107 protein-coding genes, 5 tRNA genes and 1 other RNA gene (2 of these 113 running past the window's edge) are annotated in these 112,597 nt (G+C 64.1%); 76 read left to right on the forward strand and 37 right to left on the reverse strand.

From position 1 onward, the window contains the following. Positions 1-804: the end of an NAD(+) synthase gene (locus K3172_RS08165; protein WP_221589150.1), read on the forward strand. It extends 1,266 nt beyond the left edge of the window; only the last 804 of its 2,070 coding nucleotides appear in the window; its start codon lies off the left edge, out of view; the stop codon is at positions 802-804. 2 nt (positions 805-806) lie between these two features. Then, positions 807-1,694: a DMT family transporter gene (locus K3172_RS08170; protein WP_221588633.1), complete on the forward strand. Its 888-nt coding sequence runs from the start codon at positions 807-809 to the stop codon at positions 1,692-1,694. On the opposite strand, the gene K3172_RS08175 is transcribed toward K3172_RS08170, so the two are convergent. After that, a complete protein-coding gene (locus K3172_RS08175; RefSeq protein WP_221588635.1) occupies positions 1,695-2,771 on the reverse strand; it encodes a branched-chain amino acid aminotransferase in 1,077 nt (358 codons plus the stop codon). It lies immediately after the preceding gene. A gap of 392 nt (positions 2,772-3,163) precedes the next feature. Then, positions 3,164-3,727 (reverse strand): hypothetical protein, encoded by a 564-nt coding sequence (locus K3172_RS08180; protein WP_221588636.1) that lies wholly within the window; start codon positions 3,725-3,727, stop codon positions 3,164-3,166. 34 nt (positions 3,728-3,761) lie between these two features. Between K3172_RS08180 and K3172_RS08185 the strand changes: the two genes are divergently transcribed. The 12 genes from K3172_RS08185 (at position 3,762) to K3172_RS08240 (ending at position 15,213) form a co-directional block, all read left to right on the forward strand. Next, positions 3,762-4,499: a TlyA family RNA methyltransferase gene (locus K3172_RS08185; RefSeq protein WP_221588638.1), complete on the forward strand. Its 738-nt coding sequence runs from the start codon at positions 3,762-3,764 to the stop codon at positions 4,497-4,499. A gap of 54 nt (positions 4,500-4,553) precedes the next feature. Then, positions 4,554-6,086: an acyl-CoA carboxylase subunit beta gene (locus K3172_RS08190; protein WP_221588640.1), complete on the forward strand. Its 1,533-nt coding sequence runs from the start codon at positions 4,554-4,556 to the stop codon at positions 6,084-6,086. Then, positions 6,083-6,400 carry a hypothetical protein gene (locus K3172_RS08195; RefSeq protein WP_221588642.1) on the forward strand — a complete coding sequence of 106 codons (318 nt, stop codon included), beginning with the start codon at positions 6,083-6,085 and terminating at the stop codon, positions 6,398-6,400. The genes K3172_RS08190 and K3172_RS08195 overlap by 4 nt, the downstream gene beginning before the upstream one ends. After that, positions 6,401-6,850, forward strand: a complete 450-nt coding sequence (gene mce, locus K3172_RS08200; RefSeq protein WP_221588645.1) for a methylmalonyl-CoA epimerase — start codon at positions 6,401-6,403, stop codon at positions 6,848-6,850. 23 nt (positions 6,851-6,873) lie between these two features. Then, positions 6,874-7,485: a glutathione S-transferase family protein gene (locus tag K3172_RS08205; protein ID WP_221588647.1), complete on the forward strand. Its 612-nt coding sequence runs from the start codon at positions 6,874-6,876 to the stop codon at positions 7,483-7,485. 8 nt (positions 7,486-7,493) lie between these two features. Next, entirely contained in the window at positions 7,494-9,653 is a 2,160-nt protein-coding gene (gene scpA, locus K3172_RS08210) for a methylmalonyl-CoA mutase (RefSeq protein ID WP_221588649.1), read from the forward strand. Between the two features lie 229 nt (positions 9,654-9,882). Then, a complete protein-coding gene (gene bioB / locus K3172_RS08215) occupies positions 9,883-10,893 on the forward strand; it encodes a biotin synthase BioB (RefSeq protein WP_221588651.1) in 1,011 nt (336 codons plus the stop codon). Beyond that, on the forward strand, positions 10,890-11,687 hold the full coding sequence (locus tag K3172_RS08220) for a heme-dependent oxidative N-demethylase family protein (protein WP_221588653.1): 798 nt from the start codon (positions 10,890-10,892) through the stop codon (positions 11,685-11,687). The genes bioB and K3172_RS08220 overlap by 4 nt, the downstream gene beginning before the upstream one ends. A gap of 130 nt (positions 11,688-11,817) precedes the next feature. Then, positions 11,818-12,264: a hypothetical protein gene (locus K3172_RS08225; RefSeq protein WP_221588655.1), complete on the forward strand. Its 447-nt coding sequence runs from the start codon at positions 11,818-11,820 to the stop codon at positions 12,262-12,264. A gap of 74 nt (positions 12,265-12,338) precedes the next feature. Next, positions 12,339-12,752 carry a lysozyme inhibitor LprI family protein gene (locus K3172_RS08230; RefSeq protein WP_247717969.1) on the forward strand — a complete coding sequence of 138 codons (414 nt, stop codon included), beginning with the start codon at positions 12,339-12,341 and terminating at the stop codon, positions 12,750-12,752. Next, entirely contained in the window at positions 12,752-14,773 is a 2,022-nt protein-coding gene (locus tag K3172_RS08235; protein ID WP_221588659.1) for an acetyl-CoA carboxylase biotin carboxylase subunit, read from the forward strand. The genes K3172_RS08230 and K3172_RS08235 overlap by 1 nt, the downstream gene beginning before the upstream one ends. 182 nt (positions 14,774-14,955) lie before the next feature. Then, on the forward strand, positions 14,956-15,213 hold the full coding sequence (locus K3172_RS08240; RefSeq protein ID WP_221588661.1) for a hypothetical protein: 258 nt from the start codon (positions 14,956-14,958) through the stop codon (positions 15,211-15,213). Here K3172_RS08240 and K3172_RS08245 read toward each other — a convergent pair. The 4 genes from K3172_RS08245 to K3172_RS08260 are packed head-to-tail and all read right to left on the reverse strand — an operon-like array spanning position 15,194 to position 18,166. Continuing rightward, a complete protein-coding gene (locus K3172_RS08245) occupies positions 15,194-15,682 on the reverse strand; it encodes a GNAT family N-acetyltransferase (protein ID WP_221588663.1) in 489 nt (162 codons plus the stop codon). The two genes, K3172_RS08240 and K3172_RS08245, sit on opposite strands and share 20 nt — an antisense overlap. A 2-nt stretch (positions 15,683-15,684) precedes the next feature. Then, positions 15,685-16,455 (reverse strand): cyclase family protein, encoded by a 771-nt coding sequence (locus K3172_RS08250; RefSeq protein WP_221588665.1) that lies wholly within the window; start codon positions 16,453-16,455, stop codon positions 15,685-15,687. Positions 16,456-16,487: 32 nt separating this feature from the next. Beyond that, positions 16,488-17,609 (reverse strand): 3-dehydroquinate synthase, encoded by a 1,122-nt coding sequence (gene aroB / locus K3172_RS08255; protein WP_221588667.1) that lies wholly within the window; start codon positions 17,607-17,609, stop codon positions 16,488-16,490. Next, positions 17,600-18,166 carry a shikimate kinase gene (locus K3172_RS08260; protein WP_221588669.1) on the reverse strand — a complete coding sequence of 189 codons (567 nt, stop codon included), beginning with the start codon at positions 18,164-18,166 and terminating at the stop codon, positions 17,600-17,602. The genes aroB and K3172_RS08260 overlap by 10 nt, the downstream gene beginning before the upstream one ends. A 48-nt stretch (positions 18,167-18,214) precedes the next feature. On the opposite strand from K3172_RS08260, the gene K3172_RS08265 reads away from it, so the two are divergent. The 5 genes from K3172_RS08265 (at position 18,215) to K3172_RS08285 (ending at position 23,614) form a co-directional block, all read left to right on the forward strand. Then, entirely contained in the window at positions 18,215-18,376 is a 162-nt protein-coding gene (locus K3172_RS08265; protein ID WP_221589165.1) for a hypothetical protein, read from the forward strand. Then, positions 18,373-20,205 carry a hypothetical protein gene (locus K3172_RS08270; RefSeq protein WP_221588671.1) on the forward strand — a complete coding sequence of 611 codons (1,833 nt, stop codon included), beginning with the start codon at positions 18,373-18,375 and terminating at the stop codon, positions 20,203-20,205. The genes K3172_RS08265 and K3172_RS08270 overlap by 4 nt, the downstream gene beginning before the upstream one ends. A gap of 1 nt (position 20,206) precedes the next feature. Further along, positions 20,207-21,085: a tyrosine recombinase gene (locus K3172_RS08275; protein ID WP_221588673.1), complete on the forward strand. Its 879-nt coding sequence runs from the start codon at positions 20,207-20,209 to the stop codon at positions 21,083-21,085. Positions 21,086-21,094: 9 nt separating this feature from the next. Next, complete coding sequence (locus K3172_RS08280) at positions 21,095-22,039, forward strand: acetyl-CoA carboxylase carboxyltransferase subunit alpha (RefSeq protein WP_221588675.1); 945 nt, start codon at positions 21,095-21,097, stop codon at positions 22,037-22,039. Positions 22,040-22,141: 102 nt separating this feature from the next. After that, complete coding sequence (locus K3172_RS08285; RefSeq protein WP_221588677.1) at positions 22,142-23,614, forward strand: M48 family metalloprotease; 1,473 nt, start codon at positions 22,142-22,144, stop codon at positions 23,612-23,614. A gap of 85 nt (positions 23,615-23,699) precedes the next feature. On the opposite strand, the gene K3172_RS08290 is transcribed toward K3172_RS08285, so the two are convergent. Then, positions 23,700-23,876: a Flp family type IVb pilin gene (locus K3172_RS08290; protein ID WP_221588679.1), complete on the reverse strand. Its 177-nt coding sequence runs from the start codon at positions 23,874-23,876 to the stop codon at positions 23,700-23,702. 120 nt (positions 23,877-23,996) lie between these two features. Further along, a complete protein-coding gene (locus K3172_RS08295; RefSeq protein WP_221588682.1) occupies positions 23,997-24,176 on the reverse strand; it encodes a Flp family type IVb pilin in 180 nt (59 codons plus the stop codon). 160 nt (positions 24,177-24,336) lie between these two features. On the opposite strand from K3172_RS08295, the gene K3172_RS08300 reads away from it, so the two are divergent. Both K3172_RS08300 and K3172_RS08305 read left to right on the forward strand, forming a co-directional pair. Beyond that, positions 24,337-24,690, forward strand: coding sequence for an NUDIX domain-containing protein (locus tag K3172_RS08300; protein ID WP_247717970.1), 354 nt, complete (start codon positions 24,337-24,339; stop codon positions 24,688-24,690). A 44-nt stretch (positions 24,691-24,734) separates the two neighbouring features. Then, positions 24,735-24,811 (forward strand) — tRNA-Arg (locus tag K3172_RS08305). Between the two features lie 50 nt (positions 24,812-24,861). Here the strand turns inward: K3172_RS08305 and K3172_RS08310 are convergent. Beyond that, positions 24,862-25,260 carry a metallopeptidase family protein gene (locus tag K3172_RS08310; RefSeq protein WP_221588685.1) on the reverse strand — a complete coding sequence of 133 codons (399 nt, stop codon included), beginning with the start codon at positions 25,258-25,260 and terminating at the stop codon, positions 24,862-24,864. A 90-nt stretch (positions 25,261-25,350) separates the two neighbouring features. Between K3172_RS08310 and K3172_RS08315 the strand changes: the two genes are divergently transcribed. From K3172_RS08315 to folE, 3 genes are read left to right on the forward strand one after another with little or no spacing between them, the layout of a single operon-like run. Beyond that, positions 25,351-25,842 (forward strand): hemerythrin domain-containing protein, encoded by a 492-nt coding sequence (locus K3172_RS08315; protein ID WP_221588687.1) that lies wholly within the window; start codon positions 25,351-25,353, stop codon positions 25,840-25,842. Between the two features lie 20 nt (positions 25,843-25,862). After that, positions 25,863-27,404, forward strand: coding sequence for a phospholipase D-like domain-containing protein (locus K3172_RS08320; protein ID WP_221588689.1), 1,542 nt, complete (start codon positions 25,863-25,865; stop codon positions 27,402-27,404). After that, complete coding sequence (gene folE / locus K3172_RS08325) at positions 27,401-28,012, forward strand: GTP cyclohydrolase I FolE (RefSeq protein ID WP_221588691.1); 612 nt, start codon at positions 27,401-27,403, stop codon at positions 28,010-28,012. The genes K3172_RS08320 and folE overlap by 4 nt, the downstream gene beginning before the upstream one ends. Before the next feature lie 3 nt (positions 28,013-28,015). Here the strand turns inward: folE and K3172_RS08330 are convergent, their stop codons facing one another. Both K3172_RS08330 and K3172_RS08335 read right to left on the reverse strand, forming a co-directional pair. Further along, a complete protein-coding gene (locus tag K3172_RS08330) occupies positions 28,016-28,288 on the reverse strand; it encodes a hypothetical protein (RefSeq protein WP_221588692.1) in 273 nt (90 codons plus the stop codon). 78 nt (positions 28,289-28,366) lie between these two features. Then, positions 28,367-28,846 carry a peroxiredoxin gene (locus K3172_RS08335; protein WP_221588694.1) on the reverse strand — a complete coding sequence of 160 codons (480 nt, stop codon included), beginning with the start codon at positions 28,844-28,846 and terminating at the stop codon, positions 28,367-28,369. A gap of 176 nt (positions 28,847-29,022) precedes the next feature. Here K3172_RS08335 and K3172_RS08340 point away from each other — a divergent pair, with 176 nt between their 5' ends. The 9 genes from K3172_RS08340 to trxA all read left to right on the forward strand — a co-directional run bounded on the left by K3172_RS08340 (position 29,023) and on the right by trxA (position 42,476). Next, entirely contained in the window at positions 29,023-29,487 is a 465-nt protein-coding gene (locus K3172_RS08340; protein ID WP_221588696.1) for an S-adenosyl-L-homocysteine hydrolase, read from the forward strand. A gap of 167 nt (positions 29,488-29,654) precedes the next feature. Then, positions 29,655-31,064: an adenosylhomocysteinase gene (gene ahcY / locus K3172_RS08345; protein ID WP_221588698.1), complete on the forward strand. Its 1,410-nt coding sequence runs from the start codon at positions 29,655-29,657 to the stop codon at positions 31,062-31,064. A gap of 73 nt (positions 31,065-31,137) precedes the next feature. Continuing rightward, the gene (locus tag K3172_RS08350; protein ID WP_221588700.1) at positions 31,138-33,480 is read left to right on the forward strand and encodes a PAS domain-containing sensor histidine kinase; all 2,343 of its coding nucleotides are present in this window, start codon (positions 31,138-31,140) and stop codon (positions 33,478-33,480) included. Continuing rightward, complete coding sequence (tsaE, locus tag K3172_RS08355; protein WP_221588701.1) at positions 33,477-33,914, forward strand: tRNA (adenosine(37)-N6)-threonylcarbamoyltransferase complex ATPase subunit type 1 TsaE; 438 nt, start codon at positions 33,477-33,479, stop codon at positions 33,912-33,914. The genes K3172_RS08350 and tsaE overlap by 4 nt, the downstream gene beginning before the upstream one ends. Continuing rightward, positions 33,911-34,900 carry an aminoglycoside phosphotransferase family protein gene (locus K3172_RS08360; RefSeq protein WP_221588703.1) on the forward strand — a complete coding sequence of 330 codons (990 nt, stop codon included), beginning with the start codon at positions 33,911-33,913 and terminating at the stop codon, positions 34,898-34,900. The genes tsaE and K3172_RS08360 overlap by 4 nt, the downstream gene beginning before the upstream one ends. Further along, positions 34,897-35,619, forward strand: a complete 723-nt coding sequence (locus K3172_RS08365; protein ID WP_221588705.1) for a nucleotidyltransferase family protein — start codon at positions 34,897-34,899, stop codon at positions 35,617-35,619. Before K3172_RS08360 ends, K3172_RS08365 begins: the two co-directional genes overlap by 4 nt. Continuing rightward, entirely contained in the window at positions 35,612-38,617 is a 3,006-nt protein-coding gene (gene addB, locus K3172_RS08370; RefSeq protein WP_221588707.1) for a double-strand break repair protein AddB, read from the forward strand. The genes K3172_RS08365 and addB overlap by 8 nt, the downstream gene beginning before the upstream one ends. Then, entirely contained in the window at positions 38,614-42,174 is a 3,561-nt protein-coding gene (gene addA / locus K3172_RS08375; protein ID WP_221588709.1) for a double-strand break repair helicase AddA, read from the forward strand. Before addB ends, addA begins: the two co-directional genes overlap by 4 nt. After that, entirely contained in the window at positions 42,156-42,476 is a 321-nt protein-coding gene (trxA, locus tag K3172_RS08380) for a thioredoxin (RefSeq protein ID WP_221588711.1), read from the forward strand. The genes addA and trxA overlap by 19 nt, the downstream gene beginning before the upstream one ends. Here trxA and K3172_RS08385 read toward each other — a convergent pair. Both K3172_RS08385 and argJ read right to left on the reverse strand, forming a co-directional pair. Continuing rightward, entirely contained in the window at positions 42,473-43,240 is a 768-nt protein-coding gene (locus tag K3172_RS08385; RefSeq protein ID WP_221588713.1) for an inositol monophosphatase family protein, read from the reverse strand. The genes trxA and K3172_RS08385 overlap by 4 nt on opposite strands. A gap of 29 nt (positions 43,241-43,269) precedes the next feature. Continuing rightward, the gene (argJ, locus tag K3172_RS08390) at positions 43,270-44,496 is read right to left on the reverse strand and encodes a bifunctional glutamate N-acetyltransferase/amino-acid acetyltransferase ArgJ (RefSeq protein WP_221588716.1); all 1,227 of its coding nucleotides are present in this window, start codon (positions 44,494-44,496) and stop codon (positions 43,270-43,272) included. Between the two features lie 87 nt (positions 44,497-44,583). Between argJ and K3172_RS08395 the strand changes: the two genes are divergently transcribed. Then, entirely contained in the window at positions 44,584-44,856 is a 273-nt protein-coding gene (locus K3172_RS08395) for a hypothetical protein (RefSeq protein ID WP_221588718.1), read from the forward strand. Positions 44,857-44,955: 99 nt separating this feature from the next. Then, entirely contained in the window at positions 44,956-47,715 is a 2,760-nt protein-coding gene (gene secA / locus K3172_RS08400; RefSeq protein ID WP_221588720.1) for a preprotein translocase subunit SecA, read from the forward strand. A 17-nt stretch (positions 47,716-47,732) separates the two neighbouring features. On the opposite strand, the gene K3172_RS08405 is transcribed toward secA, so the two are convergent. Beyond that, positions 47,733-48,350, reverse strand: a complete 618-nt coding sequence (locus K3172_RS08405) for a GNAT family N-acetyltransferase (protein WP_221588722.1) — start codon at positions 48,348-48,350, stop codon at positions 47,733-47,735. A gap of 60 nt (positions 48,351-48,410) precedes the next feature. Between K3172_RS08405 and K3172_RS08410 the strand changes: the two genes are divergently transcribed. The 4 genes from K3172_RS08410 (at position 48,411) to K3172_RS08425 (ending at position 54,973) form a co-directional block, all read left to right on the forward strand. Then, on the forward strand, positions 48,411-49,148 hold the full coding sequence (locus K3172_RS08410) for a sulfite exporter TauE/SafE family protein (protein ID WP_221588724.1): 738 nt from the start codon (positions 48,411-48,413) through the stop codon (positions 49,146-49,148). 278 nt (positions 49,149-49,426) lie between these two features. Further along, positions 49,427-50,518, forward strand: coding sequence for an efflux RND transporter periplasmic adaptor subunit (locus K3172_RS08415; protein ID WP_221588725.1), 1,092 nt, complete (start codon positions 49,427-49,429; stop codon positions 50,516-50,518). After that, positions 50,508-53,612 carry an efflux RND transporter permease subunit gene (locus K3172_RS08420; protein ID WP_221588727.1) on the forward strand — a complete coding sequence of 1,035 codons (3,105 nt, stop codon included), beginning with the start codon at positions 50,508-50,510 and terminating at the stop codon, positions 53,610-53,612. The genes K3172_RS08415 and K3172_RS08420 overlap by 11 nt, the downstream gene beginning before the upstream one ends. A gap of 14 nt (positions 53,613-53,626) precedes the next feature. Next, positions 53,627-54,973, forward strand: a complete 1,347-nt coding sequence (locus K3172_RS08425; protein ID WP_221588729.1) for an efflux transporter outer membrane subunit — start codon at positions 53,627-53,629, stop codon at positions 54,971-54,973. A gap of 206 nt (positions 54,974-55,179) precedes the next feature. Here the strand turns inward: K3172_RS08425 and K3172_RS08430 are convergent, their stop codons facing one another. Then, on the reverse strand, positions 55,180-55,677 hold the full coding sequence (locus K3172_RS08430) for a group I truncated hemoglobin (protein WP_247717973.1): 498 nt from the start codon (positions 55,675-55,677) through the stop codon (positions 55,180-55,182). A gap of 76 nt (positions 55,678-55,753) precedes the next feature. Next, entirely contained in the window at positions 55,754-56,662 is a 909-nt protein-coding gene (locus K3172_RS08435; RefSeq protein WP_221588733.1) for a DUF3034 family protein, read from the reverse strand. 93 nt (positions 56,663-56,755) lie between these two features. Here K3172_RS08435 and K3172_RS08440 point away from each other — a divergent pair, with 93 nt between their 5' ends. Both K3172_RS08440 and K3172_RS08445 read left to right on the forward strand, forming a co-directional pair. After that, the gene (locus K3172_RS08440) at positions 56,756-57,367 is read left to right on the forward strand and encodes a cupredoxin domain-containing protein (protein ID WP_221588735.1); all 612 of its coding nucleotides are present in this window, start codon (positions 56,756-56,758) and stop codon (positions 57,365-57,367) included. Continuing rightward, positions 57,364-59,676 (forward strand): bifunctional diguanylate cyclase/phosphodiesterase, encoded by a 2,313-nt coding sequence (locus K3172_RS08445; protein ID WP_221588737.1) that lies wholly within the window; start codon positions 57,364-57,366, stop codon positions 59,674-59,676. Before K3172_RS08440 ends, K3172_RS08445 begins: the two co-directional genes overlap by 4 nt. Before the next feature lie 253 nt (positions 59,677-59,929). Here K3172_RS08445 and K3172_RS08450 read toward each other — a convergent pair whose 3' ends face one another. The 4 genes from K3172_RS08450 to K3172_RS08465 all read right to left on the reverse strand — a co-directional run bounded on the left by K3172_RS08450 (position 59,930) and on the right by K3172_RS08465 (position 63,185). Continuing rightward, positions 59,930-60,571: a DUF2490 domain-containing protein gene (locus K3172_RS08450; RefSeq protein WP_221589152.1), complete on the reverse strand. Its 642-nt coding sequence runs from the start codon at positions 60,569-60,571 to the stop codon at positions 59,930-59,932. Continuing rightward, a complete protein-coding gene (locus K3172_RS08455) occupies positions 60,465-61,667 on the reverse strand; it encodes a calcium/sodium antiporter (protein ID WP_221588738.1) in 1,203 nt (400 codons plus the stop codon). The genes K3172_RS08450 and K3172_RS08455 overlap by 107 nt, the downstream gene beginning before the upstream one ends. A 104-nt stretch (positions 61,668-61,771) precedes the next feature. Next, positions 61,772-62,446, reverse strand: coding sequence for an OmpW/AlkL family protein (locus tag K3172_RS08460; RefSeq protein WP_221588740.1), 675 nt, complete (start codon positions 62,444-62,446; stop codon positions 61,772-61,774). A gap of 136 nt (positions 62,447-62,582) precedes the next feature. After that, the gene (locus tag K3172_RS08465; RefSeq protein ID WP_221588742.1) at positions 62,583-63,185 is read right to left on the reverse strand and encodes a phosphoribosyl-AMP cyclohydrolase; all 603 of its coding nucleotides are present in this window, start codon (positions 63,183-63,185) and stop codon (positions 62,583-62,585) included. Positions 63,186-63,458: 273 nt separating this feature from the next. On the opposite strand from K3172_RS08465, the gene K3172_RS08470 reads away from it, so the two are divergent. Genes K3172_RS08470 through K3172_RS08485 form a run of 4 tightly spaced genes read left to right on the forward strand, consistent with a single transcriptional unit; the run spans position 63,459 to position 67,533 of the window. After that, positions 63,459-64,466, forward strand: a complete 1,008-nt coding sequence (locus K3172_RS08470) for a sensor histidine kinase (protein ID WP_221588744.1) — start codon at positions 63,459-63,461, stop codon at positions 64,464-64,466. Continuing rightward, positions 64,463-65,110: a response regulator gene (locus tag K3172_RS08475; protein WP_221588747.1), complete on the forward strand. Its 648-nt coding sequence runs from the start codon at positions 64,463-64,465 to the stop codon at positions 65,108-65,110. The genes K3172_RS08470 and K3172_RS08475 overlap by 4 nt, the downstream gene beginning before the upstream one ends. A 33-nt stretch (positions 65,111-65,143) precedes the next feature. Next, a complete protein-coding gene (locus K3172_RS08480) occupies positions 65,144-67,099 on the forward strand; it encodes a sensor histidine kinase (RefSeq protein ID WP_221588749.1) in 1,956 nt (651 codons plus the stop codon). Continuing rightward, positions 67,096-67,533 carry a response regulator gene (locus K3172_RS08485; protein ID WP_221588751.1) on the forward strand — a complete coding sequence of 146 codons (438 nt, stop codon included), beginning with the start codon at positions 67,096-67,098 and terminating at the stop codon, positions 67,531-67,533. The genes K3172_RS08480 and K3172_RS08485 overlap by 4 nt, the downstream gene beginning before the upstream one ends. 162 nt (positions 67,534-67,695) lie before the next feature. Here the strand turns inward: K3172_RS08485 and K3172_RS08490 are convergent. Continuing rightward, positions 67,696-67,770, reverse strand: a tRNA-Asn gene (locus tag K3172_RS08490). Between the two features lie 96 nt (positions 67,771-67,866). Then, positions 67,867-68,646, reverse strand: a complete 780-nt coding sequence (locus tag K3172_RS08495; RefSeq protein WP_221588752.1) for an NAD kinase — start codon at positions 68,644-68,646, stop codon at positions 67,867-67,869. 132 nt (positions 68,647-68,778) lie between these two features. On the opposite strand from K3172_RS08495, the gene K3172_RS08500 reads away from it, so the two are divergent. After that, positions 68,779-70,101, forward strand: a complete 1,323-nt coding sequence (locus K3172_RS08500; RefSeq protein WP_221588754.1) for a GGDEF domain-containing phosphodiesterase — start codon at positions 68,779-68,781, stop codon at positions 70,099-70,101. Here K3172_RS08500 and mfd read toward each other — a convergent pair. After that, entirely contained in the window at positions 70,098-73,589 is a 3,492-nt protein-coding gene (gene mfd, locus K3172_RS08505; protein ID WP_221588756.1) for a transcription-repair coupling factor, read from the reverse strand. The two genes, K3172_RS08500 and mfd, sit on opposite strands and share 4 nt — an antisense overlap. A 119-nt stretch (positions 73,590-73,708) precedes the next feature. Continuing rightward, positions 73,709-73,987: a succinate dehydrogenase assembly factor 2 gene (locus tag K3172_RS08510; protein ID WP_221588758.1), complete on the reverse strand. Its 279-nt coding sequence runs from the start codon at positions 73,985-73,987 to the stop codon at positions 73,709-73,711. 53 nt (positions 73,988-74,040) lie between these two features. On the opposite strand from K3172_RS08510, the gene recG reads away from it, so the two are divergent. Next, on the forward strand, positions 74,041-76,104 hold the full coding sequence (gene recG / locus K3172_RS08515) for an ATP-dependent DNA helicase RecG (RefSeq protein WP_221588760.1): 2,064 nt from the start codon (positions 74,041-74,043) through the stop codon (positions 76,102-76,104). A 21-nt stretch (positions 76,105-76,125) separates the two neighbouring features. On the opposite strand, the gene K3172_RS08520 is transcribed toward recG, so the two are convergent. The 4 genes from K3172_RS08520 to K3172_RS08535 all read right to left on the reverse strand — a co-directional run bounded on the left by K3172_RS08520 (position 76,126) and on the right by K3172_RS08535 (position 78,291). Next, complete coding sequence (locus tag K3172_RS08520; protein ID WP_221588762.1) at positions 76,126-77,466, reverse strand: ABC1 kinase family protein; 1,341 nt, start codon at positions 77,464-77,466, stop codon at positions 76,126-76,128. Beyond that, on the reverse strand, positions 77,459-77,932 hold the full coding sequence (locus tag K3172_RS08525) for a low molecular weight protein-tyrosine-phosphatase (RefSeq protein ID WP_221588764.1): 474 nt from the start codon (positions 77,930-77,932) through the stop codon (positions 77,459-77,461). The genes K3172_RS08520 and K3172_RS08525 overlap by 8 nt, the downstream gene beginning before the upstream one ends. An 86-nt stretch (positions 77,933-78,018) precedes the next feature. Beyond that, positions 78,019-78,147 (reverse strand): Entericidin EcnA/B family protein, encoded by a 129-nt coding sequence (locus K3172_RS08530; protein ID WP_221588766.1) that lies wholly within the window; start codon positions 78,145-78,147, stop codon positions 78,019-78,021. A gap of 67 nt (positions 78,148-78,214) precedes the next feature. Then, positions 78,215-78,291 (reverse strand) — tRNA-Pro (locus K3172_RS08535). 128 nt (positions 78,292-78,419) lie between these two features. Here K3172_RS08535 and thyA point away from each other — a divergent pair. From thyA to K3172_RS08565, 6 genes are all read left to right on the forward strand, one after another. Further along, entirely contained in the window at positions 78,420-79,346 is a 927-nt protein-coding gene (gene thyA, locus K3172_RS08540; protein ID WP_221588767.1) for a thymidylate synthase, read from the forward strand. A gap of 101 nt (positions 79,347-79,447) precedes the next feature. Next, on the forward strand, positions 79,448-80,749 hold the full coding sequence (locus tag K3172_RS08545; protein WP_221588769.1) for a 3-methyl-2-oxobutanoate dehydrogenase (2-methylpropanoyl-transferring) subunit alpha: 1,302 nt from the start codon (positions 79,448-79,450) through the stop codon (positions 80,747-80,749). A 56-nt stretch (positions 80,750-80,805) separates the two neighbouring features. Continuing rightward, positions 80,806-81,804: an alpha-ketoacid dehydrogenase subunit beta gene (locus K3172_RS08550; RefSeq protein ID WP_221589154.1), complete on the forward strand. Its 999-nt coding sequence runs from the start codon at positions 80,806-80,808 to the stop codon at positions 81,802-81,804. 5 nt (positions 81,805-81,809) lie between these two features. Continuing rightward, on the forward strand, positions 81,810-83,111 hold the full coding sequence (locus K3172_RS08555) for a dihydrolipoamide acetyltransferase family protein (RefSeq protein ID WP_221588771.1): 1,302 nt from the start codon (positions 81,810-81,812) through the stop codon (positions 83,109-83,111). Between the two features lie 18 nt (positions 83,112-83,129). Next, positions 83,130-83,609 (forward strand): YdeI/OmpD-associated family protein, encoded by a 480-nt coding sequence (locus K3172_RS08560; protein WP_221588774.1) that lies wholly within the window; start codon positions 83,130-83,132, stop codon positions 83,607-83,609. A gap of 298 nt (positions 83,610-83,907) precedes the next feature. Then, positions 83,908-83,984 (forward strand) — tRNA-Asp (locus K3172_RS08565). Positions 83,985-84,061: 77 nt separating this feature from the next. Here K3172_RS08565 and K3172_RS08570 read toward each other — a convergent pair. The 5 genes from K3172_RS08570 to K3172_RS08590 form a co-directional block, all read right to left on the reverse strand. Then, entirely contained in the window at positions 84,062-84,277 is a 216-nt protein-coding gene (locus K3172_RS08570) for a DUF2842 domain-containing protein (RefSeq protein ID WP_221588775.1), read from the reverse strand. Then, a complete protein-coding gene (locus K3172_RS08575) occupies positions 84,274-84,855 on the reverse strand; it encodes a 5-formyltetrahydrofolate cyclo-ligase (protein WP_345725622.1) in 582 nt (193 codons plus the stop codon). The genes K3172_RS08570 and K3172_RS08575 overlap by 4 nt, the downstream gene beginning before the upstream one ends. A gap of 33 nt (positions 84,856-84,888) precedes the next feature. After that, positions 84,889-85,058: non-coding RNA, 6S RNA (ssrS, locus tag K3172_RS08580), on the reverse strand. Between the two features lie 11 nt (positions 85,059-85,069). Then, entirely contained in the window at positions 85,070-85,399 is a 330-nt protein-coding gene (locus K3172_RS08585; protein WP_221588779.1) for a cell division protein ZapA, read from the reverse strand. Then, positions 85,396-85,602: a hypothetical protein gene (locus K3172_RS08590; protein WP_221588781.1), complete on the reverse strand. Its 207-nt coding sequence runs from the start codon at positions 85,600-85,602 to the stop codon at positions 85,396-85,398. The genes K3172_RS08585 and K3172_RS08590 overlap by 4 nt, the downstream gene beginning before the upstream one ends. Positions 85,603-85,776: 174 nt before the next feature. Here K3172_RS08590 and tkt point away from each other — a divergent pair, with 174 nt between their 5' ends. The 5 genes from tkt (at position 85,777) to K3172_RS08615 (ending at position 91,428) form a co-directional block, all read left to right on the forward strand. After that, a complete protein-coding gene (gene tkt / locus K3172_RS08595) occupies positions 85,777-87,756 on the forward strand; it encodes a transketolase (RefSeq protein ID WP_221588783.1) in 1,980 nt (659 codons plus the stop codon). 16 nt (positions 87,757-87,772) lie between these two features. Next, positions 87,773-88,780: a type I glyceraldehyde-3-phosphate dehydrogenase gene (gene gap / locus K3172_RS08600; RefSeq protein ID WP_221588785.1), complete on the forward strand. Its 1,008-nt coding sequence runs from the start codon at positions 87,773-87,775 to the stop codon at positions 88,778-88,780. 11 nt (positions 88,781-88,791) lie between these two features. Next, positions 88,792-89,991 carry a phosphoglycerate kinase gene (locus K3172_RS08605; protein ID WP_221588787.1) on the forward strand — a complete coding sequence of 400 codons (1,200 nt, stop codon included), beginning with the start codon at positions 88,792-88,794 and terminating at the stop codon, positions 89,989-89,991. Beyond that, entirely contained in the window at positions 89,988-90,443 is a 456-nt protein-coding gene (locus K3172_RS08610; protein ID WP_221588789.1) for a PaaI family thioesterase, read from the forward strand. The genes K3172_RS08605 and K3172_RS08610 overlap by 4 nt, the downstream gene beginning before the upstream one ends. Before the next feature lie 97 nt (positions 90,444-90,540). Beyond that, entirely contained in the window at positions 90,541-91,428 is an 888-nt protein-coding gene (locus tag K3172_RS08615) for a fructose bisphosphate aldolase (RefSeq protein ID WP_221588792.1), read from the forward strand. A gap of 3 nt (positions 91,429-91,431) precedes the next feature. On the opposite strand, the gene K3172_RS08620 is transcribed toward K3172_RS08615, so the two are convergent. Next, positions 91,432-91,821 carry a hypothetical protein gene (locus K3172_RS08620; RefSeq protein WP_221588794.1) on the reverse strand — a complete coding sequence of 130 codons (390 nt, stop codon included), beginning with the start codon at positions 91,819-91,821 and terminating at the stop codon, positions 91,432-91,434. A gap of 80 nt (positions 91,822-91,901) precedes the next feature. On the opposite strand from K3172_RS08620, the gene thiE reads away from it, so the two are divergent. From thiE to K3172_RS08635, 3 genes are read left to right on the forward strand one after another with little or no spacing between them, the layout of a single operon-like run. After that, positions 91,902-92,525 carry a thiamine phosphate synthase gene (thiE, locus tag K3172_RS08625; protein ID WP_221588797.1) on the forward strand — a complete coding sequence of 208 codons (624 nt, stop codon included), beginning with the start codon at positions 91,902-91,904 and terminating at the stop codon, positions 92,523-92,525. A 51-nt stretch (positions 92,526-92,576) separates the two neighbouring features. Next, a complete protein-coding gene (locus K3172_RS08630; protein ID WP_221588800.1) occupies positions 92,577-93,776 on the forward strand; it encodes a L,D-transpeptidase family protein in 1,200 nt (399 codons plus the stop codon). Positions 93,777-93,793: 17 nt separating this feature from the next. Further along, on the forward strand, positions 93,794-94,486 hold the full coding sequence (locus K3172_RS08635) for a M23 family metallopeptidase (protein WP_221588802.1): 693 nt from the start codon (positions 93,794-93,796) through the stop codon (positions 94,484-94,486). On the opposite strand, the gene K3172_RS08640 is transcribed toward K3172_RS08635, so the two are convergent. Then, positions 94,487-94,858, reverse strand: a complete 372-nt coding sequence (locus K3172_RS08640; RefSeq protein WP_221588804.1) for an elongation factor P — start codon at positions 94,856-94,858, stop codon at positions 94,487-94,489. A gap of 143 nt (positions 94,859-95,001) precedes the next feature. Here K3172_RS08640 and efp point away from each other — a divergent pair, with 143 nt between their 5' ends. The 8 genes from efp to K3172_RS08680 all read left to right on the forward strand — a co-directional run bounded on the left by efp (position 95,002) and on the right by K3172_RS08680 (position 101,344). Next, positions 95,002-95,565, forward strand: a complete 564-nt coding sequence (efp, locus tag K3172_RS08645) for an elongation factor P (RefSeq protein WP_221588806.1) — start codon at positions 95,002-95,004, stop codon at positions 95,563-95,565. Between the two features lie 10 nt (positions 95,566-95,575). Then, positions 95,576-95,926, forward strand: coding sequence for a hypothetical protein (locus K3172_RS08650; RefSeq protein ID WP_221588808.1), 351 nt, complete (start codon positions 95,576-95,578; stop codon positions 95,924-95,926). Between the two features lie 10 nt (positions 95,927-95,936). Further along, a complete protein-coding gene (locus K3172_RS08655) occupies positions 95,937-96,758 on the forward strand; it encodes an inositol monophosphatase family protein (protein ID WP_221588810.1) in 822 nt (273 codons plus the stop codon). A gap of 97 nt (positions 96,759-96,855) precedes the next feature. Continuing rightward, positions 96,856-97,185: a hypothetical protein gene (locus K3172_RS08660; protein ID WP_221588813.1), complete on the forward strand. Its 330-nt coding sequence runs from the start codon at positions 96,856-96,858 to the stop codon at positions 97,183-97,185. A gap of 65 nt (positions 97,186-97,250) precedes the next feature. Continuing rightward, positions 97,251-97,335, forward strand: a tRNA-Leu gene (locus K3172_RS08665). A gap of 84 nt (positions 97,336-97,419) precedes the next feature. Beyond that, the gene (locus tag K3172_RS08670) at positions 97,420-98,037 is read left to right on the forward strand and encodes a hypothetical protein (protein ID WP_221588815.1); all 618 of its coding nucleotides are present in this window, start codon (positions 97,420-97,422) and stop codon (positions 98,035-98,037) included. A gap of 51 nt (positions 98,038-98,088) precedes the next feature. Next, positions 98,089-99,888, forward strand: coding sequence for an SLC13 family permease (locus K3172_RS08675; RefSeq protein ID WP_221588816.1), 1,800 nt, complete (start codon positions 98,089-98,091; stop codon positions 99,886-99,888). A gap of 124 nt (positions 99,889-100,012) precedes the next feature. Next, complete coding sequence (locus K3172_RS08680; RefSeq protein WP_221588818.1) at positions 100,013-101,344, forward strand: amidohydrolase; 1,332 nt, start codon at positions 100,013-100,015, stop codon at positions 101,342-101,344. Positions 101,345-101,439: 95 nt separating this feature from the next. On the opposite strand, the gene K3172_RS08685 is transcribed toward K3172_RS08680, so the two are convergent. Then, entirely contained in the window at positions 101,440-101,628 is a 189-nt protein-coding gene (locus tag K3172_RS08685) for a hypothetical protein (protein WP_221588820.1), read from the reverse strand. Between the two features lie 28 nt (positions 101,629-101,656). Next, positions 101,657-103,273, reverse strand: a complete 1,617-nt coding sequence (locus K3172_RS08690; protein WP_221588822.1) for an isocitrate lyase — start codon at positions 103,271-103,273, stop codon at positions 101,657-101,659. A gap of 132 nt (positions 103,274-103,405) precedes the next feature. On the opposite strand from K3172_RS08690, the gene K3172_RS08695 reads away from it, so the two are divergent. The 7 genes from K3172_RS08695 to K3172_RS08725 form a co-directional block, all read left to right on the forward strand. Then, positions 103,406-104,788: a helix-turn-helix domain-containing protein gene (locus K3172_RS08695; RefSeq protein ID WP_221588824.1), complete on the forward strand. Its 1,383-nt coding sequence runs from the start codon at positions 103,406-103,408 to the stop codon at positions 104,786-104,788. A gap of 82 nt (positions 104,789-104,870) precedes the next feature. Beyond that, entirely contained in the window at positions 104,871-105,161 is a 291-nt protein-coding gene (locus K3172_RS08700; protein ID WP_221588826.1) for a hypothetical protein, read from the forward strand. 147 nt (positions 105,162-105,308) lie between these two features. Then, a complete protein-coding gene (locus tag K3172_RS08705) occupies positions 105,309-106,694 on the forward strand; it encodes a TIGR03013 family XrtA/PEP-CTERM system glycosyltransferase (RefSeq protein ID WP_221588827.1) in 1,386 nt (461 codons plus the stop codon). After that, positions 106,694-108,802: an XrtA/PEP-CTERM system histidine kinase PrsK gene (prsK, locus tag K3172_RS08710; protein ID WP_221588829.1), complete on the forward strand. Its 2,109-nt coding sequence runs from the start codon at positions 106,694-106,696 to the stop codon at positions 108,800-108,802. The genes K3172_RS08705 and prsK overlap by 1 nt, the downstream gene beginning before the upstream one ends. Next, complete coding sequence (gene prsR, locus K3172_RS08715) at positions 108,802-110,169, forward strand: PEP-CTERM-box response regulator transcription factor (RefSeq protein WP_221589156.1); 1,368 nt, start codon at positions 108,802-108,804, stop codon at positions 110,167-110,169. Before prsK ends, prsR begins: the two co-directional genes overlap by 1 nt. Beyond that, a complete protein-coding gene (locus K3172_RS08720) occupies positions 110,153-111,913 on the forward strand; it encodes a tetratricopeptide repeat protein (protein ID WP_221588831.1) in 1,761 nt (586 codons plus the stop codon). Before prsR ends, K3172_RS08720 begins: the two co-directional genes overlap by 17 nt. Before the next feature lie 96 nt (positions 111,914-112,009). Continuing rightward, positions 112,010-112,597, forward strand: the 5' portion of a protein-coding gene (locus K3172_RS08725; protein WP_247717974.1) for a bile acid:sodium symporter family protein. 333 nt of this gene lie beyond the right edge of the window; the window shows 588 of its 921 coding nt (coding positions 1-588); its start codon is at positions 112,010-112,012; its stop codon lies off the right edge, out of view.

Raw genomic sequence — 112,597 nt, forward strand, 5'->3', positions numbered from 1 at the left:
ATGAAGGCCTTCGGCATCACCGCCGAGGAAATCGACATCAAGCCCGCCGCGCGCCAGATGCTCGAGGACATCGACCACCCCTTCGCCGATGGCGAGCCGCAATACGACACGACCTTCGAGAACGTGCAGGCGGGCCTCAGGACCGATTACCTGTTCCGCCTTGCCGGCCACCATTCGGGCTTCGTCATCGGCACGGGCGATCTCAGTGAACTGGCGCTCGGCTGGTGCACCTATGGCGTCGGCGACCAGATGAGCCACTACGGCGTCAATTCAGGCGTGCCCAAGACGCTGATCCAGTACCTCATCCGCTGGACCATCCGGACGGGCCAGTTCGACGACGGTGTCGACGATGTCCTCGCCTCGATCCTCGACACGGAGATCAGCCCCGAGCTGGTTCCGGCGGACGCGAAGGGCGCGATTCAGAGCACGCAGAGCATCATCGGGCCTTACGAGCTCAACGACTTCTTCCTCCACCACATCATCCGCTGGGGGCAATCGCCGAGCCATGTCGCCTTCCTCGCCTGGCATGCATGGAAGGACGCAAATGCGGGGGTCTGGCCGATCGATTTCCCGCAGGATGCAAAGAACACCTACGACCTGTCGACCATCGCGAAATGGCTCGAGAATTTCCTCAAGCGCTTCTTCGCTTTCAGCCAGTTCAAGCGCAGTGCCATGCCGAATGGGCCGAAGGTTTCCGCGGGCGGCGCGCTCAGCCCGCGAGGCGACTGGCGGGCACCGAGCGATGCGGTGGCCGATCTGTGGCTGGCGGAACTGGCGGCTAGCCTCCCCCCTTCTGCTGACTGACGATGAGCCTACGCAGTCTTGCCATCATGATGTTCTGCAACATCGTGTGGGCCTTGAACGTGGTGGTCAGCAAGGTGGCGGTGGGCGATCTCGGTATGCCGCCGCTCGCCTACGCACTCTTGCGGTCGGTGATCGTGGCGCTCGCCCTGATCCCTCTTCTCCGGCCGATCCCGGCGGAGCTCGGCAAGGTGATGCTGATCGGGCTTGCGATCAGCGGCGGGTCCTTCGCCCTGCTGTTCATGGGGTTGCAGACAGCGAGCCCGAGTGCCGCGGGCGTGGTGAGCCTCAGCGGCGCGCCGATGACGGTGCTATTCGCGATCATCTTTCTCGGCGAGCGGGTGCGCTGGCGCCGCGGTCTGGGCATTGCGCTCGCCTTCGGGGGCGTCCTGTTCGCGATGGTCGGGGAGAGCCAGCTGGAGACGGGGCCGGGCCTGCTCCTTGTGTTCGCCGGCGCGGTGGTCGGCGCGCTCGGTTCGGTGTTCGTCAAGCGGATCGATGTGACTTCGATCCGGCTTCAGGCCTGGGCGGCGGTCGCGTCGGTCCTCGCTCTGCTACCGCTGACCGTGTTGATGGAGCAGGACCAGGGTGCTGCCCTGATTGCCGCACCGCTCGAACTCGCGGCCTGCCTGTTCTTCGCCTCGATCGTCGTGTCGATCGGCGCGCACACTGCCTATTTCCGGCTGTTACAGGATCACGATGCGAACCAGATCGTTCCACTGACCTTGCTGACACCGATCCTGACCATCGCCTTCGGTGCCCTGCTGACCGGCGATGCCATCGGCCCGAGGCTGCTGATCGGCGGAGCAGTTGCACTCGTGGGCGTTGCGATCATCGTGCTGCGGCCAAGCGCCACTTTCACGCGCTGGTTCCTGGTGCGGACGCGATTCTGATCAGCCGATCGTCATCACCCAGCTGTGCGTATCGGCAAGCTCGCCGCGCTGGATGCCGGTCAGGCGCTCGCGAATCTTGCTGGTGAGCTGGCCCGGGCCGCCGCTGCCGATGGTGAATTCGCCATCCTCGCCCGCCACCTTGCCGACCGGGGTCACGACTGCCGCCGTGCCGCAGGCCATCGTCTCGAGCAGGTGGCCGCTTTCCGCGTCGGCGCGCCACTGGTCGATGCTGTAGGGTTCCTCGCGCACGTCGAGGCCTTCTTCGCGCAGCAGCTGGATCAGGCTCGCGCGGGTGATGCCGGGCAGGATCGTGCCGGTCAGCGGCGGGGTGACGACTTTGCCGTCGTCGAACACGAAGAACAGGTTCATGCCGCCCAGTTCCTCGACCCATTTGTGCTCGACCGCATCGAGGAACAGCACCTGGTCGTGTCCGCGCGCGAAAGCCTCGCGCGTCGGGACCAGGCTGGCGGCGTAATTGCCGCCGCATTTCGCCGCGCCGGTGCCGCCGGGTGCAGCGCGCGTGTAGTCCGAAATCCAGATGCTCACCGCAGGCGCCCCGGACTTGAAGTAATTGCCCGCCGGACCCGCGATCAGCATGAACTTGTAACGCTTGGCGGGGCGCACTCCGAGGAAGGCCTCGGTCGCGATCATGAAGGGCCGCAGGTAGAGCGAGGCGCCTTCCGCGGAGGGTACCCAGGCCTTGTCCACCGCGATCAGCTGGCGGATCGCCTCGATGAATAGCCCTTCGGGCAGGTTGGGCATCGCCAGCCGGTCAGCCGACTTGTTCAGCCGCTTCGCATTTTCTTCCGGACGGAACAGCGCGATCGTGCCGTCGGCATGGCGATAGGCTTTGAGGCCTTCGAAGATTTCCTGCGCATAGTGCAGCACCGCCGCTGCCGGATCGAGCTGGATCGGCTGACGCGGGCCGACCTTGGCATCGTGCCAGCCAGCGTTCTCGGTCCACTCGATCGAGACCATGTGATCGGTGAAATGCGTGCCGAAGCCAGGATTGGCGAGGATCGCCTCGCGCTCGGCGTCGGCGATCGGCGAGGGGTGCGTGATGTGCTGGAATTCCATGCCGCGCGGGTAATGTGCGCAGCGCGCTTTCGCAAGACAGGCGTGCTATCTCGCCCAAAATGAGAAGGGCAGCGCCACCCTTGGGTGATGCTGCCCTTCGCATGGTCAGCGGCGGGAAGTGCCGCTCACGAAGTCTCTATCGATAGCTGGTTACCGATAGTACCTCGCGCGGAAACTTGCCGACCTCTCTGCTGAACCATGAGACATCGGATCACCTCCTTTCGCGCTAGTGAGCTAGAAGCCCGTTTCACGGGGCCCCAAGACCGCGTTCGCCGCTGATCTTGATGCTAATTTGTTGCGCGAATCGCTTCATTTCAAGGCTTGAAAAAAAGTTTTCCCACGTCAGAATTGTTAGATGTGGCCCGGCAGATTTGCGCGGGCCTTTTTCATTTCTAACGGCAGTCCTCGATGACCCGAGTGACCTCCGCCCAGTTGGGCAGATAAAGCGATCTTCCGCCCGGCACTTCCACCGCAAAGCGGCCCCGGGTCAGGGCCATTGCGTCGAGCAGGGGATCGCGTGGCTGAAGGTCTGCAAAGGCGAAGACTGGTTGCGCGCCTCCGGGCACCGGCGATAGCGCCAGCGAGCGGGAGGCGGTTTCGGTCCGAATTATCATCGTCCGCGAATCGCTGCGCGGCACTTGCGTCATCAGGCGCACGGCGTTGTTGCGGCATTCCATGATAAAAAGCGGAATGCTTGGCGGGGTGGTGCCACCCTGACTGTCGCGCTCCACGAAGGCCGCCTGGCTTCCGCTTATACGCCACGTGCCGGTGGTTTGCGGCCGGTCGATCCAGTTCGCTTCGGCAGGCGGCGGGGTAGGGGCCGGGGTGGCGCTGGGAGCAGGAGCCGTTGTCGCGACCGGTCCGGGAGCGGGCGTCGAATCGGGCGCCGGTACGCAAGCGGCGATGGCGAAGGTCAGCGCCAAGGCGCCGGCTGCATGGGCGAAGATCGGTTTCATATGCTCTCAATGCCCGCTAGGCGCTTTCTTTCCAATGCCTAAGAAGAAGCGCCTGGATCAGATGCTGGTGGACCGCGGGCTCGTCGAGAGCCGCACGCGGGCGCAGGCGCTGGTGATGGCGGGGCTGGTGTTCTCGGGCGAACAGAAGCTCGCCAAGCCGGGCCAGCAGTTGGCGGATGACGCGCCGCTAGAGGTGCGCGGGCGCGACCATCCTTGGGTTTCGCGAGGGGGAATCAAACTCGCCCATGCGATCGAGCACTTCGGGCTCGACCCGCAAGGCATCATCGCCATGGATATCGGCAGTTCGACCGGAGGTTTCACCGATGTCCTGCTGCAGGGCGGGGCGGAGCATGTCTTCGCGGTCGATTCCGGCACCAACCAGCTCGCCTGGAAGCTGCGGCAGGACCCTCGCGTCACGGTGCTCGAACAGACGAGCGCGCGCATCCTGACGCCCGAAATGATCGACCGCCCGGTCACCTGGGTCGTGTGCGATGCGAGCTTCATCAGCCTCGCAAAGGTGCTCGAAAGGCCTCTACAATTGGCTCAACCGCAATGCCGGCTGGTCGCATTGATCAAACCGCAGTTCGAAGTCGGCCGCGACGAGGTCGGCAAGAAAGGCGTGGTGAGCGATCCGGCGCTCCACCAACGCGTTTGCGACGAGGTGCGCGAATGGGTCGAAGGCCTTGGGTTCGAGGTTCAGGGCATTGCCCGGAGCCCGATCACAGGGCCGGAAGGCAATGTCGAATTCCTGATAAGTGCGCTGCGTCATTGACGCTGCGGTTGCCGCCGCTCTAGGCGCTTGGCCGAGAGAGTCCACGGAGAGAGCATGAGCGCCAACATCGCCGAAATGGAACGCCGCCGCGAAGCTGCCCGCATGGGCGGCGGGCAAAAGCGGATCGACGCGCAGCATGCCAAGGGCAAGCTCACCGCGCGCGAACGGCTCGACGTGCTGCTCGACGAAGGCAGCTTCGAGGAGCTCGACCGCTACGTCGAGCACGACTGCGTCGATTTCGGCATGGCCGAGCAGCGCATTCCGGGTGACGGGGTGGTCACCGGCAGCGGCACGATCAACGGCCGCCTCGTCTATGTTTTCTCCCAGGATTTCACCGTCTTCGGCGGCTCGCTCTCCAAGCGCCATGCGGAGAAGATCTGCAAGGTGATGGACACTGCGATGAAGGTCGGCGCTCCCGTGATTGGCCTCAACGATTCGGGCGGCGCGCGCATCCAGGAAGGTGTCGCCTCATTGGGCGGCTATGCCGAGGTGTTCCAGCGCAATGTGCTGGCATCAGGCGTCGTGCCGCAGATCAGCCTCATCATGGGGCCGTGCGCGGGCGGCGCGGTGTACTCGCCTGCGATGACCGACTTCATCTTCATGGTGGAGGACAGCTCCTACATGTTCGTCACCGGCCCCGACGTGGTGAAGACGGTGACCAACGAGGTCGTTACGCAGGAAGAACTGGGCGGGGCGAAGACGCACACCACCAAGACCTCCGTCGCCGACAACAGCTTCGAGAACGACATCGAGACGCTGCTCGCGACGCGCAATTTCTTCGACTACCTCCCGCTGTCGAACCGCGAGGCAGTGCCCGAGCGGCCCACTGCCGACGCCTGGGACCGCGAGGAGCCGAGCCTCGACACGCTGATCCCCGACAACGCCAACCAGCCTTACGACATGCATGAAGTCATTCGTAAGACGCTGGACGAGGGCGACTTCTTCGAGATCCAGCCGAACCACGCCGCCAATATCATCTGCGGCTTCGGCCGGGTGGAGGGGCGCACGGTCGGCGTGGTGGCGAACCAGCCCATGGTGCTCGCCGGCGTGCTCGACATCAATTCATCAAAGAAAGCCGCGCGCTTCGTACGGTTCTGCGACGCTTTCGAAATTCCGATCCTGACCTTCGTCGACGTGCCCGGCTTCCTGCCCGGCACGGCGCAGGAGCTGGGCGGCATCATCAAGCACGGGGCCAAGCTGCTGTTTGCCTATGCCGAGGCGACCGTGCCCAAGATTACTGTGATCACCCGCAAGGCCTATGGCGGAGCTTACGACGTGATGGCCTCCAAGCACCTGCGCGGTGACCTCAACTACGCCTGGCCCACCGCCGAAATCGCCGTGATGGGCGCGAAGGGTGCGGTGGAGATCATTTTCCGCCAGGACCGCGACGATCCCGACAAGATCGCCGAGAAGACCAAGGAATACGAAGATCGCTTCGCCAACCCCTTCGTGGCGGCGCAGCGCGGCTATATCGACGAGGTGATCTACCCGCACTCCACGCGGCGGCGGATCGCGCTGGGGCTAAGGAAGCTGCGGACCAAGCAGCTCGAGAACCCGTGGAAGAAGCATGATAATATTCCGTTGTGACTACTGAGAAGCGATCTCTCCTAGCGGCGGTGTTGCTCGGCATTGCTGCAAGTGTGATGTTGTGGCGGGTTGGTGTCACACTTCAAGGCGAACCAGTGCCGCAAACTTGGCGAACTTATCGCGGGTATTTTTTGGCGCTGATTTTGGGACCTATCGCGCTGTATAGCGGCCTCCGAAAAGCAGGCTTCGGGCCGCGCCTCAAGACCGAAGCGCTCTCGGGAACTGCCGGCTGGTTTTCGATTGCGTTCATGGCCATTTGTGCCGCCGGTGTAGCGTTCCAAAATTATGTCATGCTCGAACAGGCAGGTGAATAGATGAAACTCGGCCGTCTCAACCATATCGGCGTCGCCACGCCCTCGATCGAGGAATCGGTGCGCTATTACCGCGATGTCATGGGCGCGACCTCGTTCCACAAGCCCTTCGATCTGGAGGCGCAGGGGGTGAAGGTCTGCTTCGTCGACACGCCCGGCGAGAACGGGACCCACGGCACGCAAATCGAGCTGATCGAGCCGCTCGGCGTGGACAGCCCCATCGCCAAGTTCCTCGAGAAGAACCCTGTCGGCGCGCAGCATCACCTGTGCTACGAGGTCGACGATATCGAGGAAGCGCGTAGCTGGTTCGAAGGGCTGGGCAAGCGCATCCTCGGCCCCACGCGCATCGGCGCGCATGGCACGCCGATCTTCTTCCTCCACCCCAAGGACATGATGGGCCAGCTGACCGAGATCATGGAAACGCCCAAGGACGACGCGCACTGGTCGAACTGACCGGCGCGGGAGAGAGGACCGCGATGCTATTCTACGACAGCCCGAACCCGGCGCCCAATCCGCGCCGCGTGCGCATCCTTGCGGCGGAGAAGGGCATCGACCTGCCCAGCCAAGAAGTCTCGATCCCCAAGCGCGAGCAGAAGGCGCCAGAATACGTCGCCAAGAACCCGCGCGGGCAGACGCCGATCCTCGAGCTCGACGATGGCACTGTGATTGCCGAGAGCGTGGCGATCATGCGTTATCTCGAAGCTCTGCACCCTGAGCCGCCGCTGTTCGGCACCACGCCGCTCGAAATCGCCGAGATCGAGATGTGGAGCCGCCGCGTCGAAATGATCGCGATGCCGCCGATCGGCGCGGTCTGGGTCCACACGCATCCCTTCACCGCCGCGCTGCCCGGTCGCAATGCCGATTGGGGCGAAGCCAACCGCCCGCGCGTCGCCGATGCCTTCCGCTTCTTCGACCGGTCGCTGGCGGACCGCGACTTCCTCGCCGGGTCGGCCTATAGCGCGGCCGACATCCTCCTGCTGACGACAGCCGATTTCGCCGAGTTCGTCGGCTGCGGCATGCCAGAGGAGTGCGAAAACCTGCGCGGCTGGCACGAGCGCGTGTCCGCCCGCCCGAGTGCAAAAGCCTGAGTGCGACCATGACCGACAAGACCCCGACCTATGACGACTGGAAACCCCTTGCCGAAAAGGAGGTCAAGGGCCGCGACCTGACCTGGCAGACGCCCGAGGGGATTGCCGTGAAGCCGCTCTACACCAGCGAGGATACGGCGGACCTCGACCCGGGCGTCCCGGGCATCGCGCCGTTTACGCGCGGGCCCTATGCCTCGATGTACACCGGCCGTCCGTGGACCATCCGCCAGTATGCGGGCTTCTCGACTGCCGAGGAATCCAACGCCTTCTACCGCCGCAACCTTGCTGCGGGACAGAAGGGGCTGAGTGTCGCTTTCGACCTCGCCACGCACCGCGGCTATGACAGCGACCACCCGCGCGTCGTCGGCGATGTCGGCAAGGCGGGCGTCGCGATCGACACCGTGCGCGACATGGAAATCCTGTTCGACCAGATCCCGCTCGACGAGATGAGTGTGTCGATGACGATGAACGGGGCGGTGATCCCCGTCATGGCGTTTTACATCGTTGCGGCGGAGCGGCAGGGCGTCTCGCAGGACAAGCTCGCCGGGACCATCCAGAACGACATCCTCAAGGAGTTCATGGTCCGCAACACCTATATCTACCCGCCCGAGCCGAGCATGCGGATCGTCTCCGACATTATCGCATATACCTCGGCCAACATGCCGAAATTCAACAGCATTTCGATCTCGGGCTACCACATGCACGAAGCAGGGGCGACGGCGGTGCAGGAACTCGCCTTCACCATCGCCGACGGCAAGGAATACGCCAAGCGCGCGATGGAAGCGGGGCTCGACATCGACGCCTTCGCGCCGCGCCTGTCCTTCTTCTGGGGCATCGGCATGAACTTCTTCATGGAGATCGCCAAGATGCGCGCCGCGCGTGCGCTGTGGCACGACGTGATGGACGGGCTGGGGGCGAAGAACCCCAAGTCGAAGATGCTGCGCACGCACTGCCAGACGAGCGGCGTGAGCTTGCAGGAGCAGGACCCCTACAACAACGTCATCCGCACCACGATCGAGGCGATGGCGGCGGTGCTGGGCGGCACGCAGTCGCTCCACACCAATGCGCTGGACGAGGCGATCGCGCTGCCGACCGACTTCTCCGCCCGCATCGCGCGCAACACGCAGCTGGTGATCCAGGAAGAGACGGGCGTCACCAAGGTCGCTGATCCCTTGGGCGGCAGTTACTACATCGAAAGCCTCACCGCTGCGCTGATCGAGGAGGCACAGAAGCTGCTCGAGGAGGTCGATGCAGCGGGCGGGATGACCGCCTATGTCGCCACCGGCAAGCCCAAGGCGCAGATCGAAGAAGCCGCAGCGGCCAAGCAGGCCAGCGTCGACAAGGGCGAGACGGTCATCGTCGGCGTGAACAAATACCGCCTGCCCGAAGAGGCCGATATCGAGACGCTCGACATCGACAACCACGCCGTTCGCCAAAGCCAGATCGCCCGCCTCAAGGCCGTGCGCGAGGGCCGCGACGACTTGGCCTGCAAGGCAGCGCTCGATGCCCTGGCGCGCGGGGCGGCGCAGCGCGAGGGTAATCTCCTCGCACTGGCTGTCGAGGCTGCGCGCCATAATGCGACGCTGGGCGAAATCAGCCAGGCGATGGAAGACGCCTATGGTCGCTACGACACCATGCCCAAGCCCGTGCGCGGCGTGTATTCCGAAGCCTACTCGGACGACACCCGCTACCGTCAGGTGGTCGAGGGCGTGAAGGCGGTCGAGCGCCGCCTGGGTCGCGCGCCGAAGCTGATGGTCGCCAAGATGGGTCAGGACGGCCACGACCGCGGCGCCAACGTGATCGCCTCCGCCTTCTCCGACATGGGCTTCGAGGTCGTCTCCGGCCCGCTGTTCCAGACGCCGGAGGAAACCCGCGACATGGCGCTGGAGAACGACGTCGACGCCATCGGCGCGAGCAGCCTTGCGGCGGGTCACAAGACGCTCATTCCCGAACTCATCACCCTGCTGAAGGAAGCGGGTCGCAGCGACATCAAGGTCATCGCCGGCGGCGTGATCCCGCAGAAGGATTACGACTTCCTGCGCGATGCCGGGGTGCAGGGCATCTACGGCCCGGGCAGCAACGTGGTCGAATGCGCAGCGGACGTGCTGCGGCTGCTCGGCCACAACATGCCGCCTGCGGGGGAGGATCTCGACGAGGCGGCGGAGTGAGTTTTGGCGATCAACCTTCGCTGAGCGTCTGGCAGAAAATCGGCTGTCTTGCTTACCTACTCGGAGCGGGATTCTGCGTTTTCTACTTTGCCATGTTGGCAGCGATTAGCGATTGCGCTTCGGATGACTGCCTTCCAGATTCAGTCCGCCTCGCCATGTTTCCAGGGTCTCTGATAATTGCAGTGATCGGCGGCTACTTTTTGACCAAATTCATCATGCGAGACAAAGATTGACACAAATCCGCACCGACTGGACCCGCGAAGAAATCGCTGGGCTGTTCGACCTTCCCTTTACCGAACTCCTGTTCCAAGCCGCCACGGTCCACCGCGAGTTCCATCCGCCCGAGCAGATCCAGCTCTGCACGCTGCTATCGATCAAGACCGGCGGGTGTCCGGAGGATTGCGGTTATTGCTCGCAGTCGGTGAAGGCTGACAGCGGGGTCGAGGCGACCAAGCTGATGGAGGTGCAATCCGTCCTCCAGCGCGCGGCGCAGGCGAAGGATGCAGGCTCGCAGCGTTTCTGCATGGGCGCGGCGTGGCGTAATCCCAAGGACCGCGACATGCCCGCGATCGTCGAGATCGTGAAGGGCGTGCGCGCGATGGGGCTGGAGACCTGCATGACGCTCGGCATGCTGACGCCGAAGCAGGCGGACATGCTGAAAGAGGCGGGGCTCGACTACTACAACCACAATGTCGATACGGGACCCGAATATTACGAGCGCGTGATCTCGACCCGCAATTACCAGGACCGGCTCGACACGCTGCAAAACGTGCGCGATGCGGGCATCAATGTGTGTAGCGGCGGGATCGTCGGCATGGGCGAAACGCGTGATGACCGGGTGGGCTTCGTCCACACGCTCGCCACGCTCGAACGCCATCCCGAAAGCGTTCCGGTCAACGCGCTGGTGCCGGTCAAGGGCACGGTGCTGGGCGACATGCTGGCCGACACACCGCTCGCCAAGATCGACGACATCGAGTTCGTCCGCACAGTGGCGGTGGCGCGCATTTGCATGCCGATGAGCATGGTCCGCCTCTCCGCAGGCCGCGAGAGCATGAGCGAGGCCACGCAGGCGCTTTGCTTCCTCGCTGGCGCGAACTCGATCTTCACCGGCGACAAGCTGCTGACCGCTCCCAATGCGGGTGACGACAGCGACGCGGCGCTGTTCGCGAAGCTGGGGCTGACGGCGCTGGCGCAGGAAGAACCGATGCGGGCGTGCAAGGTGGCGGAGCCTGCCGAGTGACCCTCGGCTTCTCCGTCGATGCGTTGCTGCCCAAGGCGCGCGGGGGCGGGGTGCTCAAGATGGGGCTCGCCAAACTGGACGAGAGCGAGTGGCTCCAGCCCGAACCCGACCTGGCCGCGCGAGCGGCCGGTTTCGCAGTCTATCCCGAGGGCATCCAGCAAGTGCGTGAAGGCGAAGCGCCCGGCGCGGAGCTCGCGGCCATGCTCGGACGGTCGGGTGGCCTGCCGGAAGCGGCGCGGGCCCATCACGAGGACATGTGCCTCCTGACCCTGCCGGGCTCGGCGCGCCCGGGCGACGAGCAATACCGCCTCGTCGGCGCGGCCGTTGCGTGGCCGTCCGACTGGACGCCCGCCGACAAGCTGGGCCTGCCCCTGCGCGCGCTCCATGCGCCGATCCAGGGTTATGAGGAGCAGCTCGCCAGCGGGGTCGATCACTTCATGGCCAAGCTGAAGCCCGGCGCGATCTACGGGCGATGCAACTGGTTCATTGCCGCCACCGGCCTTCGCCGCTGGGTGGCGCAGCCGCCCGAGCAGGCCTTCGCCCACGTCACGCCGCAGAACGCGGGCGAGACATTGTTCGTGCGCTCCGAACGCCAGACGCTGCGCCGCCTGCCCGAGACCGGCGCGATCCTCTTCACCATCGGCATCTACGTCGCGCCGCTGGGGTCTTTGTCGCCCGCCAACATCGAGCGGCTCGCCAATGCGATGCGCGGCCTGCTCGACGGCGAGGGCGAACGCCGCGGCGCGGGCGCCTATGCCGAGGCGCTCGTTCGTTTTGCGGAAGACCGCCGCTAGATCAGCGGGTTACCTGGCGCGCTTGACACGCGCGGTCAAAGGGCGTGTCTTGCCCGTCGCTGGGGGACAACAGCATCAAGAAAATCCGGATCGCTTCTCAGGGTCGCATTCCTTCGATGGGAGAGGACTGATGAAGAAGCTTATACTCGCCGCAGTCGCACTGGGACTGGCCGTGCCGACGACGCCGGCCGTCGCGCAGCAAGCCGCAACGCCCGAACGTATGGAGGGGGTCACCTGGGCAAGGGTGGTCCTGACGAAGTTCAAGCAGGGCAAGCGCGCCCGCGCCATGGAGATCATCGAGAACTATTTCGCCAAGGCCGACAACATGTCGGGCCGCGACAGCGGCATCCACGGTATCCACTTCGATACGGGCGAATGGGATGCGGTCTACGTCTTCCCGATGGCGGGTGGCCCGAACGACATGACCTGGGCAACCTCTCCGGACGATATCGCCTGGATGGCGCAGATGGTGAAGCTGGCCGGCAGTGAGGACGCCGCAATGAAGATCGTCGAGGAGTTCGATTCCCTGATCCAGGCGCAGACAAGCTACGTCGGGCACGCGCATTCCACCTATTGAGTGCCGCTTGAAGAACCTCCGCCGGGGCGGCATAGGCTTGCAAACGGTCTTGCATGCGCCCGGCGGAGGTCTTCTTGTTTCTATCGACGATCATACTCGCCATGGCCGCACAAGCCTCCGCGAGCGAATACCCCGCATGCAACCAGCAACGCGCCGACCAGGGCATCCAGAGCGATCTCAACATTTGCGCGCATCACGAATTCCTTGATGCGGACAAGGCGCTGAACGCCCAGTGGAAAGTAACCGCCGCGAAGATGCGCGCGCTGGACGAGGACGGTTTTGCCCCCGATGACGGCAGGCCCGGCCATTTCGATGCCCTGCTGGCCGCGCAGCGCGCCTGGCTGGCCTATCGCGATGCCCATTGCGTCACCGAAGGCTATTGGGCACGAGGCGGATCGATGGAGCCGATGCTGGTCAGTTTCTGCCTCGCCGGCCTGACAAAAGACAGAACCGAACGATTGCGCCAACTGGCGGAGAACCCCAACTGATGTTCACGAAAATCCTCATCGCCAATCGCGGCGAAATCGCCTGCCGCGTGATCAAGACCGCGCGCCGGATGGGCATCCGGACGGTGGCGGTCTATTCCGATGCCGATGCCCGCGCGCCCTTCGTGCGCATGGCGGACGAGGCGGTCCATATCGGGCCCGCTCCTGCAGCCGAGAGCTATCTGATCGCGGACAAGATCATCGCCGCTGCCAAGCAGACCGGCGCCGAGGCGGTGCACCCGGGCTACGGCTTCCTTTCCGAACGCGCGAGCTTCGTCGAGGCGCTGGAGAAGGAAGGCATCGCCTTCATCGGGCCGCCGGTTAACGCCATCGCGGCGATGGGCGACAAGATCGAGTCCAAGAAGCTGGCGAAGGAAGCGGGGGTGAATGTCGTTCCCGGCTTCGTGGGCGAAATCCGCGATACCGAACATGCGGTCGAGATCAGCAACGATATCGGCTACCCGGTGATGATGAAGGCCAGCGCCGGAGGCGGCGGCAAGGGCATGCGCCTCGCTTACTCCGAAAAGGACGTGCGCGAGGGCTTCGAGGCGACCAAGCGCGAGGGCCTCAACTCCTTCGGTGACGATCGCGTCTTCATCGAGAAGTTCATCGAGAACCCGCGCCATATCGAGATCCAGATCCTCGGCGACATGCACGGCAACGTGATCTACCTCAACGAGCGCGAGTGCAGCATCCAGCGCCGCCACCAGAAGGTGGTCGAGGAAGCGCCGTCGCCCTTCGTCACACCCAAGATGCGCAAGGCCATGGGCGACCAGTGTGTCGCGCTGTCGAAGGCGGTGAACTATCACAGCGCGGGCACGGTCGAACTGATCGTCAGCGGCGCGGACCCGACGGGCGAGAGCTTCTACTTTCTCGAAATGAATACCCGCCTTCAAGTCGAGCACCCGGTCACTGAAGCGATCACCGGCGTCGACCTCGTCGAGCAGATGATCCGCGTGGCAGCGGGTGAAAAGCTCGCCATGACGCAGGACGACGTAAAGATTGACGGCTGGGCGATCGAGAACCGCGTCTATGCCGAGGATCCCTATCGCGGCTTCCTGCCGTCCACGGGGCGTCTGGTACGCTACCAGCCGCCGGTCGAGCCCTGGGCCGACGACGGGGCGGAGAACGGACGGCGCGGCGTCGATGGCGTGCGTGTCGATGACGGCGTGTTCGAAGGCGGCGAGGTGTCGATGTTCTACGACCCGATGATCGCCAAGCTGGTCACCTGGGGCGAAACGCGCGACGAGGCGGCAGACCTGCAGGTGCAGGCGCTCGACGCCTTCCGCATCGAGGGGCTCGGCCACAATGTCGATTTCCTCAGCGCGATCATGCAGCACCCGCGTTTCCGCTCGGGCGAACTGACCACCGGCTTCATCGCCGAGGAGTATCCCGACGGTTTCGAGGGCGCGGCAGCTTCGGACGATCTCAAGCGCGTGCTGGCGGCGGTTGGCGGCGTCATCGCGACCGCCGATGCCGATCGCGCGCGGCGCATCGACCAGCAGCTCGACGGCGATTTCTACGCGCCGGGCGACTGGACCGTGCGGATCGGCGAGACCGACTATCACGTGGTGCTCGAAGAAGAGGCGATCACGGTCGATGGCGAGCCGGTCGACCTCGACATGGAATATACGCCGGGCGAGGCGATGCTCGACCTCGAAGCGGAAGGCGAGGCCCTGACGCTGCAGCTCAAGCCCACCCGCATGGGCTATGCCATCACCACGCGCGGCGCGACGCATGACCTGCGGATCCTCCAGACGCGCATCGCCCACCTGGCCGGTCACATGATCGAAAAGGTGCCGCCCGACCTTTCCAAGTTGCTCATCTGCCCGATGCCCGGCCTGCTTGTGAAACTGCATGTGGCCGAGGGCGAGGAAGTCCAGCCGGGCCAGCCGCTCGCGACGGTGGAGGCGATGAAGATGGAGAACATCCTGCGCGCCGAAAAGCAGGCCGTGGTGAGCAAGATCAACGCGGGCGAGGGCGAAAGCCTGGCCGTCGATGCGGTGATCCTCGAACTCGAATAGAAAGCCGCGCGCACGTTTAACCAATCGCCAGCGCAATTTTTGCGCCGTCGCGAATAGCTGATCGTGCGATTTCGAGACGATCCGCCGAAATCATGGTGAACGGACTTTAAACGAATCGCCTAGCCGGAGATATTGTAGGCCTTCGAGTCGCTTCTGCAGCACCACGCACAGGAGTATTACGCATGGCACACAGGGGAACAGGGTTCTTCGATACCCGGGGCAATTATCACAAGACCCCGGAGGACGCGACGATCGCGGACCTCGCAGGCATTCTCGGCAAGATCGGCGAGGGCGACAGCCTTGCGCCCGGCATTGCGCAGATGTTGCTCGACCGGCGACCGGAGATCGAACGGCTCTTTGCCGAACACGACCAGATGATGGCCGATTACCAGCCTGTGGGGGCGGGCAAGGTGACCCGGCTCAAGCCGCTGGCGAGCTGATCGGGCATTCTGCCGACAGATCGAGGTGATAGCACTGGTTGTCCGGCCCGTTGACGTAGCTGGCGAAGGACTCGCCACGCGCAAAGCCGTACTTGGAATAAAGCCGGATGGCCGGTTCGAATTCTGCAGTCGTCCCGGTTTCGAGGCTTAGCTGCGCGATCCCCTCGGACCGGGCTAGCGCGATCAGTTCCTCGAGGACCGCCTTGGCGAGTCCCTTGCCGAGATGCTCGGGGCGGGTGCGCATCGATTTCAGTTCCGCATGGTCCGGCCCGAGCCGCTTAATCGCGCCGATCGCGGCCAGCTCCTCGCCCAGCCATGCCCCGAGCACCGTGACCTCGGGCCCGGAAAGCCCCGACAGGTCGAGCGCGAAGCTGGTGCCCGGCGGCGACATCTCTTCCATGTCCTGCTGGTGGAACGCGATCATGGCCTGCACGGCGGGATCCGACAGGATGGCCGGCTCGATGCGCATTGTCACTCCTCCACCATCGCCACTGCGCGAATCCAGCCTGCGCTGGCGCGCTCGATCTTTACCGGGAAGCAGCTGACGGTGAAACCGTGGTTGGGCAGGGCGGCAAGGTTGGTGAGCTTCTCGATCTGGTAATAGGGGCGGATGCGGCCCGCCTTGTGGCCCTCCCAGATGATCGCTGGATCGCGCCTTTCGGCCCAGCGCTTCGCCGTGTGGCTGAAGGGAGCGTCCCAGCTCCAGGCATCGGTGCCGACCACCTCCACGCCGCGCTCTGTCAGCCACAGTGTCGCCTCTGCACCGAGACCGACGCCCTGGTCGGTGAAATTCTCGGTCCCATATACCGCGCCCGATTGTACCAGCACGATATCGAGCGGCTGCACCTCGTAGCCGATCCGCTCGAACGCTTCCTCGACCTCCGCCCCGTTCACGACATGGCCGTGGGGCAGGTGCGAGAAATCGAGCTTCACGCCCGGACGGAAGAACCGGTCGAGCGGTGCCTCGTCGATGCTCGGCGCGGGGCTGGCGCCGCTGTCGGTGGTCGAGTGGTAATGCCACGGCGCGTCCATGTGGGTGCCGTTGTGGGTCGAGAGTTCGAGCATCTCGACCGCCCAGCCTTCGCCATCGGGCAGGTCGTCCTTCTCGAGTCCGGGGAAGAACATCGCGATCTGCTCCCACGTGCTCTCGTGGGTCATGTACTGGATCTTCGGTCGCATCACCTCGGGGTCGGAGACGACGTCGTTGGTGATGGGGATGGAAAGGTCGATGTAGCGCGTCATGCCCCGAAACATGCGCGCGGGCCTTGCGCCGGTCAATGCGCCTGCAATTGCTCGTCGAGGAAGGCGGCGACATCGTCCAGCGCCACCTCGCGGTCGACATATGCTGCACCGATGCTGCGCAGCAGGATGAAGGGCAGGGTGCCGCTCGCGTCCATCTTCTTGTCCTGGAGCATGTGCGCGACCAGTGCCTTGCCGTCGCAGTCGAGGCCCAGCGCCGAAATCTCTGCGGGCAGCCCCGTCGCGTCGATCGCGCGGGTCACGCGAGAGGCCTCCGCTTCGCTGATTTGCCCGCGCCGCGCGGAATAGCGCGCGGCGAGCACCATGCCGAGCGCAACACCCTCGCCATGCAGCAGGCGGTCGGAGAAGCCCGTCTCGGCCTCGAGCGCATGGCCGAACGTGTGCCCGAGGTTGAGCAGGGCCCGCTTGCCGGTGGTCTCGCGCTCGTCCTCGGCGACGATCCGCGCCTTGGCAGCCACGCTGTTCGCCACGGCGCGCTCCAGTTCAGCGTCCTGCAGGCCGAGCACCGCCTCGCCATGCTCTTCAAGCCAGTCGAAGAAGTCCGCATCGCCCAGCACGCCGTACTTCAGCACCTCGGCATAGCCTGCGCGCAATTCGCGCGGCGGCAGCGTGGCCAGCGCGTCGAGATCTGCCAGCACCAGCGAGGGCTGGTGAAAAGCGCCGACGAGGTTCTTTCCCGCTGCGGTGTTGATCGCCGTCTTTCCGCCCACCGAACTGTCCACCTGCGCCAGCAGCGTGGTGGGCAATTGCACGAAACCGCAGCCGCGCTTCATGATCGAACAGGCGAAGCCGGTCAGGTCGCCCACGACCCCGCCGCCCAATGCGAAGACATGGTCGCCGCGCGTCAGGCCGAGGGCGAGCATCCAGTCGACCAGGTCCTGCAGACCGGTCCAGCTCTTCGCTGCCTCGCCCGGCTCGACAACGTACCACTCGATGCCGAACCCGTCCGAAGCCAGCGAATGTGCCAGCCGCTCGCCATGGTGTTCGAGCGCATTGCGATCGGCCACGACTGGCACCTTGCGCCCATGATAGGGTTCGATGAAGTCGCGCGCCTGCACGATGGCGTCGTTCAGAAGGCCGTTGCCGACGAGGACTTCGTAGCTCCTGCCTGCCAGTTCGACCGGGATCACAGCCATGCGTCGATTGCCTCCAGAATGCGCATCGCGGCGTCCTGGTGTGGGCCGTCGTTAGTGACCACATGCAGTTGCGCCTGCGCATAGGCGCCGCCGCGCTGGTCCTTGAGATTGGTCAGGATTTCGCGCGGATCGCCCTGGCGCAACAACGGGCGCGTGTTGCGGCGGCTCGTGCGTTCGACCAGCGTGTCGATGTCGCAGTCGAGCCAGACCGCGAGCCCCTGTGCGATGATAAGTGCGCGCGTTTCGGGATCGACGAAGGCCCCGCCTCCAGTGGCGATCACGCCGTGGCGCTCCTCCATCAAACGGGCGATCACCCGCCGTTCGCCCTCGCGAAAATAGGCTTCTCCATGGGCTTCGAAGATTTCCGCGATGCTGCGCTGGGCGGCGCGTTCGATCTCGTCGTCGGCATCGACGAAGTCCTTGCCCAGCAAGCCTGCCAGCTTGCGACCGACGGTGGACTTGCCCACCCCCATCAGGCCGACCAGCACCACGGGCCGGTCGAGCCGGTTGGCCAGGCCTGCAATCTCCGCATCGGTCATGACAAGCGCGTCAGTCATTGCCGCCGTGCCTAGACATGGGCTAGGGCGCGGGCAAGGTATCAGCACTTGGAACGGGACGCGAAAAACTTGGCCATGAGCGGAAGGCGGATCGGAGGCATCGCGGCACTGGCGATTGTGGCGCTGTGCATCGTCGCGTGGATCGATGGTGGGGAAGAACCCGTGCATCCGATCGAACAGGCGATCGAGCTGCCGGGAAGCGCCCGATGAAGGCTGGCTGGCTGATCGGCGGCGCCGCGCTCGCGCTGTCCTCGTCCCTCGTGCTCGCGCAGTCGGCGCCCGAAGACCTGCTGCCGCCGGGATTCGACAATCCGGCCCCCGCGCCGAGCCCGACGCAGGCCGCACCGGCACCTTCGGCCACGGGTGCGCCCGCGCCCAACGCCGCAGGCGAAATCGTGCAGCCGCTCCCGAGCGGAGAGCAGCCTGCACCGACCAGCGGCGGCTTCGACCTTGCAAATCTCCCGACCCTCAGGGAGATCGAAAACATGTCGACCGACGAGCTCGACGAGTTGCTCGGGCTCAAGCCGAAATTCGATATTCCGCCCGCCGCGCGCCGTTCGATGGAACGGGCGGGCGTGCTCGCTGCCAGCGAAGGTGGTCTGCCCGCAAAATCGCTCGCGAAACAGCCTGCCGCGCTGGTCCGCGCCGCGCTGGCCGGGACCAAGGCGCCGATGGTCTCCCGCTGGGGTCACATTCTCCTGCGCCGTACGCTGGCCAGCCGGCTCGCGGCTCCCGAGGGGATGGACCCGGTCGAGTTCGCCACCCTGCGAGTGCGCGCGCTCAATGCCATGGGCGAACATGCCGTCGCGCGGGCGCTGGTGCAGGACATCGATACCGCGAACTACTCCCCCGAACTGACCAATGCCGCGATCGACGCCTACATCGGCACAGCGGATATCGTCGGCGCATGCCCCGCCGTGCGGCTGGTGCGGACCGGACGCGACGATGTCGAGTGGCAGATGCTGGCCGGGATCTGCAACGCCTATGCAGGAGAAGAGACGCGGGCGCTGAACGACTTGCGCCGCCTCCAGTCGCGCGGGCAGGGCGAGCCGATCGACGTGCTCCTGGCGCAGCGCTTTGCCGGTGCTGCGGGCTCCGGTCGCCGTGCCGTTACGATCGAATGGGACGATGTCGACAGCGTGACGCCGTGGCGGTTTGCAATGGCGAACGCGCTTGGCGAGCCCCTGCCGGAAAATCTCTCGGACGACCTCGGCCCGGACCTGCTCAAGAGCGCGGCGCTGACCCCGGCATTGGGACCGCTGGAACGGGTAGGTCACGCAGATGTTGCGGGACAGAGCGGCATTTACTCCTCGGCCGCCATGGTCGATCTCTACAGCCAGATTTTCGCCGACGGTGCGGATGACAGCGACGCGAGCCTGCGTGCATCGCGGTTGCGCGAAGCCTATGTCGGGACCGATCCGGCCTCGCGTCTCGCCGCGATCCGCGACGTGTGGGGTGGGGCGGGCGACTATGTCTATGGCCGCATGGTGATGACCGCTTTCGCCGCAGCGCGTCTCCCCGCAGACGAGGCATTCGCCAGTGACGCGGGCGAACTGATCGCCTCGATGCTGGCCGCCGGTCTCGACCGCGATGCGCTGCGCTGGGCAGGCGTCGTGGACGAAGGCAGCCTCGGCTGGGCGCTGCTGGCCCTGGCTGCGCCCACGCGCCAGGAGGCCGTCACCGATGGGGAGCTCGACAGTTTCGTCGATGACGACACGTCGTCCGGCCAGCGCAAGTCGCGCATGCTGCTCGCCGGACTGGCCGGCCTCGACCGCGTGGGACAGGGCGATATCGCCGAATACAGCCAGCGCCTTTCGGTCAGCCTCGGCGGGGAAACCCGCTGGACCCGGGCGATCGACGCGGCGGCGGATGTCGGCAACCCGACGCTGGTCGCGATGCTGGCCGGCCTTGGCATGCAGGGCGACAGCTGGGACCGCATGACCGCTCGCCACCTGTTCCACATCGTCTCCGCCCTGCGCCGGGTGGGGCTCGAGGCAGAAGCCCGGATGATCGCCGCGGAGGCGGTCGCGCGCGCCTGACGTGAGCGCCATCGACGATTTCCTCGCCATGCTCGCTGCCGAGCGCGGCGCGGCGCGCAACACGATTTTAGCCTACGGGCGCGATCTCGAACAGGCGGAGGAGATGGTTTCGGGCCGTCTCGCCGATGCGAGCCCCGCGCAGCTGGCGAAGCTGGCACAAGGCTGGGCCTCGCTCGCGCCCGCGACGCTCGCTCGCAAGACCTCGTCGCTGCGGCAGTTCTTCGGTTTCCTCGTCGACGAAGGTATGCGCGAGGACGATCCGACCCACGCCTTGCCGCGCCCGGCAACGCGCCGTCCGCTGCCGAAAATCCTGTCCCATGCAGAGATCGAAGCACTCTTCCAGCGGGCAGAGGAGGAGGCCGCTGGCGAGTCTCCCGCGGCGGTTCGCATGTTGGTGCTGCTCGAAATGCTCTACGGTTCGGGCCTGCGCGCGACCGAGCTTGTGTCCTTGCCGGTCTCCGCCGTGCCGCGCGATGCGCCGTTTCTTACCGTTACCGGCAAGGGCGGGCAGGCACGCATGGTCCCGGTCAGCAAGCGCGCCGGCAGGGCGCTCGGATGCTGGCTGGCGCTGCGCGAGTTCGGGTCGCCCTGGCTCTTCCCCTCGCGCAAGGGGCATATCTCGCGCATCCGTCTGTTCCAGCTGATCAAGGCGCTTGCGGTGCGAGCCGGCCTGCCGCCCGAAAAGCTCAGCCCGCATGTGCTGCGCCACGCCTTCGCGACGCACTTGCTGGAGGGCGGGGCAGACCTGCGTGCACTCCAGACCCTGCTCGGACATGCGGATATCTCGACCACGCAGATCTACACGCATGTCGATGCAGCGCGGCTCGTGAAGCTGGTTAACGAGCGGCACCCGCTTGCGCAGCGGCGCACATCGGACTAGCGCGGCGCGATGATTTCCTACCTCGAATTCGAGAAGCCCGTCGCGGAGCTGGAGCAGCGCATCGAAGAACTGCGCAGCGCGGCCGAGGGCGATGATGTCGACATTTCCAACGAACTCCAGCGGCTCGAGCTCAAGAGTGCAGCACTGCTGGCGAGCACCTATGAGGCGCTGACGCCGTGGCAGAAGACGCAGGTTGCCCGGCATCCGTCGCGCCCGCATTTCCGCGATTATGTCGAACATGCCTTCGAAGAGTTCGTGCCGCTGGGCGGCGACCGCGCCTATGGCGAGGACGAGGCGATAATGGGTGGCTTCGCCAGGCTCGACGGGCGCAAGATCGTGCTGATCGGTCACGAAAAAGGCAACGATACCGCCAGCCGGCTCCGCCACAATTTCGGCATGGGCAAGCCGGAGGGCTATCGCAAGGCGATCCGCCTGATGGAACTGGCGGGCCGATTCGGTTTGCCGGTGGTCACGCTGGTCGACACCTCGGGCGCCTTTCCCGGCGTCGAGGCCGAGGAGCGCGGCCAGGCCGAAGCCATCGCCCGCTCCACAGAGGCCTGCCTTGCGCTTCCCGTGCCCATGGTCGCCGCGATCGTGGGCGAGGGCGGGTCGGGCGGCGCCGTTGCGCTGGCCAGTGCCGAACGCGTGCTGATGATGGAGCACGCGGTCTATTCGGTCATTTCCCCCGAAGGTTGCGCGTCGATCCTGTGGCGCACGGCGGAAAAGGCGCCCGATGCCGCCGAAGCGATGAAGGTGACCGCCCAGAACCTCGCCGAACTCAAGGTTATCGACCGTATCGTGCCGGAACCCATCGGTGGGGCCCACCGCGATCCGCGCAGTGCCGCCTTGTCACTGGGCGCCGCGATCGGCGAAGAGCTCGACATGCTCTCGCGTCATTCCGGCGACGAGCTGAAGCGCATGCGCGAAGAGCGGTTCCTCCGCATCGCAGGCTGACGGCGCGCGGGAACAAAGTCCCGCGTCGCCCTGTTCTCCCCTCATATTGATGAATTTGCGGGTGCTTTCACGAGAAAGGCACGCGCTCAAGGGGAGCCCTTTATGTCGCGTACGAAATCGATTCTGGCTGTCACGACGGCCACGCTGTCCCTCGCACTGGCTGGCTGTGCCGCAGTCGGCGGTCCGATCCCCGATGCCTCCGCGCCGATCACCCAGAGCGAAGCGCAGATGGGTGCCGAAGCGCATCCGCAGCTGCTGGCCGAATTCGGCGGCGCGATGACGGGGTCGCAGGCGCAGTATGTCGAGCAGGTCGGCAAGAACATCGCCGTGCAATCGGGCCTCGGCAACGCGCGCGACAGCTTCACCGTGTCGCTGCTCAACAGCCCGGTAAACAACGCTTTCGCGATCCCCGGCGGCTATGTCTACACTACCCGCCAGCTGGTCGCGCTGATGAACAACGAGGCGGAGCTCGCCGGTGTGCTCGGCCACGAAGTCGGTCACGTGGCCGCGCGTCACTCGCAGCGCCGCCAGCAGGCCGCGCAGCGGAATACCTTGCTGGGCGCAGGCGCGGCGATCCTGTCCGGCTTGCTGCTCGGAAATACCGGGCTCGGCCAGCAGATCGGCCAGGCAGCGCTGCAGGGTTCGCAGCTGCTCACGCTGAAGTTCTCTCGCTCGCAGGAGCTCGAGGCGGACGATCTGGGTATTCGCTACCTCAATCAGGCCGGCTACGATCCACGCGCGATGGCGACGGTGCTGCGGAGCCTCGCTATGCAGAACGCGCTCGACGCGCGTGTCCAGGGCCGGGACAACGCGTCGCTCCCCGAATGGGCATCGACCCACCCCGATCCGGCGAGCCGCGTCCAAAGCGCGCTATCCAAGGCGCAGGGCATGACCGGCGTCACCAATCGCGACACCTTCCTCACCCGGATCGATGGCATCCTTTACGGCGACGATCCGGAGCAAGGGGTGATCGAGGGCCGCGAGTTCATCCACCCGCAACTGCGCTTCGCGTTTACCGCGCCGCAGGGCTTCTACATGATCAACGGCACCCGCGCGGTGACGATCAACGGCCAGAGCGGCAAGGCACAGCTCACGCTGGCGCCCTATAACGGCAACCTCAACACCTATGTGCAGAGCGTGTTTTCCGGTCTGAGCAAGGAGCAGACGATCACGCCGGGCTCGATCCAGCGAACGACCGTCAACGGCTTGCCGGCTGCCTACGGCACGGCGCGGGTCAATTCGGGCAATGGCCAGGTCGATGTGACCGTGTTTGCCTATGAATTCGCGAACGACCGCGCCTATCACTTCCTGGCGATTACCCAGGCCGGCAGCGCGAGCGCGTTCAACCCGATGTTCTCCTCGATGCGCCGAATCAATGCGCAGGAGGCAGGCAGCGTGATCCCGCGTCAAATCGACGTGGTAACCGTCGGCAGCGGCGACACCGTAGCTTCGCTCGCGCGACGGATGGCCTACAGCGACAACCAGGTCGAACGGTTCCGCGTGCTCAACGGTCTCGCTTCGGACGAGAACGTCAGCGCCGGCCAGAAGGTCAAGATCGTCGTCCGCGCCCGCTGAGTGTAAGGCGTGCCGACATCGGACAAAGAAAAAGGCGGCGGGGATTATCCCCGCCGCCTCTTCTTTTGCGTTTTACCGCTAGCGATTAAGCAGCGTTCGACGTGCTCATCGTGGTCGAGACCTTGTTGAAGGTCGTCGAGAGTTCGTTGCCGAGGCTCTGCATCGCGGTGATGGCAGCAACGGCGATCAGAGCAGCGATCAGGCCGTATTCGATAGCGGTGGCGCCTTCTTCGTTGCGGCGCAGCTTGTTGATGAACTTCATTGTATGTCTCCTGGTTCAGTCTTCGTTCCCGGCTCGCTCCGACGTTGCGGTTCGAGCGATCTTCTTATTGCTGCCGAGGTGTTGAAAAATTCCTAACAATCCCAGGCAGCAATTTGCCCCTCAGGCAGACGTTGCGGTCGAGACCGCGGTCTGCACCTTGTTCCACATCGTGATGGTCGACGTGCCAAACGTCTGGATGGCCCCCACCATTGCGAGGAAGATAAGGGCGAGGATCAGCCCGTATTCGACAGCCGTGGCACCGCTCTCGTCGCGTCCCAGTTTGTTCAGGAAGTTGACCATGATTGCTTTGCCCCAGTTGTCACTTTGTCGAAGCTGACGGTCGGCAAATACGATCCGCAGCGTTAAGAAAGGGTTGAGGGGAAGCTCTGAATTGCAAAAAAATCCGACATGGATGTGCGTCGTGGCTCTGGCACTGTCCGACTCGCATGGGCGCTGGCTGATGCACAAGAGACCCGAAGGAAAGGCGCATGGAGGCCTGTGGGAATTCCCGGGGGGGAAGGTCGAACCGGGCGAAACGCCCGTGGATGCGTTGGTTCGCGAGATCGCCGAAGAGCTGGGTCTCGAAACTCACCGTTCGGAGCTGGAACCGGCCGGGTTCGCGCAACAGATGCCGGACGAGCAGGCGATCCCGATCGTCATACTTCTTTACACGGCGCGCTGGAGCGGGGCCCCGATCACCCTGTCCGAAGGCGGTTCAATCGACTGGTTCGAGCCTGAGCAGATCGAGGCGCTGGCCAAACCGCCCCTCGATATCGCGCTCGCGCGCGGGCTGTTCCAAAAACCTTCGGATTAGGGATTGCCAAGCCGGAACACCCCTCCTATGTGGCGCCCTCCAGCGCACCCGTAGCTCAGCTGGATAGAGCACCAGACTACGAATCTGGGGGTCGGACGTTCGAATCGTTCCGGGTGCGCCATAAAAGCCCATCCCTCGCAAGAGGGGTGGGCTTTTGTGGTTCGCGGCTGCTTAATCCGCCTCGTCTTCCAGCTGGTGCATATCGTCGTCGCTGAACCCGAAGTGATGGCCGGCCTCGTGCACGACGACATGCCGGACAAGATCTTCCATATGGACGCCGGTGGCACGCCATTCTGCGATCAGCGGCTCGCGAAAGAGCCAGATGCGCGCGGGCATGCGGCCGCTTTCCCAGACCGAGCGATCGGGCAGGGCGACCCCTTCGTAAAGCCCGGTCAGGTCCCAGCGATCGCCGAGGCCGACCGATTCCAGCTGTTCCGCCGTCGCGAAGTCTTCGACCTGCAAGACGATGTCCTGCATCTGCTCCCGGAATTCTGGCGGGAGAGACGCGCGCACAGCTTCCGCCATCTGTTGCATCTGTGCGGCTGTCGGCCCGGTCCGGTCGTGCATCATTTGCCTGATATGGGAGCGGGCGGGCTGCGTCACAAGTCAGAGGAACTGGAAGCGTTCGAGCCTGTTATTCAGGCAAAAGGAGATACCCCGATGGCCGACGCCGCAGAAATTTTCGACCGCCTGAAAGAAGACCACGACAAACATCGCGCGCTGCTCGACCGGTTGCTCGAGACGAGCGGGGATACGCCGGAACGCGAGGAACTCTTCACCGAACTGACCAAGGAATTGAAGGGTCACGCCGCCGCCGAGGAGCAGGCGCTCTATTCCACAATGCTACGCAAGCCGCCGACGACCGACGAGACGCGGCATTCCGTCGCCGAGCACCACGAGATCGACGAAGCCCTGAACGACCTTGCCGCGACCGACATGGCGACTGGCGCGTGGCTGACCAAGTTCAAGGAGTTCGATCACCGCTATCGTCACCATATCCAGGAAGAGGAAGAGGACCACTTCCCCGACTTCGCCAACTACCTCGACAAGGAGGACATGGCCCATATGGAACAGGTATTCGAACGCCGGAAGCGCGAGGAAAAGGCCGAGGCCGAGGTCACTCCCGAAAAGAAAGAGGACGCCAAGGAGTGATCCTTCGCTAGGAGGGGGCCATGGGGGAACCGGAACAGACGGATCCGAAACGCGTGTCCCGGCTCGACGATGGCGTCGAGCCGGGCGTTTGGCGGTATGCCAAGGCCGATCGGGTCAAGATGCTCGTCGACGCGGAAAACTATTTCGAAGCGATGCAGGAGGCAATGCTCAATGCACGCTTTCGTATCCTGCTTATCGGTTGGGATTTCGACACCCGCATCCACTTCCACGAAGGACGCCGGTGGTGGCAGCGTGCCTGGCGCAGCGATCATCCGCGGCGGCTGGGTGCGTTTTTCGCGTGGCTCGTACGGAACCGCCGCACGCTGGAAATCCGGATTCTCAAATGGAGTTTCGGCGTCTTCAAGTTCACCTTTCGCGGATCGATGTGGTGGGACCTGGTCCGATGGATCCGGCACCGGCGGATCGACTTCAAGTTCGATTCGGCCCATCCGGTCGGATGTAGCCACCACCAGAAGTTGGCGGTGCTCGACAGCTCGCTCGCCATATGCGGGGGGATCGACATGACCACCAAGCGCTGGGACACACGCGAGCACCGCGAACATGAACCGCGGCGCAAGACGCCGACCGGCTTCAAGTACATGCCGTGGCACGACGCCTCGCTCATGATGGAAGGCGAGATCGCGGAAGCCCTGAGCGAGCTTGGCCGCGACCGCTGGATCAGGGCGGGCGGCAACCCGCTGGTTCCGCTCAAGCGCTCTGAAAAGAGCTTGTGGCCCGAAGGTCTCGCACCCGATTTCGAGGACGTGGAGATCGGCATAGCGCGGACACGCGCGGAATATCGGGATTGGGAGCAGGTTCGCGAAATCGAAAAGCTGTTCGTTGAACATGTCAGGCGCGCCAAACGCTTTATCTATGCCGAGAGCCAATACTTTGCCTCGCGCGCAGTCGGCGAAGCAATCCTCGCACGCATGGAAGAAGACGACCCCCCGGAAATCGTGCTCGTCCACCCGGAAAATGCCGACGGCTGGCTCGAACAGCAGGCAATGGATCATGCGCGCGCCGAACTCGTCCGGTGTATCGCCGCCGTGGACAAACAGGGGCGCTTTTCGATCTGGTGCCCGAAGACCGGCGACACACCGATCTACGTCCACGCCAAGGTGATGATCGTCGATGACGAGATCCTGCGCGTGGGTTCGGCCAATCTCAACAACCGGTCGATGGGGCTCGACAGCGAATGCGACGTGTTCATCGACGCGGCGCGCGACGGCAACGGCCATGCGCGCGACGGTATCCGGCGCATTCGCCTGTCACTGCTGGCCGAGCATCTGGGACTGGATGAACTTGCCGTCGAACAGATGCTCGATACGCATTCCTCGATGGCAGCCGTCATCGACCATTGTGCCGGAAAGGGCGGACGACAATTGTGTCGCTATCATCCGCCCGAACTCAACGAGGCCGAAAAGACAGTCGCGCATAGCGGCTTGCTGGACCCCGACGCTCCGGAAGACCTGTTCGAGCCGTTTGCAAAAGGCGGGCTGTTCCGCAATGGAAGCCGCCTCGGTCGCGTGCGCAACAGAATTAAGAGGATTCAGGGCAAATGAGCAGCCTGGTCGGGCCCGACGAAGACGATCCGCGCGGCAAGCCGCCGGTACCCGCACACGTGCAGGAAGCGATCCGCACGCTCATCGAATGGGCGGGCGATGATCCGACCCGCGAAGGCCTGCTCGACACGCCCGCGCGCGTCGCACGCGCCTGGAAGGAATATTGCCTCGGATACGGGGAAGACCCGGGCTACCATCTCAGCCGGGTGTTCGAGGAAGTCGGCGGTTACAACGAGATCGTGCTGCTGAAGGACATCCCGTTCCAGTCGCATTGCGAACACCACATGGCGCCGATCATCGGCAAGGCTGCGATCGCATACCTCCCCAACGATCGCGTGGTCGGCATTTCCAAGCTCGCCCGTGTGCTGCATGGTTACGCACGGCGATTGCAGGTGCAGGAACGGCTCACCGCCGAGGTCGCGGACTGCATCTGGGAAAACCTCGAGCCTCAGGGTGTCGCCGTGGTGATCGAGGCTTCGCACAGCTGCATGACGGCACGCGGGGTGCGCACGCCGGGAGTGGGGATGATCACCAGCCGGATGATGGGGACTTTCCTCGAGGACCAGCGCAGCCGCAAGGAAGTGCTGAGCCTCATGGGCTACGGCTAACGCTCAGTCCTTGAACAGCCGCTCGATCAGGCTGCGGCTCTTGCGCGTCGGCGCGGTCTCACCCGCAAGGCCATATAGATAGTTGCCCAGCAGGACGGCCTGCTCCTTGCTGAGGAAATAGCGGAAGTCGCGCACGTCGTCGTTGGAACCGGGAGTTTTTCGTGCGCTCTGCATGATCAGCATGATCCGGTCTCCGGCCGGGCCGGAATCCCAGCCCAGCAGCACCCCGAAATCGCGGTCGAGATCCGTTTCGGGTTTGGTCTGCTTGTCCCCCATGCCGAAAAGACTGCGCCCCGCCTTGCGAGTCGGGCAAGGCAGGGCGCGTCTTTGTCCGCAGATGGGACGGTTTGGGTGTCAGAGCTGGCCGAGCATGTGTTCCGCGCTCGAGACCGAGAAATCGCCCGGTGCCTCGACATTGAGTTCCTTCACCACGCCGTCCTCGACGATCATCGAGTAGCGCTGGCCGCGCTTGCCCATGCCGAAGCCAGAACCGTCCATCGTGAGGCCGACAGCCTCCGCGAAATCGCCGTTGCCGTCTGCCAGCATGGTCACCGGATCGGCATTGTTGGCCGCCTTCCATGCGCCCATCACGAAAGCATCGTTGACCGCGGTCGCCACGATCTCGTCGACGCCCTTGCTCTTAAGTTCTTCCGCCTTTTCGACGTAGCCGGGCAGGTGGCGCGCCGAGCAGGTCGGGGTGAAGGCACCCGGCACCGAGAACAGCGCAACGGTCTTGCCCTTGAAGTACTCGCCCGACTGGACCTGTTCCGGACCGCTCTCGGTCGCCTTGACCAGCGTCACGTCAGGCAGCTTGTCACCCACCGAAATCGTCATCGCAAAATTCCTTGTCTGTCCCGTCCAGTGGCGGAGGTAGGCGGGCGCCGCCTGCGATGCAACCGAGCCGGATGGTAAATTTCGCTTTACCGCGGGCCTTTAAGTTCGGGTAAAATCTTGGGGCCACCTTCTACCTATGCGGGCAATCAGGGACGCGCCGCTGGGGAGACAGGGACATGGGACTATTCAAAAAGACTCTTTCGGGAACTGCGGCAGTTGCGGTTCTGCTGACGCCGGTTTCGGCAGGAGCGACCACGCCGCGCGAGGCGGAGCAGATCCGCAAGCTCGACATCATGCTGATGGTAACCTCGCTGCGGTGCCGCATGGGCAAGGACGATTTCCAGCCGGGTTATCGCAAGTTTTCGGCCGCACACCTCACCACGCTGAACGGCGCAGCCAGGACGCTCGAGAGCGGACTGGTTAAACGCCACGGGGCGAAGGGCGCCAAGCGCGCGCTCGACCGCATCAGCGTCGGGATGGCAAACCAGTACGGGCAGGGACACCCGTGGCTGGACTGCGGTGCGCTGAAGGGCATCACCGACGATCTGGCCCAGTCGCGCAATCCGGGCGATCTCACGATCGCGGCCGACGAACTGCTGGCCGCAGGGCCGCAGAACGGCGGGCGTTTCGCGGCGCGCTGAATGCCCTGGGACTTACGGATAGTCGCTGGGACTAAAGGATAGTGCGCTTGGACAATGGGTTGGGGTGCATTGCCCTCGACCGATGGAGGGGCTAGGGGCGGCGCTTGAAAGCGTCGCCCTTTTCCTGTGCGGCGCAACCCCTTTCCAGTGGATCCGAGGACTACAGCGTGACCGCATTCAACGACTACGTCATCAAGGATATCGCGCTGGCCGAATATGGCCGCGCCGAAATCGCCATCGCCGAAACCGAAATGCCCGGCCTGATGGCGCTGCGCGACGAATACGGGGCGGAGCAGCCGCTCAAGGGCGCGCGGATCACCGGCTCGCTGCACATGACCATCCAGACCGCCGTGCTGATCGAGACGCTGGTGGCACTCGGCGCGGACGTCCGCTGGGCGACCTGCAACATCTTCTCCACCCAGGACCATGCCGCAGCAGCGATCGCGGCGCGCGATATTCCGGTGTTCGCGATCAAGGGCGAGAGCCTGGCGGACTATTGGGATTATGTCGGCAAGATTTTCGACTGGTCGACCGACGAGGACCCCGACCTCACCGCCAACCTCATCCTCGACGATGGCGGCGATGCGACCATGTTCGCGCTGTGGGGCGCGCGCATCGAGGCGGGAGACGAACTGCCCGAGCCGCAGAATGCCGAGGAAATCGAGTTCCAGCGCGCGCTCAAGGCTTTCGTGGCGGCCAAGCCCGGCTACCTCACCCGCTCGGTCAAGGCGATCAAGGGTGTTTCGGAAGAGACCACTACCGGTGTCCACCGGCTCTATCACATCGCCAAGGGCGGCAAGTTGCCGTTCCCCGCAATCAACGTGAACGACAGCGTCACCAAGTCGAAGTTCGACAACCTCTACGGCTGCCGCGAATCGCTGGTCGACGCGATCCGCCGTGCGACGGATGTCATGCTGTCGGGCAAGGTCGCCGTGGTCGCCGGCTTCGGCGATGTCGGCAAGGGCAGCGCCCAGTCGCTCCGCAACGGCGGCGCGCGCGTGCTGGTGACCGAGATCGACCCGATCTGCGCCCTGCAGGCAGCGATGGACGGCTTCGAGGTCGTTACCATGGAAGAGGCCGCGGGCAAGGCGGACATCTTCGTGACCGCGACCGGCAACGAGCACGTCATCACCGCCGACCACATGGCGGCGATGAAGGACAAGGCGATCGTGTGCAACATCGGGCACTTCGACAGCGAGATCCAGATCTCGGCGATCGACAATTACGAGTGGAACGAACTCAAGCCCGGCACGGACGTGGTGAAATTCCCCGACGGGAAGGAGCTTATCGTGCTCGGCAAGGGGCGCCTCGTGAACCTCGCCTGCGCGACCGGTCACCCGAGCTTCGTGATGAGCTTCAGCTTCACCAACCAGACGCTGGCCCAGATCGAGCTGTGGAAGAACGCCGGCGACTACAAGAATGACGTCTACGTCCTGCCCAAGCACCTCGACGAGAAGGTCGCGGCGCTGCATCTTGACAAGCTCGGCGTCAAGCTGACCCAGCTCAGCCAGAAGCAGGCCGATTATATCGGCGTGCCGGTGGAAGGGCCGTTCAAGCCGGAACACTATCGCTACTGACTGACCCAGCTTTGCGGGGAAGCGCAATGGCTTGCCATTGCACTCCCGCGCGTGGGCGCATAGCTGGCAGGTAATGGATTCCTCGCCCGCATTGCTGGCCGTCATGGGCCTGCTGCTTGCCGTCTGGACCGTCGCGGCGGTCTGGGTAATGCTGCGCGCCAGCACGCGGGAGCAGCGGTCTGCGAACACCCGCAAGGCCGCGCTGCGCCTGTCGCGCATGCTCGAGGAATCACCCGCGATCCCGCTGCTGGTCCGGGCCGACGGGCGGATCGAGGCGCCGGACCGTTTCGCGCGCTGGCTCGGACTGCCCAGGGTGCCCGAATTTCTCAGCGAGCTGAGCGATATCGACGGCAGCGGGTTGAACGAGGCGCAGGTCGAGGAACTGACCCGCAAGGTCCGCCGGACGCAGAAGACCGCCAAGCCCTTCCGGATGTCGATCACAGTTCCGGGCTCGGAACGGGCGCTGACGCTTAATGGTACGCTGGCTGATCCTGCGGTATCCCCGATCGGTGCGGCGCTGGTCTGGGTGTTCGACTATAGCGAGAGCCAGACGGAGCTTGCGCAGCTGCGTGAGGAGGCCGCGCGCGCGCGCGATGATTTCGGCGCGCTCGTGGGCCTTATAGAAGCTGCGCCGATGCCGATGTGGTTCCGCGGCGCGGACATGCGGCTGCGGCTGGTCAACCGCGCCTATGTGGACGCGGTCGGCGCAGAAAGCGCGGACCAGGTCGTTACCAAGCAGGTGGAGCTGGTCGAGACGGTGGGCGGGCGCAGCGCCTCGCAGGTCGCCCAGCAGGCCGCGGACCGACGCCAGCCGATCGAGCGGATCGTGTCGGCCACGATCAACAATGCCCGGCGCACGATCCGCGTCACCGACTTGCCCCTGGTCGGCGAGGGGATCGCCGGATACGCGGTCGATATCGAGGAGATGGAGGAGCAGGCGCGCGAGTTCCGGGCCTTCCGCGAAGCCCAGCGCTCGATGCTCGACCAGCTGTCGATCGGGGTGGCGCAGTTCGACGCCCAACATCGCATGACCTTCGCCAACCAGCCGTTCCACCGCGTTTTCTCGCTGCCGCCGGGTGTGGTCAACGACCGGACGACATTCGAGCACATGTTGCTCATCGCGCGCGAGGCGGGCCGCATCCCCGAGGTGCGCGACTTCCCCTCCTGGCGCAATGAGCTGGCTGCTTGGTTCCAGCGTGACGAGCCGCACGAGGAAGCCTGGCCCCTATCGGACAGCACGCACCTTCGGATCGTCGCGCAGCCGCTTCCCGATGGCGGCCTCGTCATGATCGCCGAGGACCGGACCGAGCAGCTGGCACTCTCGGCCATGCGCGACACCTTGCTGCGCACGCGCACCGCAACGTTCGACAGCCTTTACGAAGCGCTCGCGGTGTTCGCGCCGGATGGCCATCTCGAGCTGTGGAACCGCGGCTTTCCCGGGGCGTGGGGCGTGGATCCCGAGGTTCTCGACGGCCACCCTCAGGCTGAAGCTCTGCTCGACGCCATTGCCGCCAATCTCGCCGATCCACAGGCAATCTCGTTGGTCGGCAACACGATCCGTTCCGCCACGCTGGACCGCAAGAAGCGCGAGGGCCGCATCGAGCTGGCCGATGGGCGCACGCTCGATTTCGCCGGGGTCCCGCTGCCCGATGGCAACGGACTTATCACGGTGCTCGACGTCACCGCGTCGCAACAGGCCGAAGAGGCGCTGCGCGAACGCAACCGCGCACTGGAAGAGGCGGATGCGGTGATGACGCGCTTCCTCGCCAACATGAGCTACGAGTTCCGCACCCCGCTGACTTCCATCGGCGGTTTCGCTGAGCTCCTGTCGAGCGGCGTCGCGGGTGAACTCAGTCCGCAGGCGACCGAGTATGTGCAGGCGATCACGCTGTCGGTCGGCAAGCTGACCGAACAGGTCGAGAATGTTCTCGACCTCTCGCAAAGCGAGGCCGGGCTGATGCCGCTGCGCAAGACCAAGATCGAGCTCTTGCCCTTCATCACCCAGATCGTGCGCGCCGAGGAGAAGCGGATCGTCGACGGCGGGCTGACGCTCGACCTCAAGGGAGGATCCGGCAAGGTCATCACCGCCGATCCCCAGCAACTACGCCGCGCTATCGGTAACCTGCTCGACAACGCCATCAGCAATACCCCCGAGGGTGGCCGCATCCTCGTCGACATCGGCAAGGCGCGCGGCGAGACGCGGATCGTCATTTCGGACAATGGCAAGGGCATGAACCAGCACGAGCTCGCCCGCGCGCTCGAAGGCATTCGCATGTCGGCGGACGGCAAGGGGATCGAGCGCCGCCAGGGGCTGGGCATCCCGCTCGCACGCCAGCTGATCGAGGCGCATGAGGGCAAGCTGGAGATCCACAGCCGCCGCAATGCCGGCACGACCGCCACTATTACGCTCCCGTGAGCGTCGCGCTGCCAGATCTTGCCGCAATGGAGGCATTCGGTGCGCGGATCGCCGCGCTGCTGCAGCCGGGCGATGTCGTGGCTCTGACCGGCGACCTTGGCACCGGCAAGACGACGCTGGCGCGCGCGATCATCGCGGCCCTCGGCCACGCCGGCGAAGTCCCGTCGCCGACCTACACGATTATCGAGACCTACGACGGCCTGCGCCTCCCGCTGGTCCATGCCGATTTCTATCGGCTGGAAGATCCCTCGGAGGTCGAGGAACTCGGCCTCGACGACTATCGCGAAGAGGCCGTGCTGCTTGCCGAATGGCCCGACCACGCGGGCGGTTTCGCGCATGAGGCAGGCTGCCTCTCCATTACGCTCGAAAAAGTGGGCGAGGGGCGCGAGGCCGTTGTCACCGCTGGCGAGAATTGGCAAAGCCGCTGGCCATGAGCGACGCGCTGCCGGAAGGCATTCACCAGTTCCTTGGCGATACAGAATGGGAGGGGGCGGAAATCGCCCCGCTCGTCGGCGACGCCAGCTTCCGCCGGTATTTCCGCCTGCGCATGGCCGGGCACAGCGCCATGCTGATGCACGCCCCGCCGCCACATGAGGACCCGCGCCCCTTCCTGCATGTCGCGCACTGGCTCAACGATCACGGCATGCGCGCGCCTGCGATCCTCGCCGAGGATGCAGAGCAGGGCTGGGTGCTTACCGAGGACTTCGGCGACCACCGGATGCGCGAATGGATCGACGACCATCCGGACCACGAGGAGCACATTTACGCGCAGGCTATCGAAGCTCTGGTGCAGCTCCACCGCCTGCCACCCGGACCCTTCGAGCCCTATGACATGGCCGTCTATCGCCGCGAGGTGGACCTGTTCACCGAATGGTATTGCCCGGCGATGGGGCTGGAGGTCGATCTCGAAGGCTGGCGTGCCGCGTGGGACGATGCCCTTACGTCGCTGCTGTCGCGGCAAGATCCGGGCGTGACGGTCCTGCGCGATTATCATGCCGAAAACATCATGCTGCTCAAACCCGGCAAGCTCGCGGGTGCGCAGGGGCTGATCGATTTCCAGGACGCGCTGGTGGGCCATCCGGCCTACGACCTCGTCAGCCTGCTGCAGGACGCACGCCGCGACGTGTCCGAAGACCTCGAGCACGACATGCTCTGTCGCTATCGCGCCGCTGCCGGACCCGACGAGTATTTCGAGGCCGATTACGCCCGCCTCGGGGCGCAGCGGAATGCCAAGATCGTCGGCATCTTCACCCGTCTCTACAAGCGGGATGGCAAGTCGCGCTATCTCGGCATGATCCCGCGCGTCTGGAAAGCGATGGAACGCGACCTTGCCCATGCGGCGATGGCCCCGGTGGCAGACTGGTTCGCCGCCAATATCCCGCAGGACATTCGCGATAGCTTCGGTGGCGAGGTCCGGTGAGCACACTCGTTTCCGACACCGCCATGTTGATGGCGGCAGGTCTGGGCAAGCGCATGCGGCCTCTCACGGCCTCGACCCCAAAACCGCTGGTGCGGGTCGCCGGAAAGCCGCTGATCGATCGCGCGCTCGACCGGCTCGAGGAAGCCGGGGTCGCAAAGGCGCTGGTCAACGTCCACTACCTTGCCGACGCGATCGAAGCGCACGTGGGGCCGCGCAAGGCACCGGCCGTGAGTTTCTCGGACGAACGGGAATTGCTGCTCGAAACCGGTGGCGGCATGGTCAAGGCGGTGGATGCGGGGGCGCTGCCCGACCCGTTCTTCGCCTGCAACGCCGACAGCATATGGCTCGACGGCCCGCGCAATGCCTTTGCCGACCTTTCGGCGCGCTGGGACCCCGACGCGATGGACGCCTTGCTGCTCGTCGTGACCCACGCGCGCGCACATAATTTCGACGGGACGGGCGACTTCTACATGGATGGCGCCGGCCGCCTGACGCGCAAGAAACCGGACCGGATCGCGCCCTTCATCTACACTGGTATCCAGATCGTATCGCACCGCCTGCTGCGCGACGCGCCCGAGGGCAAGTTCTCCACCAATGTGCTGTGGGACCGCGCGATCGAGGAAGGCCGGCTGTACGGTCTTGCCTTCACCGGCCAGTGGTACGAAGTGGGCACGCCCGCCCATATCGCGCCCACCGAGGAGGCGCTCCGGGGTGGCTGAACGCCCGGCCCCGAACATCTACTCGATCGCCGCGCACCGGGGCTTCGCCGATGCGCTCGTCGCCGGGCTGGTGCCGCGCTATGCGGATGGCGATCTGGGGCTGGCACGGCTCACGCTCCTGCTGCCGAGCAGCCGCGCGCGCCGGACGGTCTCGGAGGCGTTCATCCGCCACGCGGGCGAGAATGGCCAGCACGGCCTGCTGATGCCGCGCATGGCGGTAGTCGGCGATCTCGATCTCGACGAAACCCTTGGCCCGTTGCTCGACCCGCTGGGCGCGGCCGACATTCCCCCGGCGGTCGATCCGCAGCGACGCCTCTTCGCCCTGGCGCAGGTGCTCGCAGAGGTGATGGGCGACGAGGCGCCCAAGGGCGCCACACTGCTGCGGCTGGCGCGCGAAACTGCCGCGACGATGGATCGCCTGCTGGTCGAGGACGTCGATCCCGGTGCCCTGCTCGATGATGCGGTCACCGGCATCTATCCCGATCTGTCGGCGCATTGGCAGGAAAGCCTTCGGGTGTTCGCGGCGGTGCAGAAGCTGTGGCTCGGCGATCTGGCGAAGGTAGGCGCGATCGATGCCGCAGCCCGGCGCAATCGATTGTTCGACCATGCGGCGGGCTCGTGGAAAGCGAACCCGCCCGCCAGCCCGATCGTCGCGGCAGGGGTCACCAGCGCGGCGCCATCGCTCGCGCGGCTGCTCAGGGTGATCGCCGACATGCCGCAGGGCGCGGTAATCCTGCCCGATTTCGATCTCGGCATGCCGGACGCCGTCTGGCAGGAACTGGGGCGTGCGGGAGCGGCACCGGAACCGGGCGACACGCCCTTCGCGAAGGATGATGCGGTCACGCACCCGCAGTATCACATGAAGCTGCTGCTCAACCGCATGGCGGTCCGGCGGGAGGAAGTGTACCCGTGGCACCGCAAGGGCATGACGGCCGCCCCGCCGGAGCGCAGCCATGCGATCGCCTCGCTCTTCCTGCCGCCAGAGGCCAGCAAGACCTGGGTCGACCTTCCGGCGGAGCAGCGCAGGCTGGCGGGCGTGCGGCTGATGAGCACCGCCAACCCCGAGGAAGAGGCGCAGGCCATTGCCGTGCTTGTGCGGCAGGCGCTTGAGGAACCGGAAAAGAGGGTTGCCGTGGTAACCCCCGATCGCGCCCTGGCGAGGCGCGTCGTCCATCATCTGGCGCGCTGGAACATCGTGGCGGACGATTCCGCCGGTCGCCCGCTCTCGCAGACCGCAGCCGGGCGCTTGCTCCTCCTGCTCGCCGAAGTGATTGCGGAGGATGCCGCGCCCGTACCGCTGATGGCGCTGCTCGGCCATCCGCTGGTCCATGGGGCCATGGAGCGCGGAGCGTGGCTGAGGCAATTGCGCCGTGTGGAGCGTGAGCTGCGCGGGCCCCGCAAGGCGGGCGGGCTCGAACCGGTGCGGCAGGTTTCGGCCAGGCTCGGCAAGCGACATCCGCCGGTCGCCGAGTGGTTTGCACAGGTCGAAGGCGTCCTCGCACCGCTGCTCTCCCTGCCGTACGAGCTTGGACTGGCGGACTTGCTCGATGCCTTGGCGGTCGCCGGCGAAGCCCTCTGCGGCGAGGAAATCTGGGCCCGTGAGGACGGTCGCTCGCTGGCGGCGTTCGTCGAAGAGCTTCGGCTGCACGCGCGCGAGGCCGGTTTTGCGATGAGCCGCGACGACGCAACGATTGCCCTCCGTGACGCGATGGAGCAGGTGGCGGTGCGTCCACCCTATGGCGGCCATGCGCGGGTGCAGGTACTCGGCCTTCTCGAAAGCCGCATGAACCGGGCCGACCTCGTAATTTGCGCCGGCCTCAACGAGGGGACCTGGCCAGCGCGCGGTTCGGTCGATGCGCTGCTGGCGCCGGCTATCCTCCGCGCACTGGGCGTGCCGGGAGCCGACTTCCGGATCGGCCTCTCCGCGCATGACCTCGCGGGAGCGCTGGGGGCGCCCGAAGTGGTGCTCAGCCGCGCGGAACGCGACGAAGGCGGCCCCGCGATTCCCTCGCGGTTCCTGCTGCGGGTCGAGGCCCTGCTCGGGCGACAGGCCGATGCCACCCGCGAAACCGCTGCGGTCGAACTGGCAAGAGCGATGGCGCAGGCCGAGCCTGTCGAACCCCATCCGCGACCCGCGCCCGAACCGTCGGCAAAGCAGCGCAATGTCGACATTTCCGCGACCGCGCTCGATCGCCTGCTCGGCGATCCCTACCAGTTCTACGCGCAGAAAATCCTCGGCTTGTCCGATCTCGATGGCCTTGATGCCGAACCCGGCCCGCTGTGGCAGGGCAATGTCGCGCACCTCATGCTGCAACGCTGGCACGAAGCGAGGGAAAGGGATCCTGCCGCACCGCTGGCCCCGATCATGGCGCAGGTCCTCGACGAGGAGAATGCCGATGCGCTGACCCGCGGGCTGTGGACCCCGCGGCTGGAGGCGGCGCTGCGCTGGATCGAAGGTGAGGTCGGGGGCGCGCAGGATCGCGAGGTGGTAGCGGTTGAGAAAAAGGGCGCGATGAAATTCGAAGGTGTGGAGGTGCATGGCCGTGCTGACCGCATCGATCGTCTGGCCGACGGGACACTCGCGATCATAGACTACAAGACCGGCCAGCCTCCGAGCGCCGCGATGGTCGAGCATGGGTTCGCACTGCAACTCGGTGTTCTCGGGCTGATCGCCGAACATCACGGGTTCGAAAATCTTCCGGGAGAGCCGGGTGCCTATGAATACTGGTCGCTCGGCAAGGCGAAGGACGATAATCCGCACGGCTTCGGTTATGTCGAAGTCCCGCTCAAGGTCGGGAGCAAGCGCTCCGGCGTCGAGCCGGAGAAGTTCCTGCCGTTGACGGCCGAGAAGCTGACGCTCGCGATCACTCGCTACATCACGGGCAGCGACCCCTTCCTCGCCCGGGAGAACCCGGACTATCCGGCCTATGACACCTACGACCAGCTGATGCGGCTCGACGAGTGGATCGCCACGCAGGATGGGGACCGCGCGCTATGAGCGGAAAGGTGTATCCCCTCCAGGGCAAACAGCGTCCGGCGGTCGATCCGAAGGACAGCGTCTGGCTCTCGGCGAGCGCGGGCACGGGTAAGACGCAGGTGCTCTCGGCGCGCGTGCTGCGCCTGCTGCTGGAACCGGGTGCCGATCCCTCTCAGATTCTGTGCCTCACCTTCACCAAGGCGGGCGCGGCGGAAATGGCGGTGCGCGTCAATTCAGTGCTGGCGCGCTGGGTGCGGATGGACGACGGGCAATTGGCGGAGGAGCTCGGTTACCTCGGCGCGCCGGTCGACCCCGATACAAGATCGCGGGCCCGCGCGCTGTTCGCCCGTGTGCTTGATTGCCCGGGCGGCGGCCTCAGGATCGATACGATCCACGCCTTCGCGCAATACCTCCTGGCAGCTTTCCCCGGAGAGGCGGGCCTGCTGCCCGGTTCGCGCCCGATGGAAGACCGCGAGCGTGATCTCCTCAGCCGCGAAATCCTGGGCGATCTGCTCGCGGCGGGCGATCCGCGCTTCGTCGGCGCGGTCGCCGAGATGAGCCGGCGCAAGGGCCCTGACGAGGTGCGCGGGTGGCTGATGCGCTGCGCGAAACATCTGGATCTGTGGCGAGGCGTGGGAAGCTGGCAACCGCCGATGGCAGCGCGGGTTCACGGCTTGCTGGGCATTCCGGCCGATGCTGACGGGGGATGGGTCGCCGATGCGTGTTCGGATGCAGAATTTCCGGTTAGTACCCTCCGCGCAATGCTTCCTGCCTTCGAAGGCTGGAACACCAAGTCTGCCGAAACGAGCCGAGCGTTCATCAACGAGTGGCTGGCGAGGGACGCGGCAGGGCGGCTCGAACAGCTCGACGGGTTTCGGCAGCGCAACTGCATCCTGAAGCAGGACGGTAATCCCACTTCTATGAAGGGGGCCGAGAAGAACGATCCCGACTTCGGAAGGAAGCAGGAAGAAATTTCAGAGGCCGTGGCAGCGGTGCGCGAGCGCAAGGCGTTACTCGAACTTGCCGGCTTCCTCGGCCCGCAGCTCGAAGCGGGTCGCACTTTCGCGCTCGCCTGGCAGGCGGCGAAGGAGCGCGAGGGGCTGGTCGATTTCGACGACCTGATCGCCCGCGCCGCGCAGCTCCTGTCGAACAGCGCGATGGCCGACTGGATCCGCTACAAGCTCGACCGCAGCTTCGACCACATACTCGTCGACGAGGCGCAGGATACGAACCGCGCGCAGTGGTCGATCATCAAGGCGCTTACCGACGATTACTTTTCGGGCGAGGGCGCGCAGGGCCAAGCCGTGCGCACCATCTTCACCGTGGGCGACTACAAACAGGCGATCTTCGGCTTCCAGGGCACCAGCCCTGAGAACTTCCGCGAGGCGCGCGACTGGTTCCGCAAGCGGATCGACGCGACCGCGGCTGCTGCCGAATCGATGCGCGCCGCCGCGACCGCGCGGCGACTTGCGGAATACGGCCTCGAACGCAGCTATCGCACCAATGCCATCGTGCTCGATTTCGTCGACCGCGCGATAGATGCGATCGGCCATGATGGGCTCGGCCTCGAGCAGCGCGACGAGCCCCATGTCGGCAGCGACAAGCCCGGTATCGTCACGCTGTGGAAGGAGGTCCGCGTCGCCGAGGGCGAGGACGAGGAGGGCGACGAGAGCAATGGCTGGCTCGCGCGCCATGACCGCAAGCTGGCGGACAAGATCGCCCGGCAGGTCAAGGCGTGGCTCGACGCCGACGGGGACGGTTTCACCTTGTCGAAGGGTGACACCCCGCGCCGGGCCACGGCAGGCGACATCATGGTGCTGGTCCAGAAGCGACGCGAGCTTGCCGCGCTGATCGTCGCGCGGCTTTATCGCCACGGCGTGCCGGTCGCGGGCGTCGACCGCTTGCGCCTCGGCAATCCGCTTGCGGTGAAGGATTTGATGGCGGCGATCCGCTTCGCTGCCCAGCCGCTCGATGACCTGACGCTCGCCAGCCTGCTGGTTTCGCCGCTCGTCGGCTGGAGCCAGCAGGACCTGCTCGACCACGGATATCGGCCCAAAGGCACGCGGTTGTGGGAGCATTTACGCGAGAGCGAGGCGCCTCTGGTGCGCGCAACAGTCGACAGCCTGCGCGAAATCCTGCGGCGCGCCGATTACGACAGTCCGCAGCAATTGCTGCACTGGATCCTCGTCGGCCCGATGGATGGGCGGCGCAAGTTGGTCGCGCGGCTGGGGCGCGAGGCGAACGATCCGATCGACGAGTTGCTCAACGCGGCCAATGCCTATGCGAGCGCGCATGTCGCCAGCCTGCAGGGCTTCATCCGCTGGTTCGACGCGGGCGATGGCGAGTTGAAGCGTGAGGCCGGCGAGGGCGGCGATCAGGTCCGCGTGATGACCGTGCATGGCTCGAAGGGTCTGCAAGCCCCGATCGTCATCCTCGCCGATGCCGCGATCAGGCCTGACGGTGCGGGGGACCTGGAGCTCGAGCATAAGCCTCTCGGCAGCGAAACCGGGCAGAGCGTGCCGCTTCCCGGGCTGACGAAGGAAGAGAAGGTGGGCACCGTGCGGCTCGCCGACGAGCGCGAGACGGCAAAGGCGATGCAGGAGCATTGGCGCCTGCTCTATGTCGCCATGACCCGCGCGGAGGAGGCGCTGTTCATCGGCGGCTCGCTCGGCCCGCGCGACGCGAAGAACGGCCCGCATGAGGACAGCTGGTATGCGCGTTTGCGCGCGCTGTTCGACGAGGACGAGGGTCTGGCCGACGACATCTGGGACGCACGGTGGGAAATCGGCTCTCTCGGCCCTCCCGTCCCGGCTGAGGGCGGTGCCATAGCAGCCGACAGGCCCGAGCTGCCCGACTGGGCGCAGCGCCCGGTTGGCCCCGAACCCCGCCCGCCGCGTCCGCTTGCGCCTTCGGGTCTCGGCGAAGTGGAAGGCAGTGACCCGCCGCTCCCACCTTCGCATGCGGCCGAAGCTGCGCGGCGCGGTACGCTGATCCATGCCTTGCTCGAACGCCTGCCGCAGGTCGCCCGCGATGTGCGTGTGGAGCGGGGGCGGGAATGGCTCGCACGGCAAGCGCCCGATCTCGACAATGCGGATCGGGAGGACATGCTCGACCGCTCGCTGGCGGTGCTTGGAGAACCCGCCTTCTCCGAAATCTTCGGCCCCGCTGCCTTGGCGGAAATCCCGCTCGCTGCAACGGTCGAGGGGCAGGTTGTGATGGGCACCGCGGATCGGTTGCTCGTGACGGCCGAGGCTGTGACCGTGGTCGACTTCAAGACCGCCCGGCGTCCGCCGAGTGGACTCGATGGCGTGCCCGACACGACGATGAAGCAGATGGCTGCCTATGTCGCGGCGCTGGAGGTCATTTACCCGGGTCGGGATGTTCGGGCTGCCGTCCTCTATACCCAGACCCCGCAATTGATCGCCTTGCCGCCCGAGCGGCTTGCGGCTTACAAGAGCGCGTTTGCGGCGCGGCAGGAAAGCTTTGCCCTGCCGTCCGTTGAGCAACTGACCGCGCGTCACCAGATTGACGCGCAAGACGACATTTCAGGAGACAATCCATGGCCACCACCGCCGTAACCGATGCCAGCTTCAAGGCCGATGTGCTCGAAAGCGACAAGCCCGTGCTGGTCGATTTCTGGGCCGACTGGTGCGGCCCCTGCAAGATGATCGCCCCCGCGCTGGAGGAACTGAGCGAGGAACTGGGCGACAAGGTGACCATCGCCAAGATGGACATCATGGAAAACCCCGAAGTGCCGGGCGGCATGGGCGTCCAGTCGATCCCTTATCTCGTCCTGTTCAAGAACGGCGAGGCGACGGCGCACATGCGGGGCGCGGCTCCCAAGGGCCAGCTCAAGCAGTGGCTCGAGGGCGAACTTTAATCCAGTTTAGCGTAGAGTTCGGCGAGCTCGTCCCACAGGGCCGGGCTCGCCGCGCCGATAAGGCCGGGGCGATCCCACTCATCCACCCGGTAGGCTGAGCCATCGGGCCGAGCGATCCGGCCGCAAGCCTCTTCCAGCCAGAGCGCGCCTGCAGCATGATCCCAGGCAAGCGTGCGTTCGAAAAACGAGACATCGTTTTGCCCCAACGCGAGGCGGGGATACTGCTCCGCAGCACAACGCGGCGTCTCGACCGTCCGGTAATGCGGCGCGATATGCTCGGCGACCTGTTCGCGGCGCGCGGGATCGAGGAATATCACTGAAATCGCCGCAACCGGCGGGGTCTCGCCGGTGGGGCGGGAAACGGCCCGCTGGCCCTCCACGAAGGCTCCGCCGCCGCGATGAGCGCTGCAAAACCGTCCCGATACGCAATCGTAAATCCAGCCAGAGCGGGCGATGCCACCCGCAGCGCGGGCGAGCAGGATCCCGAAAGGGGCACGGCCATGTGCGAAATTATGCGTCCCGTCGATCGGATCGATGATCCAGCAATCGCCTGACAGGTATTCGAGTACCGACGGGTCGGCGTGAGCCGCTTCTTCTCCGACAATGGTGAGCGAGGGGTCGATCTGCGCGAGACCCTCGGCGAGCATCGTTTCGGCCTCCCGGTCGGCGATGGTGACGAGGTCATCCTCGGCCTTCTCGATGATTTCACCACCCGACAGGTTGCGAAAACGCGGCAGGATCGCCTGCTCGCTCACGCGCTGCATAAGCCCTCGGATATGGCGATCGAGGGTCGTCACGAGCGGTAATCGGCGTTGATCGAGATGTATCCATGGGTGAGGTCGCACGTCCACACGGTCGCCCGCCCGGTGCCGACGCCAAGGTCTACGTCGATCCTGATATCCTGCCCTTCGAGGTGCCTCGCCACCGGAGCCTCGTCGTAGTCGGCCAGCGGCTGCCCGTCCTTTGCCGCCCAGGTACCGCCGAAGCCGATCGAGAGCTTGTCCCGGTCCGCCGGTTCGCCGGCCTTGCCAATGGCCATGACCACACGGCCCCAATTCGCATCGCCGCCCGCAATGGCGGTCTTCACGAGCGGAGAATTGGCGATCGCGAGGCCTACCCGCCGCGCACTGGAGTTGCTCGCCGCACCGGTGACGGCAATCTCGATGAATTTCCGTGCGCCTTCGCCGTCGCGGACGACGAGGTGGGAGAGCTCGCGGCAGACCTCGAGCAGGGCGGCATAGAAGGCGTCCGCGCCCGGGCTGTCCCACGAGGATAGCGGCGCATTGCCCGCCGCCCCGGTCGCAAAGAGCAGCACCGTATCGCTGGTCGAGGTGTCGCCGTCGACGGTGATGCAGGAAAAGGTGGCGTCGTTCGCCTTGGACAGCATTTCCTGAAGGAAAGCCGGCACCACCGCCGCGTCGGTGAAGACGTAGCCCAGCATGGTCGCCATATCGGGTGCGATCATACCGCTGCCTTTGATGAAGCCCGCAAGCTCGATGCGCGTTGCGCCCAGCATGGCCGAGGCGGTGGCGCCCTTGATGAAGGTATCGGTCGTCCCAATGGCCTTCGCCGCATCTTCCCACCCGCACGGCTCCGCCGAAAGTGCTGCGGCAACGCCTGCGCGCGCCTTGTCCTTGGGCAGGGGCACGCCGATCACGCCGGTGGAGGAAACGAAGACCTGAGCCGGTTCGCACCCGAGGGCCCCGGCGACCTGCGCCATGATCTGCTCGACCGCTTCCTGTCCGCGGTAGCCGGTGAAGGCATTGGAATTGCCTGCATTGACGACCAGCGCCCGCGCGCGGCCCTGTTGCACATTCTTGCGGCCCAGTTCGACCTCGCTGGAGGCGCAGGCGCTCTTCGTGAAGACCCCCGCCACCGCCGTGCCGGGTGCGAGTTCGGCCAGCGTCAGGTCGCAGCGATCCCAGGTCTTGTATTGCGCCCGCGCGACGCGCAGCGTGACGCCCTCGATCCGGGGCATAGCAGGGAACGGGCGGGCGAGCGGGGAGCGTTCGAGATCCATCCATGCGCCGATAGGAAGTCTTGGGCGCGGGGTAAACGGGGAAGCGGACTGGACGGACCGCCGCCAAAGGCTTATCTGGTGGGTTCGATGTTGAAACGTCTGCTCGCCTGCCTTGCGTTCATTTCCGGCCTCGCCGCCGTCGGAGCGCCTGCGCATGCCAGTGTTGCAGGGGCCCTCGATGCCGCGCTCGAACTGAGCCAGAAGGCGGACCAGCCCGGCAAGGGCGAAACCTCGACATGTTCGCCGCGTGAGCGGGAGCAGAAGGCAAAGGCCGACAAAACTGCGCCTTGTCGCCCGTCGTCGACGGTAACGGTTGTCATCCCGACAGTGATGTTCGGACCCGACCGCGCCTTCGAATAGGATCCGGCACCGCCGACAGATTCCGATGCCCGGCACCACAGGCGTGCGCGGGCATTCTCCCTATAGACCATCCGTACAGATTCAGGGGCACCCCGTTCCATGCTCAATTCCGTGATGAAGGCCGTCTTCGGCTCGTCCAACGACCGTTATGTCAAGTCGCTCGGCAAGATCGTCAACCAGATCAACGCGCTCGAGCCGCAGATCCAGGCGCTGACCGACGAAGAGCTCGCCGCGCAGACCGACAAGTTCCGCGCGCAGCTGGCCGATGGCAAGACGCTCGATGATATCTTGCCCGAAGCCTTCGCTACCGTGCGCGAGGCATCGGTCCGCGTGCTCGGCATGCGCCACTTCGACGTGCAGATGGTCGGCGGCATCGTGCTCCACCGCGGCGAGATCGCCGAAATGCGCACGGGCGAGGGCAAGACGCTCGTCTCGACGCTGGCGACATACCTCAACGCCATCGAAGGCAAGGGCGTCCACGTGGTCACCGTGAACGATTACCTCGCCCGGCGCGACGCCGAATGGATGGGCCGCCTGCACAAGTTCCTCGGCCTGACGGTCGGCGTGATCGTGCCGAACCTCAACGAGTTCGAACGCCGCGAAGCCTACAACTCCGACGTGACCTATTCGACCAACAACGAACTGGGCTTCGATTACCTGCGCGACAACATGAAGCACGAGCGCAGCCAGATGGTGCAGCGCCCCTTCAACTTCGCCGTGATCGACGAAGTCGACTCGATCCTGATCGACGAGGCGCGCACGCCGCTGATCATCTCCGGCCCGACCGAGGACAAGTCCGACCTCTACATCGCCATCGACGAAGTGGTGAAGACCTTCCCCGAGGAGTGGTACGAGAAGGACGAGAAGCAGCGCAACATCCAGCTGACCGAGGACGGCACCGAGGAAGTCGAGAAGCTGCTGATCGAAAAGGGCCTGCTCGAAACCGAAAACCTCTACGACGTCGAGAACACCCAGGTCGTCCACCATCTCGATCAGGCGCTGCGCGCCGTGCACATGTTCAAGAAGGACACGGACTACATCGTGAAGGACGACAAGGTCGTCATCATCGACGAGTTCACCGGCCGTATGATGGATGGCCGCCGCTGGTCGAACGGCCTCCACCAGGCGGTCGAGGCCAAGGAAGGGGTCAAGATCGAGCCGGAAAACCAGACGCTGGCCTCGATTACCTTCCAGAACTATTTCCGCATGTATCCCAAGCTGTCGGGCATGACCGGTACCGCCGCCACCGAGGCAGCCGAATTCTGGGACATCTACAAGATGAACGTGGTCGAAATCCCGACCAACGTCCCCGTCCAGCGCATCGACGAGGACGACGAGTTCTACAAGAACACGCAGGACAAGTTCAAAGCCATCGCCAAGGCGATCCGCGAGAAGAACGAGATCGGCCAGCCGGTGCTGGTCGGGACCGTCTCGATCGAGAAGTCCGAAATGCTCAGCGAGTTCCTCAAGGAGGAAGGCGTGGAGCACGAGGTCCTGAACGCGCGCCAGCACGAGCGCGAGGCGCATATCGTGGCGCAGGCAGGGCGTATCGGCGCGGTGACCATCGCCACCAACATGGCCGGTCGCGGCACCGACATCCAGCTGGGCGGCAACGTCGATTTCCGGATCGATGACGAACTGCGCGACATGCCCGATGGTCCCGAAAAGGACGCCGCAATCGCCAGGATCAGGGAAGAGGTCGCAGCCGAAAAGCAGCGCGTGCTGGAAGCGGGCGGCCTGTTCGTTCTCGGTACCGAGCGCCACGAAAGCCGCCGCATCGACAACCAGTTGCGCGGCCGTTCGGGCCGTCAGGGCGACCCTGGCCTTTCCCGCTTCTACCTTTGCCTCGAAGACGACTTGCTACGCATTTTCGGTCCGGACACGCTGTTCGCCCGCATGATGAACTCGAATCTCGAGGATGGCGAGGCGATCGGCTCCAAGTGGCTCTCCAAGGCCATCGAAACCGCGCAGAAGAAGGTCGAGGCGCGCAATTACGAGATCCGCAAGCAGGTCGTGCAATACGACGATGTGATGAACGACCAGCGCAAGGTCATCTACGAACAGCGCGCGGAGATCATGGACAGCGAGGCGGTGGACGATGTCGTGATCGACATGCGCCATGATGCGATCAATTCGATCGTCGGCAATGCCTGCCCGCCGGGCTCCTATCCCGAGCAGTGGGACGTCGAAGGCCTCAAGGAAAAGGCCGAAGAGGTTCTCGGCATGACCTTCCCGATCGAGGATTGGCTCGAGGAGGAGACAGTCGAGCCCGAGCTCATCGAGGAACGCCTGCGCGAAGCCGCCGACAAGGCGATGGAGGGCAAGCTGGCTTCGGGCGATCCGGCCATGTGGCGCCGCATCGAAAAGAGCGTACTGCTGCAGGAGCTCGACCACGAGTGGAAGGACCACCTCGCCACGCTCGACGCGCTGCGCCAGGTCGTCGGCCTGCGCGCCCATGCGCAGAAGCAGCCGCTCAACGAATACAAGCAGGAAGCCTTCCAGCTGTTCGAGAGCATGCTCGACAAGCTGCGCGAGACGGTGACCAACAAGCTGCTGCGCATCGAACTGCGCGAGCCGGAGCCGCTCCCGCCGATCGACCTGCCCGAACTGCCGGATTTCCTGACCGGTCACATCGATCCGCTCTCCGGTCTTGACAACTCGAATGACGGGGATGGTTCGGAAACCCGCGAAGCCATGTTCGGCTCGTTCGCCGGCAGCCCGCGTGCCGCAGTGGGGCCGGGCGGATCTGTGGGCGACAATCCCTATGCGAGCTTGAACATCAGTCGCAACGCACCGTGCCCGTGCGGGTCTGGCAACAAGTACAAGCACTGCCACGGCGCCATCTCGGCCCGGGCCTGAGCTTCGCGGCCCCGTCGCTAGCTGCGGCGGGGCTGCCGCGCCATCGGAACCAGCGGCGGAGCGCCTGTCTCAGGGACGATGGGCTCCCCCATCGGTTCGAACCCGCAGCTGGCGTAGAAGCCCGTATTCGCCGGATTCGAATTTTCCAGGTAGGCGATCGTCCCCGTGCGGTCGCATGCGTCGAGCACAGGCTGGATAAGCCTGCGACCGAAACCCTGGCCCTGCGCCGATTGCCTGAGGCCGATGCTGAACAGATAGGCGTGCGCGAAGGTCGGGTGGCGCTTGTCCATCGCCTCGCCGGTCAGGATACCGCGCTTGACCGCGCCCGGCCCGCATTTGAACAAAGTGGGGAGCGCGAACGCAACATAGTCCCCCGTGCTGAAACTCGAATCCCCGCCCGGCATCATCCACATGCAGGCACCCTGGTCGCCGAGTGTGTAGCAATAGCCGCGCTGTGAGTAGATCCGGCGGGCCTGCAGGAGGAAAAGGTGTTTGATTCCGGCGAAATTGCCGAACAGCCAGTGGTTGAAGGGATCGTGGCGGAAGGCATCGGCGGTAATGTCACCGAGCCGTGTGGCCTCGGCCGGCCCGGCGCGGGTCAGGCCATTGCCCAATAGGATATCGTCTGCGTCCATGGCCCCTCTTCTCCCTATTGCAGGCTAGCTGGCAGGGCGGAGGCGGTCTAGGCGTTCCGCATGCCGCTCCTGATCGCCGCGTTCTTTGTCACCGCTCTTCTCTACGCCAGCGTCGGCTTCGGCGGCGGGTCGACCTATAACGCCCTCCTTGCGCTGTCGGGCGTCGATTATCGCATCCTCCCGCTGCTGGCCTTGTCCTGCAACATCGTCGTCGTTGCGGGAAGCACGGTCAGGTTTGCCCGCGCAGGCGTCACGCCGTGGCGCAAGGCCGCACTGCTGACCGCACTTGCCGCACCGGCAGCACTCGTCGGTGGCCTCACACCCATCGATGAGGCCAGCTTCCTGACGTTGCTCGGCGCGAGCCTGGTGCTGACCGGTCTTGGCCTGATGCTGCCGACCGGAGAAAGCGGCGGCGAACCTGCCAGGGCCGCGCGTTACTTGCCGATAGCGGCGATCCCCCTCGGCTATCTGGCAGGACTGGTCGGCATCGGCGGGGGAATATTTCTCGCCCCGCTGCTGCATCTCGTCCGCTGGGATTCGGCACGTGCCATCGCGGCGACGGCCAGCCTGTTCATCCTCGTCAATTCGCTGTTCGGTTTGGCAGGACAGGTGCTGAAGGGCGGGGAAGGGCGCCTTGCCGCCGCTGTCGACCTCGGCCTGCCGCTGCTTATCGCCGTCGCTGTCGGCGGGCAGATCGGCAGCTTGCTGGCGCTCAAGTACCTGCCGCAGCGCTGGATACGCCTCGGCACCGCCGCACTCACCATTTGGGTGGGCGGACGCCTGTTGCTGCAGATGTGAAGAAAGTGACTCCCCGAGTTGGGGCGCAACGATGGCGGAACTCTGCCGAAAAATTTGTCTAACCGCCCCAAAATGCGCTACGAGAATCTGCCTCATCCCTTAGGTGATGTCTAACCTCTAGACGTCCGCTTCGCGCCCCCAAATCGGACATTCCCTGGGTCGTCGGCATCTCCTGAAAGCAGTCATTCTCAAGTGAGAAATCTTCACGATCACAGTGATAGTAAATTCGCGTAGCAATTAGCTTTTGCTAACTGGCCCACTTCCTTACGGGAGGGGCAATGGCCTTTTTGAAACGATCGCTCAGCTTATGGGGTGCGGTATTACTTGCTGCATGTGCGTCTGATCCGGGCGAGCGCACGGATGAAGCGGTCCCGGTGGTGGCCGAAAACGTTCGCTTCCTGCCTGACAAGGTACAGGTGGAAGCAATTGGCACAGCGCGTGCTGTGACATCAGCCGAGATTTATCCCGAGAGTGCAGGCCGCGTGACCCTTGTGATGTTTTCGGCGGGTGACTTCGTGCGCTCGGGCCAACCGCTACTCCAGCTTGATGCAAGGCAAGAGCGATTGGCGGTCGATTCCGCGCGAGTGCAGGTACTCGAAGCCGAGCAATTGCTTGGCCGCTACCGACGGATCGAGGATACGGGTGCGATTTCCGAAAGTCAGATCGAGGCAGGTGAAACCGCCCTGGCCTCAGCGCAGGTGGCGCTGCGGCAGGCGCAGGCCGAGCTTGCCGATAGGGTGATCCGGGCGCCATTCTCGGGTCATATCGGCTTGACCGAGATCGACCCGGGCGACCGGGTGAGCGATGCTACGCCGATCGCACAGATCGACCAGCGCAGCCGTCTATACATCGACTTCCCGGCACCCGAAGAAGTGTTCACGACCTTGCGCGAGGGGCAAGCGGTGCAGGTCGCTGCCTTCTCCGATCCCGACAATCCGATCGAGGCACGCATTGTTTCGACCGATTCCCGTGTTTCTAGCGATACCCGCAACTTCATCGTGAGAGCTGCGATCGCCAATTCGAGCGACCGCTTCCGCCCCGGTATGAGCTTCCGCGTGATGTTCATTCAAAACGACGCCACCCGCGCCGCGGTTGCCGAAGAGGCGATCGTATGGGGCGGCGAGGGTTCATACTTGTTTGTGGTTCGCGAAGGGAAAGCGGCGCGAATCCCAGTGACGATCACTTCTCGCCGGGACGGGCTTGCATTGGTCGACGGGGCGCTGAAAGCGGGCGACCGAGTGATTGTGGAAGGCGTCCAGAAAATCCGCGACGGGCAAGCCATCCGCCTGGTGCGTCCGGTCGCAGCGCCCGAAGCCGAGGTCGAATTGCGCGAACCTTCCGCGGCCGGCGACGAAAACGATGGCCGGTAAGTCCGACCTGCCGATGCTCGCGGTCAAGCGGCCGCTGCTGATCGGGGTGCTCAACCTCCTTATCGTTATCGCGGGCCTAGCCGCGTTTGCTGGGATCGAGGTGCGGGAATTGCCCAACGTCGATCGACCCATTGTTTCCATCTCTGCTTCGCTACCTGGCGCGGCGCCCGAAACGATGGACAGCGAGGTTACGAGCGTTCTCGAGGATGCCGTCGCACGCGTTACCGGCGTACGCCAGATCAATTCGTCGAGCGAAGAAAACAACACACGCATCCGTGCCGAGTTCAATCCCGGGGTCGATCTTGATACTGCGGCTTCGGATGTGCGCGAAGCCGTAAGCCGCGTGACGCGCGACCTCCCCGATCGGGTCGAACAGGTCAACATCGTAAAGGCCGATGCCGATGCCCAGCCGATCATGGTGCTCGCGGTATCGAGCGATCGATATGGTGAGGCCGAACTGACTCGGGTGGTCGAGAACGACGTGATCCCCGAATTGCTGACCGCCGCGGGTGTGGCGAGCATCGACCAGTTCGGCACGCGGGCGTTGCAGATGCGCGTGTCGGTCGATCCGGCCCGTTTGAACCGGTTTGGGCTGACCATGAGCGATGTCGCCTCCGCGCTCGAACGCGCACCATACGATGTACCGGTTGGTTCCTTCCGGTCTGAATCGCAGGAACTCGTTGTACGCGCCAATGCGAGCGCGACCGAACCCGACCTCATCCGAGAGGTAATCATCGCCGGGACAACTCGAGTGGGCGATGTCGCCGAAGTGACCTTAGCCCCGGCCGATGCAACGAACTTCGTGCGCCTCGATGGTCGCCCGATCGTAGGTCTCGGCATTGTGCGTCAGGCGAGTTCGAACACGATCGAGATCTCGAATGCAATCCGCGCCTCAGTGGATCGGGTGGCGGCGCGATATCAGGACCTCGATATCCGTGTGGTGTCGGACGATGCCGATTTCATCGAGATTTCGGTTCGCGAAGTCTTGATCACACTCGTTTTCACCATCCTCGTGGTGATCGGAACGATGTTGGTGTTCTTCTGCGCCTGGCGCGCGACCTTGATACCCAGCACCACAATCCCTGTTGCGCTCATCGGCGTGCTAGCCGGAATATGGCTGATGGGGTTCTCTATCAACCTGCTGACCCTACTGGCGCTGGTTCTCGCGACGGGCCTGATCGTCGACGACGCGATCGTCGTTCTTGAAAACACGCAGCGGCTCCAAAACAAGGGTCTCGGAAGACGCGCTGCGGCGGTAGTCGGCACTCGGCAGGTATTCTTCGCCGTGATCGCGACGACGGCGGTTCTCGTCTCGGTGTTCCTGCCGATCAGCTTTCTCCCTTCTGAAGCGGGACGGCTGTTTCGCGAATTCGGCTTCGTTCTCTCGGTCGCGGTAATCATTTCCTCCTTCGTCGCGCTGTCGCTGGTCCCGGCGCTGGCGGCCAAGTTCGACCTCAGGAGCGGCAATGAGGGGTCGGATCGGATAACCCGCATCGGCGCGAAATTGCGCGAGCATTACACCGCCTTGCTACGTCGATGCCTGGATCATGGCCGAATCTTGGTCGGCAGTGCGGTTGCGATGGCGGCGATCACTGGCCTGCTCTTTCTCCAGCTTGATTCCGAATTGGTTCCGGATGAGGATCGCGGTGTCATTGAAGTCGATGCAACAGGTCCCGACGGCGTCGGGCTCGACTTCATGGACCGCGAGCTCGACGAAATAGAAGTCGTGCTCCAGCCTTATCTCGACAGCGGAGAAATCCAGAGCACCTTCTCCATCGTCGGCCGCTACGATCCGAACCGGGTTCGCGTTACCGCGCAGCTTGCCGACTGGAGCGATCGCGATCGTAGCCAGAGCGCTATTGTCGAGGAGTTGAACGACCCTCTTCGCGAAATTCCGGGCTCGCGAACCAATGCCCGCGGGCGTGGCACGCTGAGTTTCGGCGGCGGAGGCGGCGGCAATATCGAGGTTGCGCTGACCGGAGGCGAATACGACAACATTTACCGTTCGGCATTGGCGCTTAGCGATGCGATCGACACCGGTTCGGAAATTCTCTCCAATCCCGATATCTCGTACCAGCCCACACAGCCGCAGCTATCGGTGCAAATCGATCGCCAGCGTGCCTCCGATCTCGGCGTCGATCTGGACGATGTCGCTCAGACCCTGCGCGCGATGATTGGCGGGGATGATATTGTAGACCTGAATGTTGATGACCAAGCGGTCCCGATTTTCCTCACCTCCGAAGCGGTCGCGGTGACCAATCCCTCTGACCTGCGAAATCTATACGTCCGGACCGAGAACGTGGGACTTGTGCCGATGTCGAGCATCACCCGGATCGTGGAACAGGGGGTGGCTGCCGAACTGGACCGCACAGAACAACGGCGGGCGATCGAACTTGAGGCGAACATTGCTGAAGGTATCCCGCTACAGGACGCGGTTGACGAAATCGAACGCCTCGCCGCGGAATCCGTGGCGGAGGACATCGATTTGCTCCTCCAAGGCGAGGCTGAGAGCTTGGAGGAAACATCGAACGACGTCCTGATGACATATCTTTTTGCGCTGGTGATCGTCTTCCTCGTGCTGGTCGCACAGTTCGAAAGCCTGACCAGTGCACTCGTCGTTCTGTGTACAGTGCCATTTGCTCTCGCTGCTGCGATCCTCGCGCTGTTTGTATCCGGCGTCTCGCTCAACATCTATTCGCAGATTGGCTTGGTCATGTTGATCGGACTGATGGCCAAGAACGGTATCCTGATCGTCGAATTCGCAGACCAGCTACGCCACCAGGGGCGCAGCGTGCGTGAGGCTGCCGAAGAAGCGGCGGCAATCCGGCTGCGCCCGATCGGGATGACCCTGATTTCGACCGTGATCGGGGCGGTTCCGCTGATCCTCGCCTCCGGTGCCGGGGCGGAGGCGCGCCAGTCGATCGGATGGGTCATTTTCGGCGGTCTCGGCATAGCGGGCTTCTTCACGCTTTTCCTGACCCCGGTTATTTATCTCGGCATTGCGCGCTTCGGGCAGCCGCGCAGCGTCGATCTGGCAAAATTGCAGGAAGAGATCGATGACGTCGACGAAGATATGACGATGGCGCCGGCATGATCGTTGGGAGGATCATGCTCGCGGCCTGCGCGCTATTGATCGCCGGTTGCGCGAGTACCGATGTTGAGGTGCCCGATATCTCTGTGGCAGCACCGACGGAATATTCCGCCGACTTGCCGGCTGCAGGGCTTGATGAGCTTTGGTGGCGAGCCTTTTCCGATCCGATCCTCGACGACATGATCGCGCGCGGCCTCGCAGCCAATCTCGATATCGCCGCCGCCGGCGACCGATTGCGCGCGGCCGAGGCGCTGCTGCGCGCTGAGCGAGCCGATCGCCTTCCGACCATCGGCGGCTCGGCGAATCTTGGCGTCGAAACTGGTGATGAAGGTACGCGCTTTACAGCAGGCGGTGGTCTCTTCGGCAGTTTCGATCCCGACCTTTCGGGACGGCTGGGTGCCGAAATTCGTCTTGCCACCGCGCGCTATGCCGAAGCTGGCTATCTGCAAGCAGACCGGCGACGCTTGGTCGCAGCAGCGATTGCAGCGCAGTATGTCGAATATCGCCGGACCGGCGCCCAGCTTGCGTTGCTCGAGGAATCGACTGAACTGCAGCGGCAAACGCTGCGGATCGTCACTTTGCGGTTTGAGGCCGGCCTGTCGGCTAATCTCGACGTGCGCCGCGCGGCGGCCGACCTCGCGCAGACACAGGCCCGGCTAGGTCTAATCGAGGTCTCACGTGCCGAGGCAAAACATGCTCTTGCCGTGTTGCTCGGCGAAGCGCCGGGAACGTTCGACGTTCCGGCGTCGGCAGATGGGAATAATGCGATTCCCGACTATACCGCCGGTCCGTCGATCGGGGGGCCTGTCAATTTGCTACGGCGCCGCGGCGATGTGCTCGCCGCCGAGGCCCGGCTTGCCGGCGCCACCGCGCAGGTCGGCATCGAGCAGGCTGATCTGCGCCCCTCGCTCGTGGTGCCCGGTTCGATCCTTATCGGCGACGGTTCGCTCGACGAGCTGTTCTCCAGTTTCCTTGCCACACTCGGCGCTGCGCTGGACCTGCCACTGTTCGACGGGAGGCGGCGTCGCGCCGAGGTCGAGGCTGCGCAAGCCGAGCTCGATGCCAGTTTCGCCGACTACCGCCAAGCCTTCCTGCTGGCGCTTGGCGAGGCAGAGAACGCGCTGGTCGCGATTGGCGCCTACCGCCAACGTGCCGACGCGCTGGCTGAAGCGATCGAGCAGAGCGAAACCGCGCTAGGTCAGTCCAACGCGCTTTATAGAGAGGGATTGGCCTCGCTGTTCGACGTGCTTGATGCGCAACGCCAACTAATCGCCAGTCGCCAATCATTGCTCGATAACCAAGCCGATCTGGCAACGGCATACATAGCGCTGCATTCTGCAGCAGCGAGTGCCAATAGTGAGTGAAAGCCTTGAGCGGGGATAAGTTGAGCTACCACGTCCGCTTTGCGCCCCGATTCCGGACATTCCGGGGGTTCTTGTGGGGCTTGAAGGCTGGCCGGCAGCTTTGCGATCTTGGTACTCACTGATGTTGCCGGCAAAAGGGGGGCGACAATGATCTCGTTGATGGGTTTTTGCGAACGCTCAGCACCTGCCTTGCGTTCACTGCGGGACTAATTCCCGATTACGTTCTTCGACATCGGCGCTAGTTTGGCCAGCAGTCGATTTTGTGCAGAGAATGGTATGCCCTCTTCCTGCATCGCCTGCTGCAAATTCTCGACCAAAGCGTTCATGTCGCTGGTGCGCACGCCCATGCCTTCATGCGCCGCAGCCATGTCACGGCCGGTATAGTCGCAACCGGCGTTCAGAATGTAACAGAACTGTTCGAATAGCGTCCGCTTAAGCCGCACCATGTCGTGAGCGACGAAGATCTCCGCGATCCGCGGGTCCTGACGTGACAGTTCGACCGCCCGTTCGGCTATGCGACGGATCCCATCCTGTCCCCCGAAGGCTTGCGCCATGTTCGTGCCGGCGAATGGATGCGCCCCCGCATTGTTGTTGTCTTGTTCGTAGGGGTCGACGGGAAACTCGCCGGTCTCAGGGTTGCGGACCCTTTCCTCGACGCCGAACTCCTCGTCCCAGTCGACTTCTGGGGGCGGAGTGTCCTGCATGGCGAGGAGTGCGAGTGGGAGTAGGATCATTGTGGAAGGCCTTGTTGGCTGGTTAGCTTGCGTGGGAGCGGCGGGGTCAGAACGCGACCTGTGCGGACAAATATGCGCCGCGCTGATCTTCGAACGTGGCGATCGAACCGAGATCAGCATAGGCTGCGGTTAGCGTAATGTGATCGGTCAGGGCATAGGCTGCGAAAATGTCCATCCAATCGTCCTCGCCCAGACCCAGATTATCGGGCTTGCTCCGAAATTCCGCGCCAAGCACCGCTCGACGCGAGATCTGATAGGCGACCGAGCCTTCGAACCGCAGTTCGCGACCTTTATCGGCCGCATTCCCAAATCCTAGCAACCCGCCCTGGTTTCCTGACGTGAAGCGCGCTGTCGCGGAAGCCAGCACGCTGCGCGAGAGGAATAGCTTCGACGCGCTGGCGAAGAAGTCGGTCCCCTCAGCGCTGCCAGCGCCGACGGCCTGCAAGATGGCTGCGTCACGACTACGCTTGTGCTGGATGCCGACACTTACCTGCGGGATGAGCGGATCACCATAAATGAGGTCTCCGAAGACCCTAACCTTGGCACCGAACACATCCTGGTTGAATGTGTAGCCTTCGCCTAGGCCGAGGGCGGTGCCCACGTCGCGCGTGTCGAGGTTCTGCCGCGCATAGGATAGCTCCAGGCGATTGGCGATACCGATGGCGACCCCGTGGCTCTGCCATCCGTAATCCGGCAGTTCTACTAGCGTCACGTGGCCGGTAAGTCCGATGCCACTTTCAGCCTCGAGCCCGCCAATCGTCGCCCAGGTGGCTATGCCGCCACCGCTGGCACCTTCGACGGAGCTGACGCCGTTCGTAAGCAACAATTTTCCGCCTTCGAACAGGCCCTGGCCCGACGTGGGAGGAGCGCCGGCTTCTTCGTCCTGCGCATTAGCCGGATTGGCAAACAAGACTAGGCTGGTGGCCCATGCGGCAAGAGCATGAATTTTCTTCATGTCCGGCTTCGTACATCGACGTGGTTAAGAGGCCGCTAATTGTGTGCCACTCCCGAGGAGTTCGTTAATCTTTGGAGATTAACAGCCGAACGCATGAGACTGATCGCTCTTTTGATTGCGTGCTTAGGCCTTGGCTTGCCTGCCGCACACCTGCTGGCTGGCAGCAGTGGTTCTGCGCGTGTGCAGGTCGTTGATGAACGCGGGGTGCCGGTGCGCGATGCGGTCGTGGAGATTATGCCCACAAGCGGCATCGGCGCACCGTCGGGCTTTCCTTGGCGCGCTGCTATGGCCCAGAAGGAGCTTCAGTTCGTTCCAGGCACGCTGATCGTGGCCAAGGGTGCTAGCGTGGCGTTTCCCAATCTCGACCGCGTGCGGCACAGCATTTACAGTTTTTCGCCGATCGCCCGGTTCGAAATCGACCTCTATGGGCGTGACCAGACCAGGACCCAACGTTTCAATATTGCCGGGCCGGCGGCGCTGGGTTGCAACATTCACGATGATATGCGTGGATATATACGTGTGGTCGAAACCCCTTTCGCGGCGAAGACCGACAGCAATGGCATTGCCAACATTTCAGGGGTACCCGGAGGAGCGGCCGGGTTGACCATATGGCACCCTCGTTTGCGGGCTCCAGGAAATGAGACGAAAACCGCCGTTACGTTGAGTGGCGTATTTTCTCGCAAGTTCAAGGTCCGCCTTAGATGACCGCGCTTGGCCGTATCGACCTGCTGCGCTTCGGTTCACTGAAGCTGCGCATGGCAGCACTTTATGCCGCCCTTTTTGCCGCGGTCCTTGCGACGATCCTCATAATCGTAGGACAGGGCATCGACCGTTTCGCCGAGGATGCAACAACTCGTGATCTCGCCGCGAATGCCCGGGTGTTCGACGAAATTCTAGTCCTGCGCGCTCGGCAGATGCGCAGCTCGACTGATGTGTTGTCGCGGGATTTCGGATTCCGCGAGGCAGTGGCCACGAATGATCGCCCGACGCTTTCCAGTGCCCTAGATAGCTTGCGGTCCCGCTCCGGTAGTAACTCGGCGTTCGTGGTCGGCTACGATGCCACGCTCACGGGTTCGAGCGGCGATGCGATGCCCAACCCGATGGAGCTCTGGAATGCGCTGGACGAGGGCAAGACCTACGGCGTGATCCGGCAGGGCGACAAGTTGGCTCTCGCCGCAGCATCGCCGATCAAAGTTCCGGACCTCGTGGGCTGGCTCGTCGTGACCCAGCCGCTCGACAATTCTGAACTGGCGCGCTTGGTCGATCTCGCAGCTATCGATCTCGAGGCTTCGGTTGTGCGGCGCGCAGTCCTGCCCGATGTGGTTGCGGCTGCGCCAACTGGTAAAGTGTTCGAACGATCCGAAGGAGAGCGGTTTCTCTATCGAGTATCGGAGCTGCCGACTCTCGAGGACGAGCTGCGCCCTCAGTTGGTTCTCAAACACTCCCTAACCCGCTCGCTCGCCGACTACTCCGCCATCCGTTGGTTGTTGGCTGCATTGGCGGGGGCTGGTTTGCTGCTCGTGGTGGCATTGAGCTGGCGGGTAGCGAAAACCATGACAGCGCCATTGCGCAAACTCGATGAAGCAACCCGCTTGATCAGCGCGGGCGAGCGGGTCGAGGTGCCGGTCGAGACCAATGACGAGATCGGCCGACTGGCCAAAAGCTTCAACGTCATGATCGAGGCGATCGACGAACGCGAGAAGCGCATTGTCCATGTCGGACTGCACGATGGCCTTACCAATCTCCCGAACCGGAAGCTGTTTACCGAGCAACTAACGCTGGCGCTGGCACGTCGGAAAGACAACCAAATGGTGATGGTGGTCTATGCCGACCTCGACGATTTCAAGGTCGTCAACGATACGCTTGGTCACCCGGCCGGTGATGCTCTTCTAAGGGATGTCGCAAAGTTTCTGCGCAAGGATCTGTCGAGTGCAACCGTCGCCCGCCTGGGCGGGGACGAATTCGCAATTCTCATAGAAATGATCCCGCCAGACGAAGACCTCAACTCGCTGGCTCACAAGGTCCAGTCCTGCTTTATGCGAATGGTGGATATCGAAGGCCAGAAGGCGGATTGCTCTGCCAGCCTCGGGATCGCGGTCGCGCCGTCCGATGGCGATGACGGCGTCACGCTGATGAAGCATGCCGATCTGGCGCTCTACCGGGCTAAGAACGAAGGCAAATCCTGTTACCATTTTTTCGAGCCCTCGCTCGACGAGCAGGCCCGGCAGCGCCGACAGATGGAGCTCGATCTGCGAAGGGCGATAAGCGACGGTGAATTCGAACTCTATTTCCAACCGCTGTACAGCCTGACTGAAGAGAAGCTCAAAGGCTTCGAGGCCTTGATCCGTTGGAATCACCCGAAACGGGGCATGGTGCCGCCCGTCGAGTTCATTCCACTGGCCGAGGAAACCGGCCTAATACTGCCAATAGGCGAATGGGTGATCCGCGAGGCTTGTCATCAGGCAAGTCAGTGGGATGATGATCTCGCCGTAGCAGTCAACATCTCGCCGAAGCAGTTCAGCTCTCCAGATCTCGTCGCCAAGATCCTCAATGCGATTGCCGCCTCGGGCATAGCGCCAAGGCGCCTCGAGCTTGAGATCACCGAGAGCATCTTCATAGCACAAGTCGAGAAGACTATGGCGATCCTGCACAAATTGCGCGATCTCGGCGTGCGGATTGCGCTTGATGATTTCGGCACTGGGTATTCTTCGCTCAGCTACTTGCGCTCATTCCCCTTCGACAAGGTCAAGATTGATCGCAGCTTCGTCACCGATCTTGCGAATGGCGAGAACGGCCACGCAATTATTCGTGCGATCACAACCTTGGCCGAAGCATTAGGTATGGAGACGCTGGCTGAGGGCGTGGAAGACATTGAGCAGCTAGATATCCTACGTCGTGAAGGTTGCCGAAGCATACAAGGCTTCCTGCTCAGCCGTCCGATGTCGGCGCAGCAGGTTCAGTCGTGGGCAGGCATTGACTCTACCGACATAGCTTCGGCGCAATTGACAAAATGACTAGATCGCATTCCAGCACCAGATCAGCTGGTCAGCTTTGCGCCCTCATTTTGGACGTTAGGGCTATTCCTGCGAATGCCTGAAAGCGGACCGGCGGCTCTGCTCCGGGAATGAGCACCGCGAATGTCCGGATATGGGGTGGGAAAAGGCCACTCTGAGATAATTTCTCCGTCCATTCACTTAAGGGCTAGGCAGGCACCTGTCCGAACTAAAGTTTGAGCTCACCCGCCAGTTGCAGGGGCCTATCTGCCCCTCAAAACGAATATTCGATGGCGATCAGGGGCGCATGGCCGATTTCATCCGGGACGCCATCTTCGAAATCCTGTTGGCGCAAGTACGACAAGCCGAGCGAGAGGTTCTCGCTGACCTCGTACTCCACGCCGACTGTCGTACGCAGGCCCGTGATGCCCGTGTCGCTACCGACATTGTTGCCCCGCAGTACCCAAAAGAGTTCAGCATCGGCTCCTGCGGACCAGCGACCGTCCGCGGTCAGGTCGAACCCTACGCCGAGCCGGGGCCGGAGGCGCAAGCCCATGCGATCGGCTCCGTCGACGAAGCGCTGTTCCATCCGTAGCCGTGCCTTCAGGAAACCGTGACTGGTGGAAAGCTGCTGCATCGTGCGAACTTCGTTTGATCCGCCGTCGTTGATACGATACTCGACCGCACCGGCCAAGGCGGCGTTGTCGGCAATGTCCTGCTTGACCCAGCCGCGAAAGAAGTAGGTGTCCACCCGGCCGTCGTTTTCCGAACGGAAGCGCTGTGCGGTTTCGAGTTCGAAGGCCGTGTCGTCATCCAGTCCGACTTCGACAGAGGGGTTGACCCACAGTTCCGCGGCGTCGTCGCTGGCGTAGGCGGTCGACGGGATTATCGCTAATGCTACCGATGCAACGAGAATGCCTTGTCTTCTCACCTTTTGTATCCTTCGATAATTGGTGGGTCGGAATCAGGAAGTGCTGTGAGGGTTGCAATGCCGGCAGCGGCGGCTGAGCAGCGGCCGGGCAGTGGGTCACGGGAGCGGCAAGCAATGCTGCGACATAGGCCGCATATCCCAGGATCAGGACGACACCGGCCGGCCGACCGAAACGCTTCCAAGTGAAGCTCACGACCAGGACCGCGATCGCAGTCGCTGCCATTGCGCCGAGATCGAAGGGAAAGAGCGTCACCGGGATTGCAGCCGGGCTGACCATCATTGTCACGCCTCCGATCCCGAGAATATTGTAGATGCAGGAACCGATGACGTTTCCGAAAGCGATCTCGGCTTCACCCCTGCGCGCGGCGACGACCGAGGTAACTAGTTCTGGCAGCGAGGTTCCGATCGCCACGATCGTTAGGCCGATCACCGCCTCGCTGAGGCCGGCGATCCGGGCCAGGTCGATCGCTCCGCTCACGAGAAAGCGCGCGCCCAGCATCAGCAGAGCCAGTCCGGCAAGCAGCAGCAGAAAGGCCTTCCACCAGCTTTCCTCCTTTTGGTGCAGGGCGGTATCGGTGATTTCCAGCGCCTGCTGGCGGTCGAAAGCCGCCGTGTGGACGGCATCGGCCGCCCCCACGCGCTCGTCACGATAGCAGCGCACGATATAGACGAAGAGGCCGGCCACCATTGCAAGACCGATCCATGCCCCATGCCAACCGGTCGCAGTCAGCCCCAGAAGCCCCAACGATGCCGCGACGCACACGCCGGTATCGCGCAGCAGGTTCCCGCCGCGCAGGGCGATAGGGGTAATCAGGGCCGCAAAGCCCAATATCACTAGGACATTGACGATATTCGAGCCGACGATGTTGCCCCAGGCAATCGCGGGCGACCCTGCCATGGCCGCTTCCACGCTGGTCATCAGCTCGGGGGTCGAGGTGCCGAACCCGACAATCACCAGCCCGACAATGAGCGGCGTTACCCCTGCTTTCTCGGCGAGGCGGACAGCGCCGCGCACCAGCAGTTCGCCCCCGATCAGCAATCCGATCAGGCCGACGACAAGGAGGGCGATTGTTTCGAACATGATGGGAGATGGACCCGGCACGATGACTGGGAGGCGCTAAGGCCAAGGATCGAAGGGACACCGCGCGGAAATGCGCGGTGTCCTTGTCGGGAGGATTGAGATCGTCAGAAGCGATAGGCGAGGCCGGCACTGAGAACCCACGGATCGAGATCGTGTTCGCTCTGGAGCGCAACGGTCTGACCCGCACTGAAAGTGGCCGTCGTGCCGACGAAGTAGCGCTTGGCGTCGAGCGAGAGGCCGAGCCCGCGATCGTTCAGCGCGATGTCGAGACCGCCTTGCAGCAGGAAGCCGAATTCGTCCGACAGATCGACATCGGTCGCGCCGAGTGCAGCCGCGTCAACGTCGACATCCTCGGAAAAGATCATGAAGTAGGTCGCGCCCGCCCCGAGGTAGGGCTTGATCCCGCCGCCGAGGTTGAAGTGATACTTCGCCGTCAGGCTTGCAGGCAGGATGATCGCATCGTCGATCAGTTCCGCGCCTTCCAGTGCGCCCGCCCCGGTGACATCGTGCGGCGTAACGCAGCAGATCGTCTCGAGCGAGAAGTTGGGCGACACGAAGTACTCGATCGCGACGGTCGGCACGACCGAATCCGAAGCTTCGGTCTGCGAACCCGCGGGCAAGCCGATGAGGTCGGTCTCGACCTCGGTGATGGCACCATTGGGCAGAACGCCGGTGACGAAACCCTTGATCTGGATATCGCCGGCTTCCTGGGCGGCGGCAGGCTTTGCGAAAGGCAGCGCAACTGCGGCGCATGCGAGAAGGTAACGGGTCTTCAACATGGGGGAGATCCTGTTGCGGCCTTCGCCCGATCCGCGAGCTACCCAGATGCGGCCTCGGCTCTTTTGCTTGGGAAGGTGGCCCCGGCGCGCCCTTGGGGGGGGGGAGTTAGCGCGCACCGGGGCCGGGTTGGCTCGCTTAGCCAGCCGAATACGGCAGCGAGGAGTGGTGGACCACAATGCGCAGCTTGCCGTCCGGACCGCGGACATAGCCCCAGGTCTTGTCTACCGTGGTGCGATTGCCCTTGGCGTCGATCACCGTCACGTGGCCCATCGAAGTGGCCGAGTTGCCGGTGATGAGGATGCCGGCATTGTCGATTTCGAACGAACGCCAGCCCTTAAGCGCGAAGCCGCTGTCCTGAGCGAACTTCGGATCGCCGCCGACGAAGTAGGACACGGCGCCGTCACGCGACGTGCGGAAAGTCTGCTCGCCTTCGCCGTTGGCAAGGGTCGGCTTGAACAGCACCGGGCCGAGGTTGTAGCCGTAAGCGCTGTCGATGATCTCGCCTGCCAGCTTCTTGGCGGCTGCGTGACCCTTGTTGTCGTATTCGGTTGCGATGGCCACCAGAGCATTGCCCCAAGCCTGCTGCGCGGCAATGACTTCGGCTTCCGTGATCGGCGCGTAGGTCGCGGTCGATACGGTCTTCTTGGCGCCATGGTCATGTGCTGCGACAGGTGCAGCGATGGCAGCGAGCGGAAGGGCAGCGGCGAGGCCGAGGGCCTTGATACGGGTAAGGTTCATGTTTCGTCTCCTGTTAGCCTGCGCGATCTTCTTGCGATGGCGCTAAACCGTTTGCGGGGATCAACCCGACGAAGCTCATCTAGGCTGACGGGGCACGGTCCAAATCTGCCGGGCGGCTAACCGCGCAGCGTAGGCCGGATGGCCTATGCGCTTTGCGCCAATTGCTCTAAATATCGACGAATGCGACAGCAGGTGCCCTCCTCTCCTCCACCGCTCGAAACGGTTGCGGAACTGCGTGAACTATATCGCGCAGCAGAGGCGCGTGCCGCGCGCATGCGTTTACTGTCGAGCGTCGCGAAGACTTTGTCCGAAGCCAGCCCTGAAGCCTTGAGCGAAGTCCTCGACCAATGCGCGGAGAGGCTGGCCTTCTTCCTGGGATATCGCAGCGCCCGCTTCACACCTGGCGGCGAGGGATCGGGGATCGCGATCCGCGCAGTTGGCAACGATGAGCCGCTCGGCTTCATCGCGATCGAAGGCCTGGCTGGCGAACGGGACATCCGCGACGAGGAAGACCGGGAGACGTTTCGCCTCTATCTCGAGCTCATGGGCGCCGCTATCGACCGCAACCGGCGCGATGGAGAGCGCCAGCGGCTGGTCGAAACCTTGCTGGATCGCGAGAAGAGGCTCGAAATGCTGGTCGAACGCATGTTCTCGGCGCAGGAAAGCGAACGCCTACGCGTTTCGCAGGAACTGCACGACGGCGTCGCACAAACCGCGACAGCGCTCGCGAGGCTGATCGAAGGGTCGGGCTCGGAGGCTCCGGATTTGCCGGCGGCGGAGCGGGCGCGGCTGGCCGAAATCGCCCGCGGCCTGGTGCGGGAACTCAGAGCGGTCATCGGCGGCTTGCGCCCGACGCTTCTCGACGATCTCGGACTTGAAGCGGCCATACGCGCGCTCGCCGATGGTCTGGAAGACGAAGGCTACAGGATTTCGGTAAGCCTTACCGGATCGGCCGATCGCCTCCCGAGGATCCTCGAAACCGCCCTGTTTCGTGTCGCGCAGGAAGCAATCGCGAACATCCGCAAGCACGCCGGAGGGCCCTGCGCCGTCGGGCTGGAGCTTGCCCTTCCGAAAGAAGGCCGCAGCGGGTTCTTGCGCATCGCGGACACCGGTCGCGGCCCACGCGGTGATTGCCTGCCCCAGGAAGATTCGGGAAAGCACATCGGCATTGGTGTCATGTCGGAGCGCATGGCGGCCGTCGGCGGCAGCCTCGACTGGCGGGCAGGCGAACGCGGAGGCGTGATCGTTACGGCTTATCTCCCAGAGGTGCCGACTCCATGACTGCAGCGACACGCATCCTGATCGTCGATGACCACCAGCTGGCCCGCGAAGGTCTCAAGGCAGTTCTCGCCGGTCCCGACATCGAGATCGTCGAAATGGCATCGACCGGCGAAGAGGCGGTGGAGCAGGTGCGCCGGCACCAGCCTGAAATCGTCCTGATGGACATCCGGCTGGGTGCGGGAATCGATGGCCTGGAGGCGACGCGGCAGATTGTGGCGCTGGGCCTAGGAACACGCGTATTGATGCTGACCTTGCACGAAATGCCTGCCTATGTTCGCGAAGCGCTGGCCGCAGGGGCAGCCGGCTATATCCTCAAGGACGCCGCAATCGCAGAACTCAAGGCTGCTATCGCGCAGGTTCGGGCGGGCCAGTCGGCCGTATCGCTGGACCTTGTGAACGCCGCGATGCGCGCAGCACCTCTTCCAGGCCGTGAAGCCGACCTTTCCCGCATGCTGACCGGCCGGGAGCGCGATGTGGTGGCGCTGGTCGCGGAAGGGCTTACCAACAAGGAAATCGGTCGCCGGCTCGAAATCAGCCCGGCGACCGTGAAGGTCCATGTGGAGAGGATCATCGGCAAACTCGGCGTCGCCGACCGAACGCAGGCCGCAGTGCTGATCACGCAGATGCGGCGCGAAGACGGGTAGGCTGAACTGGCGGTGCGACCACAGACAGCCCCCATGCGTTTCTGGGCGGATCGTCCTCTGGCGATCAAGGGCCTTGTATTTATCGCCATCCCCCTCGCGATCCTGTTCGGCGCGCTCGCGTCGCTCTATCTTGCGAGCACTGCGGAAGAAAGGGCCGAGGCCGACGTCCGCCGGGCATTCGCGATCCAGCGCGACACCTACCAGGTCCATGCGCTGCTTTCGCAGGCTGCAGCCGGGGTTCGTGGCTATGCACTGACAGGGCAGGACAGATTTCTTGAACCGTTCTCCGTGGCGGAGCGGGAATTGCCCCCGACCATGGAACGGCTGGACGATGCGATCGAGGATCCCGGCGTGCGACAGGAATTCGTCGTCCTCGAACAGCTGGTCGATGCGAAACGCAAGGGGCTGGGCGATATTGTGCGGGTGTCTCGGGGCGGCGCGGATCTCGCCTCGTCTCGGCAAGCGCTGGAGCAAGAACTGAACGCGAACCGCGACCTACTCGAACGCCTCGGGAGTCAGGTCGACGTCATCCAGCGCAAGGAGGCGGTCCTGCTCGACCAGCGCAGGGAACGGGTGGACGACGTACGCTCACGCTTCCTGGCATTGACCGGCATCAGTGCGCTGCTCGGTCTGCTCGGCAGCGTCGCGGCGGTCTATCTCTTCTCCACCGGGATCGTGCGGCGTGTGCGGGTCCTCGAAGGCAATGCCGAGCGCTTGGCGCAGGGTGAAGAGCTGGACGATCTTCCGGAAGAGGCCGACGAGATCGGGCGGCTTGCACAGCGGCTCGGACGTGCCAGCGCCCTGCTGCGCGCCCGTGAGAAGGAGCTGAGCGAGAGCGAGGAACGCTTCCGCCTCGTTGTCGACCGCGTCAGCGACTACGGCATCTTCGCGCTCGATACCGACGGTAACGTAGCCACCTGGAATCTGGGGGCGGAGCGTATCAAGGGGTGGCGGGCAATCGAAATTCTCGGTCGCCATTTCAGCTCGTTCTATCCGCCTGAAACCCGCGAATTCCTGCCGCAGCGCATGATCGAGCGCGCGATACGGGATGGCTCTGCCGAGGACGAAGGCTGGCGTGTCCGCCGCGACGGGACGCGCTTCTGGGCCAATGTGGTCATCACGGCCCTGCGCGATGGAGAAGGCACCTTGCGCGGCTTCGCAAAGGTCACGCGGGACATGTCCGAGCGCCGCCGCACGGAAGAGGAACTGCGCAGCGCTCGCGAGGAGGCCATCGCGGCCAGCCGCGCCAAGACCGCTTTCCTGTCGCGAACGAGCCACGAGTTGCGGACCCCGATGAATGCCATTCTCGGTTTCGGGCAATTGCTCGAGATCGACGAGGAGCATCTGGCAACGCAGCATCGCTCCGCGGTGACGCAGATCATGAAGGCGGGGCGCCATCTCCTTTCGCTGATCAATGACCTGCTCGACATCTCGAGTATTGAGGCCGGTGCGAACGAGCTAGTGATCGAGCCGATCGGCCTGCGCGAATTGCTTACCGAAGCGCACGCGATCGGCCTGCCACTGGTGGAACAGGCCGGACTTTCCTTCACTCTCGATCTCCCGGAGCACGAAGTGACCGTGCTCGCCGACAAACGACGCGCCTTGCAGGTCGCTCTCAATCTCATCGGCAACTCGGCAAAGTACAATCGAACGGGAAAGTCCGTACGCCTGTCTGGCCGCATCGAGGGTTCTATCGCGATAATCGAAGTGGAAGATGACGGCCCCGGCATCGAACCTGCCAACGTTCCGCGCCTTTTTACGGCGTTCGACCGATTGGGCGAGCAGGGCCGGTCCGCGACCGAGGGCACAGGCTTGGGCCTCGCGCTTTCCAAGAGCCTGGTGGAATCGATGAGCGGCGAAATCGGTTATCAGCCGCTGACGGCTTCCGGTGTCCAGGGCGGCGCGCGCTTCTGGTTCTCTCTGCCCGTTCTGCCTTCGGCGGCGGAACACGAGGCCGACGATGCCTCGAAAAAGATCCAAGGATCATGACTATGCAACTCGTGGCGCCTGCCGAAATCACCTCCTGCCGCATTCTCGCGATCGATGATGAAGAGGCCAACGTCCTCTTGCTGCGAAGCGTGCTCGAACGGGAAGGATACACGGACATCCATTGCCTGACCGACCCTAAGTTGGCGATGCGCGCCTATGTCGATCTCCAGCCGGATATCGTTCTGCTGGACCTGATGATGCCAGAAATCGACGGATTTGAACTGCTCGAGGCTTTCTCGCGTCATGACCGGGCAGAAGAGTTCCGGCCGATCCTTGTCCTGACGGCCGACACTACCTTGCAGGCGCGGCGGCGCGCCCTGTCGTTGGGAGCGAAGGATTTCGTGGCGAAACCCTTCGACGTGATCGAGGTCGGCCTTCGCATTGCCAACCTGCTCGAGACGCGCATCTTGTATCGACGTCTCCAGGCGGGTTGAGGTTTCCTCTCCAAACGCGCTCCGACGCTCGCACGGGAGCGGTCGTTTCGGCATAGGGCTGCAAGGGAGTCTACGACCGAGATGAGGGCGAGGGACTTTTTTGTCGAGCTATTGGCCGCTTTAAAGGTCGGAACCGGAATTGCGTTACTTCTGAGAAGTAAATGGCTCCCCGAGTTGGATTCGAACCAACGACCAAGTGATTAACAGTCACCTACTCTACCGCTGAGCTATCGGGGAGCAGCCCGTTAGGCAGGCCGCGCGTATATGGGCGCGATTCCGGTTTGGCAAGCGGGCAAATCGATAAAATCCCGCACTGCCAAAGCGGTGCTGCAATCACACCACGAATTGCTCGGCGACAATGCGTTCGTCGAGCGCGTGACCGGGGTCGAACAGCAGCGTCAGTTCGCTGTCGCGCGCGATTTCGAGACTGACTTCGGCCACATCGCGCAGCTCCTTCTGGTCGGCGACGACGCTGACCGGGCGCTTGTCCGGCTCCAGAACGTGAAAGGTCACTCGGCTGCGGTCGGGCAGGATGGCGCCTTTCCACCGGCGCGGGCGAAACGCCGAGATCGGGGTCAGGGCGAGCAGCTGCGAATCGAGCGGCAGGATCGGCCCGTCGGCGGAGAGGTTGTAGGCGGTCGATCCTGCGGGCGTCGAAACGAGCACGCCGTCGCACACGAGTTCCTTGATCCGTACCTTCTCGTCGACGCTGACCACGATCTTTGCCGTCTGGCGCGTTTCGCGCAGCAGCGACACCTCGTTGATCGCGCAGAAACGGTGCTGCGTTCCGTCCTGCGTCGTGGCTTCCATGGCGAGCGGCGATATCGTCACCGGTTTCGCCTTGGCCAGCCGCGCGAGCAGCGTGTCGGGATTGCGGTTGCGATTCATCAGGAAGCCGACGGTGCCGAGGTTCACACCGTAAGCAGGGATGGTGCGACCCGTGTCGAGCATGGCGTGGAGCGTCTGGAGCATGAAGCCGTCGCCGCCAAGAACCACGGCCGCATCGGCCTGTTCCAGCGGCACCCAATCGGCCAGGTCGCGAAAGGCGCTGGCGGCATCCTGCGCTCGATCCGTGTCGGACACCAGCAAGGCGAGACGGTTGTAATCGGCCATGATTCTGCGCGAACTCCCGTTTCGCAGCGGCATCCCCGGCTGCGTCGCGCGTACCTATGGACGCACGTCCCATTTGGCAACAGAGCGGAATCGGTGGCATACTTCACCCCGGGTCGCGATAAGGGCGTTCACATGGCAAGCCTGCCCAACGATATGATGCATGAGTCACGAGATCGACTGACCGGCCTGGCCGATGTTGCGCAGGCGCGTGCCACGATTGCCCGTTGGCAGAATGACTGGCCGCGCGAGACGATCGCCTGCCCGATCCACGCCATGATGATAACGCTCGGGCGGATCGACACGGTCAACGTCGCCTTCGGGGAGAGCGCCGGTGACGGAGCCCTGGTCGAAGTGGCGCAGCGCATCACGCATTTTGCCGTCGACGAGCTGGAAAGCACCGCCTGGCTGGCAGCGCGGATCAGCGGGGGGACATTCCTGCTCCTCTCGCGCCAGCAATGCAGCCGGGAACGCTGGCAGTGGCTGGCGGAAGCGCTGGCCGATGCGATCGCCATGCCGATCGCCAGTCCGGAGGACGATGGCACCAGCCTGCGGCTATGGCCGCGGATCGCGCTGATGCGCGTCACCCAGGAGGACGATGCCGATCGCGTGTTCGATCGCCTGTCCGAAGTGGCTGCACAGATGCGGACCGGGCAGGGCCGGCGGATCGACTGGTCGAGCGGCGAAATGGCGCGCTCGGCCCGATCCTTCCGCGAGCTCGAAGCCGACTTGCTGGCGGCCATCGACAATGACGAGATCGAGATCCTCTTCCAGCCGCAATATGCGCTCGAGGACGATCGGATGATCGGGGCCGAGGCACTGGCGCGCTGGCATCACCCCGTCATCGGCCGTGTGGGCGCGAGCTCGCTGTTCCAGATTGCCGAGCGCGCGGACCATGTCGCGCACCTCTCGCGCCACATCGCGCAGCGGGCGCTCGAGCAGGCGGTCCATTGGCCCCCGCACCTGCGCCTGTCGCTCAACATCACGCCGGCCGATCTGGCTGCCGAAAGCTTCGCGATGGAATTCGCGCGGCTCGCCGAAAAGACCGGCTTCTCCCTCGCGCGCATCACTTTGGAAATCATCGAGCAGGTGCTGCTCGCAGATCTCGATCGCGTCGGCCACGTGCTCGACCAGCTCAAGATTTTCGACATTCGCCTCGCGCTCGACGATTTCGGCGCGGGCTTCTGCAACTTCCGTTATCTCAAGGTCCTGCCGATCGATTGCATCAAGCTCGACCGCTCCATGATCGACGGTGTGCTCGAGGACGAGCGTGACCTCGCCGTGTTCCGGGCAATCATCGCGATGGCGCGCGCGCTCGACCTCGCCGTGGTGGTCGAAGGGGTCGAGAAGGAAGAACAGCGCGCATTGGTTGCTGCCGAAGGCTGCGAATACTACCAGGGCTTCCTGCGCGCGGAACCGATGGCGGCGGACGACTTCCTCAAGCTCGCGGGCAACTAGGCCGCTACCTTCTCGCGCTTCTTCGCCTTGCGCGCGATGCCCGACAGCCCCTTGGTCAACTGGAACAGCCCGTTGAGACGGCTCTCGGGAGAGTTCCACGCGCGACTGATCACCAGCTTCATGTCCGGCCTCAGCTTTGCCGTGCCCTGCAGGCGGTCGACATAGGCAATGAGGCCCGGCCCGTCGGGGAAATCGTCATTGTGGAAGGTGACGAGCGTGCCCGCGGCGCCGACATCGATCTTGGCGATATTGGCGGCGATAGCCTGGTGCTTGATCTCGATCAGCCTGACGAGGTTGGCGGTGGCGGCCGGCAGTTCGCCGAAACGGTCGATCATCTCCGCCGCCAGCGCCTCGATCTCGGCCTTGTCCTGCGCGTCGTTCAAGCGGCGATAGAGCGCCATGCGCACGGCGAGATCGGGCACGTAGTCTTCCGGAATCATGATCGGCGCATCGACCGTGATCTGCGGGCTGACGCGTTCGGGCTTCGCCTCCAGACCCATTTCGCCGGCCTTGGCCGCCAGGATCGCATCCTCCAGCATCGACTGGTAGAGCTCGAAACCGACCTCGCGGATATGGCCCGACTGCTCGTCGCCGAGCAGATTGCCCGCGCCGCGTATGTCGAGGTCGTGGCTCGCCAGCTGGAAGCCCGCGCCCAGGCTGTCGAGATCGCCCAGCACCTTGAGCCGCTTCTCCGCAACTTCGGACAGCTGCGTGTCCGCCGCATAGGTCAGATAGGCATAGGCGCGCAGTTTCGAGCGGCCGACGCGCCCGCGCAGCTGGTAGAGCTGGGCGAGGCCGAAAATATCGGCGCGGTGGATGATGATCGTGTTCGCGCTCGGCAGGTCGAGCCCGCTTTCGACGATGGTGGTCGCCAGCAGGACGTCGTACTTGCCCTCGTAGAAGGCGCTCATCCGCTCCTCGATGTCGCCTGCCCCCATCTGGCCGTGCGCGGAAACGAATTTCACTTCGGGCACGTTCTCGTGGAGCCAGTCTGACACCTGCTCCATGTCGGAGATGCGCGGGACGACAATGAAGCTCTGCCCGCCGCGGTGATGTTCACGCAGCAGCGCCTCGCGCATCACCATGTCGTCCCATTCCATGACGTAGGTGCGAACCGCGAGCCGGTCGACGGGCGGCGTCTGGATGGTGGAGAGCTCGCGCAGACCAGTCATCGCCATCTGCAGCGTGCGCGGGATCGGCGTGGCGGTCAGCGTCAGCATGTGCACATCGGCGCGCAGCTGCTTGAGCTTTTCCTTGTGCGTCACCCCGAAGCGCTGTTCCTCGTCCACGATCACGAGGCCGAGGTTCTTGAACTTCGTCTGCTTCGACAGGATTGCATGCGTGCCGACGACGATGTCGACATCACCGCTCTCCAGCCCGTCGCGCGTGTCCTTCATCTCCTTGGCGGGGACGAGCCGCGACAGGCGGCCGACCTTGAGCGGGAAGCCGTTGAAGCGCTGGCGGAAATTCTCGAAATGCTGGCGGGCGAGGAGCGTGGTCGGCGCGACCACGGCGACCTGTTGGCCGTTCATTGCCGCGACGAAGGCGGCGCGCAACGCGACCTCTGTCTTGCCGAAACCGACGTCGCCGCAGACGAGGCGGTCCATCGGCTTGCCGCTTTCGAGGTCGGAAAGGACGTCCGCGATGGCACGGTCCTGGTCGTCCGTTTCCTCGTACTGGAAGCGGTCGAGAAACTGGTTGTAGGGGCCTTCTTCGACTTCCAGCACCGGCGCTTTCCTGAGCGCACGCTGGGCGGCCACCTGCATCAGCTCGCCCGCGATCTCGCGGATGCGCTCCTTCAGGCGCGCGCGCCGCTTCTGCCACGCCTCGCCGCCGAGCTTGTCGAGCTGGACTGCTTCCTCGGACGAGCCGTAGCGGCTGAGCACATCGATATTCTCGACCGGGATGAACAGCTTGTCCCCGCCGCGATACTCCAGCTGGACGCAATCATGCTTCGACTTGCCGACCGGGATCGGCTCGAGGCCGAGGTATTTGCCGATGCCGTGTTCGGTATGGACGATCAGATCGCCCACGCTGAGTGCCTGCAGTTCGGCGAGGAAGGCATCGGCATCCTTGCGCTTGCGCTTTCGCCGCACGAGCCGGTCGCCGAGGATGTCCTGCTCGGTCAGCAGTTCCATCTCGTCGTTTGCGAAGCTGGCCTCGACCGGCAGCACCATTGCCGCAGGCTTGCCCTTGGCGGAGAGGCCGAGGGCCTCCTGCCAGGTTTCGGCCAGCGCAACTGGTGTGCCGGCTTCGTCCAGGATCGAGGCGATTCGCGAGCGGCTGCCCTTCGAATAGGTCGCCAGCAGCGGGCGCTTGCCCGCCTTGCCGAGTGCCTTGAGATGGTCGGCAAGCACGGGATAGACATTGTCGCCGCGCGCGCGTTCGGGGGCGAAATCGCGGCCCGAGCGGAACCCGAAATTCACGACCGTGTCGCTCTCGGGCTCGTCGAACGGCGTGGCGCGATGGGCGGGTGCATCGGCGAGGGCCGACTTGAACTCCCCCTCGGTCAGATAGAGCGCTTCGGGCTTCAAGGGGCGGTAATTGCCCTTGGCCTGTCCGGTAATTGCGGTGCGCTGGGCGTAATAGTCGCCGACGTCCTTGATCCGCTCGTCCGCAGCGGCAAGTGAAGCCTGGTCGATGACGACCAGATCCTCCTTGCCGAGGTGATCGAACAGCGTCGCCAGCTTCTCCTCGAACAGCGGCAGCCAGTGTTCCATGCCCGCCAGCCGCCGCCCGTCGCTGACCGCTTCGTAAAGCGGGTCCTGCGTGGCGTTGGCACCGAACATTTCGCGATACCGGCTGCGGAACCGCTTGATGCTGTCCTCATCCAGCAGCGCTTCGCTGGCGGGCAGCAGCAGGTGCGATGCGAGCCGCCCGGTGCTCATCTGCGTGTTCGGATCGAAGCTACGCAGGCTTTCCAGTTCGTCGCCGAAAAAGTCGAGCCGCAATGCCTCGTCCATCCCGCTGGGGAAGACATCGACGATCGAACCGCGGATCGCATATTCGCCCTTGTCGATGACGGTATCCGTGCGGCTGTAGCCCTGCCGCTGGAGCAGCGCCGCGAGACTGTCGCGCCCGATCTCGGTGCCGACCTTGAACTCGCGCACGCTTTCGCGAATGCGGAAGGGGGTGAGGACGCGCTGGAGCACGGCGTTGGCGGTGGTGACGACCAGTTGCGCCTTTGCCTTACCCGCCTGCAGGCGATGCAGCGCCGCGAGCCGGCGGGCGCTGATCGACAGGGCCGGGCTCGCGCGGTCGTAGGGCAACGAATCCCATGCGGGGAACTCGATCACCTCCAGCTCGGGCGCGAAAAAGGCTGCCGCATCGACGATGCCGCGCATCGCCGCATCGTCGGGCGCGATGAACACCGCGCGTCCGGTGCTTGCCCGGGCGAGATCGGCCATGACCAGCGGCTGCGCGCCGCGCGCGACCTGCGCCAGCGTGAGCGGGGACTTGGCTTTCAGGATGCGGGAAAGGTCGGGCATCGGGGTCCTGTCGTCGGGGCGCTGCGACGCATCGCACACGCACGATTGCCCCCTGCCCGTTCGGGAAGGGGGTGCTTCATGAATACGTCAGCGACGAGATAGTGCCCGCGGGCCGGTCGTCAACGCGGAATGTCGACGTAATCCAGCTGCTGCATCGCTTCCATCAGCGTCCCCTCGAAGCGGGGCGGCGTCGGCTGCGTCTTCAGCGCCCAGGCCATGACATCGACGTCGTCTTCCTCGAGCAGGGCCTCGAACCAGCGCAGCTCGTCCTCGCCCCAGCCTTCGTGGTAGCGATCGAAGAAGCCGCCGATCATGTAATCGGCCTCGCGCGTGCCGCGGTGCCAGGCGCGGAATTTCGCGCGCTGCTTGCGGCCGTCGAAGGTGAGAAGTTCGGGCATGGGGGGCGGGTAGGGCACTCGCCAAAGGCGCGCAAGCGGCTATAGCGAGGCGCATGCGCCCCGAAGACCTCAATCCGCTGTTTGCCGAGACGGAAACGCTCGACGGCGTGGGGCCGAAGCTGAAGAAGCCGCTCGAACGGCTCGGCCTCACGCGGGTGCGCGATCTCGACTACCACCTCCCCGAACGCTTCGTGACGCGGCGGGCGGTCCAGAGCCTCGACGAGGCAGGCGAGGGCGAGCAGATCGTCGTCAAGCTGGAGGTCATCGAGCACCGCGGCGGGCGTTCGCCGCGCGCGCCCTATCGGGTGCTGGCACAGGACGGCGTGGGCAACGTCCTCGCGCTGACCTACTTCGGTCGTGCCTCCTATACTGCGAAGAAGCAGCTCCCCGTGGGTGAGACCCGCTGGGTCGCGGGAAAACTGGAGCGGTTCGGGGACATGCTCCAGATCGTTCATCCCGACCATGTGGTGGAAGAAGGCGGAGAGACACTGCAGCGCCTGTGCGAGCCGGTGTATCGGTTATCGGAGGGGCTGACCCAGCCAAAGGTGGCGGGCCTGATCGACCAATCGCTAACTCGCACGCCCGAGCTTCCCGAATGGATCGAGCCGCGCCAGGTCGAGAAGGCCGCTTGGCCAGCCTGGCGCGATGCGTTGGTGCTGGCGCACAAGGGCGAGCACAAGGCCGCGCGCGACCGGCTCGCCTATGACGAACTGCTCGCCAACAGCCTCGCGCTGATGCTGGTGCGCGCGGACAATCGCAAGCGCAAGGGGCAGGCCCTGCGCGGCGATGGCAGCTATCGCGGCAAGCTCGACCTGCCGTTCCCGCTGACCGGTGCCCAGAAAAGGTCGATAGCGGAGATCGAAGGCGACATGGCGCAGGAAGCGCCGATGCTGCGCCTGCTCCAGGGCGACGTCGGTGCGGGCAAGACGGTGGTGGCGCTGGAAGCCATGCTGATCGCGGTCGAAGCGGGCGCTCAGGCTGCGACGCTTGCACCCACCGAGATCCTAGCGCGCCAGCATTACGAAAGCCTGCGCCGCATGGCTGAGCCGACCGGAGCCAAGGTCGCGCTGCTGACCGGCCGCGACAAGGGCAGGGCGCGGGAGGGCACTTTGATGGGGCTGCTCGACGGCAGCATCGACATCGTGGTCGGCACCCACGCAATTTTCCAGGACAAGGTCGCCTATAGAAATCTCGCGATGGTGGTGATCGACGAACAGCACCGCTTCGGGGTCGGCCAGCGCCTGATGCTGGCGAGCAAGGGCAAGCGCGCCCCACACGTCCTCGCCATGACCGCAACGCCGATCCCGCGGACGCTGACGTTGGCGCAATATGGCGAGCTCGACGTGAGCAAGCTCGACGAGCTGCCGCCCGGTCGGCAGGCGATCGATACCGTTGTCATGGGGCAGGACAGGATCGGCGCACTCGTCGACCGGCTCGCCGCGCAAATCGCCGAGGGGCGGCAGGCCTACTGGGTCTGCCCGATGGTCCGCGAGCTGGACGGGCCCGAAGAAATCGCCGCTGCTGAGGCACGCTATGCGACGCTCAAGGAGCGGTTCGGAAACGACGTCGTTCTGGTCCACGGCCAGCTCGCGCCAGAGATGAAGGATGCGGCGATGGAGCGGTTCGCCAGCGGCGATGCCAAGCTGCTGGTGGCCACTACGGTGATCGAAGTTGGGGTCGATGTACCGAATGCGACGCTGATGGTGATCGAACAGGCCGAGCGCTTCGGTTTGGCGCAGTTGCATCAATTGCGGGGCCGTGTGGGGCGCGGAAGCGAGAAGAGTTTCTGCGTCCTGCTGCATGGGGAGGCGTTGTCCGAAACCGCTCAGGAGCGGCTCAAGCTGATGCGACAGACGCAGGACGGCTTCCTGCTCGCCGAAGAGGATCTGCGTTTACGCGGCGGGGGCGAGCTGCTCGGCACCCGCCAGTCGGGCGACACGCCGTTCACAATCGCCACCCTCGAACAGATCACCGAACTCCTGCCCAAGGCCTATGACGATGCCCGCTTGCTGATGGAGCGCGACGGCGGCCTCGAAGGTCCGCGGGGAGAGGCGGCGCGGATCCTGCTCTATTTGTTCGAACGCGATTATGGAGTGAAAACGCTGCGCGGAGGTTAGGCGCATGCAAAGACGCCTGGCTCATTCCGTCCGCGCAAGCGTATCGGAAACGATCCGGCGAACATCGACCCTGGCCTTGAGCCGCGCGCCGAGCAGCGCCGTCCCGCTGACCTTGCGCTGGACGAACAGCGTTTCCGCAGGGGGCAGGTGCCAGCTTTCCCGGTCATCGATCAGCGGTGCCACCGTATCGCGGATTTCCGGCACGAAGGCCCGGTCGCCGAAGTCGAAACGGTCTTCGCTCGCCATTTCGCTCACGATGATGTCGATCACGCGGGCGACCCGTTCGGGATGACGCGCGACAGCCTTGGCATTCAGAAATCCCGCCGCAACCGCTTCCTCGGTCACCCTCTGGCGATCTTCGTCGAGCCCGGCTTGGAGCAGCCGCCGATAGGATTGCGCGATCTCAGGCGAAACCGGGCGGGCGGCGCCGAAATCGAGCAGGACGATGCGTTCGTCAGCGGCACGGTAGCGGTAATTGGCGAAATTGGGATCGGTCTGCATAGTACCGAAATCGAACAGCTCGCGTGCGACCAGCTCGATAAGGTGGGTGAAGACACGGTCGCGGACCTCCTGCGGTTCCTCGGCCAAGCTCTCGATCGGGCGCCCTTCCTCGTAGCTCATCGCCAGCACGCGCTCGCGGGTCAGTTCGGTGTCCAGTGTCGGCACCACGAAGCGTTCGTCGCCGGCCAGCAGTTCGGCATAGCCCTGCATCATCGCGCCTTCGCGCTGGTAATCGGCTTCTTCGTGCAGCTGCTGCTTTGCTGCCGAGAGCAGGGGCGCGATTTCGAGCTCTTTAGGCAGCAGTCCCGCAACCTTGAGCAGTGACGCGACGTTATCGACATCGGAATCGATGCTCTGCGCGATACCGGGATACTGGACCTTGATCGCGACAAGCCGGCCGTCGCTCGTCAGCGCACGATGCACCTGGCCGATCGAGGCGGCCGCGATCGGTCGCGGTTCGAACCGGCGGAACTGTCGCCGCCAATCCTTGCCCCATTCGGCGGTGAGCACCTTGTCGAGCTGGCGAGGCGGCATGAAGTTCGCCCGGTCGCGCAACCGGGCGAGGATGTCGGCCAGCTCGGGCGGCAGGAAATCGCCAGCGTCCATGGAAATCATCTGGCCCAGCTTCATCGCCGCGCCGCGCAGATGTGCGAGGCGATCGGCGAGCCGCTTGGCATTCCCGGGTGTAAGGATCAGCTGGTCGATGCTCGGCCGTTCGCCCGCCACCAGCCGCCGCGCGCCTTCGCTCACCATGCCTCCGGCCACGCCGCCGGCGAGGCGCGTGAATCCGGCGAGGCGCCCGGCCCGTGTCGAAGGTACGGAGCGGTGCCGTTCGCGCTTGCCGTCGATGTCGTCAGTCATTGCGATCGATCAACACCGCAACCAGCGCTTTTGCTCCCGCCTCGACCTCCGACCATGTCTGGCGGAACCCGTCGGCGCCGCCGTAATAGGGATCGCCCACTTCGCGCCCCTCCTGCCCCGGCACCAGATCGAGCAGCATCGCCACGCGCGCCGTGCCGTCGCCAGGATCGCGGCGTGCAATGTTGGCCATGTTCGAACGGTCCATGCCGAGGATGAAGTCGAACCGGCGAAAGTCCTCTTCGACCAGCTGGCGGCCGCGATAGTGGTCGATTGCAATGCCTTGCCGGCGCGCCTCCGCGACGCTGCGCGGATCCGGAGGCTGGCCGACATGATAATCGGCCGTGCCTGCGCTATCGACGTGGACTTCGATCCCAGCCTCCTCCGCGGCGCGGCGGAACGCTGCTTCGGCAAGAGGGGAGCGGCAAATGTTGCCGAGGCAGACGAACAGGACGCGGGCAGTGGTCATGCGCCAGACTTGGGCTCGCGGCGGGCGTGGTGCAAGCCTTGGGCTCTGCAGGGAATCTCCTCGAGGCCGCTAGCGCGGAGCGATCGTCACGTTACGCGATCGCCGGCATCCGCGACCGATTTCAGATCGTCGCCGAGCCCGCGCACGGTGTTGCACGCTGACAGCGACAATGCTCCGGCAGCGAGCAGCGAGACGAAGGAAAGTTTGCGAAACATGGTTGTCGATCCCTTGGAGTGGTTCCCGCAGGATGCACGCGCATCACTTGATCGACAATGAATGATATGGTCGGGGAGAGAGGATTCGAACCTCCGGCCCCTGCCTCCCGAAGACAGTGCTCTACCAGGCTGAGCTACTCCCCGACCGGATGCTTGCGGGGCGGACCCCGCGAGGCAGAGGCGGCCCTATAGGTGTGGAATGCCATGCGCGCAAGCGGGCAATTCGGGCAAAATCATCCTAGGTAACGATTCCCTAGCAGAACGAGCCGCCCGTGTCCGAATCGCATCCCGAACAGCAATATCTCGACCTCATGCGGCGCATCTGGACCGAAGGGGACGAGCGGCGCGATCGAACCGGCGTGGGGACGCGGTCCATCTTCGGTGCGACGCTGCGATTCGATCTGGCCGGCGGGGCGATGCCGCTGCTCACCACCAAGCGGGTCTACTGGAAAACCGCGACGCGCGAGATGCTGTGGTTCCTCACCGGTGACACCAACATCCGTCCGCTGGTGCTGCAAGGCGTGAAAATCTGGAACGAGTGGCCGCACGCCCGCTACGTCAAGGAAACCGGAGAGACCATCGCGCTCGACGATTTCGTGCAGCGGATCGCAGACGACGAGGGGTTTGCCGGGCGCTGGGGCGATCTCGGGCCTGTCTATGGCAAGCAATGGGTCGACTGGCCAACGTTTCGCTATCGCAAGGACGGACTTTACGAGCCGGGCGAGGGCATCAATCAGGTTGCCGAGGTGGTCGAATCGCTGCGCAGCAATCCGGGGAGCAGGCGGCACATCATCGAAGGCTGGAACGTCGCCGAGCTCGACCGGATGGCCTTGCCGCCGTGCCACAAGACCTACCAGTTCCACGTTGCGGGCGACCGGCTCAATTGCCTGCTCTACCAGCGCAGTTGCGATGTCGCGCTGGGGCTGCCGTTCAACCTGTGGTCGGCCGCGCTCCTGGCGCGGATGATGGCGCAGCAGGTCGATCTCGAACCGGGGGAGCTGGTGTGGATGGGTGGCGACACGCATCTCTATCTCAACCACGAGCATCTCATCGAAGAGCAGCTCGCGCGGGAACCGCAGGGCCAGCCGACGCTTGCCATCTTGCGGCGTCCGGCGACGATTTTCGACTATCGCATTGAGGATTTCGAGGTTCGGGACTACACGCCGCACGGGCCCATCAAGGCGCCCGTCGCCGTGTGATCCGGCTTGGTGAATTGCCTTAAGCTTGGCATCCCTTGACCATTTCGCGCGCGTGAAATAATATAACGCCTGCGCGTAAGATTGCGTCTGGGAGAGAGTTTATGGCCGACAGGCCCGAAAGTGGTGCGGCGCAGGGCGAGAACCGCCCCAAGCTGTCGCTCCACGTACCCGAACCGAAGTTCCGGCCCGGCGACACGGTCAACTTCTCGCACCTGCAGATTCCCGAGGTCGGAACCGCGCCGCGCCCCGACGAGACCTGCGATCCGAAGGACATGCACGAACTCGCCTTCGGCCTGGTCCGCGTGCTCGGCGACGACAATCTGGCGCATGGGGCGTGGGACCCAAAGCTCGATCCCGAGACCCTGCGCAAGATGCTCGGCCACATGGCCATGACCCGCGCCTTCGACGAGCGCATGTTTCGCGGCCAGCGGCAGGGCAAGACGAGCTTCTACATGAAGTGCACCGGCGAAGAGGCGACCAGCGTATCTGCCAGCATGGCGCTGGCGGCGGACGACATGGTCTTCCCGAGCTATCGCCAGCAGGGCATCCTGATCCAGCGCGGCTACCCCATGATCGAGATGATCAACCAGATCTACTCGAACAAGGGTGACAAGTTGAAGGGCCGCCAGCTGCCGATCATGTATTCGAGCCGCGAGCACAGCTTCTTCACCATCAGCGGCAATCTGGCGACGCAGACCCCGCAGGCGGTCGGCTGGGCGATGGCGAGCGCGATCAAGGGCGACAGCAGGATCGCTGCGACATGGGTGGGCGAGGGCAGCACCGCCGAGGGCGACTTCCATTCCGCCTGCACCTTCGCGACGGTATACAATGCACCGGTTATCCTCAATGTTATCAACAATCAGTGGGCGATCAGCAGCTTCAGCGGTTTTGCCGGAGCCGAACGCACCACCTTTGCCGCCCGCGCGCTCGGCTATGGCCTCGCCGGCCTGCGGGTCGACGGCAATGATGCGCTCGCCTGCTATGCGGCAGAGCAATGGGCGGCCAACCGCGCCCGAGCGAATGCCGGTCCGACGCTGATCGAATTCTTCACCTATCGCGCCGAAGGCCATTCCACATCGGACGACCCGACCGGTTATCGCAGCGCGCAGGAGCGCACCGAATGGCCGCTGGGCGATCCGGTGACACGCCTCAAGGACCATCTCATCGCGCTGGGCGAATGGGACGAGGAGCGGCAGGAAAAAATGGATCTCGATGCTGCCGAGTTCGTCAAGAAGACGACCAAGGAGGCCGAGGCGAACGGCATCCTCGGTCATGGCCTGCATCACCCGTTCCGCACCATGTTCGAAGACGTGTTCGAAGAACTGCCCTGGCACCTCAAGGAACAGAGCGAGCAGGCGATCCGCGAACGCGAGACCAAATTCCCGGGAGGGCTGGACCTGTGAGCACCGCGGTAAAGGACACGCCCGCTGTCGAAGCGGATAGCGAACGCCGCCTGAACATGATCGAAGCGATCAACGATGCGCTGGCCGTGTCGATGGAACGCGATCCCGATGTCGTCGTGATGGGCGAAGACGTCGGCTATTTCGGCGGCGTGTTTCGGTGCACGGCGGGACTGCAGGAAAAGTTCGGCAAGACCCGGGTGTTCGATACGCCGATTTCCGAATGCGGCATCATCGCCGTGGCGGTGGGCATGGGTGCTTATGGCTTGCGCCCGGTCCCCGAAATCCAGTTCGCCGATTACATTTACCCCGGCCTCGACCAGTTGATCAGCGAGGCTGCGCGCCTGCGTTACAGGTCGGCGGGCGAATATATCGCGCCGATGACGGTGCGTTCGCCCTTTGGCGGCGGCATCTTCGGCGGGCAGACTCACAGCCAGAGCCCGGAGGCGATCTTTACCCATGTGTCGGGCCTGAAGACGGTGATCCCTTCGACGCCCTACGATGCCAAGGGGCTGCTGATTTCCGCGATCGAGGACAATGACCCGGTCATCTTCTTCGAACCGAAGCGCATCTACAACGGGCCGTTCTCGGGCTATTACGACAAGCCCGCGCAGCCCTGGAAGCGGTTCGACGAAAGCGTGGTCCCCGAAGGCCACTACACAATTCCGCTGGGCAAGGCGCGCCGCGTCACGGAAGGCAACGAACTCACCATCCTCGCCTACGGCACGATGGTCCATGTCGTCGAGGCCGTCTGCCGTGAGAAGGGTGTCGAGGCCGACATTCTCGATTTGCGCACGCTCGTGCCGCTCGACATCGAAGCAATCGAAGCCTCGGTCGAACGGACGGGCCGCTGCCTGATCGTCCACGAGGCCACCCGCACGAGCGGTTTCGGCGCGGAACTGTCGGCGCTCGTGACCGAGCGCTGCTTCTACCATCTCGAAGCCCCGGTCGAACGCGTGACCGGCTTCGACACGCCCTATCCGCATAGCCTCGAGTGGGCCTACTTCCCCGGTCCCGTCCGTATCGGCGAGGCCCTCGACAAGATTCTGAAGGACTGATCCCGATGGCGAAATTCACCTTCAAAATGCCCGATATCGGCGAAGGCATCGCCGAGGCCGAGATCGTGCAGTGGCACAAGAAAGTGGGCGACACGGTCAACGAAGACGAGGAATTCGTCGACATGATGACCGACAAGGCGACCGTGCCGATGGAAAGCCCCGTCACGGGCAAGATCCTCGAAATCGCCGGCGGCGAGGGCGAGATGGTCTCGATCGGGTCGATGCTGGTCGTGATCGAGGTCGAGGGCGAAGTGCACGAAGACGTTGCCGACGAAAACGAAGCTGTCAGCGACGCGGCTCCGGCGCCGAAGGCTGAGGTGGTCGAGGAGCGGATCGAAGTCGAGACGTCCGACACCAGCGATGCGGACGACGCTCTCGCAGCGGATCCCGAGCCCGCGCCGCTGCCCGCGCCGACGCCAGCGCCCGAACCTAAGCCGCACGCCAAGGTGCTGGCCACTCCGGCCGTGCGCAAGCGCGCGAAGGACCTCGGCATCGACCTTGCGCAGGTGAAGCCGGCCGAGGATGGCCGCATCCGCCACGGCGATCTCGACGCTTTTCTGTCCTACACCGGGGGCTATGGCGCCGCGGCAAAGACCCGCGGCGACGAGGAAATCAAGGTCATCGGCATGCGCCGCCGGATCGCCGAGAACATGGCGGCATCCAAGCGCAACATCCCGCACTTCTCCTATGTCGAGGAGTGCGACGTCACTGCGCTGGAAGATCTGCGGGCGCAGCTCAACGCCAATCGCGGCGACAAGCCGAAGCTGACCATCCTGCCGCTGCTGATCACCGCGATCTGCAAGACTCTGCCCGATTTCCCGATGATCAACGCCCGCTACGACGACGAGGCGGGTGTGGTGACGCGCTACGGTTCGGTCAACATGGGCATGGCGGCGCAGACCGATGCCGGATTGATGGTCCCGGTGATCAAGGATGCGCAGGCGAAGAACCTGTGGCAGCTGGCGAACGAGATCACGCGGCTCGCGGAGGCGGCTCGCACCGGCAAGGCGAAGAGCGAGGAGATGCAGGGCGGCACCCTGACCGTGACGTCGCTCGGTCCGCTTGGCGGAGTGGCGACGACCCCGGTTATCAATCGCCCCGAAGTGGCGATCATCGGCCCCAACCGGATCATCGAGCGGCCTATGTACGTCACGGGTTCCGATGGCCAGGAGCGGATCGAGAAGCGCAAACTGATGAACATTTCGATTAGCTGCGATCATCGCGTGGTCGATGGCTGGGATGCGGCAAGCTTCATCCAGGCACTTAGGAAGCTGCTCGAGAGCCCGGCGCTGATCCTGGTCTCGTGATGTGGTAGCCTGTCCTGCATGACGCGGGACGAGCGAGTCGACAGCTACATCGCCAAGGCGGAGCCTTTCGCGCAGCCGATCCTCGAGCATTTGCGCGAGCTCATGGCACGTGCGTTTTTCCTTCACGGCGCGCTCTCGGCTGAAGAAGAGACGACATGGAGCCGCTTCGGCAAGCTGAAGTCGGTCGAGGACTGCCCGCAGTTCGACGAACTTGTAGTTATCCTGACACCAAGGATAGCGACCCTCGAAGCAGGCAAGGCGATCCCCCGGTCGAGCCCGAAGGCGGAAATCCCGATGCCGCAAGACTTCGCCGCAGCTTTGGCAAAGGCTGGCGGTGCACGGGAGCTCTGGGCTGGCTTCACCGATTCCCAGTGCCGCGACTATCTCGACTGGATCACCAGCGCGAAGCAGGACGCGACGCGCGCCAGGCGGATTGCGACTGCCGCCGAATGGATCGGCCAAGGCAAGCGACGCAACTGGAGGTACGAAGGCTGCTGATCGGGGTCAGCGGCTTCCTACCTGCGGATACGCCTTTGTCTGGATATCGAGCGCGGATTGGGCAGCCAGTGCGCCCCCTGCGAGCATGGTCAGTGAAACGAGCAGAAAAGCCGTTCTCAGCATAGCGAACCCCCGTTTCCCCACGCGGATTTCCCCGTGGCCGAAAGTCCGGCAGAAGCGTTAATTTGAGGTAAAAATCGCTGTTCCGCGACGGGCCGGAAAAAAGACCAGAAAGGGCGTCGATTGGCATTGACAGGAATCGGACCCTGCCTTAGTGGCGCGGCTCCCAAGTGGCTACGCGGGTGTAGCTCAGTTGGTTAGAGTGTCGGCCTGTCACGCCGAAGGTCGCGGGTTCGAGCCCCGTCACTCGCGCCACTTGGGTTTTTCCTGCAACTGGATCGTTGTGTTCACGCCGCTTGGTAGGCGCCATCAGGCGCGGCCAAGAGCCGCGTTCAGCCCCAGCGGCCGGTCTCCATCCAGATAAGAAACCGGCGCAGCGGAAGCAGCCAGACGAGGCCGAGAACCACATAGACGATGGTCTGTGCGAGGGCGTGCCAGTTGCCGATCAGTTCGGGCACATAACGCGCAACAACAAGGCCATAGACCATCAGGGCTGCCAGAAGGGCGAGCAGGCCCACGGGAATGCGCCAGGTGGGCTCTTTTCTCATGCGAAGGGCCCATAGATGCGGGTAGGGGTGACGATCGCTCGCATCGGGCGATCATGCGGCTCCACCGGCATGTTGTCGACGAGCTGGCAATCCCATGCGAGCCCGATCGTCACCGTGTCGGGGTGCCGTTCGAGCCAGCGATCGTAGTGTCCGCCGCCCTGACCGAGACGGTGGCCATCTTCGGTAAAACCGACGAGCGGAGCGAAAACCACGTCCGGCACCAGCGCCGGGGCGTCGCCAAACGGCTGCAGCAGGCCGAATGGCCCCGTTTCGAGGTCACTTTCGTCAAAGGGATCTGTAAAGCGGGCGAATTCCATCCCCGTCTCGCGTCCCGCAAAACGGGGCAGAGCCAATTCGTGGCCGCGCTCGAGGAAGAACTTGGCGTAAGATGCGGCGGGTGCCTCATTACGATGGGTGCGATAGAGGCCAATGACGGCCCCTCCCGGAACAAGATCGAGGAGCGGTGCAGGCGGGCGATGGAACACGAGCCCGCGCATGCTGAGGGGCAGGGCAGCCACATGGGCCTTGCGTGCAGCGCGCAGGGCCCGGCGAAGCTCGTCCTTGCTCTGCTTCGTCACCCGTGCGCCCTTCATTGTATGGAACTTGCGAGTGGCGGGACCACCATGGGTCGGTGCCGGTGAAATCCTCTGACGCCTAAAACGTCAGGTGGGTGCCGTATACCCCGGTTCCCAGGACGAACCCGTGTTCCAGGATAGGGACAGCTCCCTAGGATTGCTTATAGCCTCAGGGATGTTCTGCAGCTCGTGCCGGGCAGCCCCGCCGCTGCGTTATCTAGGCGTTCGCAGCGCGACCCTCAAGGGTTGCCGCAGCATTCTCCAGCGCGATGGCAATGCGTTCGATTTGTGTGGCGAGTCGCTCGGTGTCGAATTCGGGTGCTTCGGGCTGTGGTGTCCGCGGCACCTTCTGCGCTTCTTCGAGCTCGTCGGCGAGCAGAAGTGCGGCGAACAGCAGGTTCTTGGCTTCCTGGCTCGAAAGGTTGGCGCCCATGTCGGCAAGCTTGCCATCGATCACCGAGGCCAGGCGCTGGACATGTCCTTCTTGCCCGTCCTGGCAGGCCACGGTGTACTTGCGGCCGCCCACTTGCAGCGTGACGTCGCTCACTGTTCGAGCCTTTCGATAAGCGAATCGAGTTCCGCAATGCTGGCTGCGATGCTTTCTCGGAGACGAGCGTGCTCAGATGCCAGCTCGCCGGAATCGTCTTGGCGGGGGGCGGCCGTCTGAGGCGGCAACGCGGCCTGCGTCTCGATCCGGGCGAGCGCCTTGTCGATCCTCTCCATCGCTTGCGAGATACGGTCAGCCGTCATGGAGCGAACAAATACCAAGATTGCCAAGCGCAGGCAAAGGGTTGACCGTGGCTGTTGATAACTCGGCTTAAGGGTGGCCTCTCTGTGCACGGGCCAGAGGCTGCCTTGACCTCTCGGCTCCCCTCCGCGATGGCGGGCGCGCGTCGAATCGGCACTTTTCCGGAGAGCACAAGAATGAGCCTCGAAACGCCTCGCATGGTCCAGATGGCCAACGCTATCAGGGCCCTTTCCATGGATGCGGTACAGGCGGCAAATTCGGGCCATCCCGGCATGCCGATGGGCATGGCCGACGTCGCCACCGTGTTGTGGAGCGAGTACCTCAAGCACGACCCCAAGGCGCCCGACTGGGCCGATCGCGATCGCTTCGTGCTGAGCGCGGGCCACGGCTCGATGCTGATATACAGCCTGCTGCACCTGTCCGGCTATGCGCGCCCGACGATGGATGACATCCGCAACTTCCGCCAGATCGGCAGTCCGTGCGCCGGCCATCCCGAAAACTTCCTGCTGGACGGCGTCGAATCGACCACCGGCCCGCTTGGCCAGGGTCTCGCGATGGCGGTGGGCATGGCGATTGCCGAGCGTCACCTCAATGCCGACTTCGGCGACGACCTGGTCGATCACCGCACGTGGGTGATCGCTGGCGACGGGTGCCTTATGGAAGGCATCAACCATGAAGCGATCGGCATAGCCGGCCACCTCAAGCTCGGCCGGATGAATGTCCTGTGGGACGACAACCAGATCACCATCGACGGATCGACCGACCTGTCGACCAGCGAAGACATCAAGGCGCGCTACGAAGCGACGGGTTGGCACGTGACGAGCTGCGACGGCCATGACTTCGACGATATCCGCCGCGCGCTCGACGAGGCTCTGGCGGATGAGCGTCCCTCGCTGATCGCCTGCCGTACGGTTATCGGCAAGGGTGCGCCGAACAAGCAGGGCACCAGCGCCACGCACGGTGCCCCGCTCGGTGACGACGAGATCGCCGAGGCGCGCAAGGTCCTCGGATGGGGCGCGAAGCCCTTTGTCGTGCCCGACGACATCCTTGCGGACTGGCGCTCGGCAGGCGAGCGCTCTGCGGACGCTCACGCCCATTGGTCGGGCCGTCTTACAAAGCAGGCCCAGCGCGCCGAGTTCGAGCGCCGCATGGCGGGCGACCTGCCCAAAAACTTCTCGCTCGACGGGTATATTCAGTCGCTGATGAAGGAGCCTGTCAAGGTCGCGACCCGCAAGGCGAGCGAAATGGCGCTAGCGCAGATCAACGGCAAGCTGCCGGAGACAATCGGCGGCAGCGCCGACCTCACCGGGTCGAACAACACCAAGGCAGGCGGCATCGGCGCTCTGACGGCCGACGACTATTCGGGCCGCTACATCTACTACGGCATCCGCGAGTTCGGCATGGCCGCCGCGATGAACGGCATGGCGCTGCACGGCGGGGTCATCCCCTATGGCGGCACGTTCCTGGTCTTCACCGACTATTGCCGCGCGGCCATCCGCCTCTCCGCCCTCCAGCAGACGCGCGTCATCTACGTGATGACGCACGACAGCATCGGTCTGGGCGAAGACGGTCCGACCCACCAACCGATCGAGCACATCCAGTCGCTGCGGATGATGCCGAACCTGCTCGTGATGCGCCCGGCCGATGCGGTCGAGACAGCCGAGTGCTGGGAAATCGCTTTGCGCCAGAAGGACCGGCCAACGGTTCTCGCGCTCAGCCGTCAGAACCTTCCGCAGGTTCGCAACGCACCTGACGAAACCGACATGTCTTCCAAGGGCGCCTATCGCCTCAAGAAATCGGGCGGCAAGCGCCAGGTTGTGCTGGTCGCGACCGGATCCGAAGTCGAAGTAGCGCTCGAAACGGCGAATGCCCTCGAAAAGCAGGGCATCGGGGTAGACGTCGTGTCGATGGTCTGCACGCAGCTCTTCGACGAGCAGGATTCCGCCTATCGGGCCGATATACTCCCTGCCGACGCACTCAAGGTTTCGATCGAAGCGGGTACGACCTTCGGGTGGGAACGCTATGTCGGCAGCGACGGGCTCACGATCGGTATCGATCGCTTCGGCGCGAGTGCGCCGGCAGAAGACCTGTTCGTGAAATTCGGCCTCACGGCGGACGCTATCGTTCCGCAAATCACCAAGAAATTGAACGGCTAAGCAGGAGTTCTTTCCAATGGCGACCAAGGTTGCAATCAACGGTTTCGGACGCATCGGCCGCCTGGTGGCGCGCGCCATCCTCGAGCGTGACGATCATGACCTCGAGCTGGTCAGCATCAACGACCTCGCCGACACAAAATCGAATGCGCTGCTGTTCCAGTACGACAGCACCCACGGCCGCTTTCCCGGCACGGTCGAGGTCGGCGAAGGCCATATCACGGTCAACGGCAAGAAAATCGCAGTTACCAGCGAGCGCGATCCCGGCAATCTGCCGCATGCGGAGCAGGGCATCGACATCGCGCTCGAATGCACGGGCTTTTTCCAGAGCCACGAAGCGGCGGAACCGCACCTCAAGGCAGGTGCCAAGCGGGTTCTCATCTCGGCCCCGGCAAACAATGTCTCCGCGACCATCGTCTACGGTGTGAACCATGAAACGCTGACCGCCGACGACGTGATCGTCTCCAACGCCAGCTGCACGACCAACTGCCTCTCGCCGATGGCGAAGGTGCTGCACGAGACCGTCGGCATCGAGCGCGGCTTCATGACCACGATCCACAGCTACACCAACGACCAGCGCATGCTCGACCAGATGCACAGCGATATGCGCCGTGCACGCGGCGGGGCGCAGAATATGATCCCGACGACGACCGGCGCCGCGCGAGCAGTCGGGCTCGTCCTTCCGGAACTCAAGGGCAAGCTCGATGGTAGCTCGGTCCGCGTCCCCACGCCCAATGTCAGCCTGGTCGACCTGGTTTTCGTCCCCGGCCGCGACACCACCAAGGAAGAACTCAATGCCGCGCTCAAGGCGGCGGCGGAGGGTCCGATGAAGGGCGTGCTCGATTACACCGACCAGCCGCTGGTGAGCAGCGACTTCAACCACTATCCGGCCAGCTCGACCATCGACAGCCTCGAGACCAGCGTGATGGAAGGCAAGCTCTGCCGCGTCGTCAGCTGGTACGACAACGAATGGGGCTTCTCGAACCGGATGATCGACACCGCCGGCGTGATGGCGAAGTTCCTCTAAGGGAGCAGGGTATGAGCAGCTTCAGGACCCTGGACGACCTCGGCGATGTGACCGGCAAGGTCGCGCTGGTGCGTGTCGACCTGAACCTTCCTATGAAGGAAGGTCGCGCCAGCGACGTCACCCGGGTCGAGGCGGTCAAGCCGACCATCCTCGAACTCGCCGACAAGGGTGCCAAGGTCCTGCTGCTAGCGCATTTCGGACGTCCCAAGGGGCAGCGCCACTCGACCATGAGCACCAGCATGGTGCAGGGCGACATCGAACGCGTGCTGGACAAGGAAATCATGTTCATCCCCGAGGTCATGGGCCCGGTGGTCGAACAGTCGATCGGCATCCTCGGCAACGGTGATATCGGCCTGCTCGATAACGTGCGCTTCTGGCCGGGCGAGGAAGCGAACGACCCGGAATTTGCCAGGGGGATAGCCGCCCGCGGCGATTTTTACGTCAACGATGCCTTCTCCGCCGCGCACCGAGCCCATGCCTCGACCGAGGGGCTGGCGCATTTTCTGCCCGCCTATGCTGGGCGGGCGATGGAAGCCGAGCTGAAGGCTCTCGATGCGGCGCTCGGCAATCCCGAGCAGCCGGTCGCCGCGGTCGTTGGCGGGGCCAAGGTCTCGACCAAGCTCGACGTGCTCGAGAACCTGGTCGGCAAGGTCCAGCACCTGATCATCGGCGGCGGCATGGCCAACACCTTCCTCGCCGCAAAGGGCGTCGATGTCGGCAAGAGCCTGTGCGAGCACGATCTCACCGATACCGCCAACCGCATCATGGACGAGGCCGATCATGCGGGATGCACGGTGCATTTGCCCTATGACGTCGTGGTGGCGAAGGAATTTACCGCCAACCCGCCGTCCCTGCGCACGTGTAACGTCCACGAAGTTGCGGCCGACGAGATGATCCTCGACGTTGGCCCGCTCGCGACCGAAGCACTGGGCGACGTGCTCAAGACCTGCCGAACGCTCGTGTGGAATGGCCCCATGGGCGCCTTCGAGACCGAGCCCTTCGATACCGCGACCGTCACGCTCGCCAAGACTGCGGCAGCCCTGACGCAGGACGGTTCGCTCGTCTCTGTTGCCGGCGGCGGAGACACTGTGGCAGCGCTCGCTCACGCGGGCGTGAAGGATGATTTCACCTTCGTCTCCACCGCAGGTGGCGCCTTCCTCGAATGGATGGAAGGCAAGGACCTGCCGGGCGTCGCTGCGCTGATGGCATGAGCGAGAACGAGGCTGTAGGGTCGGGCGGCGGTCTGGTCCCCGTCGGCGCGGGCGAATTCGCAGGTTGGTCGACCTGGAATGGCGATGCTTTCGAGCAGCGTGCGGGACCGTTCTATGAGCGGCGCGAGGAAAACGGCGGATTCGTTTCTGCATTCCGGGCGGAAGAGCGACACATGAATGGTGCCGGCTTCATGCATGGCGGTTGCCTCATGACGTTCGCCGACAGCGCACTGTTCACGATCGCCACCGATGCGCTCGACGGATCTCATGGTGTGACCATGCACCTCGCGGGCGACTTCCTCGATCCAGCCCGGGTCGGACAATTGATCGAAGCCCGCGGCGAAGTGGTCAGGGCGGGGGGCAAGACGATCTATGTCGTCGGAAAAGTCACGGCGGACGGCGCGCCGGTGCTGAGCTTCAACGGGATCATCCGAAAGATCCGCCGCTATTGAACCGGCCACCGGCGACAAAGCCTCTACCCCTGTTGCGACTGCGAAAGGGCTTCGCTAAAGGCCGCGCATACGAATGCACGGACACGGGATCACCAGTATGACTTTCGATGAAATGAAGGCCCGCATTGCGACCGGACAGGGCTTTATTGCGGCACTCGACCAGTCGGGCGGTTCGACGCCCAAGGCGCTCAAGGGGTATGGCATCGAAGACGGCGCCTGGACGACCGAAGGAGAAATGTTCGGTCTGATCCATGAAATGCGCCAGCGTATTATCGAAGCGCCGTGCTTCGGAAACGGGAAGGTGATCGGGGCAATCCTGTTCGAGAAGACGATGGAAGGAGAGAGCGGCGGCAAGAGTGTGCCTGCGCGGCTTGCGGAACGTGGCATCGTTCCCTTTCTCAAGGTCGATAAGGGCCTCGAGGAGGAACGCGATGGCGCCCAGCTGATGCAACCCAATCCGGGTCTCGAAACCATGTGCAATCGCGCTCGTGAACTCGGCGTCTTCGGTACGAAGATGCGGTCGGTCATCAAGTCGGCCAATCCGGTCGGCATCAAGGAGGCCGTGCGTCAGCAGATCGCCGAAGGAGCGCGCATCCTCTCCTGCGGTCTCGTCCCGATGCTGGAGCCCGAATACGACATTGCCGCCACCGATCGCGCGGAAGGCGAAAAGATCATGCTCGAAGCGATCGAGGAAGGGCTCGACGCGCTGCCCGAGGGCCAGCAGATCATGTTGAAGCTTTCGATCCCGAAGGAAGCCGGTCTCTATTCAGGCCTGACCAACCATCCGAAGGTGCTACGGGTCGTCGCGCTCTCCGGCGGCTACTCGACCGACGAAGCGTGCGCCGAACTGGCGAAGAACCCCGGAATGATCGCCAGCTTCAGCCGCGGCCTGTTGCAGGACCTGCGCGCACAGCAGACCGATGAAGAATTCGACGGAACGCTATCGGGCGCGATCGACCAGATCCACGCCGCCAGCGTCGCCTGACCCTCAACGCCTTTCGAACACGAACCGATATTCGCCGACCGGGATTTCCCGGTCGGTGGTCTTGTCCGGCGACGCCGAAACCAGAACATAGGTCCGGCCCAGAACCTCATAAGGCTCGCCAAGCGTCAGCGGCGCAGTCTGCGCCCAGTGCGTCGAGGTGATGCGGGTCGAGACGGTGATCTTCCCGGCCCAGACGCAGCGCGCATTGACCGGGCAGCGGCTATCCTCGACGACCGCTACGGGCTTGAGGATGGCATCGCCCGCCCACACGGCCTGATCGATGCCGACCGGCGTTCCTTGCGCGGCGGCCTCGCCGTCGACCCGCGGCGTATCGGGAATGATCGCACAGGCGGCGAGGGGCAGGGCGAAGAGGCTGGCGGCGAGCGATTTCATCGCACTGCTACACGCCTGCTGGCCTTTCTCGAGTCTGAACGCGTGACGAAACGCGACCGGCGCATTAGAGAGCGCGGTCGATGACCGATTGCCAGCTATACCTTATCTCACCCCTCGACGTGTCGGGCGACTTTGCACATCGCCTCGAACGTGCGATCGACGCAGGAGAGGGCCTTGTCACTGCCTTCCAGTTCAGGGTGAAAGGGCTCGGCCAGCATGAGGCCGCGGGGCTCGCAGAGCCCTTGCAGGCAATTTGCGCTGCGCGCGATGTCGCTTTCATCGTCAACGACGACATTGCGCTGGCGAAACGCCTCGGGGCTGATGGCGTGCATCTGGGGCAGGGCGATGGTGATCCCCGCGACGCGCGCGAGGAACTGGGGCGGGAAGCGCAGATCGGCGTGACCTGCCACGCGTCGCGGCACCTTGCCCTGGAAGCCGGGGAGGCCGGAGCGAATTACGTTGCTTTCGGTGCTTTTTTCCCGAGCACGACCAAGGAAACCGAGCATCGTGCAGAACTCGAGCTGCTGGAGTGGTGGAGCGAGATGGTCGAACTTCCCTCGGTCGCCATCGGCGGGATCACGCCGGACAATTGCGGCCCCCTGGTAAAGGCCGGTGCAGACTTCCTCGCCGTCTCGGGCGCCGTCTGGAACGGTGACGAAGTCGCTGCCGTCAAAGCCTTTTCGGAGCAAATGCGCGCCAAGTGAGTTGGCAGTCCTGAAGGGACGGGTCGCGTCCCGTGTTCAGGAGTCACTTCGATGCGCCATCTCATCGCCACCGCCTCGCTTTTCGCGCTCGCCGCCTGCGGGCTGAACGGGACCGATAACGAGGAGCCTGCCAGCGACACAGTCGCCACCGCCGATGCCGGCGCCGACTATGGCTACGAGACCTATGGCGAAGACAATCTAGCCGATTCGATGGCGTCCAATGATGGCGCATCGTCCGCACCGGATGCCATCGCCGATCCCGAAGAGCGTCCGATCATGCAGGCGCAAGTCGTGCTGGACCGGATCGGCTTCGGTCCGGGCGTGATCGACGGCAAGATGGGTATGAGCACCGAGAACGCACTTCGCGGGTTCCAGGAAGCGAACAATCTCGACATCACGGGCACGCTTGACGATGCGACGAAACAGGCTCTTTCCGAATGGCAGCGAATTCCTGCGACTCGCGTCGTGACCATCCCCGCTAGCTGGAGCGACGCCGACTACACCGACATGCCGGACGATGTGGCAGAACAGGCCAAGCTCGAGCGTCTTGGCTACGCGACTCTCGACGAGCGACTTGCAGAGCGTTTCCACACTACGGTTGCGGTGCTCAAGATGCTCAATCCCGACGGGAAGCCCGCAGGCTTTCAAGCGGATGGCACTCCGGACACGAAGCCTAGTGCGACGCCCGACGTTGCCAAGGAAGATGCACAGAAGGCGGCATTTTTCCACGCCGGCCAGCAGATTCGCGTACCCAACATCGGGGCTGACCGTATCGCTCCCGGTTCGGTGGACGATACAAGCTGGCAGCAGACGCTCGCCTCACTCGGCGTCGGGACGGATCAGCCGGCGGTGGATCGCATCGTAGTCAGCAAGGCGGGCAAGACCCTGAAGGCTTACCGCGGCGACAAGCTGATCGCATTGTTCACTGTCAGCTCCGGCTCGAGCGAGTTTCCGCTGCCGCTTGGCGAATGGAAGATTCTCGGCGAGGCTTACAACCCGCCCTACAGCTATGACCCGGAGGTGCTCGGAAAGAACGCCGGAAAGACTTACAAGCTGGCACCCGGTCCGAACTCACCTGTTGGCGTGGTGTGGATCGATCTTTCCAAGGAGCATTATGGCATCCACGGCACGCCCGATCCCGAAACCATTGGTCGGGCTCAGTCGAGCGGCTGCGTGCGCCTCACGAACTGGGATGCTGCGCGGCTTGCGGGCATGGTGTCGCAGTCCACAGAGGTGATTTTCGAGGCATAAGCAGCTAGGCTAGCGCAATGAGCTTTGTCGACCGCATCCTGACCATCGTGATTACCGCTACGCTTACCAGTGCCGTCTGGATCGTGGCGGGCGGCACGCTGATCGAAAATGCGGGCAGCGCCAGCCAGCGCGACACGACCCGTCCGGCCGAGGCTGCGCCGAGCCCCCCCGCGGGCGAAAGCGCACCCGGCATCGCCGACACAGCGGCTGCTGGCTCGTCGGAGGCCGCATCTCTCGACACCTCGGACATCGCGGTGCCGCAATCGCTTGCGGATGGCGCCCTGCAAATCCCGGTGCTCAATATTCGCCCGACGGATTTGAGCGACACGTTCAGCGATTCTCGCGGGGGTGGGGAGCGGCTGCACGAAGCAATCGATATCATGGCTCCAAAGGGCACCAGCGTGGTTGCATCGGCTCCGGGCAAGATCGAGAAGTTGTTCGAGTCCGCAGCCGGCGGCCGTACGATCTACGTGCGCTCAAACGACGGCCAAACGATCTATTATTACGCCCATCTCGACGAATATGCCGATGGCCTGAAGGAGGGCCAGCGCGTGCGCCGTGGCCAGCGGCTAGGCACGGTGGGTAGCAGCGGGAACGCCTCGGAGGATGCACCGCACCTGCATTTTGCTATCCTGCAGACCAGCGAGGATGCGGAATGGTGGGAGCCCGCCAATGCGCTCAATCCCTATCCGCTGCTTTCGCGACAATGATCAGTCAGGCGCTGGCCCGGCACGGTGGCAGCGCAGGCGGCCGAGTTTCCCGTCCTTGCCGATTTCCTGCAGCAAGCCGGAGCCGAGCTGCATGAGCTTCATGCCCTTCATCGGCCCGCGCGTGAAAATAACCTGCTTGCCTTCCATGAGATAGGTGCCGGCGCCGCGTGGCGTCTCGTAGCTCGAACCGCCGGTGATGGTGAATCCGTGGCCTTCCTGTTCCACCCATGCACGCCCGGTGGCGTCTCCGGGAAGGGAGCACACGTATTCGCCTCTATCAAGCAGCCCGAGGCGCCCTTGCGCAGCGATCGGCGCGGAGACGAGGCCCGCAAAGCCTGCGAGCGCGAGGATATATGCTGTCGCCTTCATCATGACCGTCCGACATCCATATAACACCTCGCTCCTGCAAATTCCACTCGCTTGCCCGCGCTGGCTCACTCGGCTAAGGCGCGCGGCGCACATGGTCGCCCAACGCGGGCGGCATCGCTCTTTTACAAGTCGAAGGTAGCTTCCCCATGAAGATCAGCGGCGTGGACATCCGTCCGGGCAACATCATCGAATACGAAGGCGGTATCTGGAAGGTCGCGAAGATCCAGCACACCCAGCCCGGCAAGGGCGGCGCCTACATGCAGGTCGAAATGAAGAACCTGCAGGACGGCCGCAAGACCAACGTGCGCTTCCGCAGCGCCGACACGGTCGAGAAGGTGCGCCTCGATACGGCGGACTACCAGTTTCTTTACGAAGACGGCGACATGCTCGTGTTCATGGACCAGGCGACATACGAGCAGATTACGCTCCCGGCCGACCTCCTCGGAGATGCGCGCCCGTTCCTGCAGGACGGCATGCAGGTGAAGCTCGAGCTGTGGGAAGAAAAGCCGATCTCGGTCGAGCTTCCGCAGCAGGTCGAAGCCGAAATCGTCGAAGCCGATGCAGTGGTGAAGGGCCAGACGGCATCGTCCAGCTACAAGCCGGCCGTCCTGGACAATGGCGTGCGCATCCTCGTGCCGCCGCACATCGAGAGCGGCACCCGGATCATCGTCGACGTTTACGAGCAGAGCTACGTCGGCAAGGCCAACTGAGGGCGCACTTATGGGCAAATCCATCGCCAGCCGGTTCGAGAATATCGACATTGCCAAGAGCGTCCTTCTGGGCGTCATCATCAATGACGACGAATTGACGCTGGAGATGGATTTCTGCCTCGATCCCGCGCATCCGGCTTATGAAACGCCGGGAACTGGCGAGGAAAACTGCTACCACCCCGGCATGCTGAAGTTCGCCGGGATATCCAAGCTGTCGCTCGACCGTCCGGAAGGCGGTGTCGATGGCAAGAAGCGGTTCGCCATTTCCGAGTTCAGCATCGAAGGTTCGCGCTTCGACATGAGCTCCGAATGGGGCGACATCCACCTGCAGGCGCGCTCTATCCGCGTTCTGACCGAATAAGAGAGTTACCATGGCCGCATTGTCGGGACTGATCCGCGTGATGGAAAAGGCCGCGCGCAAGGCGGGTGGCCGCCTGCGCCGCGATTTCGGCGAAATCGAACACCTGCAGGTGAGCCACAAGGGCCCGGCGGATTTCGTGTCCAAGGCCGACCGCGTGGCCGAGCGCACGATTTATGACGAACTCCTCGCCGCGCGGCCCGACTGGGGCTTCGTGATGGAGGAGGCCGGCACGATCGAAGGCGACCCCACCAAGCCGCGTTGGGTGGTCGATCCGCTCGACGGCACCAGCAACTTCCTGCACGGCATCCCGCATTTCGCGATCTCCATCGCCGCGCAGGAGCCGAAGCTCGACGGTTCGGGCTGGGGCGAGGTGACGGCGGGCGTCGTCTACAATCCCATCACCGACGAAACCTTCTGGGCAGAAAAGAGCCGCGGTGCTTGGTTGCACGACGGCCGGCTGCGCGTCTCGTCGCGCAGCCGCCTGCCGGAAGCGCTGGTCGCGACCGGTATCCCCTTCCAGGGCCATGGCGATTTCGGCGAGTGGACCAGGATTTTCGCCGCTATTGCCCCCCAGGTCGCAGGGATCCGGCGCTTCGGTGCGGCATCGCTCGATCTCGCCTGGCTCGCGGCCGGTCGATACGACGGGTTCTGGGAAAGCGGCCTCAACGATTGGGACACCGCAGCAGGCTGCCTCATCGTGCGCGAGGCGGGCGGTTTCGTCTCCGACTTCCGCGGCCGCTCCATGCCGATCCACTCGGCACAGGTTCTGGCAGCAAACGACGCACTGCACTCCAAACTCCACAAGCTGCTCGCGGGGGCGCTGAAGGCCTGAGATCGCGGTAAATGCCCGCTTCACGCAAGCTGGTGACCGGGAACTAACCACACCGCTCCAACGTCTGTCCCGCGAGGGGGTGATGGAGAGGTCGCACGTGAAACTGGCTCTGGGTGTCACCGTATTTTGCGCGATGAGCGCAGCCCCGGCATTGGCAAACGGCGAGGGTCGAGCAGCGTCCGCAACCGTTCTACCCATCGATTGCCAGTTCGATCTATCGGCACCGGCTCGCATAGAGCGCGAGCGCGCAACCCAAGTCAGTCCGACCATCCCCCGGGGAACAGACACGCGCCCAATCACGTGGAACCCGCCAGCCGTTTCCATGGCTCTGGCAACGGACGGGCCGGTCCTGTCGGCCGGTGCCTTGGGCAAGACCCGAAAGGGCGTGCCCGGTCTGGCGCATGTCGTCATCGGCTGGGATTTTTGAACCGTCGCATCACGGCGCTTGAACCGCCTCCCGCTGCAAGCTATCCGCCGCGCTCCCGACCCAGTGCCCCTGTGGCGGAATTGGTAGACGCGCTCGACTCAAAATCGAGTTTCTTACGAAGTGCCGGTTCGAGTCCGGCCAGGGGTACCAGCTAGTTGTAACCCGAAGGCAGCGCGCCGCGAACCCGTCGCGAGACGGAATAGGTCCGTTGGCTAGTAGACGGGAGCCTTCACGATGGGTTTGACCGATCGCGCTCTGTGCCGCGCCGTTGCAGGCGCCTTGTTGCTCACCGTTGCGAGCCAGATCTTCTACGTTGTCGTAGTTGCGAACGCCGGTCCCGAGACGGTCCTGCGCCCACTCACATGGTTCACCGAACTGTTCGCATTCGCCTTAGTGGCCATCGCAGGGTCTACGCTCTCGGCCCGTCGGCCCGCCGAAGCCATGCTCTGGTCGACCATCGGCCTCTCGGGCTTGCTCAATGTTCTTCAGGTGGCGATGGGCCTGGCGATGTTCGCGCCGGCGATGGAAATTCGCGAAACCGTGCCGCAGCTCTTTGCGACGGTCCTTGCCGGAGCGTTCTTCCTCTATTTCCTGGCGAAATTTCTACTCGGTGCTGCCGGGATTTTGTTGGGCATGGAGGCTCTCCGCGCAGAGACCAGTATGGGCAAGACGATCGGCGCCCTCGCGTTATTGAGCGGTCTTGCCGCAGTCTTGCTGAACTTGCTCGGCATGATTGACGCCAAGGCCTGGACTTTCGCTGCCGGTGCTGCGGGCACGGCGGTGACAGCGTTTGTCGGGCTGATGCTAGCGGTTCCGAACATGGCGACCAGCACTGGGCGAGCTGCCACCTAAGCGCCGAAAATCCTTGTCATCTGCGCCGAGGAATGAAATTGCGCTCGGCGAATGATCGGAATGCCTTCATACCACGCGATCGCGGCTATGGTCGTGACGGTCTGGATGTTCGTCGCATTCGCCCGGGGCCGGATGTCGGTCGAGATCATCTCGTTGCTGACCATCGCGGTCATCGCAGTGGGGCTCTATTTCTTCCCGCTGCCCGAAACCCAGCCGACCGACGGGCTGTCGCTCGCCTTTTCCGGCTTCGGGCACTACGCGCTGATTACGATCTGCGCGCTCATGATCATGGGCCGGGGATTGGTGGTCACCGGTGCACTGGAACCGGCCGCGCGCTTTCTTGAACGGGTCTTCAAGTTTAACGCCAAGCTCGGACTGCTTTTCTCGCTCATCATGGCGATGCTGCTGTCGATGGGCGTTAACGATACGCCCGTCCTCGTCCTGCTGCTGCCGATCTTCGTCCAGCTTGCAGCGCGCGGTGCGATGCCTGCTTCGAAAACGCTCATCCCGCTCAATGCGGCCGTGCTGATCGGCGGCATGGCGACGACGATCGGCACATCGACGAACATCCTCGTCGTGTCGATTGCGGTAGACCTCGGGTTAAATCAGATGGGGGTCTTTCACTACACGCCGATCGTGCTCGTGGCCGCCTTGGTCGCCCTGCCTTATCTCTGGCTCGTGATGCCGCGCCTGCTTGGTGACAACAGGGTCGAAAACCTCCACGAATTGCGCCGGTTCGAGACCCGCCTCAGGATCACCGAGGATTCGATCCTGAGTGGACGCGAGCTCAACGAGGTCATCGGACGGCTGCCGGAAGGCATAGAGTTCGCCGATGTTCCTCCCGGCCTCATGCGCCCCCATCACCGGGTGCGCATGATCGGGACGCACGATATGATCGAGGAAGCCTCGCGGATCTTGCGCGGGGACACGGCTCCCACCTGGGTGCTTGATCGGATCAAGCGCCGCTCGGACGAATCGCGTATCGATATCGCCGTCGTCGAAATGACGGTTACCGCGGATTCGCGCCTGATCGGGCGGACGCTGCCGTCGTCCGGAATCGCCGATCTTTTCGGGGTGGCGGTGATCGGGACGCATCGGCCGGAGCGTCTGGTGGGGGAGAAAAGCGACTACAGCGAAGGTGGCGACCTGAGGATTGCCGAAGGAGACGTCCTCCTGGTCATGGGCCTGCCCGATGACCTGCAGCAATTCGCCCGTTCGGACAGCCTGCTGACCCTTGAAGGCATGCGGGAACTGCCGCGCCGGTCGAAGGCTCTCTTGGCAGGCGCGATCATGATCGGCTCGGTAGGCGTGGCCTCGGTCGGCCTTATCCCCATCGCCATTTCGGCCCTGGCCGGATCGATCCTGATGTTCGTTACCGGCTGCGTGAAGTTCGACCGGGTCGGTCGTGCCCTGTCAGGGAAAGTCATCGTCCTCGTCGCCGCCAGCATCGCGCTCGGTCGCATAATTCTGGAAAGCGGCGCAGCAGACTGGCTCGGAGCGCTGCTCGCCAGCGGACTGCAATATCTCTCCCCCGCGGCAATCCTTGCCGCGATCATGCTGTTCGTGACTTTCCTCACCAATTTCGCTTCGAATGCGACCGCTGCCACGGTCGGGACACCTATCGCCTTTGCCATCGCGACACGCCTTGGACTGCCGCCCGAACCTCTCGTCCTCGCCGTGCTGTTCGGCTGCAACCTCTGTTACGCGACCCCGATCGCCTATCAGACGAACATGCTGATCATGGCGGAAGGAAACTACGAATTTCGCGACTACATCAGGACCGGCGTGCCGCTGGTGCTGATCATGGTCACCGCGCTGTCGATCCTGCTGGTGCTGACTTACGGGCTATAGGGCTTTCCTACGGTCCGGCGTTCTGCAACTGTCGGTGGAGCACCTGCCCCGTCGGGTGGGAGATTGAGATTTTGGCCCTTGGACCGTGGTCCATGCGGTCCAAGTTGTAGGGGAAACAGCACCAATGTCCAAATTTACACCCGTTGCCCTCGGTGCCCTTGCGATCGCGCTCGCGACGCCTGCGAGCGCCAACGACCTTCGCACCGATATCGCTGAAGACATGCCCGCGTTGATGGAGCTCTACCGCGATCTCCACGCCAATCCGGAGCTGAGCTTTGCCGAATTCGAAACCTCGGCCAAGCTTGCCAAGCGCATGCGCGCGCTCGGTTTCGACGTGACCGAGAAGGTCGGCAAGACCGGCGTCGTTTCGGTGATGAGGAATGGCGAAGGGCCTACCGTCCTGTTGCGGGCGGACATGGACGGCTTGCCCGTCGTCGAACAGACCGGGCTGCCGTTCGCCAGCAAGCGCACCGCCGTTCCCGCGAGCGGTGTCACTACGGGCGTCATGCACGCCTGCGGCCACGACACGCATATGACCGGCTTCATCGGAGCGGCCCAACTGCTCGCCGAGCGCAAGGACGAATGGCAGGGCACGCTGGTCATGGTCCTTCAGCCGGCCGAGGAAGCGGGTGGCGGCGCGCGCGCCATGCTGGCGGACGGGCTCTACACGCGCTTTCCGAAACCCGATTACACGCTCGCCTTTCACGATGCCGCTGCGGACAAACCCGCCGGCACCATCGGCGTCTCGCCCGGATACGCGCTGGCCAATGTCGATAGCGTCAACATCACGGTCAAAGGCGTCGGCGGGCATGGCGCCTATCCGCATACGACCAAGGATCCCATCGTGCTCGCGAGCGCGATCGTCATGCGCTTGCAGACGCTGGTGAGCCGCGAGCTTTCACCTCTCGAGCCGGGGGTGGTGACCGTCGGCAGCTTCCTTTCCGGGGCCAAGCACAATATCATTTCGGACGAAGCCAGACTGCAGCTGACCGTCCGCAGCTATTCCGACGAGAGCCGCAAGCTGCTGCTTGACGGGATCGCCCGGATCGCACGCGGTGAAGCGGTTGCGGCGGGCATGCCTGACGATCTGATGCCGGTCGTCGAGGTGCAGGAGGACTTCACGCCCGCCACGTACAACGACCCCGACTTCGCCGAGCAGGTGCTGGCCAGCTTCCGCGACCGCTTCGGCGAAGATCGCGTCGGCGTGCAGCCACCGGTGATGGGTGGCGAGGATTTCAGCGAATTCCGCCGTGCGGACCCGGAAAACATCAAGTCGGTGATCTTCTGGATCAGCGGCACGCCCGATCACATGCTCAAGGCGCTCGAGGAAGAAGGAAAGCCGCTGCCTTCGCTCCATTCGCCGTTCTGGGCGCCCGATGCCGAGAAGGTAATCGCGACCGGGGCCGAGGCGCTTGCGGCGACCGCGCTTGACCTGATGCCGCCCAAGGGCGGCTGAGCTTCGTCCAAGAAATGTGGCCGCCGGAGCGTTTGGGGTCGCTCCGACGGCCGTATTCTCCTCCCCAGGAGAACTTGGTGTTGGGTCTTGGGGACTCAGCCATCCGAGGGGACGTAGGTGCCGAGCCGGTGATGCAGTGCGTTGATCTTGGCCAGTTCCTCGCGATCCTCGATCTGGCGGGCATAGGCCGTCAGTGCGGTGCGCAGGAGGCGGAAGTCCGCGGTCGAGAACAGGGCGCGCGCGCGGCCAGGTTCACGGGGCGGGGCGGTGGTGTCGTCAGTCATGGTCGTCATCCTCTCTTCCTCCCGGGTGTCAGGCCGCGGCGAACTGGTTCATGGTGTTGTCCTTGCCGCCGGCCTTGAGGGCCGCTTCGCCGGCAAAGTATTCCTTATGGTCGTCGCCGATATCGGAGCCGGCCATGTTCTGGTGCTTCACGCAGGCGATCCCTTGGCGGATTTCCTCGCGCTGGACGTTCTTGACGTAGCCGAGCATCGCCTGTTCGCCGAAGTATTCGCGAGCGAGGTTGTCCGTGCTGAGCGCAGCCGTGTGATAGGTCGGCAGAGTGATCAGGTGGTGGAAGATGCCGGCACGCTTCGCCGCATCGCGCTGGAAGGTGCGGATCTTCTCGTCGGCTTCGGCGGCGAGTTCTGTGCCGTCGTAGTCGACGCTCATCAGCTTTGCGCGATCGAAGGCCGACACGTCCTTGCCCGCTTCTGCCCAGGCATCGTAGACCTGCTGGCGGAAGTTCAGCGTCCAGTTGAAGCTGGGCGAATTGTTGTAGACCAGCTTCGCATTCGGGATCACCTCGCGGATGCGATCGACCATGCCGGCGATCTGCTCGATATGCGGCTTTTCGGTTTCGATCCACAGCAGGTCGGCACCCGCCTCGAGAGCGGTTATGCAGTCGAGCACGCAGCGGTCTTCACCAGTTCCGGGACGGAACTGGTAGAGGTTGCTGGGCAGGCGCTTGGGCGCCATCAGCTTCCCATCGCGGCTGATGAAGACCTGGCCATTGGTGATGTTGGCCGAATCGACTTCGTCGCAATCGAGGAAGCTGTTGTACTTATCTCCCAAGTCGCCCGGTTCCTTCGAGTAAGCGATCGACTTGGTCAGGCCTGCACCGAGGCTGTCGGTGCGAGCCACGATGATGCCATCGGGCACGCCGAGCTCGAGGAAGGCATAGCGGATCGCGCGGATCTTCTGGTGGAATTCCTCGTGCGGAACCGTGACCTTGCCGTCCTGGTGGCCGCACTGCTTTTCGTCCGACACCTGGTTTTCGATCTGCAGCGCACAGGCACCGGCTTCGATCATCTTCTTGGCCAGCAGGTAGGTTGCTTCGGCATTGCCGAAACCTGCGTCGATATCGGCGATGATCGGCACGACATGCGTCTCATGCTCGTCGATTTCCTTGAGGAGGCGGTGCGTGTTGACCGCGTCGCCATTCGCCTTGGCTTCGTCGAGCTGGCGGAACAAGCCGCCCAGTTCGCGTGCGTCGGCCTGACGCAGGAAGGTGTAGAGTTCCTCGATCAGCGCGGGGACCGAAGTCTTCTCGTGCATCGACTGGTCGGGCAGGGGGCCGAAGTCGCTGCGCAGCGCGGCAACCATCCAGCCCGAGAGATAGAGGTAGCGGCGCTTGGTGCTGCCGAAATGCTTCTTGATCGAGATCATCTTCTGCTGGGCGATGAAGCCGTGCCAGGTGCCGAGCGACTGCGTGTAGTTCGCAGGGTCGCGGTCGTAGGCTTCCATGTCCTCGCGCATGATCTTTGCGGTGTATCTCGCGATATCGAGGCCGGTGCGGAAGCGGTTCTGTACGACCATGCGCGCAGCGCTTTCGGCGTCGATCGCGGCCCACGGCGCACCGTTGCCGGTGATGGTTTCGTTCAGTTCCTTGATCCGGGCCGAGTAGGTCACGGTATTGCTCCTCGTCATATTCCGGCGGTGTTGCCTTGCGCCCCTAATGGGGACTGGCGCGGGCGACGGATAGGAAAATTTACAGAGATTATTGTCTAAAAGGTCAGAAATAGCGTATCTCGCCTGTAAAGATGTGAAGAAAGTTACTCCATGGCCGATGAAGCCCTCTTTGCCGGACCCGCCATCCGCCGCCTGCGAAAGCGGGAAGGCCTGACGCAGGCGGCGACCGCGGCGCGTCTCGATATCTCGCCGAGTTATCTCAACCTGATCGAGCGAAACCAGCGTCCGGTCAGCGCCCGCGTGGTCATGCAGCTGTTGGAGCAGTTCGACTTCGACCCCCGCAATCTGCGCGAGGATGAATCGATCGGCGGGCTCGACGGGCTTGCCCGGCGCTTCGCCGACGAGCGTTTCTCGGATCTCGGGATCGACAGGGACGAATTGCAGGAATTTCTCGCCAATGCGCCGCAAGCAGCTGCGGCCTTCGCGCGCCTCTACGACAATGCTGCGCCGGGCGGCGAGCAGGCTTACGATCCGCTCGAGGCGTCGAGCCGTGAGATCGAGCGTTGGCGCAACCACTTCCCGGATCTCGATGTCGCAGCCGAAGAACTGGCCGACGAGATGCGTCTGTCGCGCGGCGACATCGGCCTCGCGCTGACCGAGAGATTGCGCGAACGGCACCAGCTCTCTGTCCGCATCCTGCCACAGGATGTCATACCCGACAGCTTGCGACGCCTCGATCTCCATGCACGCCAGGTCCAGCTGTCGGAAATGCTCAGCCCCGCTTCGCGCAACTTCCAGCTCGCCTTGCAGATAGCCCAGCTCGAATATCGGGAAGCGATCGAGAACGTCGCACGGGGCGCTCGCTTCGAGGACGAGGCCGCGCGTGGGCTCTTCCAGCGGCACCTCACCGGCTATTTCGCCGCGGCACTTATCATGCCCTACAGCCGATTTCTGCGGGCCTGCGAAGCCACGGGTTACGACCTGCCGGTTCTCGAGCGCCGGTTCGGCGTGAGCTTCGAGCAGCTGGCGCATCGCCTCACCACCTTGCAGCGCGTCGGCCAGCGCGGCCTGCCGTTCTTCATGGTCCGCCTCGATCGGGCGGGCCAGTTCTCGAAGACCTTCATCGGGGCGAGCACCGCGCGCTTCGTCAGTTCGGATACGAGTTGCCCGCTCTGGCACGCGCACCGCGCCTTCGAACGGGCCGGCGAACTGCAGGTCCAGTTCGTCGCGCTCGACATAGCGGGCGAGCGCGAGGGCGGATGGCTCACGATGGCGCGGACGGTCGAGGGCAGCGGCTCACCCCGGGACGCGCAGTTCGTGGTGGCGGTGGGGCTGGAGGCTGTGCTGGCGGGCGATCTGGCGCAGGCGCGGGGCATTTCGCTTCGCTCGCAGGATGCCCAGCCGATCGGGCCCGGCTGCGCGCTCTGCCATCGCCTTGGTTGCAGCCAGCGGTCGCTTCCCCCGCGCGGCAGGCGCCTCTCCTTCGATACTGTCAGGCGCGGTGTGACCCCGTTCGAATTCGCGGGCGATTAACCAACAAAATCACGCGCTGAAGGAACCACGCGGTCGGGCGGACGGTTTGCACTGCCATACACAGGATACGGGGAGTGACCCAATGACCGAAGAACGCATTACCGAGACGACCACGCCCAGCGGGGAAACGCATACCACGCATACCGTTATAACTGACCGTGAAAGCGGTGGTGGCGGCAAATGGGTGCTCCTGCTGCTCGTGCTCGCCATTGCCATCGTCGGCGTCTTCTTCCTGACGCAGATGAGCGGCTCGGAAGTGGCCAAGGACAATGCGGTCGCCAATGCGGCGAACGAGGTCGGCGATGCGGCAAGCCAGGTGGGCGATGCGGCCCAAAATGCCGGCGAAGCCGTGCAGGATGCCGTCCAGCAGTAATATCATCCGACGACACCTTGCGGGCGGCGGTCTACGTGACCGTCGCCCGATGCGCGCCTGCAAACGACTTGTGTAAAGTTTACCGACGGTTCATCCCTTTCTGGTAGTCAAGAATTCCGACACCAGCCATTCCGCGAGAGCGACCGGATGATCCGCGTTTTCAAGCACTACTTTCCTTACAATGTAGTGCTTCTCAGCCTAATAGACCTGGCGCTGCTGTTCCTTGCGGGCGAAGCGGCCTGGCGGCTGCGCGTCGGACAGATCGGGTCGAGCAACGGGCCCTTGGTCGACCGTCTCCCCGAACTGAGCGGATTTGCAATCATCGTCTGGCTGGCCATGATTTCGGTCGGTGCCTACGGACCGGAAGCGCTGCGCTCGATCCGCTTCGGGACCGCCCGCCTGCTCGTCGCGGTCAGCCTTGGCGTACTCGGTATTTCGCTCGTCAACTTCTTCCTTCCGGGCGCTGCTTTCTGGCGATCGGTCCTGCTCTACGCCATGGTCATGGCGATGCTGGTCCTGATCGGAAACCGGCTCCTGGCAAGCCGCACCCTCGGTCTCGAGGCGTTCAAGCGCAACATCCTCGTCCTCGGCGCGGGCGAGCGCGCGGCGCGACTGAAGCGGCTATCCATGCAGGAAGGCAGCGGTTTTGCAGTTCGAAGCTTTATCGACCTGGGCGATTGCTCGCCGGTCGTCGCGGAGGCAATCCCGCGTGCTTCGGTTGGCGATCTCGGTCACTTTGTCGAGCAAAGGGGTATAGGGGAGGTTGTGCTTGCGCTTCAGGAGCGTCGCAACGCGTTGCCGCTCAAGGACCTGCTGCGGGTCAAGACCAAGGGCGTCCATGTCAACGATTTCTCGAGCTTCCTCGAGCGGGAAACCGGAAGGGTCGATCTCGATACCCTCAACCCAAGCTGGCTGATCTTCTCAGATGGCTTTTCCGCAGGGCGGCGCATTTCCGCAGCAGGCAAGCGCGTATTCGACATCGTCGTCAGCCTGCTGATCCTTGTGATCGGCTTGCCGCTGATCATCGTGTTCGGCCTGGCCGTGAAAATCGACAGCTCGGGCCCGATGTTCTTTCGCCAGCAACGGGTCGGGCTCTACGGGCAGACGTTCGAGATCGTGAAGCTGCGCTCGATGCGGACGGATGCCGAGGCGCATGGCGCCAAGTGGGCGGAGGAAAACGACCCTCGCATCACCCGCGTCGGCAGGATCATCCGCAAGATCCGCGTTGACGAACTCCCGCAGCTCTGGGCTGTCCTCAAGGGCAACATGAGCTTTGTCGGCCCGCGACCCGAAGTGCCTGCCTTCGTCGATGAACTCGAGCGTGAGCTGCCTTACTACGCCGAACGGCACGAAGTTAAGCCGGGCATCACAGGCTGGGCGCAAATCAATTATCCTTACGGTGCGAGCATCGAGGACGCGCGGCACAAGCTCGAATATGATCTCTATTATGCCAAGAATTACACACCCTTCCTCGATCTGCTGATCCTGTTGCAGACGGCGCGGGTGATCCTCTGGCCGGACGGGGCGCGCTGATGGGCTGGACCGGAACGCTCGCCTATTTCGCTTACACTTTCGGTGCGATCGTCTGCGCGATCTGTGCCGTCTGGGTCGCGACCAGGGGCGACGACACGCGCACCGACCGCATACCGGCGATCGCCGCGCTCGCGCTGACCGCGAACTGGTGCTTCGCGGCGGCCAGTTTCGAGCCGGACCGGCTCATCGTCGAGCTCACCGAGATCGCGCGCAATTTCGCCTGGTTGTTCGTCCTGTTCCGCCATTTCGCCAATGACGGGCGCGACGAGACGCTGCGCATAGTCCGCCCGGCTGTCGTTGCCCTGTGCTTCGTCGAAGCCCTCCACCTCGTGCTTCTGCTGGTCGCCAAGCGCTATGCGGTCACGCCAGAGATCGCGACGCTCACCTTCGAAACGGCGACCATGTTCCGCGTCATGGTAGCGGTCGGCGCACTGGTGCTCGTGCATAATCTCTATGTCGGTGCAGCCGATGCTTCGCGTCACTTGTTGCGCTGGAACGCGGCTGCGCTCGCGGGCCTCTATGCATTCGACCTGAACTACTACACGGTGACATACATAATCGGTGCGGTTCCGAGCGAGTTGACCGCGCTGCGTGGCCTGGCTGCCGCGATCGTTGCGGTTCCATTCGCAATGGGCTTTGCTCGCGGGGCAGCTGGGCTGGAATTCCGCCCATCGCGCGCGGTGACCTTCCGCTTCCTGTCGCTGCTGGTGATCGGCGGGTATCTGGCGCTGATGCTGGGTCTCGCGCGCTGGCTCGACATGCTCACCGGCGACCTTGCGCGTCTCGCACAGGTTGGCCTTGTCATAGCTGCGGGCGTCTTGGCGCTGATCTGGCTCCCTTCCGCTCAGCTACGGGGCTGGCTCCGTGTCACTGCGATCAAGCACCTCTTCAAGCACCGATACGATTACCGCAATGAGTGGATCCGCTTCACCCAGACCATCGGCAGCACCGGGTTCGACGAGACGAGCCTGCCTGAACGGGCGATCAAGGCGCTGGCCGACATCACCGACAGCCCGTCTGGGATCCTGTTCCTCGCCAACGAGGAGGGCACGCTGGAGGTAGTGGCGGACTGGCGTTGGCGTGAAGACGATCTGCATGCGCCCACGCTGCCCGCGGCGCTTGCCGCAGTGCTCGAACGCGAGGAATTGATCGTCGATTTCGACGAGGTTCGGGCCGGCATCGACCACTATGGCGAGATCGGCCTCATCCCGGACTGGCTCCGCGATGACCGTACCGCCTGGGCGGCCGTACCGCTGCTGCATTTCGACCGGCTCATCGGCCTCGCCATCCTTGCCCGGCCGCTGATCGCGCGCAAGCTCGATTGGGAGGACTTTGACCTCCTCACCGTGGTGAGCCGGCAGCTAGCAAGTTATCTTGCCGAACAGGCGGGTCAGGCGGCTTTGCTCGAGGCGGGCAGGTTCGACGAATTCAATCGCCGCATGGCGTTCGTCATGCACGACATCAAGAACCTGTCGAGCCAGATGTCGCTGCTGCTCCGCAACGCCGAGAAGCACGTCGACAATCCGGAATTCCGCAAGGACATGCTTCTGACCCTGCGCAACAGCGCCGACAAGCTCAACATGCTGCTCGCGCGACTGGGCCGGTATGGGACGCGCGAGAAGTCGGCGGGGCAGCCGTTCGACCTGGCCGCCACCGCGCGTTCCGTGGCGGAGCGTTTCGGGCGCAATCATCCTGTCGCCTTGCTGCGCTCGGAACCGGCGTTGGTGGTCGGCGACGAAGAGGCGCTGGAACAGGCGCTCGTCCATCTCGTCCAGAACGCGGTCGATGCGAGCGCGGGCAACAGCACGGTCGTGCTCGAATGCTATACTGACGGGATCAGCGGCAAGCTCCAAGTGGTCGACAGCGGCAAGGGCATGACCCCGCAATTCCTGCGCAATGGCCTGTTCAAGCCCTTCGTCTCTTCCAAGGAGGGTGGGTTTGGCATCGGCGCTTTCGAGGCTCGCGAAATGGTGCGCGGCATGGGCGGGCGGCTCGACGTGGAATCGCGCGAGAGCGTCGGTTCGCGTTTCACGATTACCTTGCCGCTTCAGGCAACCAGGCAGTTGATCGGGCGGCAGCCCGACATGACCGAGTACGAGGACGCATGATGGCCAGCGAGAAACCCAAGCTGCTGATCGTCGAAGATGACGAGGGGCTGCAGGCACAGCTCAAATGGGCCTACGAGGACTTCGACGTGGTCATCGCCGGCACGCGCGAGGCTGCACTTGCTGCCTTGCGCGCGGAGGAGCCGACCGTGGTGACGCTCGATCTCGGACTGCCGCCCGATCCCGATGGGACGACGGAAGGTTTTGCCGTGCTCGACGCGATCATGGCGATGAAGCCCGATACCAAGGTCATCGTGGCATCGGGGCATGGCGCGCGTGAGAGCGCGCTACAGGCGATCGAACGCGGCGCCTACGACTTCTACCAGAAGCCCGTCGATATCGATACGCTGGGGCTGATCGTCGAGCGCGCCCTGAGTCTACACCGGATCGAGGAAGAGAACCGCCGTCTCGCCGAAAAGGTGGGCGAGGACAAGACGGTGCTTGGATCGATGGTGACGGCCGCGCCGGAGATGGCGAAAGTCGCGCGCACGATCGAACGGGTCGCCCCGACCAATGTCTCGGTCATGCTCCTGGGCGCCAGCGGGACGGGTAAGGAACTGCTGGCCAAGGGCCTGCACGAGGCGAGCGACCGCCGGAAGGGCGCTTTCATCGCGATCAACTGTGCGGCGATCCCCGAAAACCTGCTCGAAAGCGAACTTTTCGGTCACGAGAAGGGCGCGTTCACCGGCGCGGTGAAGACCAATGAGGGCAAGATCGAGCTCGCCGATGGCGGGACGCTGTTCCTCGACGAGGTCGGCGATATCCCGCTGCCCCTGCAGGTGAAATTGCTTCGCTTCCTGCAGGAGCGGACCATCGAGCGGATCGGTGGCCGCAAGCCGATTGCCGTCGACACGCGGATTGTCTGTGCAACCCATCAGGATCTCGAGGCGATGATCGGCGAGGGGACTTTCCGCGAGGATCTGTTCTATCGCCTCGCCGAAATCGTGGTGAAGGTGCCCACGCTCGCAGAACGTCCCGGCGATGCGGTGCTGCTAGCAAAGACGTTCCTCGGGAAATTCGCGCAGGAAATGAATCCGCAGGTGAAAGGCTTTGCACCCGATGCCCTTGCCGCTATCGACGGATGGGGCTGGCCGGGCAATGTGCGCGAACTTGAAAACCGCGTGAAGCGCGCTGTCATCATGGCCGACGGCAAGCTTATCACGGCGGACGACCTCGATCTTGCATCGGGCGACGATGACGGATCGGATCTCGCGCTCAATCTCAAGACGGCGCGCGAGCAGGCGGACCGGCGCATGATCCGGCAGGCGCTTGCGCGCAGCGAGGGCAACATCTCCAACACGGCCAAGCTGCTCGGCATCAGCCGCCCGACGCTTTACGACCTCCTCAAGCAGTATGACCTCCACGCGTGATCGCCTCCTTGGCGGTCTGATCGCAGCGCTGGCGTTGGTCTCGCTGGCCGGCTGCGATCGCGATGGCGCGCAGCAGACACCGGTCGAGCGGGCGCGGGCCGCGATTGCGTCGGGCGATCCGGAAGATGCGCGGATCATTCTCGAGCGCGCCCTGAGCGAGGGCGTCTCCGAGGCGGACGTCGCCGCATACCTTGGCGAAGCCGCTCTGGCGGTCGGAAATCTCGATGAAGCCGCACGCTGGCTTACCGGCGAGCGGTTCTCCGACGAGACCAGGGCGCTCGGTTTCCGCATGCTCGGTCGGTTGCGCATTGCGCAGGGTGACCTTCCTGCCGCGGGGCAGGCCTACGACAAGTCCTACGCCGCCGATCCCGACAACGCGGAGTTATGGGTCGATATCGGGAGGCTTCGTTATAGCGGCGGCGAGCAGATCCAGGCACTCGAAGCGGCGGAAAGGGCTGTCCAGCTCGATCCCGGCAGCGCCTCGGCGCTGCGCTTTCGCGGCCAGCTGGCCCGCGATGCCGAGGGGATGGTCCCTGGTGCTGGCTGGTTCGCAAGGGCGCTGGAAGCGAACCCCGCCGATCTCGACCTGCGGGTCGAATACGCTGCAACCCTAGGGGATGCAGGGCAGGCGCGAGAGGCGCTTGTAGTGTTGCGAGAGGGGGATGGCTGGGCGGCTACCACGCCTAAAGGGCTTTACGTCCAGGCTGTGATCGCGGCCCGGGGCGGGAATTTCCTGCTCGCCCGTGAGCTTCTCCAGCGCTCCGGTCTCGACAAGGCGGGCATGCCGTCGGCCATGATGCTATCCGGCATCATCGATCTCGAATCCGAGAATTTCGCCAGCGCGGCGCAGATGCTCGATCGGCTCTATCGGCAGCAGCCCGATAATGGGCGCGTGGTCGACCTTTTCGCCCGGGCGTTGATGATGAGCGGCAGCGAGCGTGAACTCGTCCATCGCTTCGCCGGTCGCGCGGCCAGCCCGGCCGGATCGACATATTTGCGGGTCTTGGTCGGGCGTGCGCTCGAGGCGCTCGGCGATCGCAAGGCTGCAGGCTATTTTCTCGATCTTGCCGCGCTTGGTGAGAATGGCCTCGCCGTCCTCCCTTCTGACGCGCCGGAAGGGGCGACAGACGGGGAGAGCGCCACAGGACCGGAAATGCGCGATTTCGTCCGCTCTGCACTGACGCAGCGGCGTGCCGGCGCGGCAGTGCTCAGCGCCCGCGATTTCGTCCGGCGCTATCCCGGCTCGGCGGACGCCTATGGCATGCTCGGGGACGCGGAGATTGCGCTGGGCAACAAGAGCGCGGCGCTGCAGGCCTATCTTCAGGCGGCCAAGGTTCGCAGGCCGTGGGCGCTTACCGTGCGGCTCGCAGGCAGCCAGCCCGACCCGGCGGCAGTCCGCAAGCTGATCGAGCAATACGTGCGCGACAACCCGGCGAATGGCGAAGCGGCTGCGATCCTGGCCGATGCCTATGCCTCGCAAGGGGAGTGGGAGCGGGCGGCCCTGTTGCTGGATCATGCGATGGCGCTGGGACAGGCGAGGGTGCCGTGGGTCGTTGCTGCTAGGGGAGTGGCGGCAGCCCAGCTGGATGACCCGTCGGCGGCACTCGCTTACGCGCTGGCCGCGCATGAGTTGCAACCCCTCAATCCGCCGGTCATCGGCACGCTGGTGGCCGTGCTGCCGGCACGGGAACAAGCCGCCCGGTCCGAACTACTCCAGAAGCTGGCTTCATTGATGAGGCGCTAGCGTCTCGACAAAGACGAGGGCGGCGGGCAGGGGCGCATGATGGCGCTCCGCTCCGTTCTTGCCGATCCGATGCTCCGCATGCTCGCAGGCGCAATCTTGCTGGCTATCCTCTTGCCGGTCGGAGAGGCGGGCCGACCCGCGGCGAACGCGCTCGCCAACGCAGCCGTTTTCGTCCTCTTCCTCCTCAATGGCATGCGCATCGCCCGCAGCGAAATTGCGGCAGGTCTGCGCAACCTGCGATTCCTGGCGCCACTTGTCCTGTGGGTGTTCGGGGCGATGGCATTGGCTGGCCTCGGCCTGTCGATGCTTGGGCAGGGTTTCCTGCCTCCGCTGGTAGCGGTGGGGTTCCTTTATCTAGGCGCGTTGCCATCGACGGTGCAGTCGGCGACGTCATACACCTCGCTTGCCCACGGGAACGTTGCCCTGTCGGTCATCGGTGCGGCGATCCTCAACATCCTCGGTGTGTTCCTGACCGTTCCGGTATTCCTCACGCTCGGTGGCACTGGCGAAGGTGCGGTCGGGTTCGAGACAGCGCAGCGGATTGCGTTCATCCTGATCCTGCCGTTCGCCATCGGCCAGCTTGTGCAGGATCGCACGACCGCCTTCATCGCCGCCCACAAGCCAAAGATCGCATGGGTGGACCGCTTCGTTATCGCCCTCGCAATCTACGTCGCTTTCTCTGCA

Origin of the sequence: Qipengyuania proteolytica, assembly GCF_019711565.1 — a bacterium.
GTDB classification, from domain to species: Bacteria; Pseudomonadota; Alphaproteobacteria; order Sphingomonadales; family Sphingomonadaceae; genus Qipengyuania; species Qipengyuania proteolytica.

What these genes read in the sequence shown, in the direction of transcription:
- K3172_RS08170 (WP_221588633.1), top strand. Translation starts at nt 807, where the DNA reads ATGAGCCTACGCAGTCTTGCCATCATGATGTTCTGCAACATCGTGTGG.
- K3172_RS08175 (WP_221588635.1), bottom strand. Translation starts at nt 2,771, where the DNA reads ATGGAATTCCAGCACATCACGCACCCCTCGCCGATCGCCGACGCCGAG.
- K3172_RS08180 (WP_221588636.1), bottom strand. Translation starts at nt 3,727, where the DNA reads ATGAAACCGATCTTCGCCCATGCAGCCGGCGCCTTGGCGCTGACCTTC.
- K3172_RS08185 (WP_221588638.1), top strand. Translation starts at nt 3,762, where the DNA reads ATGCCTAAGAAGAAGCGCCTGGATCAGATGCTGGTGGACCGCGGGCTC.
- K3172_RS08190 (WP_221588640.1), top strand. Translation starts at nt 4,554, where the DNA reads ATGAGCGCCAACATCGCCGAAATGGAACGCCGCCGCGAAGCTGCCCGC.
- mce (WP_221588645.1), top strand. Translation starts at nt 6,401, where the DNA reads ATGAAACTCGGCCGTCTCAACCATATCGGCGTCGCCACGCCCTCGATC.
- K3172_RS08205 (WP_221588647.1), top strand. Translation starts at nt 6,874, where the DNA reads ATGCTATTCTACGACAGCCCGAACCCGGCGCCCAATCCGCGCCGCGTG.
- scpA (WP_221588649.1), top strand. Translation starts at nt 7,494, where the DNA reads ATGACCGACAAGACCCCGACCTATGACGACTGGAAACCCCTTGCCGAA.
- K3172_RS08225 (WP_221588655.1), top strand. Translation starts at nt 11,818, where the DNA reads ATGAAGAAGCTTATACTCGCCGCAGTCGCACTGGGACTGGCCGTGCCG.
- K3172_RS08235 (WP_221588659.1), top strand. Translation starts at nt 12,752, where the DNA reads ATGTTCACGAAAATCCTCATCGCCAATCGCGGCGAAATCGCCTGCCGC.
- K3172_RS08240 (WP_221588661.1), top strand. Translation starts at nt 14,956, where the DNA reads ATGGCACACAGGGGAACAGGGTTCTTCGATACCCGGGGCAATTATCAC.
- K3172_RS08245 (WP_221588663.1), bottom strand. Translation starts at nt 15,682, where the DNA reads ATGCGCATCGAGCCGGCCATCCTGTCGGATCCCGCCGTGCAGGCCATG.
- K3172_RS08250 (WP_221588665.1), bottom strand. Translation starts at nt 16,455, where the DNA reads ATGACGCGCTACATCGACCTTTCCATCCCCATCACCAACGACGTCGTC.
- aroB (WP_221588667.1), bottom strand. Translation starts at nt 17,609, where the DNA reads ATGGCTGTGATCCCGGTCGAACTGGCAGGCAGGAGCTACGAAGTCCTC.
- K3172_RS08260 (WP_221588669.1), bottom strand. Translation starts at nt 18,166, where the DNA reads ATGACTGACGCGCTTGTCATGACCGATGCGGAGATTGCAGGCCTGGCC.
- K3172_RS08270 (WP_221588671.1), top strand. Translation starts at nt 18,373, where the DNA reads ATGAAGGCTGGCTGGCTGATCGGCGGCGCCGCGCTCGCGCTGTCCTCG.
- K3172_RS08280 (WP_221588675.1), top strand. Translation starts at nt 21,095, where the DNA reads ATGATTTCCTACCTCGAATTCGAGAAGCCCGTCGCGGAGCTGGAGCAG.
- K3172_RS08285 (WP_221588677.1), top strand. Translation starts at nt 22,142, where the DNA reads ATGTCGCGTACGAAATCGATTCTGGCTGTCACGACGGCCACGCTGTCC.
- K3172_RS08290 (WP_221588679.1), bottom strand. Translation starts at nt 23,876, where the DNA reads ATGAAGTTCATCAACAAGCTGCGCCGCAACGAAGAAGGCGCCACCGCT.
- K3172_RS08295 (WP_221588682.1), bottom strand. Translation starts at nt 24,176, where the DNA reads ATGGTCAACTTCCTGAACAAACTGGGACGCGACGAGAGCGGTGCCACG.
- K3172_RS08300 (WP_247717970.1), top strand. Translation starts at nt 24,337, where the DNA reads ATGCACAAGAGACCCGAAGGAAAGGCGCATGGAGGCCTGTGGGAATTC.
- K3172_RS08310 (WP_221588685.1), bottom strand. Translation starts at nt 25,260, where the DNA reads ATGATGCACGACCGGACCGGGCCGACAGCCGCACAGATGCAACAGATG.
- K3172_RS08315 (WP_221588687.1), top strand. Translation starts at nt 25,351, where the DNA reads ATGGCCGACGCCGCAGAAATTTTCGACCGCCTGAAAGAAGACCACGAC.
- K3172_RS08320 (WP_221588689.1), top strand. Translation starts at nt 25,863, where the DNA reads ATGGGGGAACCGGAACAGACGGATCCGAAACGCGTGTCCCGGCTCGAC.
- folE (WP_221588691.1), top strand. Translation starts at nt 27,401, where the DNA reads ATGAGCAGCCTGGTCGGGCCCGACGAAGACGATCCGCGCGGCAAGCCG.
- K3172_RS08330 (WP_221588692.1), bottom strand. Translation starts at nt 28,288, where the DNA reads ATGGGGGACAAGCAGACCAAACCCGAAACGGATCTCGACCGCGATTTC.
- K3172_RS08335 (WP_221588694.1), bottom strand. Translation starts at nt 28,846, where the DNA reads ATGACGATTTCGGTGGGTGACAAGCTGCCTGACGTGACGCTGGTCAAG.
- K3172_RS08340 (WP_221588696.1), top strand. Translation starts at nt 29,023, where the DNA reads ATGGGACTATTCAAAAAGACTCTTTCGGGAACTGCGGCAGTTGCGGTT.
- K3172_RS08350 (WP_221588700.1), top strand. Translation starts at nt 31,138, where the DNA reads ATGGATTCCTCGCCCGCATTGCTGGCCGTCATGGGCCTGCTGCTTGCC.
- K3172_RS08360 (WP_221588703.1), top strand. Translation starts at nt 33,911, where the DNA reads ATGAGCGACGCGCTGCCGGAAGGCATTCACCAGTTCCTTGGCGATACA.
- addA (WP_221588709.1), top strand. Translation starts at nt 38,614, where the DNA reads ATGAGCGGAAAGGTGTATCCCCTCCAGGGCAAACAGCGTCCGGCGGTC.
- trxA (WP_221588711.1), top strand. Translation starts at nt 42,156, where the DNA reads ATGGCCACCACCGCCGTAACCGATGCCAGCTTCAAGGCCGATGTGCTC.
- K3172_RS08385 (WP_221588713.1), bottom strand. Translation starts at nt 43,240, where the DNA reads ATGCAGCGCGTGAGCGAGCAGGCGATCCTGCCGCGTTTTCGCAACCTG.
- argJ (WP_221588716.1), bottom strand. Translation starts at nt 44,496, where the DNA reads ATGGATCTCGAACGCTCCCCGCTCGCCCGCCCGTTCCCTGCTATGCCC.
- K3172_RS08395 (WP_221588718.1), top strand. Translation starts at nt 44,584, where the DNA reads ATGTTGAAACGTCTGCTCGCCTGCCTTGCGTTCATTTCCGGCCTCGCC.
- secA (WP_221588720.1), top strand. Translation starts at nt 44,956, where the DNA reads ATGCTCAATTCCGTGATGAAGGCCGTCTTCGGCTCGTCCAACGACCGT.
- K3172_RS08405 (WP_221588722.1), bottom strand. Translation starts at nt 48,350, where the DNA reads ATGGACGCAGACGATATCCTATTGGGCAATGGCCTGACCCGCGCCGGG.
- K3172_RS08410 (WP_221588724.1), top strand. Translation starts at nt 48,411, where the DNA reads ATGCCGCTCCTGATCGCCGCGTTCTTTGTCACCGCTCTTCTCTACGCC.
- K3172_RS08415 (WP_221588725.1), top strand. Translation starts at nt 49,427, where the DNA reads ATGGCCTTTTTGAAACGATCGCTCAGCTTATGGGGTGCGGTATTACTT.
- K3172_RS08420 (WP_221588727.1), top strand. Translation starts at nt 50,508, where the DNA reads ATGGCCGGTAAGTCCGACCTGCCGATGCTCGCGGTCAAGCGGCCGCTG.
- K3172_RS08425 (WP_221588729.1), top strand. Translation starts at nt 53,627, where the DNA reads ATGCTCGCGGCCTGCGCGCTATTGATCGCCGGTTGCGCGAGTACCGAT.
- K3172_RS08430 (WP_247717973.1), bottom strand. Translation starts at nt 55,677, where the DNA reads ATGCAGGACACTCCGCCCCCAGAAGTCGACTGGGACGAGGAGTTCGGC.
- K3172_RS08435 (WP_221588733.1), bottom strand. Translation starts at nt 56,662, where the DNA reads ATGAAGAAAATTCATGCTCTTGCCGCATGGGCCACCAGCCTAGTCTTG.
- K3172_RS08440 (WP_221588735.1), top strand. Translation starts at nt 56,756, where the DNA reads ATGAGACTGATCGCTCTTTTGATTGCGTGCTTAGGCCTTGGCTTGCCT.
- K3172_RS08445 (WP_221588737.1), top strand. Translation starts at nt 57,364, where the DNA reads ATGACCGCGCTTGGCCGTATCGACCTGCTGCGCTTCGGTTCACTGAAG.
- K3172_RS08455 (WP_221588738.1), bottom strand. Translation starts at nt 61,667, where the DNA reads ATGTTCGAAACAATCGCCCTCCTTGTCGTCGGCCTGATCGGATTGCTG.
- K3172_RS08460 (WP_221588740.1), bottom strand. Translation starts at nt 62,446, where the DNA reads ATGTTGAAGACCCGTTACCTTCTCGCATGCGCCGCAGTTGCGCTGCCT.
- K3172_RS08465 (WP_221588742.1), bottom strand. Translation starts at nt 63,185, where the DNA reads ATGAACCTTACCCGTATCAAGGCCCTCGGCCTCGCCGCTGCCCTTCCG.
- K3172_RS08470 (WP_221588744.1), top strand. Translation starts at nt 63,459, where the DNA reads ATGCGTTTACTGTCGAGCGTCGCGAAGACTTTGTCCGAAGCCAGCCCT.
- K3172_RS08475 (WP_221588747.1), top strand. Translation starts at nt 64,463, where the DNA reads ATGACTGCAGCGACACGCATCCTGATCGTCGATGACCACCAGCTGGCC.
- K3172_RS08480 (WP_221588749.1), top strand. Translation starts at nt 65,144, where the DNA reads ATGCGTTTCTGGGCGGATCGTCCTCTGGCGATCAAGGGCCTTGTATTT.
- K3172_RS08485 (WP_221588751.1), top strand. Translation starts at nt 67,096, where the DNA reads ATGACTATGCAACTCGTGGCGCCTGCCGAAATCACCTCCTGCCGCATT.
- K3172_RS08495 (WP_221588752.1), bottom strand. Translation starts at nt 68,646, where the DNA reads ATGGCCGATTACAACCGTCTCGCCTTGCTGGTGTCCGACACGGATCGA.
- K3172_RS08500 (WP_221588754.1), top strand. Translation starts at nt 68,779, where the DNA reads ATGGCAAGCCTGCCCAACGATATGATGCATGAGTCACGAGATCGACTG.
- mfd (WP_221588756.1), bottom strand. Translation starts at nt 73,589, where the DNA reads ATGCCCGACCTTTCCCGCATCCTGAAAGCCAAGTCCCCGCTCACGCTG.
- K3172_RS08510 (WP_221588758.1), bottom strand. Translation starts at nt 73,987, where the DNA reads ATGCCCGAACTTCTCACCTTCGACGGCCGCAAGCAGCGCGCGAAATTC.
- recG (WP_221588760.1), top strand. Translation starts at nt 74,041, where the DNA reads ATGCGCCCCGAAGACCTCAATCCGCTGTTTGCCGAGACGGAAACGCTC.
- K3172_RS08520 (WP_221588762.1), bottom strand. Translation starts at nt 77,466, where the DNA reads ATGACTGACGACATCGACGGCAAGCGCGAACGGCACCGCTCCGTACCT.
- K3172_RS08525 (WP_221588764.1), bottom strand. Translation starts at nt 77,932, where the DNA reads ATGACCACTGCCCGCGTCCTGTTCGTCTGCCTCGGCAACATTTGCCGC.
- K3172_RS08530 (WP_221588766.1), bottom strand. Translation starts at nt 78,147, where the DNA reads ATGTTTCGCAAACTTTCCTTCGTCTCGCTGCTCGCTGCCGGAGCATTG.
- K3172_RS08545 (WP_221588769.1), top strand. Translation starts at nt 79,448, where the DNA reads ATGGCCGACAGGCCCGAAAGTGGTGCGGCGCAGGGCGAGAACCGCCCC.
- K3172_RS08550 (WP_221589154.1), top strand. Translation starts at nt 80,806, where the DNA reads ATGATCGAAGCGATCAACGATGCGCTGGCCGTGTCGATGGAACGCGAT.
- K3172_RS08555 (WP_221588771.1), top strand. Translation starts at nt 81,810, where the DNA reads ATGGCGAAATTCACCTTCAAAATGCCCGATATCGGCGAAGGCATCGCC.
- K3172_RS08560 (WP_221588774.1), top strand. Translation starts at nt 83,130, where the DNA reads ATGACGCGGGACGAGCGAGTCGACAGCTACATCGCCAAGGCGGAGCCT.
- K3172_RS08570 (WP_221588775.1), bottom strand. Translation starts at nt 84,277, where the DNA reads ATGAGAAAAGAGCCCACCTGGCGCATTCCCGTGGGCCTGCTCGCCCTT.
- K3172_RS08590 (WP_221588781.1), bottom strand. Translation starts at nt 85,602, where the DNA reads ATGACGGCTGACCGTATCTCGCAAGCGATGGAGAGGATCGACAAGGCG.
- tkt (WP_221588783.1), top strand. Translation starts at nt 85,777, where the DNA reads ATGAGCCTCGAAACGCCTCGCATGGTCCAGATGGCCAACGCTATCAGG.
- gap (WP_221588785.1), top strand. Translation starts at nt 87,773, where the DNA reads ATGGCGACCAAGGTTGCAATCAACGGTTTCGGACGCATCGGCCGCCTG.
- K3172_RS08605 (WP_221588787.1), top strand. Translation starts at nt 88,792, where the DNA reads ATGAGCAGCTTCAGGACCCTGGACGACCTCGGCGATGTGACCGGCAAG.
- K3172_RS08610 (WP_221588789.1), top strand. Translation starts at nt 89,988, where the DNA reads ATGAGCGAGAACGAGGCTGTAGGGTCGGGCGGCGGTCTGGTCCCCGTC.
- K3172_RS08615 (WP_221588792.1), top strand. Translation starts at nt 90,541, where the DNA reads ATGACTTTCGATGAAATGAAGGCCCGCATTGCGACCGGACAGGGCTTT.
- K3172_RS08620 (WP_221588794.1), bottom strand. Translation starts at nt 91,821, where the DNA reads ATGAAATCGCTCGCCGCCAGCCTCTTCGCCCTGCCCCTCGCCGCCTGT.
- thiE (WP_221588797.1), top strand. Translation starts at nt 91,902, where the DNA reads ATGACCGATTGCCAGCTATACCTTATCTCACCCCTCGACGTGTCGGGC.
- K3172_RS08630 (WP_221588800.1), top strand. Translation starts at nt 92,577, where the DNA reads ATGCGCCATCTCATCGCCACCGCCTCGCTTTTCGCGCTCGCCGCCTGC.
- K3172_RS08635 (WP_221588802.1), top strand. Translation starts at nt 93,794, where the DNA reads ATGAGCTTTGTCGACCGCATCCTGACCATCGTGATTACCGCTACGCTT.
- K3172_RS08640 (WP_221588804.1), bottom strand. Translation starts at nt 94,858, where the DNA reads ATGATGAAGGCGACAGCATATATCCTCGCGCTCGCAGGCTTTGCGGGC.
- efp (WP_221588806.1), top strand. Translation starts at nt 95,002, where the DNA reads ATGAAGATCAGCGGCGTGGACATCCGTCCGGGCAACATCATCGAATAC.
- K3172_RS08650 (WP_221588808.1), top strand. Translation starts at nt 95,576, where the DNA reads ATGGGCAAATCCATCGCCAGCCGGTTCGAGAATATCGACATTGCCAAG.
- K3172_RS08655 (WP_221588810.1), top strand. Translation starts at nt 95,937, where the DNA reads ATGGCCGCATTGTCGGGACTGATCCGCGTGATGGAAAAGGCCGCGCGC.
- K3172_RS08670 (WP_221588815.1), top strand. Translation starts at nt 97,420, where the DNA reads ATGGGTTTGACCGATCGCGCTCTGTGCCGCGCCGTTGCAGGCGCCTTG.
- K3172_RS08675 (WP_221588816.1), top strand. Translation starts at nt 98,089, where the DNA reads ATGATCGGAATGCCTTCATACCACGCGATCGCGGCTATGGTCGTGACG.
- K3172_RS08680 (WP_221588818.1), top strand. Translation starts at nt 100,013, where the DNA reads ATGTCCAAATTTACACCCGTTGCCCTCGGTGCCCTTGCGATCGCGCTC.
- K3172_RS08685 (WP_221588820.1), bottom strand. Translation starts at nt 101,628, where the DNA reads ATGACTGACGACACCACCGCCCCGCCCCGTGAACCTGGCCGCGCGCGC.
- K3172_RS08690 (WP_221588822.1), bottom strand. Translation starts at nt 103,273, where the DNA reads ATGACGAGGAGCAATACCGTGACCTACTCGGCCCGGATCAAGGAACTG.
- K3172_RS08695 (WP_221588824.1), top strand. Translation starts at nt 103,406, where the DNA reads ATGGCCGATGAAGCCCTCTTTGCCGGACCCGCCATCCGCCGCCTGCGA.
- K3172_RS08700 (WP_221588826.1), top strand. Translation starts at nt 104,871, where the DNA reads ATGACCGAAGAACGCATTACCGAGACGACCACGCCCAGCGGGGAAACG.
- K3172_RS08705 (WP_221588827.1), top strand. Translation starts at nt 105,309, where the DNA reads ATGATCCGCGTTTTCAAGCACTACTTTCCTTACAATGTAGTGCTTCTC.
- prsK (WP_221588829.1), top strand. Translation starts at nt 106,694, where the DNA reads ATGGGCTGGACCGGAACGCTCGCCTATTTCGCTTACACTTTCGGTGCG.
- prsR (WP_221589156.1), top strand. Translation starts at nt 108,802, where the DNA reads ATGGCCAGCGAGAAACCCAAGCTGCTGATCGTCGAAGATGACGAGGGG.
- K3172_RS08720 (WP_221588831.1), top strand. Translation starts at nt 110,153, where the DNA reads ATGACCTCCACGCGTGATCGCCTCCTTGGCGGTCTGATCGCAGCGCTG.